Genomic DNA, 115,343 nt, shown 5'->3' with positions numbered 1-115,343 from the left:
CATCATCTTTAATTGGTTGTGCATCTGTGAGTACTGAATGAATAGCTGTATCAACTAAAGTTTCTACCCCTTTTGTATTTAAAAGTTGATAGATATCTGTCAATTTCTGCTCGTAGTTGTCAATATTGGCATTGATCAATATTTTATCCAAAGCATTACAAGCCGATATTTTTTCGGTTTTGGCGTTCATGATGACCTTCACACTTTTTTCCCAATCGGCTTCTTTGTCTACGAACAAAAAGTTGTTGCCTCTACCGCTAACAAGTACGGCACATTTAGCATGTTCTTTTACAAAATGGATTAAACGCTCACCACCTCTAGGAACAATAAGATCAAGTTTTTCTGTAGGGTTTCTCAAGAACTCTTGCGTTTCTTCTCTATTCATGGTCAATTGCTGAATGTACTCTTTTGTGAGCCCGTTTTCTTCAAGAGCCTTGTGCCAAAGTTTTACAAGAATTGTATTGCTATGCAAAGCTTCTTTACCACCTTTTAAAAGAATTTTGTTATTCGCTTTAAAGGCAAGCACCGCAGCTTCGATAGTGACATCTGGTCTAGACTCATAAATAATCATTATGGTTCCAAAAGGAGCCGTTTTATTGGTGATATCCAATCCGTTTTCCAAATTCTGGGTTGAAATGGTCTTACCGACTGGATCGTCTTGAGACATCACTTCTTTTATAGAACTGATCATGCCATCAATTTTACTGTTGGTTACGATAAGTCTATCGTACATGGCTTGATCATCTTTTTTAAAAAGCTCTAAATCTTTTTTATTGGCATCAAGAATGCTACTTCGGTTTTCATCCAAAAGTCGCATCATGCTATTTAAAACCTTATTTTTTATTTCCGTTGAAATTATCTTCATTATGCTTCTGCTTTTTCTTCTAGGGTTACTTTCGTACCCACATTTTTTCCTTCTATAATATCAATTATTGTACGGTCTTTTTTACCGTTGGCAATGAATGTTGGTATGTTCTTGGCAGCTGCCTGTTGGGCGTAATCTAATTTAGAGCCCATACCACCACGACCTTCACCAGCTTTTTTATTGCTATCTTTTATGTATTTATCTAAATTTTCTTCAGGATTTACATGTTCAATAAGGTCACTGCTCTCTGCACTTGGGTGACCCGTATATAGCCCGTCAATATCCGTTAGGATAATAAGCTTGTCAGCATCAATAAGTTGTGCTATTAAACTGGCAAGTTCATCATTATCTGAAAACATACTCATGGTTACTGAAACTGCATCATCTTCATTGGCTATTGGTATTACCCCTTCAGATAATAAACCTTCTACGCAATTGATCATATTTTCTCTGTGTACACCAGGGGTGAAATCTCTTTTTGTAGGTAGTACCTGTGCGCATTTCATACCATAATCTTGAAAAATATTATAATATAATCGCATCATGCGAGGTTGCCCAATTGCGGAGTATACCTGCCTGCGTTGGGTATCGTTTTCAATACTTGATGCACCTAACACTTCACGGCCCGCAATTACGGAGCCCGAAGAAACAAGTACGGTCAATATATCTTGTTCATATAACTCTGCAATCTGTTGCACCAACTTTCGTAATACCGGTCTTACGATACGATTGTCCTTATTGGTCATTACGTTAGTGCCTACCTTAATCACTATTTTCTGTTTATACATGTACTTTCTCTTTACCAAGTTCAACTGCACGTTCAAATGCTGCGAAAGCGGCTTCTTTTATAAGTTCACCTACATTATTATTCTCCATAGAATCTAGTGCTGCACGAGTAGTACCGCCTTTACTGGCAACTTTATCCATCCAAGAATTTGGTGAAAGTTCATTTTGATTAAATAATTCGATAGCTCCCGTGAATGTCTGTGCGACCAGTACTTTAGATACATTCGGAGTAAAGCCCATTTTTAAGGCAGCTTCCATCATGCTTTGCATAAAGTAAAATACGTAGGCCGGACCGCTACCCGAAATACCGGTTGAAGCGTCAATAAAGTTTTCATTGCTTACTTGAATTGATTTACCCGTAGTGTCTAACAAACTTTCAATGGTCAACAGTTCAATTCTAGTTACTTCATTAGAGGCAACGAATGAAGTTAGTCCTCTACCAATAGATGCGGGCAGATTTGGCATTGCGCGAACTATTTTTGTGAGTCCTGTTAAATGTTGGATAGTATCGATAGTAACACCGGCCATGATCGAAATTATAATTTGACCGGGTTTTACTAGCGGATTCAATTTTTTAAAAACACCCTCTGCATGATAGGGTTTTACGGCTATAAAAATGATATCTGCCTGTGGTGCACAATTTTTAAGATCATCAAAAGCATCGAATTGCGGATTCTCGCGCAGTTCTTCCAATTTTTCTTCAGAAGTATCGAGCACCATTATATTTCTCTTCTTAAGTAATTTTGATTTCGACATGCCTTCTGCATAAGTCAATCCCATGTTGCCGGCTCCTATTACTAGTATTTTCATGAATTCAATTTTAATTATTGGATAATATATATGTGATTGTGTAATTATATAAATAGCATTTTTTCGATAGCGTTGTTTTTACGCCCATAATATATTTGTCTGTAGGTGTGCAGGGTTTTTACGGGGATACCCATAAAGTATTTTGTAATTGAGGTCACCTTCGACTTTTTTAGTCCGTTGCGTGTTCTGTATAATTCTTTGGTAGTACTTTCTCTTTTGATATAAATAAATTTCATGTAATGATGTTTCAAATAGTAACATAACATATGCATTACCAACTCCAAATTAGAGGTGTTAAGCTTATGTTATACTATAGTAAAGTGTATAGATTGAATGTTGGAAAGAAGTTTTTCTAGGTAATGGTATATGATCTTAAAGGTAAGCACGTAATAATTCGGTATTCGAAGTACGCCTAAGAGATTTTAGACCCTTATCTTTTATTTGACGAACGCGTTCTCTGGTAACATCGAAAACTTCACCAATTTCAACTAGGCTCATTGCAGGTTGATTGCCCAAGCCGAAAAAAAGACGGAGAACATCGCCTTGTCTTTCAGGAATTTTTTTCAATACTTGATTAATGTCCGTTTCTAATGATTCTGCCATCATGTTTTTATCAGGACTATTTAGTTTTGTAGACTCCAACACGTTATATAAAGAAGAAGATTCCCCTTCTTTAAAAGGAGCATCTAAAGAAATAGATTTACCTGAATTTTTCATGGATGTTTTTACTTTCGAAACGCTCATGTCTAATTCAGATGCAATTTCGTCGGCGCTCGGTGGTCTTTCGTTTACTTGTTCTAATGAAGAATATACCTGATAGATTTTACTGTTTACAGCGATTTTGTTTTGCGGTATCCTAATCATACGCGAAGTATTAGAAAGTGCCTGAAGAATAGATTGGCGGATCCACCATACGGCATACGAGATGAATTTAAAACCTCTAGTTTCATCAAAACGCTTTGCTGCCTTTACCAATCCTAAATTACCTTCGTTAATGAGGTCGGTTAAGCGTAGTCCTCTGTTTTGATATTGCTTTGCGGCAGATACTACGAACCTTAAATTGGCACTGACCAATTTGTCTAATGCTTGCTGATCACCTTCACGAATTTTTCTTGCCAATTCTACTTCCTCGTCTGCAGTAATTAAATCTATTTTACTGATTTCTTGAAAATATTTTTCTAATGAAATGGAATCTCTGTTCGTAATTTGTTTGGTGATCTTTAGTTGTCGCATAAATTATTTTTAAGTTCAGATATAACATACTATAATTTCGTTAAAATGCAAGAAAATGACACTTTTTATGATAAGTTTGACTATTTTATATGGTTTTTTACTTGTTTCTGAGTAAAAATGAGCTGTTTTTCAAGTTTTATGGTTTTGATTTTTTTAAACTTTTCTTTTAAGAATATCATTTTAGATAGGGAATAGTCATAGTAATCCCCCGCGTTTATTTTAGATAGCTGATTAATGATTATGATAAAAAAATCAGTAGCTAAAATGCCATTGTTTGCGCATCGATTTTTATTTTTGGATAAACTACCAACACACCATGAAAATTCGCTTAAGCATCTTCTTCGTTCTTGCTATTATTACTCAGTATGCAATAGGACAAAAAATAGACTTCTCTACGCTCGAAAATCTGAACATACGTAATGTTGGGCCAGCAAATATGAGTGGGCGCATTACGGCAATAGATGTGGTAACTGACAATCCGAAGATAATGTTCGTTGGTGCGGCTTCTGGCGGAGTTTGGAGGTCTGATAATGGTGGTTCTGCGTGGAAACCCGTTTTTGATGACCAACCTACACAGAACATTGGGGCACTTGCAATACAGCAAACAAACCCTGATGTTATTTGGGTGGGTACAGGCGAAGGTAATCCTCGTAATTCTATGAATTTAGGTATGGGCATTTTCAAAAGTACCGATGGCGGAGAAACTTGGAAACATTTGGGGTTAGAGGCTACCAAAACCATACATAGAATCAGTATAGACCCTAATAATCCCAATGTTGTTTATGTAGGCGCAATGGGTGATCCTTTTACCGAAAATGAGCATAGAGGATTGTATAAAACTGTCGATGGCGGTTTACATTGGAAAAAGATCTTATATACTAATACTAAATCTGGTATTGCAGATTTGGTAATGCATCCGAAAAATCCTAAAAAACTATTTGCGGCGCTATACGAACACAAACGAACTCCCTATTATTTTACATCGGGTGGTGAAGGGTCAGGCTTTTATGTTTCTAATGATGCAGGTGAAAACTGGAAGAAATTAGATGAGGATAATGGATTGCCATCCGGTAATTTGGGTAGAATAGGTTTTGCTATTGCGCCATCTGACCCAGATAGAATATATGCCAAAATAGAAGCTAAGAAGAATGCAATTTATCGAAGTGATGATGGTGGGGAAAATTGGAAAATGATCAACGACAATCCCAAGTTCGCGAATAATAGACCCTTTTATTTTCAAGACCTAGCGGTAGATTCAGAAGACCCAAATAGAGTGTATAATATTTATCAGCCTTTATCGGTCAGCTATGATGGTGCCACCACTTTTGATACAATACCTATGATACCTGCCGATGAAACAAAAGGTATTCATGCCGATTTTCATGCTTTTTGGGTGAACCCGAAAGATGCAAAACATTTTATTATTGGTGGTGATGGCGGATTGGGTATTACCCAGGATCACGGTAAAAGTTGGTATTTTCCTGAAACCATACCTGTGGCACAATTTTACCATGTGGGCGTAGACAATGATACTCCTTATAACGTTTATGGCGGTATGCAAGACAATGGAAACTGGTCAGGACCTGCGTATACTTGGAAGAGAGGAGGAATACGCACACTGTATTGGCAGTATTTAGTTGGTGGTGATGGCTTTGATATTTCTCCCGATCTGAATAATTCTAGATTTGGATATGGATCATCTCAAAATGGAGATTTATACAGGTATGATAAATTGACAGGATATTATGTGAGTATAAAACCACCTGCTCCGGATTTAATGACTCCTTTACGTTTTAATTGGAATGCAGCTTTTGCCCGAAATCCTACAGATGATAGTGCTGCGTACTATGGATCACAATTTGTTCATGTTACTAAGGATAAGGGTGCAACTTGGGAAATAATTTCTCCCGATTTAACCACTAACAATCCTGAGCATCAAAAACCTGATTATGGCGGATTAACATTGGATGTTTCAGGTGCAGAGCGCTACAATGCTATTTTGAGTATAGCACCGAGTTCGTTAAATAATGAAATAATATGGGTAGGCACCGATGACGGTCAAGTGCAATTAACAACAGATGGCGGTCAAAATTGGAAAAATCTTACCAGTAGGATAAAAGGCATGCCTAACGAAAGTTGGGTTGCCCAAATAGAAGCTTCTCGCTACGATGCTAAATCGGCATGGATGGTGGTCAACAATTATAGAAAAGGCGATTATGATCCTTATGTTTTTAAAACCGATGACCTAGGAAAAACATGGAAGCAAGTTGCAGATAAATCTATGGTAAATGGCTACGCTTTAAGTATTGTTCAAGACCCTATAGAACCTAATTTAGTGTTTTTAGGAACTGAGAATGGGCTATGGATAAGTATTGATGAAGGAGCAACATGGTCTCAATTTAAAAACGGATTCCCATCAGTATCAACAATGGATCTAAAGATTCAAGAAAGAGAATCGGCACTAATTGTCGGTACTTTTGGTAGGGCAATTTGGGTTTTAGATGATTTGTTGACCTTAAGAGAAATTGCGGCAAAAAGATTGAAATCTAGTATAACTGCATTTCCAATGAACGATGCTGTTCAAGTGAAAGGTCTATTTATAAATCCCCCAGGAAATATCTGGACAGGCTTTCATACTACTTTCGAGGGTGAGAATAAAGTATTTCAGAAAACTCAAATTCCTTTTTATTTATCAGACGAGCCAAAAGCGGAATCTAAGGTTACGGCAATGATTTATGATCAAGAAAATAGTTTGGTAAATACAGTTGAAACTAAAGAACTTACTGAAGGGTTGAATTACATGATTTGGAAATTAGATGAATCTGCATCTTCTTTGCCAGGTTCTTGGACCGATGATTTTTCAAGAGATATACCGGTATTGCCAGGGGAGTATACTATTGTTTTAAAGCACGGCGTATATTCTGATACTACCGAGGTAACCGTAATTGCAGACCCTAGATTCGAATTAAAACCAAATGTAGACAAAGCACTTTACGATTATAAAAAAGCAGTAGATAGTCAAGTCGAGATTTTGTCAAAACACTTATCGGATATTGATGCTAAAAGTAAAAAAGTAGATGGTTTGTTAAGCACAATAAGTAAGTCCGAGAATACACTTGATCAAGCTTTAGTGACCAAGCTTGAAAATATGCTGCAGTCTTTAAAAACACTAAAGGCAAAAGGAAAAACACCTAAGCCAGAAAGGCAAGTAGGGGCGTGGCAGTCTTTTGAGACATCGCCATATTCAAAAATACGAGAAGCTTTAAGTATCGCTGCCGCACAAACGAATGAGCCTTCTGCTCAACATCAAGAAATTGTAGAACAAGGAAAAACATTAGTTACTGAGTTTTCAAAAGCAGTAACCAATTTTATGAAAAATGAATGGGCACCCTTTGAAACTATGGTCAAAAATAACAACATCACTTGGGATGAGTAATATAATGAAGTTGAGATAATTAGGATAGAATTGCCTCTGCTTCAATTTCTACCATATAACCTTCACCTACCAATTTAGCTTCTACCAATGTATTAGCAGGGTTGATACCTTTAAAACGTTCACCATGTGCTCGTGCTACAGGTTCCCAATCTTTTAGTTCGTTGACGAAAATTCGGGTTCTCACCACATCGGCTAAAGTACCACCAAATGAAGTGATAACGCCCTCGATTTTGTCAATGATAAAATGGGCTTGGGCAGCGGGGTCTGTGCCACCTATCATGTCACTTCCGTGAGTTGCTGTGGTACCTGAAACATGAATACTATTTCCAATTTTTACAGCTCTACAGTACCCTGCATATTCTTCCCACTCCGTACCGCTAAAAATTTGTTCCCTATTTTCTCCGGTTTTTAGGGGAGTAAATGCTTTAGGTATCGTTTCTAAATGATCGCTAAGGTCGCCCGAAGCTGTTAAAAATGGAGGTTTTCTATATTCATCACCACAATCGCCAGGTATTAAGGTCAATTGAAGTTGTGCTTCTTTAATAGCGTTGATATCATCAGCATCTAGCGTAATATCCAGCATTTTTCTATTGTCATAGATATGCTCGCTTTCACCTAGTCGAGCGCCAACGATTACTGAAGCTACCGCATCACCCTCTAGAATAAATCTACTTGCAATATTTGCGATAGACGCTTGGTGTTTATCGGCAATCTTTTTTACTGTTTGTAGCAGGTTCTGGTAGGGTTCCCATCCGCCAGCGGCGTCAATAAAACGTTTGTATTTCATTTGTGACCATGTGGTCAACTCTTCATACGTAGGTTCGGTTTTGTTCAGCCATTTATCGGTTAAGAATCCGCCAGCCAATGTCCCAAATGCCAAGAGTTTTACATTGTATTCTTGACACACAGCAGCCATGTTTCCATTCGCGCGCTGGTCGATTAGAGAATGACAAATTTGATTGCTGATAATGGGTATGCCACTGGCTAAAGCAATTCGTAAATGTGCGGCATCGAAATTAGTTACTCCAATATATTTAATTAATCCCTCTTCCTGTAGTTCCTTAAGGTAAAAAAGACCATCTAACCAGCTAGCATCTGGGTAGTACCACGCATGAAATTGTAAGAGATCAATGCTAGATTGTTGCATTCTATCTAAAGCTGTTTGTATGGCAGCTCTAACATCGTCGCGAGTAATTTTACCAGGTTTCGGAACCCATTTGGTAAATAGCTGTACGCTGTTTTTATCGGCAAGACTATTTTTAAAAGTACCAGTTATGATTTCACTAGATCCATAATGGTCGGCCATGTCGAAAGAAGTGAGTCCGGCATCAACGTAAGGCTTCATAAATTTGGCTGTTGCTACAGGGTCCAATGTATTACCATGACGTTCCATATCGGCAATTTGCCATAAGCCGGTAACCACTCTAGAAATCTCTAAATCTTTTGCTAATTTAATTGTTGTCTGCATCTTTTATTCTTCAGGGAGTTCTAAAAATAGTTCGTTTATGTTGTTGTTATGTTTTTTCAATTTGTTCCAATAATAGGCAAATAACAAGCTTGCCAAGCCCATAACAATGAGCCATATAGGTGTGGAGTGAAAATACCACGCTGTTGTCTCTGATGTTAAATCTTTATAAGTGTGAATACCTAAAAAGGCAGAAAGGGTGATAATTCCTAGCCAAGCAATCCATAATTGTAATGTTCTATTTTTAAGTACTGAAATTTGTTTTGCCATCGCGGGATTTACCTTTTTGATAGTGACTAGGGTAATACACATTAAAAGAAAATTGACCATCATAGAAGTAACCATAATATCGATACCTAAAAAGAAATCGCCAGCAAAATGAGAACCTAATATACCAATACTCGCCATTGCACCAGCAACAATTAATGCGATATGTGGGGTATGATTTTTTGGATGGATTTTAGAGATAGATTTAGGGAAAATACCATCTTTAGCCCAAGCGAACATTAATCGTGAAACAGATAATAGCATGGCCGGTAGGTCATTGATAAGTGCAATTGCTGCGCCTGCCAATATAGCGATACCTAAGCCAGAGGGCAGCACGTAGCTTAACAAGCCTGGGGCAGAAATATCTTTAGTCATTGCTTCTTCTGCAACAAAACTCCAGGGAACAATATGATAGACTGCCGAAGCAAAAAGAAAGTAGAATAAGCCTACTCCGAATATGGCCAGTAGAATTGCTCGTGGTAACGATTTAGTTGGATTTTTAGCCTCACCACCTGCCTGAGCTATGGAGTCAAAACCTATAAAACTTGAAAATAAAAGTGCGGCTGCCGACAAAAATATGCGCCAGTCGAAATCAATATTTTTAATGGGCTCAAAAGTGCGTCCGGTTTTTTCTTGTAATCCCGTTAAGAAATCTGTAGAGTCGTACATGAGTGCCGATACGATTACAATTCCGCCAAGGGCGAACATCAAAAACATCATGGGTAATAAGATGCGCTCATAACTTTTTATCCCACGAATATTAATAGCGATAAAAGACCAAATTAAAGCTAATGCGATGGTTACGCGAATCCACCCTATTTCTAATCCGTTAGATATATTTTCCCACCCCAAACTCATCGTTACATCACGAATAAATGGTACGGTTACGTAAGCAATAACTCCGATAACAATAGAGAGTCCGAACCATTGAGAGAAGCTGGCAACAAAGCCTAAGTACGGATTTAATCCTCTACTGGCATAAATATAACTACCGCCCGCGCGTGGCATGGCAGATGCTAAAATGCCATAAGCCAATGCAGCAAATAATGCAGGTATGGCAGCAAAAGCAAATGCAGGTAACACGTAAGGACCGATACCGGGTACATTACGCTGGATCATGAAAGGAACGACATTTATCGAAGCCCCTAACATAGAGCAAACACCGGTAGCGGTAAGGGCTAAAAGCCCCATTTGTCGAGTTAGTTTTTTTGAGGTGGTTTTTGACATTTAAAATTGAGTTGCAGCGGCTTAGACTATTCTTGACCTAGAAAAGATTGTACACCGGTCATCTGCCATCTGCCCAAGGTTATTGGTATGCTCCCAATAGCATTTAATTCGTCAAAAAAGACTTTCATTTCAAAAGGTTCGTTCTTGCTCTCTTTCATTCTGGCATATTCTGCCATGGTGTTTTCTAACAAGTATTTACCAGTTATGTAGCTGGTGCCATACCCGGGTTGTCTAAGGTAAAGGTGCTGTTCAAAAAGCAATAGGTCCTTTTCAGTTTTCATCCACCCTCTTGGTGTGTAGTTAGAGTGAATACTACCGGCTTCTTCAGATGTCATAAGGTTTGCATGTGCATATAATGAACCTAAGCCTCTAGCGGCACGTTGAGCAATCATGATATAAACAATTTCTCTAGAGCGGGTTTGGTCGTCATACAATCCGGCATCCATAAACATTTCTTCTACGGCAGTTGCCGTTCCTTCATTTCTTGAATCGAATATATTGTAAAGTAACGCCTCTTTTCTAATCTCACGTGGGTTGGGTTCATTATCCATTCTAGCCAGTTCAAACCAATGGTAAAAATGAGAGTATAGCGGGCGCTGATCTAAATGTGCCGTGATCCAAAAAAAGTTTCTTTTCTCTTTCGGTACATAAGCACCTAAATGGTCATTGAGCGCAGTTTCAAAATAATCTTTTACTGTAACTATTTCATTTTTGTCTAAAAATTCTAGAAGACTTTTAGCTGAAGCCTTTGCCATTTTATTGTATTCTTCTTCACTACTGGCATCATCTAATTCGGGTAAATTCTGATTTCTATGTTCTTCTAATTTCAGTGCCGACCAAGCTCGTGTCAGTTCTCGTTTTAATAACATTACTTCGTCTTCCCAAGTTAATGGTACCAAATGTACATTTTGTAAATACCAAGTATAATTTTCTTTTCCAATACCTGATGGTCCGGTTTTAGAGACGGCTTCGGTTTTTAGCCATTCTGCTAAATTATTTGTTGAGGTTATTGCGGCATCGATAGCCGTAACTATTTTCTTGTTTTTTTGAACTCCATCTAGATTTTTAAGTTGCGCTAAATCTTTGCTTTGGGTTTCAATATCGCGAATACCGGCTACCCATAAATCTTTTGCATTACCCGTTAAGTTTTTCTTCGCTTGTTCGTTAAGAACAGGTATAACTTTTAAGGCGGCAATGAATTTGGTTTGGTCAGTTTTGCTTAATGGAAAGTTGTATTTCCATACATCGATAATAGCATGGTGCGCCGGACCCTCATGTGCAGGTACATCGCTACGGTCTGTCCATATAGTTTTATAAAATGCGGGATCTCTTGCCCAGGGTTTTAAAATTCGTTGGTTAAAATCGTAACCTTTTATCTCGGCATTTACAATATGCCAATCAACCTTATCAGGTATTGACCACCCAGTAGTATCTATAGCATATAGTTGTTGCTGCAAAGATTTGAATTCAGGAGTCCTCTTTTCGAAAGTTTCTGAAGTGTAATCAGGGGCACCATCTAATATTGGTGGGTTTTCAAAGGAGCGCCATTTTTTAAAAAGTTCCACTACACTTTGATTTGAACTTGTGTCTTGTGCCAATGTGATTAAGGGTGTGCTAACAAAAAGGAAAATAAAAAAGTAAGTTACTAATCTTGAATTTGCAGTTGTAGTCATTTTGAGTTGGTGATTGGTATGTGTATGCAAAATAAGAATAGTGTAGCAATGAGCCATATGTTTATTAAAAATAGTGATGGATTAGAATTATGTGATTACTATTGAAATCATAAAATTGCTCTAAAGCATAAATAAGTAGCTCAAATTCTAAATCCACCAAAATTTCACCTGCGAATAGCGTTATTTGTAAATTCAATTCAAAATGATTTTTTATACAGTCGTATTGTCTTAAAAATGTATTTTTATATCCCTATACAAATAATAGTGTAGTCGTATTTTTAGTTTATAGTTCAATTTTAATCGTATGAATAAGGAGTTTCATTTTCTTGATGATGGTGGCGAGATGGGTAAGTTAATGCGCGAAAAAGATTGGTCAATGACACCATTAGGTCCGCCAGAAGAGTGGCCGCAAAGTTTACGAACCACATTGAATATTTTATTGAACTGTCCTTTTCCGATGTTTTTATTTTGGGGAAAAAAATTGAAGGGATTTTATAATGATGCCTATAGACCTAGTTTAGGGAAAGATGGTAAACACCCATTTATTTTAGGTCTAAATGGAAAAGAGTCATGGCCAGAAATTTGGGATGATATATATCCATTACTTACAGCTGTAACAGAACGTGGGGAAACCATTAAAATGGAAAATCAACTAATTCCTTTTTTTAGAAATGGTAGAATTGAAGATATTTATTGGACGTTTAGTTATAGTCCTGTAAAGGATGAATCTGGTAATGTTGCAGGTGTATTGACTGTTTGCACAGATACTACAGAGTCTGTTTTGGCAGAGAAACGTTTGAGGGAAAGTGAACGTCGTTTTCGTGAAATTGCCAATCTATCACCCATGTGGATTTGGATTACAGATGCAGATATAAATGTAGAATATGCCAACAAAGAACTTTTAGATTTCATAGGGTTGTCTCATTATTCTGAATTTGAGGGTCAGGTATGGAAAAGTATAGTACACCCAGATGATATAGAATTGGTTTTTGAAGGTTTCAGCAAGGCTGTAGAAAAGCAAGAAAGAATGTCCTTAGAATACCGTGTAAAAAATGCGACAACCAACGAGTATGAATGGTTTAAAATCGTGGCAGTACCTAAATTTGAAAACGGTGAGATTAAAGGTTTTCTTGGTACGGGAATGAATATAGAGCAACAGAAATCGTACGAAGAGAATTTAAAAAACGAAGTAGACCACCGTACAAAAGAACTGGCTTCTAGTAATTTAAAGCTAGAAAAAATGAATAAAGAGTTACAATCTTTTGCATATATCTCTAGTCATGATTTACAAGAGCCGTTACGTAAAATACAAATGTTCGCCGAAGTGTTGATGGATAATGAGTACGATCAGTTATCTACTTCTGGTAAAGTTAAATTCGAAAAAATACAATCTGCGGCCAATAGGATGCAGGCTCTTATCAACGATTTATTATCATATTCTCGTACAGATACAGAGCAAAGGGTTTTTGAAACAATTGATTTAAAAGATCTAGTAGAAGATATTAAAAATGATTTAGGAGAAGAGTTAAGTAAAAAAGAAGGTACGATCCTCTTAAAAAACTCTTGTCAATTAGAAGTAGTTCATTTTCAATTCCGTCAATTAATATATAACCTGTTATCGAACTCTATAAAATATTCGAAAGCAGATGTACCGCCTGTAATTACTGTAGAATCCGAGGTAATTAAAAAAGCGAAATCTATTGATCCGGGTTTGTCTAACACTAAAGAATACGTTCAAATAACTATTACCGATAATGGTATTGGGTTCGAAGAACAATTTTCTGAAAAAATATTCGAGGTTTTTCAGCGATTACATTCTAAGCAAGAATACGTAGGTACGGGGATAGGTTTGGCTATTGTAAAGAAAATTGTACAAAATCATGCTGGGGTTATTAGTGCTAGAGGTGAATTAAATAAGGGGTCTGTTTTTACCATTGTACTTCCCAAAAAGCAGTAAGTATAACCCATTTTATATCCGAAGTACTAAAAATCTATTCAATTGTATTGATTGAGTTAAATTGTTATGTCACTGTATTTCATTTTAATAGCTAGTTAAATTCCAATAGTTCCTGATTATTTGAAAGAAAATTTTTTAGAGTTAAAGCATATTCTTTTAAGGATATTGTATGGGTGAATTCGATTCTATTTTTGATTTATGAATACTACAATAACAAAATCGGCAGGTATGGGTGCTGTCATAAATGATGGCGCTGTAACCTTTAGAGTATGGGCTCCAAATGCAGTGAAAGTCTTCGTTGGCGGTAGCTTTAATAATTGGTCTGAAAACGAGATTGTTCTCGAAGCGGAGAATAATGGATATTGGTCTGTAAGTACAGATCAAGCATCGGAAGGTGATGAATATAAATTCTTTATCGAATATAACGGTAAACTTTTATCAAGAAATGACCCTTACGCCTATGAGGTAACTAATAGCAACGGTAATTCTATAATAAGAACATTAGATTTCAATTGGGAGGATGAAGATTTTAAAATGCCGAGCTGGAACGAGCTTGTCATTTATGAGCTACACGTAGGTACTTTTAATCGTTCTGCACCAGATGCTGTTGGTACTTTCGAAGATGTCATCGAGAAACTAGACTATTTAAAAAACTTAGGAATTAACTGTATAGAATTATTACCCGTGGCTGAGTTCGCAGGTGGAATATCTTGGGGTTATAATCCCGCTCACCCGTTTGCAATAGAACAAGATTATGGTGGTCCAGATGCTTTTGCAAAGCTGGTCAATGAAGCACATAAAAGAGGAATCGCGGTGATTATGGATGTTGTTTATAATCATTTCGGTCCCTCAGATGTAGATTTATGGCAGTTCGATGGTTGGAGCGAAAATGAAAAAGGTGGAATTTATTTCTACAATGATCATAGAAGCGACACTCCGTGGGGCGATACCAGACCAGATTATGGTAGAGAAGAAGTACGTAAATACTTGCGTGACAATGCATTAATGTGGATAGAAAAATACCATTGTGACGGTCTACGAATGGATGCTACTTCTTACATACGCTACGAAGGTGGGGGTTTAGGGTATGATACAGAAATTGAAGAAGGCAATGTTTTAATGCGCGATATCAATACAGAGATTAGAGAGAAATATCCGCATGTATTGACCATTGCAGAAGATCTAAAGGGTGATAGTAGGGTTACCGATGCTGTTGAACACGATGGTCTGGCATACGGTTCTCAATGGGATATGAATTTTGTTCACCCCGTGAGAGAGGTGATTGAAGATACCCATGACGACAGTAGAGATTTGCAGAAAATTATTGATGCATTAGAGTTTAAATATAGTAATGATGCGTTTTGCCGAATTGTATATACCGAATCTCATGATGAGGTTGCCAATGGTAAAGCCAGGGTTCCAGAAGAAATTCAACCAGGAGATGCAGAAAGTGATTTTGCCAAGAAAAGAGCCATTTTGGGTATGGTGTTGACGTTAACATCGCCAGGTATACCAATGCTTTTTCAAGGGCAAGAGTTTATTGAAGATGAGTATTTTCAAGATACTGAAGCTTTAGATTGGGAAAAAGAAAAAAAGCATAAGGGTATAGAAAACTTGATCAGCGATATTATTAAGTTGAGAACCGGAGAAACTGAAGGCGGTAAAGGGTTAAGAAGTCAACATGTGGAGGTTTTACATAGTAACCACGAAACTAAAATATTGGCATATACCCGTTTCGACGGTAATGATCCTACCGAACCAGTTCTTGTAGTTTTGAATTTTAGTAATCAAGAGTATGAAGACTATGGTATTGGTTTAAATGAAAATGAACCATTTGAGTTAAGAATAAATGCAGGTAGTAAAATCTACGATAAAGATTTCTCAGAATTAACAGTAAATAATGTTGAAGTAGTTGAAAAAAGTACAGATGCGAAAAACTGGACGGGTAAAATAAATATTCCCGCTTATGGTGCATTAATTTTTACGAAATCGTAAAACTGATATTCATTATTAAAAACGGTTTTTTTAGTAGATTTAGACCTACAATGAAGCCGTTTTTTAAGCTAAGATTTAAAAGTGGTAATATTTTATTGTATTTTGTTATATAATGTTTTTCTAAAATAATAATTTTACAAGCATTTATGCAGCAAACTAATTGTGAGGTATTGAATGGAATATAGTTTCATATATAGCCCTGAAAAAATGGTTAATGAAGTATTTCGAAAAACAATGGTCGCTGTAGGGGTTGATTTTGAAATGTTGCAAGACGGTACCATTAAGTTGCCAAATGATTTAAGTGAAGAAAAATTTGCAATTATTTCATCGCGGCTAGAAGGTTATGGTATAAAGATTCAAACAAAAGAGAATCGAGATATCGTTGAAGAAATTAAGATTTATATTAAGAAGATGGTTTATGAGGGCGATATTAGAGATGTAAAAATTTCAGAATTGCTCACCAATCAATTGGGTTTTAGTTATCCATATCTTTCTAATCTATTTTCGAGTAAAACGTTTACCTCGATAGAGAATTTTTATATATTAGTGCGCATTGAAAAAGTGAAGGATTTGGTGCTGTTAGAGAATACAAGTTTAGGTGAGATTGCTCATGACTTAAATTTTAGCAGTGTGCCTCACTTATCGAATCAGTTTAAAAAAGTTACCGGGTTAACCATAACCCAGTATATGAAGTTTAGAAAAAAGTGAGAAGAACGGTTCTTCTTTCAATACATTAAAAGTGAAAATGGATAAATTAAGAATACTACTCGTTGACGATGACGAAGACGACAGACAGTTTTTTGCAGATGCATTGGAAGGGATTGAACTCAATACAGATTTACACCAATTAGAAAATGGTAAAAGCTGTATGGAGTATTTATTGAGCGATACCGATAATACTCCCGATTTAGTGTTTTTAGATTTGAACATGCCCATTATGAATGGGTTCGAATGTTTAGAAGCTATAAGACGGACACCTCATTTAAAAGACTTGTTGGTAGCTATTTATTCTACCTCATCTGCAGAAAGAGATATTGAAGAAACCTTTGAAAAAGGAGCGAACATCTACATTAAAAAACCTTCAAGCTTTAACGAACTTAAAAAGTCATTGAAACAAGTGGTGAAAATGAACTGGGCATATCATTTAAATGATTTTAAGAAAGAGAATTTTTTATTGAAAATATAAGGTCTTAAATAAAGCTATAATAAAAAAGTTGTTTCATTCGGAACAACTTTTTTTGTTTTAGCACTAGCCGAGCTGAATTATATACACTTATTTCGTAGTATCTTAACAAAAGGATGAAAAGTATAAACCGATGATGAATACAATAGCAGATAATTTATTTAAAAAAATAGTTGACGATGCCAACACTGCTGTTCTATATGCCGAGTCACCGGTACCGAATTCTTTGCATTCAAAAGAGTATTTAATTAAGTATGCGAACCAAAAAGCGCAAAATTTCTTTTCTATTGCTCTGAATCCTAACCAGAATAAATCATTAGGTGAAATTGTAAAATATGATGAAGTTTTAATATTAGCCAATAAAGTTTTAGAAGCAGGAGTTGAAGAAAATTTCAATATTGTAGTTAAAGAAGATAACAATCTTTTTAACTATAATGTCAGAATTACTATAGTGCATACAGGGCTATTATTTGCTTTGACCTTACTTAAACCAGATTTTATTACCGATAAAGAATCTAAACTCCCTTTGGGTAACCTAGAATCGAGAAAGCGAGAGCTTGAAATTTCAAGCCTTTTTGGTATACGGGTATTAGATAGTAATGATAGTATAATTTGTTATTTGAAACCTATTTTCAATAATAAAGGTGATGTTGAAGATTTTCGAATAGATTATATCAATAATCGAATGGGGGAAATTGCCAATGAAGAATCTGCAATAATTGAAGGTCAAACTATTTTGGAGTACTACCCCAACAATCTAGAGAATGGAGTGCTGGAGATTTTAGCAGATGGTTATATATCTGGAGAAAATAAAGAATATACAAAAGAATTTATTTTTGATGAAGAGGTTATTTGGTTGACGACAAGGGCAATTAAAATGAACGATGGCTTAATTCTTTTTTCAAAAGATGTAACTCAAGAAAAGAAATACGAAGAGCAACTATTTATTCAGAATAGATTATTGTCAGAAGCAGAACGTGTTGCCAATATTGGTAGTTTTCGATGGAATTTGAGTAAAAAGGAAGTTAAATATTCTGACAATGTCTACAGATTGTTCGGTTATGATCCTAATGAGTTTGATGATAAGTATGATAGATTATTGACATTCTTACACCCCAATGATGTAGAGAAGGTAAAATCTAGTTTTAAAGAAGGTAAAAAGAATAAAACAAAATCTGACCTAGTCTTTCGTGTCTATACAAAATCTAGCGAGCTGAGATATATGAATACGATAGGCGAATATTACCAGAAAGAAGGTAATTGGTATATGGTCGGTGTCATTAGAGATGTAACCAAAGAAATAGAGGGCGAGTCTAAATTGCAAATAAAGAATTCAGAATTAAAAAGAACTAATGCAGATTTAGAAGCTTTTAACCGTGTTGCCAGTCATGATTTGCAAGAACCCTTGCGTAAAATTCAAATGTTCGTTAGCCGCTTAGATGAAGAAGAGCAGGGGCGTTTAAGCAACCGGTCTATTGGCTATTTGAATAAGATAAAGTCTTCGTCAGATAGAATGCGAAGTCTTATTAATAATCTTCTAGCTTATTCAAAAGTAGATGAGGTTGCTGAGCAACCTAAACGCGTAGATTTAAATGATGTGTTGAAAAATGTACTAGAAGATTTGGGCGAGCTTATAAACGATTTAAATGCTAAGGTAGATTCAACAAATTTACCTGTGGTCAATGGTATTCAATTTCAGTTAGAGCAATTGTTTGCAAACCTTATCGGCAATTCACTTAAATATGTAAAAGAAGGGGTTCAGCCCAATATAAGAATATTAAGTAGTGTTGTTTTGGGTAATAAATCGTCAGAGGGTAATTTGTTGCCAAATATCAACTATGTAAAATTACAGTTTATTGATAATGGTATAGGATTCGAAAAAAAATATCAAGATAAAATATTTGAAATATTTCAACGCCTACATGGTAAAACTGAATTTTCAGGAACAGGGTTAGGCTTGTCTATCTGTAAAAAAATCGTTCAATCACATAATGGGTCTATTTTGGCAAAAGGAGAATTGAACAAAGGTGCTGAGTTCACCGTATATCTTCCTACTTTATTATAATCACACATTTTCGTTCTAAATTGGGCGTTCTTAAAATTGTGTAACAGCTTCTTAAAATGATGTAACACATTTATATCTCATTGGTCGCATCTTTGTATCAACAAGAAATGTAGACTTTATGAAAAATCTTCAATACGCTAGAGTAGGTACTATAAGACACAAAGATGCCTATCAGCAAACTGCGAATACACAACAAAGTGGTTCTAGTTTTTCAGCTGCTTTCAATGCTGAAGAGGCTACATTAAATAATAACCAACTAAATAATATATCATGCAAATAGTTCATAATCAATTAAGTTATTTTAATAGTGTTTTAGGAGGAAGTATTTCAAACTTTCAAGGTGATCGTATTCTTCAATATGACAATGAGAAAGGAAATGGTAGAATTCAGACAGTATCATTAGGATCAGGAATTTCTTATACCGAATATGATATGGACCTAAAAGAAGATTTTAATTTCGATTTAAAGTTGGATGAAAATCCTAGTTTGTATTTTATTTATTGCCTTGAAGGTAGTTTCAGATTTTCTCAAGGTAAAGAGATTAATAAAGTAGAGGCTTTACAAACCGTTGTAATAGGTGGTTCAAATGAGACTATCAATATAAAACTAAGAGAGGCGACCAAGTCTAACTTATCAATAATTAAAGTAACCCAAGATGGCGAGTCATTAAGCAAGAATTCAAATAATGAGTTGTATGAGCGATTGTTCGCGTCATTTTTAAATGAAGATGGGGAGGCACATATAGGTACTTTTAACTTAAAAATAAAAGAACAATTACTTCAAATAAGATCAATTACACAAGTAGGCTTGGTTAGAAAACTACTTATTGAAGGTATTGTAAACTTTACTTTGGCGTTAGAGATATTACATTGTAAGCAAGATATAGAAAACAGTGGTCAAGTTTCTACGATGTTAACTAAAAAAGAGCTTCTAAGAATAGAAGAAGCTGTAAATGCGATTAAAAGAAAACCAGAGTTTCCTTATACTGTAACAGATTTAAGTAAAGAATATGGTCTTTCACCAACTAAGCTTCAAGAAGGCTTTAAAGTAATGGAAGGTACTACAGTAACTAACTTCATTAGAAATGAAAGATTAGTCCTGGCTGAAGAGCTTATTCAAACATCTGATATGAACATATCAGAGATAGTTTACTCCATTGGATTTACAAGCAGAAGTTACTTCTCTAAAATTTTTAGAAATAAATTTAAATGTACTCCAAAAGCATACCTAATGAATATTAGAAACGTATCGCTTTCAGCATAGAATAATAAATTCAAAGAAGATAAGGCCGGCTCTATTGAGCTGGCTTTTTTGTTTTATTTAATGAAATAAATCTTGGAGAAAAGATTGAAAATCAAAAAAAATCCAACTAATAAAAATGTTAGGAGGATATTTAATTTATATAAGATAGTAGTAAGTGTTTGAAAGTCACTTTTAAATAGAAATAACAAACTCTTTTTCGTTTCTCTCGGCATCTTCTACATAGCGCAAACATTTATGTAAAAGAGTCTTAAGCTGATTGTATGATGAAGGTTTTTGTAAATATAACGAAGCACCCATTTCATTTAATCGAGTAATTTCTTTTGGGTGATAAGAGGTAGAATAAATAATTACTGGGGTATCGGCATATTTTTCTAAATCTCTGATATCTGCCAAACATTCGAACCCGTCCATCATGGGCATTTTTAAATCGAGAAAAATTACATCAGGTTTTTCTGCTGTATTTGATAACAATTCTGCCATTAAATCTACACCATTATTAAACTCAGAAATTTTAGTTTGTATTGGAATTTCGCGTAATGCATCAGAAAAGAAAGTTCTGTCGTCGCTATCATCATCTGCTAGGTAGACATTTAGTAAAGTTTTGCTCATGGCAATTAATAATTTAAAACGCTAAAAGATATTTTGTTCACGAAAATTTTAATTAAAAATAATAATCAAAATCCAACAGCAAGATAAAACTTAAAGACTTTATTCTCTAATTCGATTGGTTTAAAAAATAGCTCAATACCATAATAAATTTTTGCAATTAGTGTTGAACGGTATGGTAAAACTACTATTCAACGTACTTTATTATAGCTGTGCCACCTAAAGTGTTGTTTTTAATAGATACAATGGTTCTTTTTAGCGCATTTACTAGTGTGTTGAATGAATTTGGTTTATGAAGATACCTATTGGCACCGTTCTCGAATAGTTCAGAGATACGATTAATATTGTACTCATTGGAAAAAATGACAATAGGAGTCTCATCTAAATGATTCATTGATCTAATCATTTCCAAGGTTTGTTCACCATTTAATTTGGGCATAAAGAGATCTAGAAAAATAACATCAGGGGTATTGGGGTTTGTTCTAAGAGTTTCCAATAAATCCATGCCATTTGAAAACATGGTAATTTTTAGGTTCCCTTCTATACTCGCTATTGCCTCTCTAAAAATTTGCTGATCATCTAAATCGTCTTCAGCCATAAATAAATGGAATACATCATCTACAATCATTGTTTTATAATTTAATTATCCTCCAATGACCTCTCCACCATTAATATGAAGTACTTGCCCTGTCATATAACTACTGTCTTCACTTGCCAAATAAACATATGCGGGACCAACTTCAGCAGGTTGTCCTGCTCTTCCCATCGGAACATCTTTTCCAAATTTTTCTAAATCTTCACCTTCAAAAGTAGCGGGTATTAATGGAGTCCAAATTGGTCCTGGAGCTACGGCATTTACACGGATACCTTTTTTTGCCAGCGATTTTGATAAGCTTCTGGTAAACGAAACAATGGCACCTTTTGTGCTGGCATAATCAATAAGATGTTCAGAGCCTCTATAGGCGGTAACAGAAGTGGTGTTTATAATCGTATCACCTTCTTTTAGGTGCTTCATAGCTGCTTTTACAATATAAAAGTATGGGTAGATGTTGGTTTCAAAAGTAGTGTGGAGATTTTCTGTTTTAATATCTTCAATATGCTCTGTAGGAAACTGCATTGCCGCATTGTTGACAATACAATTTAGAAAACCGAATTTTGAGATGGTTTCGTCAATTGCTTTTTTGCAAAATTGTTCATCTTTAACATCACCTTTAATCAAGAGGCATTGACCGCCTTCGTTTTCAACTTCAGACTTTGTTTTCAAAGCGTCCTTTTCTTCATTTAAATATATTATTGAGACCATTGCACCTTCTCTTGCAAAATGTACGGCTACACTTTTACCTATGCCGCTATCTCCACCGGTAAGCAGTACAACTTTGCTTTTTAGCTTATCACTGCCTTTGTAGTTTTTACGTATAGTTAACGGTTCAGGGTTCATTTTAAATTCCTTACCCGGTTGTTTTGCTTGTTCTTGATTTTTATCTATAGTTATATTTTCCATGTTCTAATTATTTATAGTTACTACTTATGCTGCCAGTTTTCTACACTCTTTCGCACATGCCAAGCAAGACTCTGCACAAACTTTACAATGTTCGTGATCATGTTGTTGGCATTGTTCTGCGCACCATTCGCAAACTTCAGCGCATAGTGCCGCCTGTTTGGAAGAGAAAGGACTATCTGCAATTAATAATTTTATCGTATTTAAGCATGCATCTACACATTGCATGCAGCATTTTGGGCAATCGTTCATACTCTCTAATCCTGCCATTTGTACCATACAATTTTGGCAATCAATAAAACATTTTTGGCAGGCTTCTATACAACTTTGATATTTTGAATTCATAGCATTAAATTTTACAACGAAATAATTTGTTTGTTAAAATTAAAATTCGAACCCAAAATTTATTTGCTCTTTTAATTAGAAGTTTTGCGTTATAGCTAAAGGGGAAATAATAGTATTAAAAAAGCACAGTAAAGAGCAGCATTGCAAACTGAAAGATGTGTAATTAAAATGGTATAAAGTTATGCTCTTTTTACATCTTTCATAATCCATAAATCTAGTGGTGAATCATCATCTTTATGTAACACTGAAATATCACCGGTAGTTTCGAAAATAACAGCTTTTATTTGACTTAATTCGGTAACGTTCGCTTCTCTAAGTTTAGAGCGCAAATCGCCTTCGGTAACTCTGGCTTTTAATAAATTAGCCGAGATAATTTCATTTCCATCCATCAATAATAATGGGGAATTGTCAACAATATTTTGGAAGGTTTTATTTCTACGTGCTAAGGCTATACCTATTTGTAGAATATAAACTAGTGCCAAACCTATTATACCTTCGATCATTTTTACCGAAGATGATAATATGGTACTTGCTATTATTGAGCCGACAGCAACAGTCATGGCAAAATCAAAACTCGACATTTTCGAGAAACTTCGTTTTCCGCTTATTCTTGTAAATAAAATTACGGCAATGTAAATACCTATTGTGCTACATAAAATGATTAGGGCAGTATGCCATGATGTGTTAAATAGTTCTTTCATGATAATTGGTTCTAAGATTATGATGGTAAATGTTATAAATGAATAATATAGAATTTTAGATAATCATTTGAATTCATCTATCAAGCGATTCATAATGATTAGACGTTACATTCTATTTCTTTCTAAATTTCAAAATGAGGAAGAGCATAGTGGAATTCAATAGTGTTGAAATGCCGTTGGTAAGAATAATTGGAACATCTTTCTTCATTATGCCATAAACTGTCCATAATAAAACACCAATAGTAAGTATCAAAAACATTTTAGGCGAGACATCTTCAATTTTTTTTGTTTTCCAAGCTCTATATATTTGAGGTACTGCTGCTATAGTTGTGAAAATTCCGGCAAGTATACCAATAAGCTCTTCCATACGCATAGCTGGTTTTTAATAATTACTGTTAAATATTAAAATTGTAGCATTATATGCCACTATTAAAATTGAATTTAGCTGGGTTGAATTTTAAATAGTGATTCGATTAAATCTTTTATTTGTTCAATAGATTTCTGCTGTTTTTTTATGCAAAAAATTATTTAATTTCCAAATAACTAATTGTTTAACGGTATAGCTATGGCATTTATGGCAATATTTATTTCTGGTATTCTAGGTACTACGGTTATGACGGGCTTTAGTCATATTGTAGAATTACTTACCGATCATAAGTTTAATGAGGCGCATTTATTAAATGAATTTATCAATCGATCAAAAAAGACCACTTCAAAAATTGGTAAAAATCACTACTTAGGTTGGTTCCTTCATTTTATGATAGGTGTATGTATGGCGGTGTTTCTCTACTGCTATTATTTTTATATGGCGGATAATGTCCTCATCTGGACAGGTGTATTCTTAGGCTTTATTTTGGGTATAATAGGTGTGACCGGTTGGTCAATAATGATCAGTGCTCATTCAAACCCGCCAGACATAAAATGGAAATTATTTTTTGTACAACTAATCTTTGCGCATATGATTTTTGGAGTAACTATAACTTGGGTATTGGCAAAATTCGCATTTAACCTTTATGTATAAATTTTAGATAAGAGATAGAATTAGGTTTATGAAATTGAAAATATCAAATTATACAAAACGAGCAATTATAGGAGGATTTATTTCTTTGGGCTTTATAGGATTAGGCACATTAATGCTTGGTAATTTAAGCGGTTATGAAGCTAAGGTCTTAATAAAATCAAGTCTAACAGGTTTAAATACGCTATGTAACACCATTGTATTGGCATCAGCTACCATTTTAGCTTTAATGCTAACTTTGTTAGGTGTAAGTTCTGGTACCAACTCTAAATTGAAAAATGATCACTATATGCATATCATGCAAATAGCGAAATTAGATACGGCAATATTCATTGCATCACTTTTATTTTTCTTGGTATTTAATTTACCAGTTACCGAAAGTGAAAACATTCCAGAAAATTATTTTGATGCCATCTATTACGTTACTATTGGTGTAAGTGCAATACTTAGTTCAGCTTTAATAGTTGTAGTGCTAATGTTATATAATACTATAATCAATATTATTAAAATTATAGGTTTGGGTATCACCGATCACCCTTTAATTAAGAGTGAAGAAGATGGGGCGGACAATTAAATAATACATAGTTCTTTAATTTGACCAATAGCAAGAAAGATAATTATAACTAATGGTTATAACGGCGGCTCTGCCACCATAGATTTAATCTTCTTCCAAAAGTGTTTTGAAGTTACATTGGTAGGCTCTATGAGATCGGCCATCAAAATTAGATTTCTTTTAAATTGCTCGTACTCGTATTTGTTTGTATTGTCCTCGTCGATGGGATAGTAGGCCATACCCCAATTCGGGAATGTTCTTTTACTTGTTTCATCATTTGAGAAAATAGTGACATTCTTATGGCGAGGATCAAGTTGGATCTTTTGGTAAAGGACTTCTATTTTCTCTTTATTACCTTCTAGAAGCTGAACAAAGCGACCCTTATAATAAATTAAGCAACCTGTAATATCATCACGTTGATTGTTTGCACGAGCCTTTTCAAGTAATTCTTCCATCTCTGGCCCCTTAATTTTATTGGTGGCAACAGATTCATAAGTCAATGTATACATCTAAAATGAAATTGGTCTTAAAGGGCAAAAATAATAAAAATGTCAAATAATGAAAAAGACTTTTTGAAAAAGTGAATAGATTCAGATTGTAGCAAATGTTATAAAACAAAAAAGCCCCTAAAAGGGGCTTTTGAGTGATCGCAGGAGGATTCGAACCTCCGACCGTCTGCTTAGAAGGCAGATGCTCTATCCAGCTGAGCTATGCGACCGACACCATTTTTTCAAATGTGGGTGCAAACTTAGTGATTTTTATAGACTGGTAAAACCAAAATCAACAAAATTTTCATTATTTCTTTTTTGTACTATAATACCGCTATGAACGACCTTCGTATTGATCAAAATTTTCCCATAGTTGATCAAGAACTTTATAGAAAATTTCGAACTCTTCTTCGGTGATACCCAGTGTACTAACTTTTCGTAAATCTTTAATAAATGGCATTACCTGGGTGATTAATGCAGAACCTTCATCTGTAATCACCAATTTATACCTTTTTTGATCATCTCTGAATCTAGACTTTCTTAACAGCCCTTTTTTGCAAAGTCCGCTAATAACTCGAGAAGTTGTAGCCCTGTTTCTGAAGTTAGATTTGGCAATATCTGCTTGAGAAGCATCTTTGCCTTCTAAATGTACGCGTTGTAAAATTACCCATTGCTCAATCGTCAAATCAATATTGTTCTCTGCAAATACCTGTAAAAAGGTGCTTTGAACCTTTTTAAGTGTACGGTCAATATATACTCCGAAGCCTTCCGTCCTATCCATAATCCAAATGTTATTCCTCCAAAAGTAACGGAGTTTATCGTTAATATTGTTGTTAGTGCAACAATATTCAAAAAAAAGTGTATTTTTACTACTGAAAAAATGCTTAAAGAACAAGATATATGCAATTAGCTTTCAAGAACTATATTTTAGAAGATAGTACCTATAAAGGTGGAGGTAAGAAAATTGTTATGCCCGATGGCATTACGGTGCACAAGCTTTCGTCGAACGAAAATCCGTTAGGGTATTCGCCAAAAGTGAAAGAAGCTTTATCAAAAACCCTTGATGATTTAAGTTACTACCCAGATAATACAGATAGTAGATTACGTGATGCCTTGGTGAAGGATTTTGACGGAGTCTTAACTGCAGATAATTTCATAACCGCAAATAGTGGTTCAGAAATTATAGATATGATTTCAAAAGCATTTTTAAGTGAGAATGACGAAGTAATTGTGAGTCAACCATGTTTTCTTCCGTACACCGCATTTACCCGTTGGATGGGGGCCAAGGCGATCAATGTACCCATGACCGATAATTACGATTACAATTTAGAAGGTATTTCAAAAGCAATTACAGATAGAACGAAGTTGGTTTTTCTGGCATCGCCTAACAACCCATCAGGAAATTATATTCCTATGGCAGACTTGAGGAACTTTATAGATAAGTTACCAAAGCATGTTATTCTGGTGTTAGATGAAGTATACAGACATTTTGCCGAAGCTGAAGATTATACATCAGGCGTTCCTTTTGTAGTAGAAGGTAAAAATGTAATTGCCATTAATAGTTTTTCCAAGACGTATGGTTTGGCAGGCCTGCGCGTAGGGTATTGCTATGCACCTGTAGAAATCAGTAATTACATGCGTAAAATATGCAAGCCATTTTTACTGTCTTCTTTAGCATTAGAAGGGGCGATTGCAGCACTCGAAGATGTAGATTTTGTAAATAAAACGGTAGCATTGTTAAAGGAAGAAAGAAAGTTTGTTTTGAACGGACTTGATGCTTTACAAATAAAATACTGGCCTTCACAAGGTAATTTTGTATTAATAGATCCACCAATCAATGATATGGAATTTACTGCGTTTTTGGAACAACGTGGTATTATGGTGAGACCCGTAGGTGTTTTTGGAGCGCCAGGTAAAGTGAGAATTTCATTCGGGTTAAGAGAGGCGAACAAAGCTCTCTTGGCAGCTTTAGAAGTACTCATGAAAACCAAAACGACCACAGCATAATTTTTTCAACTATATGTTGCAGAAGCAACGATTAATATAACAAAAATAAAACTCAACAATATGTCAACAGCAACAAAAGCAGAAAACAAACACAAAGAGGCGCAAGATTTTATGCCTATTAACGGTACAGATTATTTAGAGCTGTACGTAAGTAATTCTAAGCAAGCGGCACATTATTACAAAACTGCATTCGGCTTTAAATCTTTAGCGTATAAAGGTCTAGAAACAGGTAGCAGAGAATATGAGTCTTACGTATTAGAACAAGACAAAATAAGGTTGGTATTGACTTCTCCACTAAGAAGTGGTACTGATGTGGGTAGACATATTGACAAGCATGGTGACGGAGTTAAAGTTACTGCGCTGTGGGTAGATGATGCTACATATGCTTACAATGAAGCGATGAAAAGAGGAGCCAAAAGTTATATGGAACCTAAAACAGAAAAAGATGAACACGGTAAAGTAGTTACTTCCGGTATCTATTCTTACGGTGAGGTAGTTCACGTTTTTGTAGAGCGTAAAGATTATAACGGTACATTTTTACCAGGTTACCAAAAATGGGAAAGTGATTACCAGCCAACATCTACAGGAATAAAATTTGTAGATCACATGGTAGGTAATGTACATGAAGGTCAAATGAACTATTGGGTAGATTTTTATGCCAATGTTATGGGCTTCAAGCAAATTATGTCTTTTGATGATAAAGATATCTCTACAGATTTTACGGCATTAATGAGTAAGGTAATGAGTAATGGTAACGGTCGTATTAAGTTTCCGATTAACGAGCCGGCACCAGGTATGAAAAAGTCCCAAGTAGATGAGTACTTAGAATTTTACGAAGGTGAAGGGGTGCAGCATATTGCAGTTGCTACAGATGATATCGTAAAAACGGTTTCAGATTTGAAAAGTAGAGGGGTAGAGTTTTTGAACATACCAACTACATATTATGATGTATTGACAGAAAGAGTTGGTGAAATTGATGAAGATATCGAATCGCTAAGAAAACTTGGTATTTTGGTGGATCGTGATGATGAAGGGTATTTACTTCAGATTTTCACGAAAACTGTTCAAGCAAGACCAACAATGTTTTTTGAAATTATTCAGAGAAAAGGGGCTACTTCGTTTGGAAAAGGAAATTTCAAAGCATTATTTGAAGCTATTGAGCGTGAACAAGAATTAAGAGGGACTTTATAGGTTCAACAAATTTCTGGAGAATCTTAAAATAGATTATTTTTAAAGGAAGTAATTATAAATACCTCGAGGCTAGTTCTTGAGGTATTTATTTCTAATATTTCGAGGCAAATCTCAAAGTATATAATCTCGATCATTAACTAAAACAAACTCATATGCCTATATATCATAAACAAGGAGCGGTGCCACCTAAAAGGCACACGCAGTTTAGAAAACCAAATGGTGAATTGTATTCAGAACAATTGTTCGGTACCATTGGCTTTGATGGCATGTCTTCTCTATTATATCATCATAATAGACCAACAATGGTCAAAGAGATATTGAAGAGTACCGATGTTTCTCCGAAAATTGCTTTAGAGAAAAACATTCGTTCGTTGAAATTAGTGAGTTTTAATGCTCCCGCAAAAGATGATTTCTTAGAAGCTCGTGAACCACTTTTGGTGAATAGCGATATTATTATCGGGGTAGCGGCGCCACGAAAATCGTTACGAGAATATTTTTACAAGAATACCGATGCCGATGAAATGTTGTTCATACATAAAGGTACAGGTGTCTTAAGAACTATTTTTGGTCAGATTCCGTTTGAGTACGGCGATTATTTAATAATTCCCAGAGGAACGATTTATCAGATAGATTTTGATAGTGAAGACAATCGTATTCTGTATGCAGAATCATTTTCTCCTATTTATACTCCGAAGAGATATCGTAATTGGTTCGGACAGTTATTAGAACATTCTCCGTTTTGTGAGCGCGATTATAAACTACCTCAGAATCTAGAAACTTTTACCGATACCGATGAGCACTTGATCAAAGTGAAAAAGCAAGGTGTCATGCATGAAATGGTCTACATTGGGCATCCTTTTGATGTTGTAGGTTGGGATGGTTATAATTTCCCGTACGGATTCTCAATTCACAATTTTGAACCCATTACCGGTAGAGTTCACCAACCGCCACCAGTACACCAAACATTTGAGACGAATGCCTTTGTAATTTGCTCGTTTGTACCAAGGTTATACGATTATCATCCACTGTCCATACCTGCACCATACAATCATTCAAATATAGATTCTGATGAAATGCTGTATTATGTTGACGGAGATTTTATGAGCAGAAACGGAGTACAGCCAGGTAACATATCCTTGCATCCCGCAGGAATACCTCATGGTCCGCACCCAGGGGCAGCGGAGCGTAGTATAGGTCAAAAAGGTTCAGAAGAACTAGCGGTTATGATAGATACGTTCAAGCCATTAATGGTAACCGAAAATGCCTTAAAATTAGACGACGGAGATTATTACAAATCGTGGTTGAATAAATAAAAAAACAAGTACTTGATAACACTAAAAACTTGGGTTTCAGTACCCAAAAATTCAGATTTTTCTATCTATAATCTCCCTATCGGAATCTTCTCTGTAAACGGTGAAGCTCCAAAAGCAGGTATTGCTATTGGTGAGAAAATAGTTGATTTGGCAGCTGTTTCAGAATTAGGTTTATTAGAGGTCAGTGCTTCTTATTTTCGGCAGAAAACCTTAAATGAGTTTATTGCATTAGGAAAGAAAATCACGAATAAAGTTCGATTAGATATACAGAAGTTGTTGATATCTGAGAATTCACCACTAAAAAATCATCCAGAAGTTTTTGTGTCGCAGCAAGATGCTAAAATGCATTTGCCTGTTCATGTTGGTGATTATACCGATTTCTATTCAAGTATAGAACATGCTACCAATGTGGGTAAAATGTTCCGAGATCCAGAGAATGCCCTGTTGCCAAATTGGAGGCATATTCCGGTAGGTTATCATGGTCGTGCATCGTCGATTGTGGTGAGCGGTACTAATATTCACAGACCTATGGGTCAAGTGAAAACCAATGAAATGGAAGTTCCGGTTTTTAAAGCTTCAGGTAATCTAGATTTTGAATTGGAAATGGGCTTTGTAGTGGGTAAAAGTACCGAATTGGGCGAACGCGTTTCTACAAAAGAAGCTGCCGAACATATTTTCGGATTGGTATTATTCAATGACTGGTCAGCCAGAGACATTCAGAAGTGGGAATATGTGCCTTTAGGTCCGTTTTTAGGGAAAAGCTTTGCGTCGTCCATGTCTCCTTGGATTGTCACTTTAGAAGCCTTAGAACCATTTAAAGTTCAAGGTCCGGAGCAAACTCTAGAAGTCCTGCCGTATTTAGAGTATAAAGGAGAAAAGAATTATGATATTCAGTTAGAGGTCGGTATGTCTTCGTCAACTTCGGAAGAATCCACCATTAGCAAATCTAACTTCAAATACATGTATTGGAATATGATGCAGCAGTTGGCGCACCATACCGTAAACGGATGCAATATAAATGTTGGTGATGTTATGGCGTCTGGAACGATATCAGGTAAAGATGAAAGTTCTTACGGCTCGTTGTTGGAAATCTCTTGGGGCGGCAAAAAACCGTTCGAATTAAAAGACGGAAGCAAACGTACTTTTATAGAAGATAATGATACCGTAACTATGCGAGGTTTCGCAGAAAAAGAGGGTAAGAGAGTAGGGTTCGGTGAAGTAACCGGAACCATTTTACCAAGTAAATAAAAATACAATTCACATTAGAAGTTTATAGCATGTCAAATAACGAAGAAATTAATTCTATAGATCCAAATAGTATTTCTCAACAGGAATTACATGGGTATTTATTATCTGCCGTAGCACCGAGACCCATTTGTTTTGCTAGTACCATCGATAAAGATGGCAATGTTAATTTGAGTCCGTTTAGCTATTTTAATCTCTTCAGTGTAAATCCGCCAATGATGATATTTTCACCTTCTAGAAGAGGTAGAGATAATACCACCAAGCATACCTTAGATAATGTTTTGGAAGTAAAAGAAACGGTAATTAATATCGTGAATTATGACATGGTTGAGCAAATGTCATTGTCAAGTACCGAGTATGGTGATAGAGTAAATGAGTTTGTAAAAGCAGGATTCACACAAGTACCAAGTGATAAGGTGAAACCGCCAAGAGTAGGCGAGGCGCCTGTAGCATTTGAGTGTGTGGTAGATCAAGTAATAGCATTGGGTGACGGACCAGGAGCAGGTAATTTAGTACTTGCCAAAGTTGTTCAGATACATGTGAAAAAAGCCTTTTTAGATGCCGACGGAAATCTAGATACCCCGAAGTTAGATTTAGTCGCTCGTATGGGTGGTAATTGGTATTGCAGAGCCAACGGCGATGCTTTATTCGAAATACCGAAACCAATACGTACCCAAGGCATAGGAGTAGATATGCTACCCGAAGCTGTTCGTAATAGCTCGGTTTTAACGGGTAATAATTTAGGGAGACTAGGTAATTTAGAAGAATTGCCAACGAAAGAAGCTATCGAAAAGATTTCAGAACATCCTGATGTAAAATCAATAGTGGGTGGTTTGAAAAATACTTCTGAAATTCATACTCTTGCCCAAAAGTGGCTAACAGAGGGCAATACGGAAGATGCTTTGGCATTATTACATTTGTAATAACTTACCAGGGAATAAGTTTATTCCAAACTAAAGATGATCAGGTTCAATATGAATCAGCACATGTTCTAGATTCGGAATTTTGGTATTTAGATGATCTTGTAACAAGTGGGCAATATCATGCCCTTCAGTTACAGTAATATTACCATCGACCATGGCATGTAAGTCCACATGAAACTTCATCCCCGCTTTGCGAATAAAACATTTTTCGGTTCCAGTAATTCCTGGCACTTCTAATGACTTAATACGTATGTCTTCCAAGAGGTCGTCATAACGTTGCTCGTCCATTATTTCTCCTAAAGCAGGTCTTAGAATTAAGTAACTGTTATAAAGAATAAAGCCCGATGCCATAAGGGCGGCCCAATCATCTGCCGTTTCATAACCTTTGCCCAGTATTACAGCAATAGAAATACCAATAAATGCCATTATAGAAGTCATAGCATCACTTCTATGGTGCCAAGCATCTGCTTTTAAAGAGGTGCTTTGTGTCTCTTCACTTTTTTTGATAACAATGCGGTACGATATTTCTTTCCATACAATTATTAATCCCAGAACAATTAATGTCCATGCTTTTGGAACTTTATGCGGAGTCTGTATGTTCTCAATACTTTCATAAGCGATAACAGTAGCAGAAATCACCAAAAAAGCGACAACTAAGAATGTAATGATAGGTTCTATTTTTCCGTGTCCATATGGGTGGTTTTCATCTGCCGGTCTTTCTGCATATTTAAAACCTAAAAGAACCAGGATAGAAGAAAAAATATCTGTGGTAGATTCAATAGCATCGGCAATTAATGCATAAGAATTGCCAAAAAAACCTGCAAGACCTTTAATCAAAGCCAGGCATATATTACCTATGATGCTGAAATATGTGGTCTTTATAGCTGTTTGCTCAATACTCATAATACAAAGGTAGTAGTCTTGAGTATGAAAGGATATCTTTCTGTAGTTAATATTAAAATTTTCTTGACGGTATTTCAATCATAAAATCCATTGGTTTGTCTTCCCAATATGGGTCATTTAATTGTTTTTTATAGCCTTGTTTTAATTCTATAAGTGGTTTAGAGAAAGTACTTACTGTATTTGTTTCTATATCTTGAGAAATAATCTTATCATTAAAATATTTAGTGTTTAAATATTTATGGTCAATTGTAAAGATGTCAGCAGAGGTTGTAATTTCTAATACATTAAAAAAGTACTTTCCACTTACGTTTTTGTAAGTCTGAACAATATTATGATTTTGTTTTACTAATTTTTTTGATTTTTTAGTTTTATATTCTTGACGTTCTATATTATGTTCATACCTTAAAACAGCATAATTTTTTGTGTCAATATAGATACTACCGAATGATGCTACAGGGGCAGGATACCCAAAACCGGTAGAATATGAACCTGGAGAATTATTAGTGAAATTAATCTGATACACTTTTAGTCCATCATAGTTTAATGATTTTTGTTTTTTTAGGTCATAAGAACCGGTACGGTAAAGTACATTGGCTTTGCTTAAAATGATATCTCTATTTAATATTACCCACAAAGAACCTACGCCGCTCCATTTATCTTTTTCATAAATAGTAGTATTAGCTCTTAAATGTTCAATTTCCGCAAAAAAGTTATTTTCAGGTTTATTACTTCCGTTAATTCCCTTTTTGTTATAGGTTTTAATAATAGCTTCTTCACCAATAGCTAACGAATCTGTACTTTTTAGTTGACTTATTTTGAATAAAAAGTTTTGATTATAGGGAGTTTGAACGTAATTCATTTCAATATTTTCCCGAGCTTTTTTAATGATTTCTTCAGCGCTTAATTCTACCCTGGCAGCCGAAACAACGACCTCATTTAAAACAATATCATCTTTAGATTTTTTAAGACGGATGTTAATTTGTTTTGTAAGTGAATTGGTAGATATAGAATCACTTTCATACCCAATTGAAGAAAATACTATATAGCTATTTGATCTTTTTTTATTCGGGATATTAAACTGTCCTTTTGCGTTTGAAACGGTACTTAAATTCAGATCAGAATAATATACATCGGCATAATTTATGGGTTCGGAAGTATCGTTGTCAATAATAGAACCGCTTATGCTGCTACCTTTTAATGTAATAGTCTTAGTCTTTTCATTATCATATTTGATATAATTTGGAGGGTACATTTTTTCAATGTAATAAAAACCATCAAAAATATTTTCCCAATTGGCGGATAGCGGAATATAGCCTAGAGCAGAAGAATAAAATTGATGCGGAATATCATTTAAAACATATAGCTCTGTTTTAATATGCTGATTTTTAAAATCGGATTCAATACTATTAGTTGGTGGTTGTAAAATTGGAGAAACCTGTTCTACTGAAAAATCAAAATAGAAGCCTTCATAAGAAGTGAAAGCTAAACTAAACAACTTTGAGCCGTATTTTTCTTTAAGAATTTGACCCATTGGTACGGCATATTTTAATTCTTTTATTTGTGCAATTTCTTCATCAGTAGTATGGCTATCACCTAGAATACTGTCTGTTATTGCAATTTGTTTTTTAATGTAATTTTCAGTTTCTAAGGTGTACTCGAATTCATTTAATTTATTTGCAAAATGATAACTAGCACCCCAACCTATAATTTTTTCATTTAGGTAGGTTTCCTTTATAAAAATCAGATTCTCTGCCATTTGTTTATCCCTAGGGTTTTGAATAGCTATTTTTTCTTTTTGTAGGGATTTTAAACCGAAATCTAAATCAGAAAATACACTCTTAAATGTTTGTACTATCACTTTTGTTTCAATATCATTTTTAGGGATTTGGTCAATTTTGTCAATGACAGCGTTAATAGTGTTGTAAAGGTTGGTAGAGTCTCTTTTGTTAAAAGCATACTTTTCAAAATCTCTAACAATCATTGTCTTTTCAATTTCGATATAGACTTCATCAGAAATTACAATGTTATTTTTAGAGCAAAGAGATTTAAAATCGTTTAGAAAGTATTCTTCAAAAAGATTTGATTCTTGAGAATCGAATCCGAGTATTTTTAATTCAGGATGTGTTTCAAGATAATTTAAAAGTTGTTGAAAAACTTCTGTTGAGGTATAAAGCCAACCTACACTTTGCTTGAAAATGTCGATTTCCTCTTTTTGATTTTTGTAAAGCTCATTTGCTTTAAAATTATCATACATACCGCTCTCAAAAACTAATAGATTAAACCCATGGTTCTCATGCAGGTCTTTTATCATTTCTAGCTTTTTGTCAAAAACGGCACCATCTCCATGAGTTTGCTCTCCAAGTAAAATAATTTCAAATTCAGAAGGTGATATTCCTTTAAAAAGTGAATCTTGACAAAAAAGAGTTCTAGTAGATATGAGACTTAGAAATAGAATTGAAATTATTATGGATATGCTTTTCATTGTATGTTTTTCAAAAACTAAACAAACTTACTCCGCTTTTTCATAAGCCTCCTTCAACCAATCAATTAATTCATCATCTACCTGTTTAGCTTCGGTAAGTTGAACTCTATGGGTGCACATACTACCAAATGGTCCCGAGGATTCTAGTCGCTCTGTGGTCGGCTTGTCTTTTATTTTGAGTCCAAGGTCAATTCTTGTTTTGGTTGCCGGTTTTATTAGTGCAAATTGCGTTTTCCGAATAATACTTACGGTGGTTTTTTTAGGGGTAATAGTAACATCCTCACCAAAAGTTTTTACCACTTTTAAAAGAGCTTCATAAATAGGGGTTAAACTTTCTTTTCCTTTATACTGTTGAGCAACTAAATCGGCTGGATCTTTGTCTTCTTCTTTAGACAAAGTGACTATTGTATTCGCAAAACCATGGGTAACTCCGTGTTCCTTCTTTAGAAAATTGACGGCTTCAGAATGTTTGGTAAACGATTTTGTTTTTAAAACAGATTTCCATTCGGTTAAAGATTTGCCTGTTTTCTCGGGCATATTATCGATCATGGTTTGTAGTGCCTTATCCATTTTTATAAAGTTTGGTTGGAGCATTCAATTTACGAAAATTAAAAATCATCTGTCTTTCCATTTTAATTCATCCACAGAAAAACAAGAATTATGTCTAAACATTAAGAATCTGTCAATAAAATACGACGCAACTCTAAAATGAATAATAATTTTATGAATAACGGCTAGTAATCTATAATTGCTGATATTAGTGCTTATATTAGGTAGTATTGAAATTCAACCCACATTATGGCATTAAAAGTTGCAATTAAACACAAAACGAAATATATCTATGATAGAAGCATAAATCTATCTCCTCATATATTCAGGTTACGACCTGCACCACATAGTAGAACACCTATAGAGGCGTATTCGATAAAGATAAAACCGGAAAACCATTTTTTCAATTGGCAACAAGATCCATTTGGTAATTATTTGGCGCGTATTGTATTTCCTGATAAGACGACCGAACTTTCTGTAGATGTAGAAATTATAGCAGATTTAAAGACCATTAATCCGTTCGATTTTTTCGTAGAAGAGGCGTGTGAAGAATTTCCTTTTAAATATTCTGAAGAAGCTAAAAAGGAGCTTTTGCCTTATTTAGAAAAAGTGGAAAGTGGACCGCTACTAAAAGAGTATTTGTCAAAAATTGATATGACTCCGCTTCGAAGTATAGATTTCTTAATTAACCTTAATAGCAATTTGTATAATTATCTGAACTATACCTTACGTATGGAGCCAGGTGTGCAGACATGCGAAGAAACCTTAGAAGGCAAATTAGGTTCTTGTAGAGATTTTGCTTGGTTGTTGGTACAGGTACTTCGTCATTTAGGTTTGGCGGCACGTTTTGTATCTGGCTATTTGGTACAATTAAAATCAGATGAAGAATCATTAGACGGTCCGTCAGGTCCTGAAGAAGATTTTACAGATTTACATGCCTGGGCAGAAGTATATTTGCCAGGTGCCGGGTGGATTGGTTTAGATGCCACATCTGGACTTTTTACCGGTGAAGGTCACATACCGTTGGCTTGTACACCATCTTATGAAAGTGCAGCCCCAGTAAGCGGATTTAGCGATTTTGCAGAAACTACCTTTGAATTCGAAAATTCGGTAACTAGAATATTTGAATCTCCGAGGGTGACAAAACCATATACAGAAGAGCAGTGGAATGCAATTTACAATCTTGGTTTTAAGGTGGAAGAAGAATTACAGGCAAATGATGTTCGTTTGACGATGGGCGGTGAACCTACGTTCGTTTCTATAGATGATATGGAGTCTGAAGAGTGGAATACCGCCGCTGACGGTAAGCACAAGCGAGAATTGGCAAGTAAATTGTCTATTCGTTTATTAGAAGTTTTTGGTAAAGGCGGCTTGTTGCATCACGCACAAGGTAAGTGGTACCCAGGTGAAGCATTGCCCCGTTGGCTAATCGGTATACATTGGAGAAAAGATGGGAAACCAATTTGGAAAGACCCAAGCCTATTGGCATCATTTTCTGAGGAATATAAGATGCCAAGAAATATTACTAAACGATTTTTAAAGACACTAGGTGGTTATTTAGGTTGTAAGATCAATAGTATTATGCCCGCCTATGAAGATGCATTTTACTTCTTGTGGGAAGAGGGGAAATTACCTGTAGATGTAAATCCGAAAAAATATAATAAAGATGATAGCCACCTCCGTAGAAAACTAGGTGAAATATTAGAACAAGGTATTGGGAAAACGGTAGGTCATGTGTACCCACTTATCAAAAAGAACAATAAATGGTTGACCAATAAATGGGTATTCAGAAATAAGAATTTACTGCTTACACCTGGTAATTCGGCAATTGGCTTACGTTTGCCGTTAGCGGCATTACCAAAAGATCCTCCAATACCTTCAGAACCAACTGCAGAGGTAGAGTTATTTGAGAAAACACCAGATTTACCAACCACTGATGATGCTTTACAAAAGCGTATGAAGTTAAGGTCTAATTCACACCCGAGAAAGCACCCTTATGTACGAACGGCGATCTGTGCCGAAGTTCGTGAGAATAAATTGTTCTTATATCTTCCGCCATTAGACAGCGCCGAAGACTTTTTAGATTTGGTAGCATGTATAGAAGCTACCGCAAAAGAACTAAATGTACCGGTAATTCTAGAAGGCTACGAGCCACCAAGAGATAATAGATTAGAAGTCTTAAAGGTGACACCTGATCCAGGGGTGATTGAGGTGAATGTACATCCTGCGAAAAACTGGCAAGAATTAACAGACAATACGTTAACACTTTATGCCGAAGCAAAACAAGCCCGTTTAGGTACCGAAAAATTTATGTTAGATGGCAAACACACCGGTACAGGTGGTGGCAACCATGTAACTCTGGGCGGGGTAACGCCGGCTGATAGTCCGCTATTGCGAAATCCGCAGTTGTTACGAAGTCTATTAACATTCTGGCAGCATCACCCAGGCTTATCTTATCTGTTTTCAGGAGCGTTTATAGGGCCTACCAGTCAGGCACCACGAGTAGATGAGGCTAGGTTAGAGAATTTGTATGAACTTGAAATTGCCTTTTCTCAAATACCAGAAGATAAAGAAGTGCCGTTTTGGATTACCGACCGTTTATTCCGTCACCTATTAACAGATATCACGGGTAACACCCACAGGGCAGAATTCTGTATCGATAAATTATATTCGCCCGATTCGTCTTCGGGTCGTTTAGGTATTTTAGAGTTACGAGCTTTTGATATGCCGCCGCATGCACAAATGAGTTTAATGCAAATGTTACTAGTACGTACCTTGGTGTCATGGTTTTGGAAAAAGCCGTATAAGCATGATTTGGTACGTTGGGGTACCGAGTTGCATGATAAGTTTTTGTTAGAGCATTATGTAAAAGAAGATATCAAAGATATTGTCGAACAATTGAACGAGGCGGGCTATCCGTTCCAATTAGATTGGTTTGATCCATTTTTCGAATTCCGCTTTCCGCTATATGGTATGGTAGAAATTAATTCTATTCAAATGGAATTGCGTATGGCCATAGAGCCTTGGAATGTCCTTGGTGAAGAAATGACCGGTGGTGGCACATCTCGGTATGTAGATTCATCATTAGAGCGTGTACAGGTAAAAGTGAATAATTTTAATAGCAAGCGATATTCACTGACCTGTAACGGGGTTAAGATAGAATTGAGTTCAACAGGTACAAAAGGGGAGTATGTAGCGGGCGTACGCTTTAAGGCATGGGAACCATGGTCGGCATTACACCCGACCATCGGTGTAGATACCCCGTTAGTATTTGATATTGTAGATGATTGGAATGGCAAGTCTATTGGAGGTTGTACCTATTTTGTAGCACACCCAGGTGGGCGTTCTTATGATACGTACCCAGTAAATAGTTTGGAGGCAGAATCGAGAAGAATTAATCGTTTTTGGGATATTGGGGTAACGCAAGAAGAGGTAACACCTACAGAATTGGTCGCTTCAACAAATTTTACGGGTAGAATGGTAGAACCTAAGTCAGGTTCAAATACATTTGTATATAAGAAGATGCCGGTTAACCCCGAGTATCCGCATGTAACAGATTTACGTAAGAAGTAATGCCAACAACAAAGACTACCTGGTTTAATAATTATGATACCCAACAGGGCAATGATGAAATGTATTCATTGAACAATGGTATGAAGCCCTATTGGAACAAATTATTGACCAGATTTGACAAAATAGGTATTAATGGTTTAACCGCACGTCAAAGAGATATTGACTGGTTACTATCAGAAAACGGTGTCACCTACAATGTGTATAATGACCCCCAGGGTATGCACAGACCATGGAACCTGAATGTGGTTCCGTTCATGTTGCACCAAGAGGAGTGGACAAAGGTAGAGGCAGGTTTAAAGCAAAGGGCAGAATTGCTTAATTTAGTATTAAAAGATGTATATGGCGAGCGAAAACTGATAAAAAATGGCATTGTGCCCTATGAAGTTATCTATGGTCATCGAGGTTTTTTAAGGCAATGCTCTGGTATGGAGCTAAAATTAGAACAGTATCTATCCATTTATGCAGCAGATCTTTGCCGTGGTACAGATGGGCGCTTGTGGGTCGTAAATGATCGTACAGAGGCACCTTCTGGTATGGGTTATGCACTAGAAAATAGGTCTACTACCAGTAGAATATTACCCGATATGTATGCGCAAATGAAGGTAAGGCGTTTGTCTGGGTTCTTTCAAGAATTCAACCAAATGCTCGTTGATGCGGCACCGGGTAAAAAAGAGAATCCGAATATAGTCATACTTACTCCCGGTTCACATAACGAAACCTATTTTGAACATGCCTACATGGCTTCTTTCTTAGGATATCCGCTGGTACAAGGAAATGATCTGGTAGTGCGAGATGGTTTTCTTTGGATGAAATCATTACAGGGTTTAAAACAGATAGATGTTGTTTTACGTAGAGTAGACGATGCTTTTACAGATCCCTTAGAATTGCGGGAAGATTCACATTTGGGCGTTGCCGGATTATTAGATGTCATACGAAGAAAAAATGTATCGGTTATTAATCCAATTGGAAGCGGAGTAATTGAAAATCCGGGTTTAATTCCTTTTATGCCTGCCATTTCAAAATTCTTCTTAGATGAAGAATTAGAATTGCCGCAAATAGCGTCATGGTGGTGTGGGCAAGAGAAAGAAAGAAATTATGTGCTTGAGCATATTTCTGAATTAGTAATCAAAAGAATAGATCGCACCAATAGAGAAAGTATTTATTTTGGCGAGCAGATGAGCCCCAAAGAACTAGAAGAACTCAAAAAAGTTATTTTAGAACGCCCATACCGTTTTGTGGCTCAAGAGCGCATTAATTTTTCTACGGCACCCAATCTATCCGGTGAAAAATTAGAACCTAGAAATGTGGTTGCTAGAGCTTTTTGTATTGCATCAAAAGACCAATATTCCGTAATGCCAGGTGGTTTAGTACGCGTGGCACCCGATGGCGAAACTGTACGTGTTTCAAACCAAAGAGGCGGTACCAGTAAAGATTTCTGGATTTTAGATGAAAACCAAGTCAAAGAAGAAAAAAATAGGCATTGGCAACAGAAGTCCTCAGTAGCTATTTCTGGACTTAACGATTTACCAAGTTTAACGGCCGAGAATTTATACTGGGCTGGTCGCTATGTAGGTCGTACATTGGTCAATGCGCGATTTTTAAGAACCGTAATGCGCCAAATGGCCATTGTTCAGAATAGAGATGAAAAGCCAGATTCTGAAAAACTTAAAGTGTTATTTAAAGCTGTAACACAATTAACAGGTACCTATCCCGGGTTTATAGAAAAGGACAAAAACGGAAAATTGGCAATGGACAATCCGTATGAAGAAATGCTATCTGTAATTCTTGATAAGAATAGAATAGGCAGTTTGGCACATACAATTGGCATGTTCAGTAATTCCTACTACTCCATTCGTAATCTTTGGTCTTCAGATATGTGGCGTGTTTTTGAAAATATTCAAAAATTGTGGAGTTCTTTAGTAGATGGTGAAGACCATTCCATCAATAAAATATTAAAAGTATTAAATCAATTAATTACCCGCTTAATAGCATTTATGGGGTTAATTGAAGAAAGCATTATGGTGCAACAAGGTTTGTTGTTATACTTTATTGGGCTGCAATTAGAGCAGAGTACTTTAACAATTACCAAATGTAGAGCGCTATTGACCATAAAATACGAAGAGCAAGTAGAATATGATGTATTGGAATATTTATTGACCAGCCACGAAAGCTTAAATATTTATAGATATAGTTACCGTTCTCATATAGAGTTGGCGCATGTGTTAGATTTGGTAGTGCTAGATTTAGATTATGCACGATCATTGACTTTTATGATCAATCGCATTCAAAAAGATATAGCACGGCTACCACATTCTAAGCATGATCATCAATTAAGTAATTATCAGAAATATGTATTCGAGGCATTTTCGAAGTTACGATTGGCAGAGTCTTCGAAATTGGCAATGACAAAATCAGAAGAAGATTTTACGCGAGAAGATTTAGAGGTACTATTAAAAGAGCTTTCAGATTTGTTGTATAAAGCTTCGCAAGCTATAACAAATACCTATTTCAATCATACAGCCAAGCAGACCCAATTGTTTACACAGTCTTTTCCTATTTGATTATGATATTCAACGTAACACATATTACCAAGTACGATTATAATGCCCCTGTTAGCTATTGTCATAATATAGCCACCCTTAGACCAAGAGAATCTAAAGGTCAAGAGCTACTATCCTATAAAATAGAAATTACGCCCGAGCCTGCAGAGATAAGTGAGCGAATAGATTTTTTCGGTAATTATATTACACGTTTTTCAATACAGACAGAGCATAGAACCTTAAAGGTGACTACTAAGAGTAAAATTAAGCGAGAATATGCCAAGTTTCAAGAATCTTTCAATAGCGAAGCTTGCAAAAGTATTACGATGAATGATGCACTAGCGGCATTACAAGGTATGGACCCAGAAGTTCTTGAGGCCAAACAATATATATTAGAATCCATTTTTATAAGAAGAACAGATAGGGCTATTCGAGAATATGCCGAGCTTTCTTTTAAAGGCAATCGTTCTGTTTTTGATGCAGCATTCGAATTGATGCAGCGTATTTACACCGATTTTGATTTTGATTCTGAATTTTCTACCATATCTACCCCGATAGAAGAGGTTATGAAAGAGAAGAAAGGTGTTTGTCAAGATTTTGCACAAATTGCAATTGCCTGTATTCGTTCTGTTGGTTTGCCTGCAAGATATATAAGCGGGTATATAGAAACATTGCCTGCCCCGGGTAAAAAGAAGTTGGTAGGTGCCGATGCGTCACATGCGTGGTTCGCTATATTTATACCAGGTTTTGGCTGGGTAGATTTTGACCCGACGAACAATCAAATACCAAAAGACCAACATATTGTAGTAGGTTGGGGTAGAGATTACTATGATGTGCCTCCTTTAAAAGGGGTGGTGTATGGTAGTGGTCAAAGTAAATTAGATGTAGCAGTAGATATTGCTGCGGTAGTGTAGTTTGGGATATCGGTTCAAAAATAGGCCATTCCCACCAAATCGGTTAGTTCCCCCGAAATACCTCATCAGTAGGATGGCCGTAGCATCTATGTTTTAATTACTGGTTAGTATGCCTATTGCTAGGTGAGATCAAAAGTAATCCCATTATTTATAAGTTAATTACGGTTTTCCGTAATGTATTATAAAACCATTAAATAAGTCCTAAATCTTTAACGATGGCCACAAGGTGTATGGCGTTATTGGCGTTGAATTGTAAGCGTAACTTATTTAAACGCTTTTCAATAGAACTTAGGCTAGCGGGCATTATATTCTCTTTTCTATATAAAGCACTGATTTCATCTTGAGATAAGCCTTTGCTAAGATGATCTAACAGAGAAATATCGTAATCATCTATCTCTAATTCATTTTCACTGCTAAAGGCATTAGCCACTTCAGGAGATAAAAAGGTATTTCCTTCAACTATTTCATTGATAGCTTGGGTGAGATTTTTGAGTCCGTTTCTGCTCTTACATACATAAGCATCAATATGATGTTGGGTAAATAAGGTTCTTACGGCTTGTAATCTATCTTCAACAGAATACACAATTACTTTTATTTCAGGAAATTCCGTTTTCAGTTTTTCTACCAACGAGTGCCCAGAAGTGTAGGTTTGTGATCTGTGATCTACTTTAAAAGAGAGATCAGATATAACCAGGTCAAATGGTATCTTGTCAAGATCGGCCCTTTTGATTTTTAAGTACGCATCATCACAATACTGAACTTGATCTATTTGTGTAACTCCCAATTCGGTCAGTAATGAAAATACACCTTTGTTGATGTCCTCCATATCTTCCGCGATTAAAACTTTTTTGAACATGCGCTAAATTATTATGGATGCCTTAAAGCCATCACCTTGCTTAGATTCAAAATTAATAGTTCCATTTATAGAAGCGATACGGGATTCCGTATGTTGCAGGCCATTTTTTTTAAAAAGATCACATCCAACGCCATTATCCTTATAACGTATGTGCATTTTAGAACCTTCTTTTTCAAATATTAAAGTTACGAATGTTGCCTTACTATGTTTTCTCATATTGGTCATGAGTTCTTGTAATACCCTGTAAACAGTAGTTTTTTTGAGTTCAGGAACGGTATCCCAAGGCATTTTTGAAAGGTTTTTCGTAATTACTTTGACCTTATCGTTCTTATATCCTAAGAGTAAATCATTTAATTGTAATCCAAAATCCTCTCTAAGGTCAATTGCGCTATTTTCTCTAGAAATATCTCTTGTTTTAGTATAAATTTTTTCCATTTCATCAATAATCTTACTATCAATGCCCGAATTATTTTCAAGTGAGGTCATTACTTTATACATGTCATTAGCTACTTCATCATGTACTTTTTTAGCAATTCTGGTTTCTGTTTTATAGATTTCTTCAATTTTAGCTTTACGGTATCTGTTGCGATAGATAAAGTAAGAACCAACTAAGATTAAAAAAATAATGAATGCCAGAGCTTGGTAAGCCAATCGTTTGCGAGATTCTATTTCTTGAAGTAATATGCTAGCTTGAGTTTTTTTCTGTTCTTCGGAAACGTTGTATTTTAGAAATGCATTTTTATTTTCTGCTATTTGTTTGGCATTTGTAATACTATCGTTCAGTCTTAAATATTCATGAACAAGCGGATTTTTATTTAAATTCATGAGTAAAGAAATTGCTTCGATTTTAAAAGAGCTACTATTTATTTTATTTGATAATGCCAATGTTTTTTCAGCAAATACTAAAGCATTGGTCGTGTCTTTTTTATCTAAATAATATTGAGACAAATGTGTAGTGCTAGAATGTAACCCAATAATATCATTATTTTTTTCACGAATATCAAAAGCCCTTTTTAAATTCTTTAAAGCATCAGGTTGGTTTAGTTTGGCCTGCGCGTGCCCTAAGTTGTCGACGATTAAACCTAGTTCGTAATTGTTTAATTCCGATTGTTTTTGGTGAAGTAATCGATATATTTCGAGTGCTTTAGAATAAGCTAATTCGTCTGTGTATATATTGGCTTTATTATTTAGTATAATTACACTGTCCTTTAAATTTGTAGCTATTTGTAAAGCCTGATCAAATGAATTAATAGCTTCATTAAAATTATTGGAAGTTCTATATATTCTACCTAATTGATTGTATAAGCCTACTCTGGCGTTAATTAAGGTGTCTTTGGTTGCCATTGAATTAATTAGGTTCAAAGCTTCTACGACATGGTTTTCGCTGTTGAAATTGTTTCCTATTTTAAATTCAGCAATAGATAAAAGCCTTAAATCGTAAATGACTTTAAGTGTGTCCTGCAATTCTAAATGGTTTTCTTTTTGCTTGGTAAAAAAGTGAATACCCGAAGGAAGGTCTTGAGGTTCAACCGGATTAACAATCGCATTTCGAAAAAAAAGTGAACTATCAGATGGCGTTTGTGCTGCAGAACTTAAAGAAAAGCAAAATGCAAAAACGTAAAGAATTAGAGTAGGTATAATAAATGAAACTTTATTGTATTTCATTCCTCTAATGTAGAAACTTTTTAGGTATTATTTTTTGAATTAGAGCGTAGTTATTACTCCTATAAAATAATAGCTTTGAATATGAACGAGTTAATTTACATATAGAAGAGTCTTAATTATAGTTTAAACAAAAAGAGCACCAAACTTCAGCGTAATGCCCAAGTTTAAATGCCCTTTTCCAACTAACAACTTAAATATGCACTTTTAAAAGGCAGCACTTAGTGAATGTTGAATTCACTTGGTGTTTGTTACCTCTATACCTTATGAACGCAATTCTTTGATAGTAGCCAAAGTGTTTTTTACCAAAGCTTCTAAACCAGCGTAATCTTTATTTGCTAAAATTTCTTTACTAATCAATTTTGATCCCATACCAACACAAGTAACGCCTGCATCGAACCAACCTTTAAGGTTGGCTTCATCGGTACTAACACCACCTGTCGGCATAATGCTTGTCCAAGGTTGAGGTCCTTTAATTCCTTTAACGAAACCAGGTCCGTAAAGATCACCAGGGAATAATTTTACAATCTCACAGCCCATTTCTTCCGCTTTGTTGATTTCGGTTAATGAACCACAACCAGGAGACCATAAAACTTTTCTACGGTTACAAACTATTGCAATATCTTCTCTTAAAGAAGGGGTTACAATGAAATTTGCACCAATAGACATGTAGTATGAAGCAGCTGCAGCATCTGTAATAGATCCTACACCCATAATCATACCCGGTAAGTTTTGGATAGCATATTTGTTTAATTCAGAAAAAACTTCGAAAGCGAAATCGCCACGAGCGGTAAATTCCATTAAACGTGCACCACCATCGTAACAAGCTTGTAAAACCTTTTTACCTAATTCTACATCTGGGTGATAAAATAAAGGAACCATACCAGTTTCCTTCATTACGTTTGCTACTTCTATTCTTGAATATTGTGCCATCTATTTTTTTATTTCTCAGTTAAAATTTTGTTGAAATCGTAGTCCGAAGGGTTGTCTACATATTTTTTTGCATCCTCATAATCGTCTTCACCTATATAGAATAAGTTTTGAAAGCATAATTCTGCTAATTCTGAATTGATATCTACCAAACGAGGGGCAATTTTACCGTTCTCATCTTGAATTTCTGATAAGAACAACGGCGTAATTTCACCTCTGGAATTTGCAGTAATCATACAGCCACTTTTACCTTCGTCAAATAATTTTTTTACGCCAAGACCTAGAACCGTACATAAGGTAAGGTCAAAACCTATAGGTCTGCAACAGCGTAATTCGTAGCCTAGTTCTACTGGTCTACTTTTAATATCAATACCTAACTCTTTTAATTTCTTTTGAACGAGCATATTAAAAATATGCGCTTTACTTACATTTCCTAACTCTGGGTGCCCATGATCATCATAGGTGAATTTAATATCACACTTATTCAATTCAGAGTCTGGCATATTATGAAAAACCCCTTCACTAATTAATGCTACACCGTAGTTGATATTTTCAATTTTACGTTTGATCATTGAAGAAATGACCATTCTAACTACCTTATCAAAAGTGATAGAAGTGCGGTCAAACATTTCTGGTATAATCATCATAGGGTAGTGGCAGCTAGCTGCAATACCAAATGCTAAATGCCCTGCAGAACGACCCATGGTAGACATTACAAACCAGTTTTGACTGGTACGAGCATCTTCATAGGTTGTATTACCAATACGAACACCTTCATCTTTTGCAGAATGGAACCCAAATGTTGGGTTTCTATCTGGTAACGGTAAATCGTTATCAATAGTTTTAGGTACGTGAATGTTAGCAATTGAAATACCTTCTTTCTTTAAAAACCCAGTAATTCTGTTGGCAGTAGAAGCAGTGTCGTCACCACCAATACTTACCAACAGTTTTACATTATTATCAATAAACAGGTTAGTGTTTAGTTTTTCGTTTTTAGGTTTAAAACGGCTCATTATTAATGTTGAGCCACCTCTACTGAAAATCCTATCGGCATGGAAAAAATCGAATTCCTTGATTTGCGGATTTTCATCAAAAATTCCTTTAAAACCTTCATGCAAACCTAAAACTCGATAATTATCTTTTAAGAAAGCCTTTGCCACGGTACTGATTACGGTATTTATACCAGGTGCAGGTCCGCCACCGCAAAGAATTAAAACAGATTTTTTCGACATTTTTTTATTTTTAGAAGGTGTCTAAAGTAGTTTTCTAATTATCTAGCAACTCTACCAGAAGCATCACCGCCCATAAGTTTCTCAACTTCAGAAACTGTTACAAGGTTGGCATCACCTTTAATAGTATGCTTTAAACAAGATGCAGCAACTGCAAAATCAAGTGCATTCTGATCATCCTCTGGGTATTTCAATAATCCGTAGATCAAACCACCCATGAAAGAATCACCACCACCAACACGGTCAACGATATCTGTAATCTGGTATTGACGAGTTTCGTACATTTTAGTACCATCCCATAATACACCTGCCCATGTGTTGTGCGATGCAGAAATAGAACCTCTTAAGGTTGTAATTACCTTTTTAGCTTTTGGGAATTTCTTCATCATCTGCTTACATACAGATAAGAAAGCTTCCGCTTTTACGTCAGCACCATCTTTATGAACATCAAGTCCTTCTGGGTGAATACCAAAGTGCTTTTCAGCATCTTCTTCGTTACCTAAAATAACATCACAGTATTCAGTTAAACCAGACATGATTTTTTCTCTATGAGCATCATCACAGAATGTCCAAAGTTTAGCTCTATAATTTAAATCTGTAGAAATAGTAATTCCTTTTGCACTAGCAGCTTTTACAGCTTCTAAACAAACATCTGCAGCTCCTTGAGAAATTGCAGGTGTAATACCCGTCCAATGAAACCATTCTACACCTTCAAAAACAGCATCCCAATCGATCATGCCAGATTCAATTTCAGCAATAGCAGAATGTGCTCTATCGTATACTACTTTACTACCTCTAGATACTGCACCAGTTTCTAAGAAATAGATGCCTAAACGATCGCCACCGTAAACAATTTTATCTACACCAACACCTCTTTTACGCATTTCCATCATTGCACATTCACCAATATCATTCTTTGGTAAACGAGTTACGAAATCTACAGGAACGCCATAATTAGCTAAAGAAACAGCTACGTTAGATTCGCCACCACCGTAAATAGCATCAAATCTATTTGCTTGTGAAAATCTTAAAAATCCTTCTGGTGCTAAGCGAAGCATAATCTCGCCGAATGTTACTACTTTTTTCATGTGAATATTAAGTTTAATATATACTGATTTATCGTTTGTTTAATCGATTAACCATTTAAGGTAAAAAATAACCAAAAAAAGACATTTTTTGATTAAGTGAATTAAAGTCTTACTTTTGGTTAATCGATTAAACAAATATAAAAAAAGAAGTTGAATAAAAAAAGAACAACTTTAAAAGACATTGCAAATGTTTTAAGTATTTCAACGGCAGCGGTTTCTAAAGCGTTGAATGATGATGCACGCATAAGTGTAAAAACAAAAAAAGCTGTTAAGAAGGTAGCCAAAGAGTTAAATTACCAGCCAAATCATCTAGCAAGTGCCCTTAGAAAAGGAAAAAGTAATTTGGTGGGACTTATTGTGCCTAGAACAAACAGTCACTTTTTCTCTTCGGTGGTCGAGAATATGGAAAAGGTGCTTAATAAAGCAGGCTATAATATTATAATAACTCAATCTAACGAGTCTTTTGAAAAAGAATGTAAGAATATAGATGCTCTTTTATATACACAAGTAGATGGTATCATTGCTTCAATGGCAAATGAAACGGTAGACCTGTCTTACTACGAAAAAATAAAATCTTACGGAATACCTTTAATACTGTTCGATAGGGGAGAGAATGATCTAAATGTAGATTATGTAGGTATTAATGATTATGACAGCAGTCATATGATCGTTGAACATTTAATAGCGCAAGGATGTAAGAGAATTGCACATATTGGTGGATACCGTAGAACTCGAATTTTCAATAACAGAATTAGGGGATATATTGATGCGATAAAAAAACATAATTTACCACATGATGATGAATTATTGATTGAGAGTAGCTTGACCTTAGAAGATGGAAGGCAACAAATAGAAAAATTATTAGCATTAAAAAATAGACCCGATGCCATTTATGTAGCCAGTGATTATGCTGCGTTAGGCGCGCTACAAGTTTTAAAGGAGAAAAATATAAAAGTACCGGAAGAAATTAAATTAGTGGGGTTTGGTAACGAGCCTTTTACATCTTTAGTAACCCCTTCGATTACAAGTGTTAGTCAGCATAGCGAACAAATAGGCAAACTGGCCGCTGAGACTTTTTTAAGCTATGTTGATACAGATGTTGTGATACAATCTTTAAATAAAATCATTTTAGACTCAGAACTGATTATACGCGATTCGTCTAAATAGAAAAAGCGTTATTGTAAGATTACAATAACGCTTTTTTATATTGTGTAAATAATTTCTATCTACTAGATACCTAAAGCTTGACCGCCACCAATTTGTATAGTTTCTGCAGTAATGAAAGCTGCATCTTTACCAGCAAGGAAAGAAACTACACCGGCAACATCACCAGGTTGACCTAATCTACCTAACATAATGTTATTTGCCCATGAAGCAAAAACTTCTGGTTTAGTAGCTTTGATTTGTGCGTGGAAAGGAGTATCGATAGTGCCAGGAGATACTGCATTTACTCTAATACCGTATTCGGCAAGATCTTTAGCTAAAGCTCTAGTTATTGCATTAACACCAGCTTTAGAAGTACCGTAGATACCAGCACCTGGTCCACCAGCTGTCCAAGCTGCGTTAGATGTATAGTTAATGATTGATGGGTGTACACCTTTTTTAAGGTAAGGTATAGCTGCTCTTGAAGCGAAGAAAGTTGAATCAAGGTTTAATGCCATAACAGATCTGTAAAACTCAGTAGTCATTTCTTCGAAACGAGATCTACCGCCTAAACCACCTGCATTGTTTACAAGTGTATCTATTTTACCATATTTGTCACCAATTGCTCTGATGTTTTTAGTTACCGCCTCTTCATTGGTAACATCAAACCCTACGTACTCGGCAGTAATACCTTCTGCGGTAAGTTCTTTAATTCTTTCAGCACCAGCTGCGTCATCTATACCGTTTAAGATAACGGTGAACCCGTCTTGTCCTAATCTTTTAGCAACTTCAAAACCGATTCCTCCAGTTGCTCCTGTAATTACTGCTATTTTTCCTTCTGTACTCATGTTATAATTATTTTATTCTATTCTTAATTCAGTTTATTTATTTTCATTTAACGGTTCAATTTTACCGCATAATAACCATATGCTAGCTAAAGCTATTATAGCCATTGTTGCGCCGATGACAAAAGCCGGTGTATAGTTACCTCCAGATGTTAACCAAGGCACCAAATAAATTAATGCGGCAGCTGTTAACTTGGCAGCCATACCTGCTATACCTGATAAAGTTCCTATTGTTTTACCTCCGAAAAAATCACTAGGTAATGTTTGAACATTACCGATTGCGGTTTGGAAACCAAATAATATAAGTGCCATTATTAGTACGGCTCCTGTAGGTCCACCTGGGTTAGACATTGCCAATAAACTAGGTAACATAATTAGGCATCCTATGGTAATTATAATTTTCCTAGTCTTATCAACAGTCCAACCTGCTTTTATGCGATTTTGAGCAAATAGACCGCCAAACCAAGCACCTATCATAGCACCTACATAAGGTACCCATCCATAAATACCTATTGTTTTTACATCCATACCATAAACTTCGTTTAGATAAATAGGTATCCATACCACGAATAACCACCAGATAGGATCAATTGCAGCTGATGCAATGATTACGCCCCAGCTCTGTTTATGCTTTAGAAGTTTTGAAGTATCTGGATTATACCCTTCGTCTGTAGTACCGTCATTATCAATATCTTGATTTTTTTGGCCTGTTAAGATGTAATTTCTTTCTTCATCAGAAATCCATGGATGATTTTTTGGTGGAGCTTTTACTAATAGTAACCAAGGTATTAACCATAGCAACCCTAGTGCACCAACTAAAATAAATATCATTTGCCAGCTGAAGTATATGGTCATTGTAGCAATTGCAGGTATAGCTATAATGCCCCCAATAGCGGCTCCAGAGTTAAATAAGCCCTGCGCAAATGCTCTTTCTTCAGTTGGAAACCACTCTCCATTTGCTTTAGCTGCGCCTGGCCAGTTACCAGCTTCTGCGATTCCTAAAATAGTTCTGAATATTCCAAAACTTAATACTCCTTGTGCTAAGGCGTGTAATGCTGTGGCAATTGACCAAATACCGATTGAAATAGCAAAACCAATTCTTGTACCAAGCCAATCTAAGATTTTACCGAAAATAGCCTGCCCAAAAGCATAGGCGAACATGAAAACAACTGAAATAGTGGCAAAGATTTCTTTTCGTTCATCATTTGAACTTTCAGGAAATAAGTCTTCTGCAATATCTGGCCAAAGAACTCCGATAGACTGACGATCAATATAATTGATAATAGTAGCTATTGCAATCAATGCAATAACCCACCATCTTAATCCTTTAATTTTCATAATTCTATTTTATTTGGTTTTGGCTTGGCTATTATAGTGTCATCGATTATCTAGAAAAATCCTTTATTTAATTGGTAATAAGAATATATGGTTTGTACATTCTAGATATTATAACAATAACTGTAAAGCTCTTTGAAATGAACCTTCATCATATCTTTAGCTTTCTGCGTGTCTTGTTCTTTTATCGCTTCAAATATATTCTGATGCTCTATGACTCGTTTTGATGCTTGATTCTTGTCACAAACATGATATTTTTCAAAGTTGTTGATGATTTCAGGTGTAATAATCAGCATCATTCTATTAATCGTACTATTTCTACAGGCTTGAGCTATTGATAAATGAAAAAGTAAATCTTCTTGAACAGCATCTTCATTATTTGTTACTTTTTCTTTGTACGCATCTAATGCGGCTTCCATTTTTACTAAATCTTCTTCAGTTCTTCTTTGGGCCGCTAATCTTACAGTTTTAAGTTCAAGAAGAATTCTTGTCTCGACCAAAGATTTAAAATCGGGGTCTTCTAGGCCAAGAATGTCTTCCATCATTCCATTCATAGCTACTTGCCCAATATCGGCTACGAAAGTTCCACTTTGTGGTTTTGATTTTAATATGCCGTAAAATTCAAGTTTTTGAATGGCCTCGCGTACATTACTTCTACTAACTTCAAAACGTTCAGATAGCATTCTTTCTGAAGGTAATTTATCACCTGGTTCAAGATTTTTATAATTTATTAAATCTCGAATTTTAGAAATAATCTCGTTTTGTAGCTCTTGATTATCATTTTTAGTAAGAATTTCTAATTTCATATATCACATTTATTATTTAACCAGATTGGTTTACCAGATTGGTTATATAAATTTAAGAAATTAACGGTGTTATCAAATTATTCAAGACTTTAATCTTAGGAATTCACTGAAAATAATAATTTAGAAAGATTTGCTGGCCCGCTTAACAAGCCAGCAATCTTAAAAAAATAACTCAAACAACTTACTTTCTGCACCATATGCTTCAACCAACTAATAGGTTAAATTTTGTTCAATGATTGTTTTTAACAACAAGTTTGTCTTGCTTTCATTTAATATGCTCAATATTGCTTTAAAAATTTTTCAGTTTTTTCACGTTAATATGATTGCTTTTTTTGGTTGCCCAAATTGGTTGCCCAAATTGGTTTACCAAATATATATTATTTATTCGTGAAAAGAATGGAATTTTACATTTAATAATTTAGTAGGGTTGTATTTTTCAAGTTACCTCTTAATACAATCACGATATATATGTTAAATAACTCCTCTTGAAACTTTTAATGTCATATTTCACCATTTGTATATGCTTTAACGGTTTTCCATCTATATTTCAACTATTATATGGTCTATTATCGCCATCAGGGAATTAGCATCTTAATTTCGATTGTTCTCGCTTTATTTTTCGAAGTCGAAACTCTGCACGCACCCGTTTAAACTATAAGGAAAATTGGATTAAAAGGTGATATGTAGGTAAAGTTCAGCTGATAAATTTGACAATACACAAGTAGTATTCAAAATGATAGTTTAAAAAAAAATTATCAAAGATTTAAGTGTATCCAGATAAAGATTATGTCAATAGCATTTTTAATTTAGCATTAGGGAAACAGCATAACTGAATGTTTTAATCATACAGAAGAGTAACAGTACTCATAAAGGCTAAGAATATACTTAGCTCCCAATATAATCAATGCGATAACGCTACTGGTACCCAGAACTTAACCAATAATAAAAAATGCTGGACCAAAATCTTTGAGACATTTTTTTTTAAATTTTCCTGAGAAGGACATATTTTCTGTTGTCATAAGTATTGGTTCAGCATTTAAATATTATTATAAATAATATTTTAAGAAATCTGTTTGTAGTCACTAGAAGAGCTACAAACAGATTTTACTTTATTCTTTATCTCCAAAATAAGATGGACCCACACCACTTAAGAAATCTTCTCTGACAGGGCTAAAAGTATCAATAAGTTCCCCTTCTTCAAGGCAAACCGCACTATGTAACAAATTTGGTTCAATATAAACTCCGTCACCTGCTTCTACGATTTGCTTTTCGCCATCGATAACAAATTCGAATTTACCTGAAACACAGTAAGTAGCTTGTGTGTGAAAATGTTGGTGAGGTGCACCTAATGCTCCTTTGTCGAATTTTACTCTAACCATCATGATTTGGTTGTCATAACCTAAAAACTTTCTTGATACTCCACCACCAAGTACTTCCCATTCCATGTCTTTAGTAATGACGTACTTTTCACTGAATCTTTTCATAATTTTTATTCTTTTAATTTTTATTTAAAATAATAAGAACCAGACCATTCATAATTCTTATCGTTAATTTTTAATGTATGCGTAGCTTCTTTTGAAGCATTTGTATTTGCAATAATAAATAGTTTGGTAGCATCTTTTGCGGTAGTTATTGAAATAGCAGTGTAATCTACAGTGTCTAAAACTACTTTTAATGCTGAAATAGAACTATTAGAATTAACGGCAGATTCTGAAACCGGACTATAGCTGCCATGTGCTTCGATCGCTGAAACAAAAAGTGTGTTTTGAGTATCTTTTCTGCGGATAATAAAACCAGCCTCTCTTCGTAAATTAAATTCAGGGTCATTTGCACCTATTCGTACAAACCTTAGCTCGTCATCTTTTGATGTTGCAGCGGTTAAGGTGTAGAATTTCCCTTTATCTAACCAACTTAATTTAGTGTTTTCTTCTGTTATGCTTCCACAGCCTTCTGACCATAAATGTTGATACCCATTATCAGCACCTAAAGGCTCCAATGTTTTAGGAACTTCGTATTCAAAATTTGTGTTCAATACTTGACCCATAAAATAAAAGGGTAAATCATATTGGTTGGTGCTATCAGACTTAACTCGAAGTATATCAAGCATGAAAGGCTTTTCAAATGCATCATCTTTAATAATGGCCATTGTTCTGTGCATCTCTGTACCAGGATACGCATTAGTCTCTATAGCACTAACAATTTGTATATCGGCATTAGAATCATCAAAAAGATACAGATCTGGATGGTGCTTGCTACCAATATCATATTTGCCTTGATAGTGAGATTTCTCATTTTGTACAAGGGTGTTGTGGGCAATAGTTTGTTTTGCCCAAGTTTTATTTTCCTTGAGATAGTTACCACCACCTTTCTGTTCAATATTTACAAAACGAGCCAATCCGTAATCTTGCAATAGTTCATTGCCATTTTCGTAGAAGGAGCAGGATAACTTATCATAGTGACCATGACTTGACCCTTGTGCTGCATATTTAAAAACAAGTTCTAAATCATCGCTTCGTAAAATACCGACACCACCTTGTTTTCCGTTAGGTCCATCAGATAAATTAATTGATTTTTTATCAAAAGGTTTTGCTTTTCCATTTTTCACTCCAAGAGCAACTGCCAATCCGGAATCATCTAATAATACTTTATTTTGCTTTTCTGCGATACTTAGCAATCCGGGGTCTTGATTTCCGAAATAATAAGAAATATCTACAGCGGTAACCAAAGCATCGTTGTAATAAGACATTCCTTTTTGACCATCGTTAAGGGGAAAGAAATCTCCATCTGCATCAGATAAATTTAAAAGAGCATTGATTGATTTTAAAAGTACACCGTCCTTGTATTCAAAAATTTTCACTTCTGGTTTTACATTGTGTAATCCTTCCGCAAAAATCAAAAATGGATACATCGCATAACGCTGGTAGTACGGACCTTCATTATAATACCCGTCAGGAGAAAAAGGTTCTTCTATGTTTGCTAAGAATCCGGCTTTTCCTTCTTTATTAATAAATCCGCCATCATCGTCCATAGCAGTTTTGTCCATCTTTAAATCTGGAATACCGTATAAAGCGCGATCAATTAATTCTTTATCATTCATTACTAAACCGATCATGCCAACAGCCGCATTACCCCACGTACTATGGTTGTGTACTCTTTGGTAGAATTGCGGACTATCAACTGAAATGTGATCTGCGAATGGTTTGAAAAGGTTTTTTTCTAGCTTTTTTCTTTCGGCTGCACTTAGGTAATTATATACACAATCGTAAGCTTGGCTCACGTAAACCAACCAGTTAGAATCGTTTAAACATTGCCAAAACAATTTACCACGAGCATAAGATCTTGTTTTCGGGTGCAGTGGTAGTGTTTTATAAATTCCTTCATATTGCATAAGCATGTCTTTTACATACTTCGCATACTTTTCATCATCTAATATTTGATATAAAACACCAGCCTGTTGCATGACGATCATGTTGCGTTTATGACGAACATGCGTATAGCCACCAGAATAATCTTTTGGTATAGGTGTGTCGATGCCTAAAGCGATTTCGGCATCGATCTCTGCTTTTAACTTTTGTAACGATGCATCAAATAAAGGCACAGAACCTAATTCTGCTCTTATTTTTTCAACACCCGCTTTGGTAAGAATTAGGCTTGGGTGTTCTTGTGCAGTTACGCTGAATGTTATTAATATAGCGCAAATAAAAACGTGTACTGTTTTTAAGTATTTGATCATGTGTGTTATTCGTTTTTTAGTAGGCCTAAATCTTTGCCATCAGTACCCTTTCCTTTTAATGGAGAATTTAAAGGTAATGAGTAATTACTGTCTTTAGAGAATTCGGGGGCAAGCTCCCATTGGTTTTCAACTTGGTATTTCTGATCGCCGGTAACCATAAGTTTCTCTGAATTACTTAAGACGTTATTTAGAACTTTCACAATTGGCTCACCGACTACAAGGTGCATGTTAATTGCTTTACTATCTTTAAAAATATTGTTTTTAATGGCTGTTTCTTGAACTCCGTATAAAGAAACGGTAGCATCATATTTATTTTTAGAACCATAACCGACATGGTCAAATACATTGTGTTCCATTTCTAAAAACGGTCCGAAAGTACTTTCGTCTTTACCACCTCTATACAAACGTAATGCAGCACCTTGTAAGTCGTTGATGGCATTATTCTTCATTATAAAATACTCTACGTTGTAAGCACCAATATCATCAGTTTCTTTATCTAAGGCTGCAATGCTACCAGATATGTTTTTGAAGGTAGAGTTTTGAATACTAATAGTATCGGCAAAAGTTCCTTTAGAAACTCGTAGTACATCAAAAGAGTGGTTTACGATCATATCTTTAAATTCACATCTATCAATAAACAGTTTATAATTATCAATCATGGATTTTTTGCTGGTACTAATAACTGAGTTACCTGCGTAATCTGGAGATTTGGTGCCGTCGAAAGTGATGTTTTCTAGAGATAGACTACCGCCATTTTCAATTTCAAAAGCCATCATTCTTTCAAATAAGATGGTCGCCTTTTCTTTGCCGATGGTTTTAAAAGTAAGTGGGTGGTTAATTATAACCGCTTTGGTCAATAAGTAAGTACCACCGTCTTCAAGAATGATAATATCACCAGCTTTGGTTTCTTTTACTTTATCATATAAGGTATTGATACCAGCGGCTACGTTGATCGTATTGCCAGAGTTTAATGCAACAGTATTATCTGCTTTTGAATACCACGATGCTCCCGTATTTTCTTTAGTTGCAATATTCGGACTAATAACAACTTTAGTTTTTATTTTATTAGAAGTGGGAATCGGGAATCCGTTTTTGTCATTTACCAATTTAATTTTGGCATTCTTAAATCCTTCTTCAATGGTAGTTTCTGAATTTTCACCAAGAATGTTGTTTTTGAAAGTGATGCCACTAATATCATCATCAATAGTGAAAACATCTTTTTTGGTATCGTTGTAAATGATATTCTCTGAAAACTCAGATGTTCTTGGTGCCTGACTTCTTTCGGCATCGCTACCTGCACCAAAAAGAATATTATAGCAGTTTACAAAAGTGTTATTGTTTACTTTAGAATCGATAACGGGTACGTACCTATTTGGTGGTGAATTTGGTACGCCGTTCATCATTACGAAGGCACCTCTAAAACGATAACCTGTTAAACCAACATGGTAGTTGTTGATTACTGTTTGCGTTTCATTAATGACACGAACTCCGCCAGTACTTGGTTTATTGTTACCTATAAACACATTACCATCAACCAACGTTTCATTACCATGGCGCATTGTTAGTGTACCTGTACATTCGAAAAAAGTATTGTATTTAAAAGTGTTATTACAAGATTTGTTAGAGATGATTTCATGCTCGCCATTGGTTCTATCAAAATAGTTAGATTCAACTAGGGTATTCGACTTTTCTAACGCATGGTGGCTAGTTCCTATTCTTAAGGTTTCACCTCCATTATTGCCGTAGGTTGGGCGAGGTCCGAAATAATTGTGGTCAATTTGGTGGTTATTCGCTCTACTATCTTCGGTATCTAGACCAACAATCATGGTAACCCCTAAATTCTTTTTGCCTGCAATATGGTTGTGGTCAATACGGTTATTTTTTCCGTAGATGGTTATCCAATAATCTTGTACTTGGCGCTCAGGATTATTAAAGTTATCAATAACACATTCGGTAAGGCGAGAATTATTAGCCATTTTTTCCCTGCTTTTTCTGAAGGATATTACAGCATTGGTAGGTGTATAACCATTTTTGAAAACGAGACCTTTTACGATTAAATGATCACCGGCGATTCTTAAGTTTGAAGCTCCGGAAAGAATCACTTTTCCTTTTTCTTCTGCTATAAGTGTAATAGGCTTTTCTGCCGTACCGTTTGCTTCGAAGAGTAGTTCAGAATCCATCCAAATACCATTGGCAAGAACGATACTATCACCAGGCTGTACTTTTTGAAGTATAGCTGTAAACTCTGCTACATTTTTTACAGTATAAGTTTGTTGTGGTGTGGTAAAGGAATATGCTAGGCATATAAAAACAGATAAGAATAGAAGGTGGTATCGTCTCATGAGTTAAAATTGGTTAACCAAATTGGTTTACCAAAAATAAGGATATTTGTAAGACTACCAAACTATTAACATAAAAAGGGGTGTTTTAATTACGGATTGATAAGTATTTACTTAGTAAATCATCAATTCGATAAATTCCATTACTTGTAAATCTTTCAGTGTTTAGATGTCTATTTAATGCCGTAAAAAGTGATTTGTTTATGTTCTAAATAAACTTCAAATAACAACCCGATAAGAAAACTGAATGTTATTCTTCACTCGGTTCAGTACCAGCACCTACGGTTGCTTCTTTAAACCACACTTCTGTATAATCACCATTTGCATATTGCTTTGCAATATCGCCATCATAGGTGTCGGCACCTGTACTCCATACAATATTATCCTCAGGAGATTTACCATTCGTTTGGTTGTATGCGCCTTGTTTGAAATACTGAATTTCACCAGCGTAGGCATTCTCACGTTCTAGACCATCGCGACCGATAGAGGCATATAATGTTTTAATCTGTTCTGGTAAGGTTTTAGTGAATTCAGACGTCAATAGGTTTTTAGTGAATTTTACTTTTTCATGTCCGTCACTTGTAAAAGTTAGGTACATAATACCTTTGTAAACATTTATTTCATAGCTAAACTCTTCACCTAATTCGATACCATTTTCTGGTTCTGCAGGAGGGGTTGTTGCGTCTGTTCCAACAACCGACATATCATTGCCCCAAATAGCCGAAGAGTAATCCCATCTTTTTGAATTATCACCTGCTGTGTTGATTTCGTAATTCCAGAAAACAGAGCCTTTTGTATGCCCCGGAAATTTCTTGTAGAATATTTTTATCGGTTCATTCTCGTGTCCCTCATCACTATGTATTTGTCCTACGACAACAGCATAAGAAGCGGCAACTCTTGCATCGCCAGAAGTTGATACGTGTTGTACTTTTAAAGTCCCGGTCAGTTTTCCACCAGTTTCAGGTATCCAATGTGCTTTTTGACCTAACTCCGTTCTGGTGTTACTAGAGGTTCTTGAGGTAATTCCACTGTTAGGTGTTTTGTAAACTACCCAATCCGTTTTTCCGTCATTCGCAACATAAAAGAAATCATCTTTGGCGTAATCTTTAAGATTGTCCTCGTAGGTGCCATCACCTAATAGAATTTTCCATTCATCCATAAACGGAATAACATCGCTGGGGTATTTTGCTGCAGTTTCAATTTCGGTTGTTGCTTCTTCATTTGTTTCTGAAGCTTTTTTTGAATTGTCTTTGCAGGCAAATAGCGCTATTACTGCAATGATGGTAACTATCGATTTTTTCATGGTGATTGTTATTGCTGATGGGATAATTAATACATTAGTTTAAGAGGTAAATTTTCTTCAACTAGTATCTTGCCTGAGTTTTTGATTTCGTTATCTGAATACCTGTTGTTTTTAGCAGCCCATAGACGGGCAACTAATTTTATAGGGTTGTTAATGAACTTATTGTTTGCCAGGTTTACATTGATAATGCCATAGGTGTTAAGAAGTAGCCCTTCTTCAGCTTTCGACCCACAATTTGTAAATGTGCTATTGGTTACTATTAAATTACCGCCAACGGTAGATTCGTCGTAGCCGCCTCTATAATAGTCGATCACGTTACTTGCAACCCCGTCAAACAGACAGTTATCAATTGTAATATTCTCAGCATTGTATTCGCCTTTGTCGTCTGTTTCTTCAGATAGTTCTAAACCATTTGCACAATTTTTAATTTGTGTAGATTTAAAAGTTATATACTCGGAGAACGAAAGTTTGTAAGCTTTTAAAACATAATCGAAATTCGATATTTCACAGTCAACAACTGTAAGGTTGTAAAGGCTAGACATGTTATTTTTTAAACTGGCAAAGCCATACTGTTCTTTATTCCCGATAAGTTTAATGTTCTTAAGTGTGAGTTGTCCTTTTCCATTCATTTCGAATGCCGGAGTTTCAGATGCTCCCTTATATTCAACAATTGACTTAGCGTCAGATTTAGCAGCTAGTATCGTAATGGTCTTATCAATTTTTAATGGCGAACTTAGATCGTAACGCTCAGCAGACAATACAATAGTATCTCCACTTATTGCAGTTGAAATTGCACTAATAAGTTCGTCACTTGTACTAGCGGAATGCGTTTTGTTTTCTGTGCTCTTAGAAGTTTTGCTAGTATACCAGTCAGGACCATATTGAGATATATCCATCATATTTTTTTTATTCACTGGCTTGCCTATTACAGCACCAACCAATTTTTTGTCAGCTCTAGAGTTACCGAACAAATCGACTGTAATCTGGTCAAATTCAAATCCGTTATAAAGTTCAAACTCAGCTAGTGAATTATCTGGCATTAAAATATCGCCGTCGGCTACAGTGGTACCAAAATCTTTTTGTGTAAGTCCGTCAACAGCTTTGAACATCAATCCTTGGTTATTGATGACATTACTTTTAAATCTAATACCATCGATAGAATCATGTTCAACGATAGGTTGCTTGTCGCCTTTATCATTGTAAATAAGGTTATTAGCTACAATAGTTCGTATTGGGGTGGCAGATCGTATCTCAGATTTAGGCAAAATATCTTTTTGGTCAATGTTAGATCCTACACCAAATTGCCAAGGCGACACACAATTAACCCAAGAATTGTTCGCAACAACAACATCGGTAACCTGTAAATATCTATTCAATGGGGATTTCGGAATTCCGTTCATTATAGCAAGCGGACTCCTAAATGTTTGTCCGTTTAAATTGTAGAAATAATTATTGGTTACCCAGTGTCCCGTTCCTATTAATCGAATTCCGCCTATTTGTTCAGAATTTTCATCCCCTATAAAAACATTACCATCAATAATGCAGTAGTTACCATGTCTTGTAACAAGAGAACCTTCGCTTTTGTAAAACACATTATTTCTAAACTCATTGAAATTGGTCTTACTAGAAATAATTTCTACTTCACCATTACAGTGATCAAAAAAGTTATTTTCAACCAAGGTATAACTTGGCGCCATAGAGGTAAAGCTATTGCCAAGTTGAATGGTTTCGGCACTTGGTCCGCCTTTAGGTGGTCGTGGTCCGAAATAGTTATTAGTAATTTTATGGTAGTTCTTTATGCTGTTATTACCTGCCAAATCAACTCTAACAGTTGGTCCTCTATTAGATTTACCGGCAATGTAGCAATGGTCAAGCTCATTGTGTCGACCTTTAAATAAGACCCATAAATCTGTTTGGTTTCGCTGTGCCTTGTTAAAATCTATAATAGCAGAATGGGTAATCTTACAATGATTAGCAACCGAGTCTTCACTAATTCCGAAATCGATAACAGCTGAAGAAGGTGATGAACCGTCAGTAAAGGTTAAACCATTTACATTCAAATATTCACCCGCAAGTTTTAAATCAGAAGTACCGGTAATTCGAACTTCACCAGGCGTTTCTGCACGTAAGGTAATAGGGTTTTGCTCGTTTCCGTAGGCAACAAATTTAATATTTACATCTTTCCAATCTCCATTGGTCATAACAATATCGTCGCCAGGTTTTGCTTCAGATATTGCTGTGTTCAATTCTGAAATATCGTTTACGGTAATAGCATTTATGGTTGCTTTTTCATCACAAGAGATTAGTAGAAAAACGGAAGCTATTAGTAGAAAATACTTTTTCATTATCTATGTTATTAATCTGGTTTGAAACTAAATGTAGGCTTTAGATATGTGCTACAATCACAATAAACTGGTTAACCAGTTTGGTTGACCAAAAATACATATATTTGTAAGAATGGCAACTAATTAACACAAAACCTATTGATAAAATACAAAAGAGATATTAAAAATGAGAGAAGATAAAAAAGGTATTTCTAGAAGAAATTTCACAAAAAAATCAGCTATGGCATTGGCAGGCATGCCTTTGGTGCAGTTAGATAGTGATTTGCTAAAACCAATATTCGCTGTAGATGATGCTATTGAAGTACACTTATTCTCTAAACATTTACAATTTCTTGATTACAATGAGATGTCAGCAGCAGTTGCAGAAATTGGATTCGATGGCTTAGATTTAACGGTTCGCCCAAAAGGGCATGTATTGCCAGAAAGGGTAAATGAAGATTTACCGAAGGCAGTAGAAGCCATTAAAAAATATGGATTGAAGTCCAAGATGATGACCACCAATGTTTGGGACATTACAGATATCGGTCAGCAAAAAGTTTTAAAGACAGCTAGTACGTTAGGGTTTGAATATTATAGAACAGGTTGGTTAAGCTATCCCGAAGAAAAATCAATAGAAGAAAGTCTGGCAACATATGCCACACAGGCTAAAAATTTAGAAATTCTAAATAAAGAATTAGGATTAATTGGGTGCTATCAAAATCATGCGGGTAATCATGTAGGGGCACCGATTTGGGATCTGCCTACGATTTTTTCAAAAACGAACAATGAGTTTTTAGGATGTCAGTACGATATAAGGCATGCGGTAGTAGAAGGCGGTAAAAGTTGGGAGCTAGATTTGCGACGCATACAGTCGTATATTAAATCTATAGTTATTAAAGATTTTAAATGGGGAAAGAAAGATGGAGTCTGGGAGCCTATTAATACGCCTTTAGGGGAAGGTATGGTAGATTTTAATCGATACTTTTCTTTACTCAAAAAGTATAAGATAAACGTGCCCATATCATTACATTTAGAATATGATCTCGGTGGAGCCGAGCACGGTGCATCGAATATCACAATAGATAAAAAAGAAGTGTTCGCTAAGATGAAAAAGGATTTAACCTTTATCAAGGAAGCATGGAAAAAAGCGGAATAATATAAATTTTCAGATCAAAAAGAATGACCAAAATAGCTAAAGCAACAAAAGATAAATTAAGAAAGGTTAGTACGGCAACCGTTGCAACCTGTTTATTTAAAAAAGGATTAAAAAATCAGTTTATACAACACGTAAAACCATTAAAATTAGGTCGACCGACAATGGTGGGCGAGGCGTATACCTTACGTTACATACCTGCACGAGAAGATCTGAATCCTATTACGGTTTTTAGAGATCCTAAGCATTTACAAAGAGTAGCGGTAGAAGAATGTCCAGAAGGTAGTGTTATGGTAATCGATAGTAGGCAAAATGCCAGAGCAGCATCTGCAGGGTCTATTTTAGTAACACGATTAATGGTTAGAAAAGCAGAAGGTATTGTTACTGATGGCGGATTTAGAGACTCCGCCGAAATTGCCGATTTAGATTTTTCGTCCTATCATAATAGACCTACGGCACCTACCAATTTAACATTGCACCAAGCTATAGCTATAAATGATCCTATTGGTTGTGGCGATGTAGCAGTTTTTCCTGGTGATATTATATTAGGAGATGATGACGGAGTAATGGTAATACCGGCACATCTTGCCGATGAGGTTGCAGATGAATGTATTCAGATGACCTTATATGAAGATTTTGTTTTGGAAATGGTAGAAGGAGGAGAACCTGTTATAGGGTTGTACCCAATGGTAAGTGATGAGGCTAAACTAAAATTTGAAAAATGGAAGTCAGCTAAATTGTAATTGACTCAAATAAGTAAATAATAAAAAAGGTGATTAGCGCTATGAGAGCACTAATCACCTTTTTTATAAAGTGTTCTAGAAATTTATTCTACTCACCACCCCTTGCAGGGTAATCATTTTTGTTAACATAGTCGATTGCATTTAAAATATCGTCCCAATTTGGTCTAGCAAATGGCATTGTTTGAATGGCACTTGCATATAACGTATTGTCAGGGCGAATTAAAAATAATCCTGGTTCTGAAAATTCATCAGGTTCTTTGTCCGATGTTTTTTTAGAAACATATAATCCCCATTCTCTAGCAGTCTCAATAGGTAAATTATAACCAACAGGCAATTCTGGAATATTCCATTCTTTACCAGCTTTCTTAGCTCGTTCTTCACTATCACTACTAATAGCGATTAGGTGAACACCTCTGTCGCTAAAATCTTTCAGTTTTGTTGCTAAATCTTCCAAATAGTTTTTACAAACTGGGCAATGTAATCCCCTATAAAAAACAATCATAGTAAAAGATGTACTGGCTTGATCATACAAGCTCCACTGTGTATCGTTAATTAGAGGTATTTTTAAATCAGGTACTTCTGTTGTGGGTTTTATCATGGTAATATCATTTTTATAATTAGTATTTCATAAAGGTAGAATAAGCTGTTTCAAAAGCTTTGTTGCATACCTTTTAGAATTAATGCAATACATAATTATGATAAACAGCTATTTTATTGATTATCTACTAACCACTTTTCATATTTGGACAATTGCGAGCTAGATAGAATACTTTCTAATTGTCGTGTACGCTCACTTTCAACGCTACCTAACATTTCGCCACTTGCCATATTAGCCTGTTTGCTTTTAAACTGGTCCATTGCGACGCTAAATTTGCGTATTTGCTCATCGGTCATTTCTAATGATGAAAACATTGATGCGTATTCATTTTTAGATTTTAATGTTTTTACTGCTGTCGATGTATTATTGTTTAGGGTAGTGCTTCTATTATCCATAGCCGCAGTTGTTGAAGAAGTATTATTGGTTTCTTGAGCAGCCATACTATCTTTCGAATTTTTTGCACCTGTTTTTTTAGTGCTTGAGCATGATGTTAATACTATTGATAATGCTAACATCGATACTAATTTAATTTTCATAACGTGTTTATTTATAGATTCTTCGGTGAAATTATATCTTAAAACACGGGTTAATAGTCGCAATCAAATTTATAATTAACGCAACTGATGATATTTATGAATTTTATCAAATGTATTATTGATATGCCGGTTAGGTTTTGTAAGAAAAGAATACCTTTTAATACCTGTTATTCATTGAAAGTTGGTATCTTCTATTTTATTTGACAGTTCATTATTCAAAGCAATATATGTTCAATCTTGTATATAAATCTGTAGCAAATTCCCTTTCACCGGCACAAATTGATGAAATTTTAGTGGAGTCTAGAAACTTCAATGGTAAGCATGATATAACGGGATGTTTGATCTATCATGACGGATTTTTTATTCAATATTTAGAAGGCAATGTATATGTTGTTTCGACTCTCTTTGAAAAAATTAGGGTAGACGCTCGTCACTATGAAGTTATTTTACTTTCTAAAGGCAGTATTTATACTAGAGAATTTGATACTTGGAATATGGCCTATCTATCAAATAACCTTCCGAATGAAGCTTTTCAGTATATAAAACTAATGGTTAATCCTGAATTCGAAATTCCTAATATGTCCGTTGTACCAAATCCTACTTCAAAACGATTTTGGTTGGCGGCTAAGCTGTTATTGAATAAAATAGGGCATGAGAATTTCAACAAAGAACGGTAATATACCTATTTCTTAATCGCAATCTTTGGCATATTTCAAACATTGATATAGGACAATTGAGCTTCTTAATTATTTTTGTTTTCTAGGTGATTAAATAAGCCGGATTATTCGATTTCTGTTGACAATGTAGAACTATTTACCATTAGAATTATCTTCAGTAGATTTTCGGCAAATTTCTCGGAATAGTCATGTATGTTAGTTAGGTCTTCGACATTTTTTAAATCTTCGCATCTCTTGTTAAACTCTACAGCAAACTTATCATTTTTAAATTGGATTGTTGGCATTACATTAGTAAGTATTGAGTGCACTTTTAATGCATTGCCCTTGGTGTAATAGTCGAGCTGATATTGCTGCAGAAACAAAGAAAGTTCATTACTATTTTTAAATGCCATAATTTTTTTTATAAACTAGATGGGGGAGCATTTGTTTTATAACGTAAAATATTAAAAGTAAGTATTTTACTACAAAAAAATTATTTTTTTAGATGGTAATTATGCTATTGAGTTATTATTCAATTTTATTGGTAGAATTTTATATGCGATTTCCTCTTAATTTTGGAGGACATACTGTTCTTATATAGAAATTATGGAAAAACTAAATATATATATTGCGGATGACGATTTAGATGATCGTGATTTTTTTATGGAGGCATTGAATGATATTTCTATAAAAACAGAAGTATCTCAATTTAATAACGGAGTCGATTTAATGGATAGATTATTTTCTGATGATATATTGCCAAATGTAATATTCTTAGATTTATACATGCCTATTATGGATGGTTTTGAGTGCCTTATCGACATTAGAAATTTCAAAAAATTTAATAACATATATATTATCGCCTATTCTTCCATATATAGAGATAGAGAAGTGAATCAATTAAAGGAAGATGGTGCCAATCAATTCTTGAAAAAATCTTCTTCCTTAAAAGAGCTAAAAAAAATATTGCTGAAATCTTTAGAACAGGTACCGATAAAGAATAAAAAGGTGGCATTAAGAGATGAATTTGTTGTACTTATATAATTTTTAAAATAATAATTATTTGATAATGAGGTAAGAGTGGGGATAAAGAATCATTTTTTTATTGCTCTTTAAATAACTGTTGGAAATTAAATTCTGTATTTTTAATTCATCAATATAGCTATCAAAATAATTATTATGAAAACTTTTTTTCGAATTGCTTTAGGCGTCATGTTCATGGCTACAAGTGTTACAGTAGTACAAGGTCAAAAAAAATTAGATCAACAAGCTGTTGCAGATTTACAGCAAACGCCTAAATATGGTTTTATACTTACCACAGAAAGACATTTTAAAGGCGTATTAAGTATGTACGACCTTCTGATAGCAAACGGAGTAGAAGTTGAGGAATACGAAATTGTTGTAAAAGGCAAAGTGGTAAAGTTATTGACCAAAAATTCTGAACTTGAAGAGTTTTTTAAAAAATATAAGGGCAAGGTAAAAGTAAGCGTATGCAGTGTTGCTATGGAAAAACTTGGTGTATCAGAAGAATCTCTTTTTGATGGTCTCAATGTTACCCCAACCGCCTCGGTACGAATGTTACAATTACAAGCAAATGGTTATAATACGTTGACCTACTAAGAAATAGATAAAGATATATACTAATCAATAGCTACTCTCTAAATTTGTTATCGATGTGTAGGCTTAGGGATTAGCTTCGATTTTACCTTTAGCAAAATTATTGATAGTAAAATGCCGCTAAAACAAAGTTTTAGCGGCATTTTATATTCTATTCGCTTCTATAAACAATTTCTATATTTGTCTAATTATAATGTTATATCTAAGGTGTGTTTTAGTTGATAATAACCACTACGGTCTAGATAATGATATGGTTTTCGTGAAAACGAAAACCCATGCTTAAATCTTTAATTTTCAACACATAAAATGAAAGTCTGTATTGCGGAAAAACCATCTGTAGCTCGAGAAATCGCTTCCGTTCTTGGAGCGAATTCCAAACATGATGGCTATTACGAAGGCAATGGCTATGCAGTAACCTATACTTTCGGGCATCTTTGCACGCTCAAAGAGCCAAACGATTATAAACCTCATTGGAAAAGTTGGGATTTAAATAACCTACCAATGTTACCTGAACATTTTGAAACCAAAGTGACTAAAGATGCTGGTATTCAAAAACAGTTTAAAATCATAAGACAATTATTTGATAAAGCAGAAGTTGTTATAAATTGTGGTGATGCCGGGCAAGAAGGGGAATTAATACAACGCTGGGTATTAAATCAAGCAAACTATAAAGGCAAGGTTGAGCGACTTTGGATTTCGTCATTGACCACCGAAGCTATAAAAGAAGGTTTCAATAACTTAAAACCATCTACAGACTACGATAATTTATATTACGCAGGCTTCTCTCGTGCTATAGGCGATTGGCTTTTGGGTATGAACGCAACTCGTTTATACACTTTAAAACATGGTGGCTACAAACAAGTATTGTCTGTGGGTCGTGTGCAAACACCTACCTTGGCAATGTTAGTAGATCGGTTTAAAGAGATAGAGAATTTCAAGCCACAACCCTATTGGGAGCTTCAAACATTATATCGTGAAACCCTATTCAGTTATGAAGAAGGTCGTTTTCTAAAAGTAGAAGATGGCGAGAAACTCGCCAATATTGTAAAAGAGCACGATTTTGAAATTGTTTCCACTACCAAAAAAGCAGGCAATGAATATGCGCCAAAACTTTTCGACTTAACAGGATTACAAGTCTATTGTAACACTAAATTCGGATTTAGTGCAGACGAGACGTTAAAAATCGTTCAGAAATTATATGAGCAAAAGGTAGTAACCTACCCAAGAGTAGATACCACATTTTTACCTAGTGATGTTTACCCTAAAGTACCAGGTATACTTAAGAACCTGACGAAGTACGATACGCTTACCAAACCTCTAGATGGTAAGAAATTAAAGAAAACTAAAAAGGTTTTTGATGATAGTAAGGTGACAGATCACCATGCCATTATTCCTACAGGTCAACAAATGAACTTGCAATACAACCAGCAGCAAGTTTATGATATCATTGTCCGTCGTTTCATTGCGGTGTTCTATCCAGATTGTAAAGTTTCTAATACAACAGTTATCGGTAAAGCTGAAACAGTAAAGTTTAAAACCACAGGAAAAGAGATTTTAGAAAAAGGGTGGCGTGCTGTTTTTGATACTTCGACTACGCTCAGTAACCAAAAAAGTAAAGAATCGGGAATATTGCCAACTTTTAAGAAAGGCGAAAAAGGACCGCACGAACCTTCATTTCTAGAAAAACAAACAAAGCCACCTAAGCAGTATACAGAAGCTTCGCTTTTACGTGCGATGGAAACGGCAGGTAAAAAGGTAGATGATGATGAACTTCGTGAGTTAATGAAAGAAAACGGTATTGGTAGACCTTCAACACGGGCTAATATCATCGAAACATTATTTCGTAGAAAATATATAAAGCGAAATAAAAAGCAAGTGATACCAACAGTTACAGGTATTCAGTTGATAGATACCATTCAAAATGAAATGCTCAAATCTGCCGAGCTAACCGGTAAATGGGAAAAGCAATTAAAGGATATAGAAAAAGGTACATTTAGCGCAGGTAGTTTTATTAAACAGATGAAGCAAATGGTAGACCAATTGGTTTATGATGTGCGAAGTGAAACTAGAAAGGCAAATATCTCAGCTGTAAATAATAAGCCAGCAGAAGCGGCTAAGAAAAAAGTAGTTGTAAAGGCCATAGGTATTACATCGGAAGTTTGTCCTAAATGTAAAAAAGGCACTATTCGAAAGGGGAAATCAGCTTATGGCTGTTCTGAGTTTAATAAGACTTGCGATTTTGTAGTTCCGTTTATATTCAAAAGCAAAACCATTTCAGAAAAGCAATTTATTAGGTTGTTTCAAAAAGGGTCTACCGTAAACTTAAAAGGCTTTAAAGTCAATAATATTTCGGTCGAAGGCTTATTGAGATTTGATGATGGTTTTAAGCTGAAGTTAGAACCTAAAAAAGGTAAGGTTCAAGTAAAGCCCACATCCGAAGAAAATAGTTGTCCTAAATGCAAAAAGGGAATTATTTTAAAAGGAAAATCGGCTTATGGTTGCAGCGAATACAAAGCAGGATGCGACTTTCGTTTTAGTTTCGATGAAATTCGTAAAAAAGCAAAAGGACAACCATTGACCAAAGAGTTGGTTTTTAAAATATTTAGAGGGGTGTAAAAATTAAAAAGCCTCTCAGTTTCCTGAAAGTCTTAATCTTTTTGGTAGTGGGAACTGGACCCGAACAGGGACCTTCGGGATATAGGTTAAAGAAAATTCCTGTGTTAAATAATTAACTAATTGATTATTTCTAATTTGTGTTTTTCGTTTTTCCGAAAATCGCTTCTCACCATATGCGGTAGCCTATTTGGTATGTATATTATAAATATAATACATACTTAAAGAGATTGTAAAAGAATTTGAGTTCTGTATAATATTCAGGATTTACAATACTTCTTATAGCCCCTTAGAACGTCTTAAAGCACGGACCTTATACTTATGTACGAAAATAAAATTGGGTTTTTAAAATTCTCACACAATCTTAAAAATGTGATAAAGAACTAAGCTGTTTAAAAGATATGATTTCAGGAAATATTCAATTATTATTTCGAAAAAAATACATTAATTAGTAAAATATCTTTTTCGATATTCTTTTTTTAGCCCTAGTATTATTTTCAAAAAGGAAATTATTTCATATTTAATTGGTTGAATTCGCATATTTCCATTTTCTATTTATGTTTTTTCAAATTTTAACTGTATTAAATTTCAGTATGTTTTTTCTTGCTTTAATTGTGTTTTTATAGAGTGTAAGTTATGGTATTTCAGTGCTTTAAAGCTGTTTCTACTTTGTAGGGCAATTCCCTTTGATTAATGTGTCACAACCTAATTTTAGGTCATTTTATAAAATGAAGCGAATGTAGCAGCGTCATAAAGTAGTTTTAGATAGTCAAAAAATAGGTAATCGACCATTGACAATTAACTTAAACTCAACTCACTTATGCAAAAGAAAATTTCGATGATTTTGCTGATGTTATTTTGCGCTCCTTTTTATTTAATGGCTCAAAATAACATTTCTGGTATCGTTACAGATAGCGAAACAAACAGTCCTTTACCAGGTGCAACAATCGTCATTAAAGGAACTTCTACCGGTGTCACTACAGATTTTGACGGTAAATACTCAATTCAAGCCAGCGAAGGCAGTGTTCTGGTATTTTCTTATATCGGTTTTGAACCGGTAGAAAAAGAGGTAACTACAGATGTAATCAATGTAACTTTAAAAAATGATGTAGCTCAGCTAGATGAAGTGGTCATTATTGGTTATGGTACTACTACGAAAAAAGATGCAACTGGTTCTGTTCAATTATTGACATCCAAAGACCTTAATAAAGGTGCTATTACTACTGCAGATCAAATGATAGCGGGTAAGTCTGCAGGTGTTCGTGTAGTTAATAATGGTGGGGATCCAGATGCAGGAATTAATATTAGAATTCGTGGGGGCTCATCGCTTAATGCGAACAACAGTCCGCTAATTGTAATCGACGGTGTGCCGTTATCTAATCAGAACCCGGCAGGGCAAGCAAATCCGTTAACACTTATAAATCCGAATGACATAGAGTCCTTCTCAGTGCTTAAAGATGCATCTTCTACTGCTATTTATGGTTCTAGGGCATCTAACGGTGTCATTATAATTACGACTAAAACTGGTACAAAGGGAGCTCCTCAGTTTAATTTTTCATCAAATGTCCAGGTTGGTACCTTAAGCAGAACTATCGATATTTTTGAATCTTCAGAATATACAGATTTTATTCAGAATACCTATCCCAATAGTTCAGAGCTCTTAGGTCTTAATGGCACAATTTACGATACCAATTGGCAAGACGAAATTTATAGAACATCCTATACCCTGAATAATAATTTAACGGCCAGGGGTAATCTTTTTAATAAAATTCCAATTAGAGCTTCGTTCGGGCATTCAGAGATTAATGGTATTCTTAAAGAATCGCAGTTAAACAGATATACGGCATCTTTAAATATCTCACCTGAATTTTTTGATCAACATTTAAAATTGACTATTAACGCAAAAGGTATTGCCACTGAAAAGGATCAGCCAGATGGTGGAGCTATTGGTAGTGCATTAACAGCAAACCCAACCTTACCTGTTTACGATCCCGACGGAGGTATTTTCGGTGGATTTTATCAGTTGACCGATGATCAGGGTATAGTTGGACCAGCTAACCCATTGGCTTTATTAAAACAAAGAGAACGTAACGAAGATGCAGATCGATTTATTGGTAATATGGAGTTGCGTTATAAAATTCATGGTTTAGAAGATTTGACGGCAGTTATAAATACGGGTATAGATTATTCAGAATCAACTATTAACGAATATTTTCTACCAAGTGCGGTAGCTTCGTACTCTATTTTCGAGAGTCTTCCAATTTTCAATAATTTCAGTGAAAACTATAGTGAAGATCAGGTTAAAAGAGACCATTTATTAGATGCGTATTTATCATATGAAAAGTTATGGGATGGAGCGCTTCGAAAAATTGATGTTCAAGCTGGTTATGCCTATCAAAATTTTACAACGCAGGGTGTTACCTACCCGACAACCACTGAGAATGGCTTTAGAGAATCGCAACAGCCATTCAAATATTATACAGAACTAAATCTACAATCGTATTTCGCGAGAACCAATCTTAATTTTTACGATAAATACCTGCTAACGGCTTCGTTAAGAGCAGATGGGTCTTCATTGTTCGCAAAAGATCAACGATGGGGTTATTTTCCGGCTGTTGCACTGGCTTGGAAAATTGATAGTGAAAATTTCTTGAAAGATGCAGAATGGTTAAGTCAATTGAAGTTAAGATTGGGTTGGGGACTTACGGGGCAACAAGATATCACGGGTCCTGTTGGCTTTTATCCGAACACGGCCTTATATGACGATGGTGACCCTACCGTAAGTTATATATTCGGCGATAGAGCTGTAACTACATACAGAGCAAATGCATTTAATCCGGATTTATCATGGGAAAAGACATCGACCTATAACATCGGTATCGACTTTGATATGTTTTCTAGTATTTTGAGTGGTACCATAGACGCGTATACCAGAAATACTACTGATTTGTTGGCAGAGGTGCCTCAGTCAGAAGGTGCTTTAAGAAATCGCTTTGTTAGTAATGTAGGCGAAACGGACAGTAAAGGTTTTGAGGCCGCTTTGCAAATTCGACCTATACAGACCAATAATTTTACATTAGAATTTAATTCTAATGTAGGTTTCAATGAAACATACATCAAAGATTTAGATAATATAACACAATTTGCCAGTGGTGGCGGAATAGGTCGTGGTACAGGCGTTAATATTGGGCAAACCGCTGTTGGGGAAAGAAACAGGACTTTTTGGTTATATGAACAAATCTATACGGCAGATGGTGCACCTATAGAAGATGCTTTCGTAGATCAAAATGGAGATGGTGTTATTTCTGATAGTGATCGTATTTTTATTCCGTTCGAGCCTAAATGGACCTATGGTTTCGGTACTTATATGCAATTTAAAAGTTTAGACTTGACTGCTAATTTTAGAGGGCAAATAGGAGGGCGAATTTATAATGGCAATTTATTGAATAGAGGTTTTACAGCATCTGTAATTCCGCTAACTGATACTGGCTTCATCAATAATGCCTTGAATTTATATGATGGTACTCGTTATAATGGTTTCTCTAATATTCCTTCAGATTTGCAGGCACTGTCAGATTTCTATGTTTCCGATGCATCCTTTTTGCGTTTAGATAACATTACCCTAGGGTACAATCTAAAACCTTTTGATGATAAAAAGATTGGATTGCGAATATATGGGTCAGCAAATAATGTATTCGTAGTTACCGACTATGAAGGTCTTGATCCAGAAAATTTTGATGGTATTGAAGCTTCTCCATATGCGCGTCCAAGAACATTTACTTTAGGTCTTAACCTTGATTTTTAAAAAAATAGCTATGATAAAAAATATAATATTTACCGTTTTCGCCGTGGCTCTCTTTATAGGTTGCACTGACGATTTAGATACAGAACCTAGAATAGAACAGAGCTTAGAGAACCTTTTGGAGTCAGAACCTGATGCAGCTTTAGGAATACTTGGAAAACTATATGGAGGTTTGGCATTGCACGGAATAGGAATACCCGGTAGTGGTAATCAGCAGTCTGATATTGCAGGAGATGACCCTGGGGAAACTGTTTTCTTTAGAAGTATGTGGAACATGCAAGAATTAACGACAGATATAGCCAAAAATAGATGGGGTGATGGTGGTTTGGATCCTTTGACCACGGCATCTAGTTGGGCGCCAACGAACAAGTTTTTTGGTTACCTCTACAATAGGAGCTACTTCAATATAGCGCAGACCAATAACTTTATTTTAGATGTGCAAAAGGCAGATGAGCCAGAAGCAGAGTTGTTCATAGCCGAAGCTCGCTTTTTACGAGCCTTATCCTACTATTATTTAATGGATATGTTTGGTGGGGTTGTTGTCGTTACTGAAGAAGATGGCGTCACTGGGGTTCGTAGGGCTAAAAATTCACGCACAGAGGTTTTTGAATTTGTCGAAAATGAATTGTTGTCTATTGAAGAAACCATGCCATTTGTTAATGAATATGGCAGGGCAAACAAGACCGCTGTTCAATTTCTTTTGGCAAAAATTTATTTAAATGCCGAGGTATATACAGGTACAGCTAGGTATACAGATGCATTGATGTATAGCGAAAAGGTTATTTCTGAATCTACCTTTACCTTAGATGATGACTATCAATCGATTTTTCAAGGAGATAACCATACTTCTACAGAAATAATTTTTCCGATAATAGCCGATAGAAATTTGGTACAGAGTTTTGGAACGTCAACCTATCTTACCAATGGTAGTTTGGGAGATACGACTATGCCTATCTCTGAGTTCGGTAATTCTGATAGCTGGTTTGGTCACCGTTGTACACCCGCTATATATGGTTTGTTTGGAGATTTAGAAACTACAAAAGATAGCCGTGCTTTATTTTGGACAGAAGGGCATACGTATGAAATGACAGATTATAGAACTTGGGAGAATGGATACCCAACATTTAAATTTCAAAATCAATATTCAACAGGTGATTCTGGAGAAAGTAATTTCTCTGATACGGATATTCCTTTATTCAGATTGTCTGATGCTTATTTAATGTATGCCGAAGCACACCTTAGAGGTGGGGGCGGTACATCTGGTCAAGCTATAAATTTTATCAATGCGCTTAGGGAAAGAGCTTTTGGCGATACGAGCGGAACTATTACGGAAGCGGATTTTAACGAGCAATTTCTAATTGATGAAAGGGCAAGAGAACTGTATTATGAAGGACATAGAAGGCAAGATTTAATTCGCTTTAATCGATTCACTGGCGATACGTATTTGTGGCCTTGGAAAGGTAATGTCTTAGAAGGTACCTCAATACCTGAAAATTATGATTTATTTCCATTTCCATTAGAAGCTTTACAAGCCAATCCTTTACTTGAGCAAAACCCTGGATACACTAATTAAAAATAAAAATGATGAAGAAAAATATAGCATATATCTATTCCTTTTTTATTGTAATGGCCCTTGTCTTGGGTAGTTGTAGCAATGACGATGAGAATATAAGAATTAGCGAAACAACAAGTACACAACTTACGGTTTCTTCGAGCGATGCTCTGGTGTTGTCTAGAGATATGGTGGGTGAGACGGTTCTTTCCTTAAATTGGACGATACCTGATTTTGGTTTTGAAGGCGCGGTACCTAGTTATAATGTTGTTTTAGGTGTAGATGGTGTTTCTGATATTGAACCTAAAAAAGTTACTGTAGGTAATACGTTGACAAAAGAATTTGTTGCAGAAGAACTTAACGAGGCCATTAATGATGCAGGTGCACTCTCAGGACTTGAAAATAAGATCAATATTTGGATTGAAACCGTATTGGGTAAAGAAGTTGTAGCTACCTCTGGTATTCAAACTTTATCTATAACTGGCTATGCGACTACGTTTGACTTGAACTCATCTTGGGGTCTAGTTGGATCTGCGACTCCAAATGGATGGGATGGACCGGATGTGCCAGTGTACAGTACGGCAGTTGCGAATGAGTTTGTAGCTTATGTTACCTTGGTTGATGGGGAATTGAAAATTAGGGAGAATAATGACTGGAGTGTTAATTATGGTGATACTGGGGCAGACGGCACATTAGATTTAGATGGAGACAATATTCAGGTAACCGCCGGAACTTACAAGATTATGTTCAGTTTAAATGATTCATCTTACTCTATAGAACCTTTTTCTTGGGGTTTAGTAGGTGATGCTACTCCTAATGGATGGGATGGTCCAGATGTTCCGCTAACATATGATTCAACTTCTGATCAATGGAGGGCGGTGTTAAGTTTGACCGCAGGTGATATAAAATTTAGGCAGAACAATGAGTGGACTATAAGTTATGGCGGTACCGGGTTGAGCGCTTCTTTAGAGCTAGATGGTCCTAATATCTCGGTGGAAGCAGGTAACTACTTGATCTCTGTAGATTTTAATAATAATTTATACACTATTGAGCCTATAGATATATGGGGTCTTGTTGGTGATGCCGCACCAAATGGTTGGGACGGACCTAATATGAAGTTTATCCCTGATTATGCAAATGAAGGCGTGTGGATACTGAAGAACGTAGCGTTATTGGATGGCGAAATAAAGTTTAGAACAAACGATGCATGGGATTTTAACTATGGTGATGATGGTAATGATGGAACACTAGAAGTAGAAGGAGCGAATATTCCTGTTAGTGCAGGTACTTATACGATTACGCTTTTACTGTCAGATACAGAAAATCCAACCTATACCATTGAATAAAAAGTAAGAATATGAAAATCAATAATTATATTAAAATTGGTCTAGGGTCACTGGTAATGCTGTTTACTTCTTGTACCAATGATGAATTTACCCCGCTAAAAGTTACAGAAAGCAATGATGCCGAAGATGCGCCGACAGGTGTTGCACAAGCTAGAACAACGGCACTTTCGCCGGGTAACGGTGTAATGATGCAAGCTTTCTATTGGGATGTTACCGAAGGTGGCGTTTGGTGGGACAATGTAGATTCTAAGCTAGAGTCTTGGGCAGCAAATGGCGTAGACGCTATTTGGATACCACCAATCTCCAAAGGTCAAAGTGGAGGGTTTTCTATGGGATATGACCCGGCTGATTATTTTGATTTTGGAGATTTTCAGCAACATGGTACTATAGAGACTCGTTTTGGTAACAGGCAAGAACTGGAGAAAATGATCGGCACGGCGCATGAGAATGAAATTGCCGTAATTGCAGATATAGTACTGAATCATAATTCTGGCGGTGAGCTAGAATATAATGAGTTTAGACAGGTAGAAACATATACATTGTTCCAACCTTCTTCAGGTCTTTTTAATAGAACCTGGTTGAATTATTTACCCAATGCGGTGAACCTTGAAGATGAAGGTAGATTCGGTGGCTTCCCAGATTTAGATTTGAAGAACGATTATGTGATGGATTGGTTATGGCGATCAGAAGAGTCTGTTGCAAACTATTACATGAATACGCTACAAATTGATGGTTGGCGATTTGATTATGTAAAAGGTTTTTCACCTGAGGTAATAAAACAATGGATCGGTACTGTAGGAGGCTATAGTGTTGGTGAAAATTTTGATGGAAATGTTGCCGACGTAGTGGGGCCTTGGGTAGAAGCTTCCGGGGCAAATGCTTTCGACTTTCCAAACTTTTTTAATATGCGAAACGCATTTTTAAATGGAAATTTAAATGAATTAACGAAGCCTAGTTTAATATCTACGATGCCAGAAAAAGCGGTCACCTTTGTTGGTAATCATGATACGGAATCAAGAGATGGTAGCAATGAATTTCCTAATGAATTCGAGACACATGCCTATGCGTATATTATGAGCGCTCCAGGGTATCCGTGCGTATTTTATTCCCATTATGAAGATAGTGGCGAAGAACAGAAAGAGAAAATCAATCAACTCATTCAGATTCGTTCACAATTAGCTGCTGGTGATTGGTCGGTTAACCACGTTGACAATCAAGAATTCATAGCTATAAGAGGCGGCGATGGTCAAAAACCAGGATTGGTACTTTATATTAATTTAAGCGATGTAGAAGTATCTAAAGAAGTTCAAACACATTGGAGCAGTGCCAATATTAAAGATTATACAGAAGAGTACAAAGTTTTTCAAAATTCTGATTCAAGTGGACTTGTTGTTCTAAAAGCTCCGGCAATGGGATATGCAATTTGGGCGGCCACGGATGATGATCAAGTAGCATTTTCTGAAGAATTGTTCGTACCAGGTGATTACCAAGGTTGGGACCCTGGTTCTGCCAATAGTCTTGTAGCGCTTGAAGTTCCTAATTTAACAGGTACCTATAGAGGTCATGTAAGTCTTACGAACGAGTCAAATGAATTTAAATTTACCGATGCTTCTAATTGGGATAATGGTATCTACGGAGATGCTGGAGATGGTACGTCGGGTAGTATAGAAGCTCCCGGTAATAATTTAGTATTGCCTGGTCCATTGGATTATGAAATAAATGTAGACTTGGTCAATAATAGCTGGTCTGCCTATACTTGGGCGATTATTGGTTCAGGTACACCAAACGGATGGGATGACCCGGATACGGATATGAGATATGATTTTGAGCGAAATGTTTGGACAGTAACGACCAACCTTACCGATGGTGAATTGAAATTTAGAGCCAACAACGGGTGGGATGTAAATCTTGGAGATACTGGTGCCGATGGAATTTTGGATGATGGTGGAGATAATATTGCCGTTCAAGCGGGTAGTTACCAGATTGATTTAAATGTAGCCAATAATACCTTTAGTTTAGGTAATTGGGGCATTATTGGATCTGCAACACCTAATGGCTGGGATGATCCTGATACCAATATGAATTATGATTTAGCTAATGGTGTATGGACCATATCAGTGGACCTTGTACCTGGTGAAATGAAATTTAGGTTTAGTGATAATTGGGATATTAATTTAGGCGACACCAATGTCGATGGTATCTTGGAACAAGATGGTGATAATATTTCTATTGCTACGGCAGGTAATTATACAATAATATTAAATGAGGAGACAAACATGTATAGTTTCAACCTTAATTAAAATGTTAGTTTAGTTGATTATTTTAGGGGTTGCCATTACGGCAACCCTTTTTCCATTTATAAGTAACCCATGTTTGTAAGCAGAATAAGATTTACATTTTACTGCCGAATCTAATACGTAAAATATAAAATATAGGTTGTAAAAAAAGTATATTAGTTAAATCAATAATTGTAATTTTTTTAAACAGTAGCTTCTTATAGCGTTGTTCACTTGAAAAGGTAAACATGATATTGACCTATTCATTATTGATTTTAAAAAGGTGTTGATTAAATGAGTTCTAGAAAAGTATATGGGCGATTTTGTGAGTTTGGCGGCAGTCTAAAATTCTTTTTGATAGTCATATTATATTTAAATATTGGTGTATTGTTCGCTCAGACCAGTTTTGTAATTGATTATGTGCCTGAAAATACTAAAACTACAGACTTTTTATATTTAAGTGGTTCATTTAACAACTGGAACCCTGAAGATCCTAACTACAGATTTACACGAAATTTTGATGGAACTTACGAGTTAAGAGACAAGTTGTTTAAGGGTTCTTGGATATCTTTTAAAATTACAAGAGGTAGTTGGGATACTGTAGAGGTTGAAAAAGAAGGAACACCTCTAACCGTAAGAAAACATTCTTTTAATCTAACTACAGAAGAAAAAATAGTCATACAAGTGGCAGGCTGGGCTGACACATTAAGTCTACGGGACAAACAAAAAAAAGTAACCATTGTGTTGACAGAGGTACCTCGAAATACCCCGCCTAATTCTTCTTTCTACGTTTGCGGTAATTTTAACGGATGGGTTCCTGGCGATTCGCGTTACAAAATGAAGCAGCTGGTCAGTGGAATTTATCAAGTGGAGGTTCCTATATATTCTGAACAATTAGAATACAAATTCACACGTGGTAATTGGTTAACTGTTGAAGGTAAAAGTTATGGTAGACCTATACCAAACCGCATATTGAGCAATAAAGAAATTGCTATGAACATACCGGTAAAAAACTCGATAACCTATTGGGAAGACCAATCTTACGGTATTTTCAATCCTTATACCTTGATTTTAATACTTACAGCGTTACAAGGTTTTTTTCTGATATTTATTATCAATTCTAATAGTAATAATAACAAATGGGCGAATCAAGCTCTAAGTGTTCTTATTTTTATAATATCGATTACATTAATAGCCAGAGTGGTAATTTATGACCGTGTAATTTATACAGATTACCCAAAACTATCGTTGTTAACTGACTTTGTATTTTTCTTATACGGACCAGTTTTCCTAATATATATTGAACGATTATTACAACATAGCAAAAAATCGTTTTTGAACTATTGGACCCATTTTATGCCATTTTTTTTACAATTGGTCATCTATATCAGTTTTTCTTTTAATCCCACCCATACATTTATTGAGCAAAATCTATTTCAATCTTTAGAATCACCGCCATATGCCGTATATGAAATAATAGTGCTAATAGCTCTGGTGTTTAATATCTACTACTGGTTCAGGATAAAGGGGAATATTAACAAGTATTTTAAAAATATCGAGATTAATTACTCTACCGATCAAAATATAAAATACTTGAATGTTATAATGATGGTGCTTGGGGTCTGTTTAGTTATATGGACGGTTATAGTTTTAGCTGATGTTTACAGTAGTTTCAGTGACGATCCAATAAATTATACTACAAATTTATTAATAGACATCGTTTGGGTCGTTTTTTCGGTTATGGTTTATTTATTAGGATATTTTGCCATAAAACAGCCGGAAATTTTTAGAATGTCCGTTGTAGAGATTGAAGATTCTAAGCCAGAAGTAAATCGTGCTCAGATTGATACTGATGAGTTGAACAAGCAAAAACAGGCATTGCACAAAAAAATGACCCAAGAGCAAATATATTTGAATCCAGATTTAAGTTTACCGGAGTTGGCACTAAAAATGGACACCAGTGTACACGCATTATCTAAAACTATCAACACAGGGTACTCTAAGAATTTTAGAGATTTTGTTAACCATTATAGAATTCAAGATTTTATTCAACGGGCCCAAGATGAGAAATATAAAAATCAGACCTACCTGGCCATTGCCTTGGCTGTTGGCTTTAATTCTAAGTCATCCTTTAATCGGTCATTTAAAAAAGTAACCGATAAATCTCCTAGAAAATACTTTGATGATTTGAGAGAAAGCTGATTAATAGCTTCATAACTGTATCATTTGGTATAATATATAGACCACGTTATAATTTAAGTCGACTTAGCTTAGATTTCTACATAATTTGGTTCTATTCAATAAATGATATTATGAAAATTGTTACTGGCTTTATCTTACTTTTATTTTTTAATCTTACACAAATTTCGGCACAGTCCTCTATAGAAAGAGTTGAACCACCTAATTGGTGGGTAGGTATGAATCATAACACTGTAGAGCTTTTGGTCTACGGAGAAGATATTGGCAGTTACATGGTAGCTTTGGAAGATTATAATGCGGTGACTCTTAAAAGTGTAAAAACTGTAGAGAACTCTAATTATCTTTTTATCACCCTACATATAGCTAAAGAAGCAAGACCGGGCGAACTACAATTACAGTTTAGTAAACCGAGTTCTGATACGATAACATATTCCTACCCGATAAATGAAAGAGATGTAAATAGAAAGTACATTGAAGGTTTTGATTCTTCCGATGCCATCTATTTGATAACCCCTGACCGTTTTGCAAATGGAGATGTCACCAATGATGAGGTTGATGGATTGAAAGAACTGCCAAATAGAAATGATAAAGGAGGAAGGCATGGTGGCGATGTTGAGGGTATGGTTGATCATCTAGATTATATAAAAGACCTAGGTTTTACCGCAATCTGGACCAATCCTATTTTAGAAAATAACATGCCTAACTATAGTTATCATGGTTATGCTACTACTGATTTTTACAAAGTAGACCCTCGTTATGGAAGTAATGCATTATTTAAAGAAATGTGTGATAAAGCTTTGGAAAAGGGTATGAAGGTAATTATGGACATGATTGCGAACCATTCTGGTTTAGACCATTGGTGGATGAAAGATTTGCCATCTAAAGATTGGATAAATCAATGGGAAACATATACCCAGACTAACCACAAAAAAACCGTTGTCTTGGACCCATATGCTACCGAAAAAGATAAGAAGGTTTTTTTTGATGGCTGGTTTGTACCGACCATGCCAGATTTGAACCAACGTAATGAATCTATGTCGAAATATTTAATACAAAACACGTTATGGTGGATCGAGTATTCTGGAATATCAGGTATACGAATGGATACATACCCTTATCCAGATATGTATTTTATGAATGATTGGACCAAGGCGGTTATGGCAGAATATCCAAATTTCAATATTGTAGGTGAAGAGTGGGTGCTGAGACCAACTATTGTTTCTTACTGGCAAAAAGGAAAACAGAATTCAAATGGTTATACATCAGAATTAAAGAGTGTAATGGATTTTCCTTTGCAAAATGCATTGGTCAATTCTTTAAATGACCCTGATTCTTGGAATGCTGTCTATGAAGAGTTAGGGCAAGATTATCTATATCCCGACCCTCAAAATTTGGTGATTTTTCCCGATAATCATGATATGAGCCGCATATATACACAGTTGAATGAGGATAAAGAATTATTGAAGCTTGCACTTACCTATATAGCCACTATTAGAGGTATTCCTCAAATTTATTATGGTACAGAAGTGTTAATGAACAACAAGGGAACTGAGGATCATGGCGTAATTCGTTCAGATTTTCCAGGAGGCTGGCCTAATGACCCTGTTGATTCATTTACAGGAAAGGGTTTAAATAAGTCGCAGTTAGAAATAAAGAATTACATAACTAAACTTTTTAATTGGCGAAAAGATAGTAGTGTTATTCACCACGGTAAACTTGTTCATTTTGCAACTATGGATAATACCTATGTATTCTTTAGGTATACGAAGAGTGAAATGGTAATGGTGATATTGAACAAAGACAATGGTAGTATGACCTTAGATATGAAGGAGTATAAAGAAGTGCTTAAAGGAAATCTCTCTGGAAAAGATATATTAACCGGTAAACATTATAAAGACGTAGAGAGCTTAAAAATTTCTGGTAAGACTGCACTTATTATAGAGATAGAATAATATTACTTAAAACAACGCCAAGGTTAGTCTAGTATATTTTTATAAAAAAACTATCAAGTAAGACAAAAACTAGATCGGTTTGGCATACAATCAGAGCAAAGAAAAAGTATTTATTAAGTAGTATTGCGACAAAAGCTTATTGTAAATATTTATAAACAGTAACTGCTTTTTACTTTTGCATTCTCTTACATTGCGCTTATATGGAACAATTAGTTGGTTCTATCTAGAAATATTGATAATAGAAGTCTATAATCAGTGCTATATTTCACAGTAATCTATTATGGCATATTTTATTATTTTTGCATGTGATTTATGCGCATGGATATTTTAAAAAGAAATAACGTAAAGGTTTTTGGTAATGGTACCCGAGTAATCATGTTTGCTCATGGTTTTGGCTGTGATCAGAATATGTGGCGTTTTATCTCACCGGCCTTTGTGGACGATTATAAAATAGTCCAATTTGATTATGTGGGTTGTGGTAAGTCAGACACCAGCGCATATAACGAAGGTAAATATGGTTCTTTATATGGGTATGCTCAAGATGTTTTAGATATATGTGATGTATTAAATCTGCAGAATGTCATTTTTATTGGTCACTCTGTAAGCTCTATGATTGGGGTGTTGGCAAGTTTACAGGCTCCTAAAGTATTTAAGAACTTAATACTGGTATCTCCTTCCTCGAAATATATTAATGATACAGATTATGTTGGTGGCTTCTCGAAAGAGGATTTAGAAGGTTTGCTAGATGTGATGGATAATAATTATACCGGATGGGCAAAATTTCTAGCACCAATGGTTATGAAGAATGCTGAGAGGCCTGAACTAACCGAAGAGTTAGAAAATAGTTTTTGCGCGGCTGACCCTGCAATAAATAGAAATTTCGCAAGGGTGACATTTTTTTCTGATAATCGTGATGATATCGTAAGAGTGAAGTTGCCGACCTTAATTCTGCAATGTGCTGAAGATGATATTGCACCAGATACTGTTGGCGAATTTATTCATAAGAAAATTAGTGGAAGTACAATTGTAAGGATGAAGGCAACCGGACATTGTCCGCATATGAGCCATCCCGAGGAAACCATTGCGGCTATTAAAAAATTCTTAGCTGAAGCCGGATAATTTTAAAAACATGAACGAAACTTCTGAAAATGAATGGATGAGGATATATAATAACTCTCCAGGATTTAATTTTACATTATCAGATAGTGAAGAACTACTTTTATCGAATAATAATTTCAAAGATTCTTTAGGGTTTAATAATTCGCAGCAGGTGAAAATCAATGATATTCTTGATTCTGGGAGTATGATTTATTTTCGAGTACATCTAAAACCATTAATAGAATTACAAGAAAAAGCGAATGAGATATTTTTGTCATTTAAAACAAAAGAGGGTAAATCTTTACCTGTAGTTTTAGACGCAGTTCGGGTTTGTGAAAATGATATTGTCAAAATTCATTTTGTAGGAGTAGGCATACCGAATAGAAATGAATACGAATCAGAAATTATTCAATCAAGAGATAAGGCACTAAAAGAGCTGTTAGAAAATACTGAAAGTGTAAAGTTAAAAAAGGCTCTTAATGCGAGCGATGAATTAATTGAACGTCAGCTTCAGCAAATTGTAGAATTCAAAGAGCAGCATAAACAAATGGCCAAGGTACTTTCGCACGATTTACAAGAACCTCTAAGAAAAATTGGACTATTTGGTAGCTTAATGCAAAATTTAGATGCAGAAGTTAAATTAAACCTCTCTAAAATTTTAAAATCTTCAGAACGGCTCCGAAATCTTTTAATTAGTATTCAACGGTTACATGCCATTGATAGCGAAAATTTCAAAATCTCGAATGTTGATTTAAATTTTTTAATTGAAAACGTTAGAAAAAAGTTTTTGATATCGAATAATCAAATGATTACTCTAGAAGGAGAATTTTTTAATTTTCCTGCAGATGCTATCTATCTAGAAAGTTTGTTGATTGAATTGGTAGACAACTCGCTGAAATTTCAAAGACCTGATGTACCATTGAAGATTTCGGTGACCACAGATTATTTTATGCAAAATATTTTTAGCGAAACAGAAGATAAATTTGAATACGGAAAATTTGTTCGTATTGTCTATGCCGATAACGGTATTGGTTTTGATAAAAAATATGCAGATAAGGTTTTTAATTTATTCGAAAAACTTCATTTGAACGATGGTCTGGGTATTGGTCTTACGTACGCCAAAAGAATAATGACGTTACATAAGGGAAGTATATCAATAGCATCAAAAAGAAATATTGGTACAGAAATTACGCTGTTATTACCTAATTTTTAAATTTCAAAATAGCTTTATACCCGCAGTTTCCAAAGGCTTAATTTTCCAAGGATTTCGCTGCGTGTAAGCTGAAATTATTTTTGCGGTATGGTATGAATGCTTTTTTGGGTCGAGCATATCTTTTAAATCTTCAAGACTAGAAACCGATTGAGAATTATCGAGGAAACCAAAGCCTTGATAAACGCCATGAAGAACTAAAACAAAACCTCGTTCTTCTTTTGTTCTTCCTTTTTCAAAAATTGCATAATTGTCATTTTCATTGTTGAGGAAGTCTAAAGCATTTTCAACTTTCTCATTATATAATCCTATGGCTTCTTCTCCTGTGCATATGCCATCACATTCATTATATTCACCATGGGTACATCTTCCTAATTTGCTTTTTAATCCTGTTTGTAACGGACATAATCTAAACTTTTTAGTTAGTTCCAATAAGCGTTTAATGGCATCACCTCGCTTTAAGAATATTTCGGTGGGGGAGTGCTCAAAAGGTCTTCTTTCAATTTTTAATTGCAGAATACCCTTTCTGTTCTTCTGGGGTACAATATGGTAGGTGACATAACTTTTCTTCTGGATATAATTAAACGGTGGGTCTAATTTATCAATCAGGTCCGCCTCTCGTAACAAGGCAATGAGTTCGCTGCCGGTAGTTTCAAAATCTATATGGTAAGTAGCATCGCAAAGTGTTATTTCTTTCTCGCTCGAGTTATAGAAATGGCTCAGTACCCTTTTTTTAATATCCTTTGCCTTGCCTACGTAAACCACTTCACCTCTTTGATCCTGAAACTTATAAATGCCTGGGGAGTTGGGCAAAGAGTTTAGTTCTTGATAAGCTATATTTTTAGGAGCGATATTTTCTTTCTCAGCTTTAGGCTCTAAGAATTTAGAGATGACCATTTCGTCATTATCAAGCAAAATCAATCTTTGAAATAGTATGGCAACCGCAGCATTGTCATCATCTAAATCATTTGATGCTGTGTACGGAATATTCAGAACACTACTCAAATAAGGTAATTCATAACTGGTCATATTTGGTATCAGCTTCTTCGCCAATCTAACGGTACATAGCTGGGGAGTTTTAAAGGAATACCCCAAATATTTAAATTCAGATTGTAAGGCATAATGTAGAAATGACGCGTTATGACCCACCAATATGTGGTCATCAAGTTCTCTTAAAATGGTATCGGCAACCTCTGAGAACGTAGGTGCATTCAACAGCAAGGTATCGGTCAATCCTGTTTTTTGTTGAATGTAATTCGGTATACGTTCTTCGGGATTAATGTTCGTTTGAAATATAGGTTCGTAATATTCACCTTTAAGTTTACTTATAATCAGCTGAACTATTCTTAAAGGATTCGGTTTGTAACCAAAAGTGGTCATCGAAATAATGGCAAATTTTCTTTCTGGCATATCTGATGTTTAGCTAAAATCCATCCCTGAAGATAAGTCCATATTGTTCGGTTCTGCAGCATCTTTCACAGGCTTAAAATCGTAACCAATGGTTTCTTGTTTTACCAATCCGTCAGGTATAGCCGTTAAAAAATAGGTTTCTGCATCATCTGCTTTCTGCCTCGAATTTGTGGGGATAGATTTACCATGAATTGCCGATATAGAAGCGGTATTTCTGGTAATTATCAATCTATTCTTAGCACGCGTTAATGCCACATACAGCACCCTGCGATCTTCCTCAATGGCATCTAAATCATCTAAAGACCAAGCGGAAGGAAATGCCTTTGGCGATACGTTTAAGACAATACAAACATCGGCTTCTAATCCTTTAGCGGAGTGAATGGTCGATATAACGACATGATCTTTTTCTTCGTCGGTCTCTAATTTCGATTCGCTTAGCACAGGTGCACCGTTCATTTTTTCAGCATTATCTAAAAGTCCCTCGCCAATAAATTCACCTAGGCTCGAATAACTATTTGCCAAAAGTTTTAATACCGGAAAATCACCCTTTCGCTTTTCGATCCAATCTTTCCGATATCTAAAAGCCAGCCCTAATGACATAGCCTCATAGGCGATGTCTACCATTTTACCGACTTTACCTTTTTCCTTCTGAACGGCATTATAAAGCTCTGAAATTTTGATTCCGTCTGTTCCAGGTATGGCACCTTGTAATAGGGTAGGGATGTCGGTTTTACCTTCATCTGCAATAATAACGGCCATAATTCTAGAAGCTCTTACTTCACCGATTCCTTCCCAAAAAGTCAAGAATCTCACCCAAGCAATTTCATCATATGGGTTGTTGACTATTCGCAATAAAGAAACCAAATCTTTAATATGTGCAGCTTGTAAAAATTTACGTCCGCCATAGGTGACATAGGGTATTTTTCTTCTTATAAATACCGCCTGTAAAGTTTTTGTATAATACTGAGAACGCGATAGAATTAAGTGATCGGCAAATTTACGGTCCTCATCGGTATAATTTTTTAAAATCTCATCGGCTACCCAATTTGCCTCTTGCCATTCATCACTTACGTTCAACAATATTGGTATTTCTCCGCTTCCCCGTACAGACTGCAATTGTTTCTTATAATCTATAGGCGATTTGTCGAGCAACCAATTCGAAATATCTAATATCTCTTGTGTAGAGCGGTAATTTTTTTCAAGTTTATAAACCTCAGAATTGGGTACACGTTCTTTAAATTGATGCACATTTCTAAAATCTGCCCCTCTAAAAGAATAGATTGATTGTGCATCATCGCCAACACAGAACAAACTACAGATATCTATGAATGGCGAAAGCAGTTCCCACTGCAAAGGGTTGGTGTCTTGCATTTCATCAACAAGAAGATAATCAAGATCCTGAGATAATAACTTTCTAGCTTCTGGGTTAGATTTGAGTTGAGTGGATACTACTAACAGCAGATCATCATAATCCAAATAACGCTGCTCCATCTTTTTCTTTTGATATGCCCTAAGTAATATTTCTACATTAGGCTTCATGGCGGTTATTTCATACTCCGTATCCTTATCTTCTTTGCCCTTATAAATTAGGGTGCGTATAGATTCGGTCAAATTCTTTTTAGTGTTCCTGGCATAAGAATAGACATCTAATAGCTGCTGTGGTTTTATACGAAGTTTACCATAAACATCGCTATGGCTACCAGAAACCATTTTCATTAAACCTAATTGATCATCTGGGTCTATTACCGTAAAATTGGCTGCACCGAACAGATTTGGGTACTTAATAATTAGCTGATTACACCACGAGTGAAAAGTAGCGCCGTTAAGCGTACGCCCGCTAGATTGTGGTAAGCTAGCTTTTACACGCTCAACATTTTCATTGGCAGCTTTCTTGGTAAAGGTGAGTATTTGAATTTTTGACGGGTTAGCACCATTTTCAATTAAATAGGCAGCCCTGGCAATTATCGTACGTGTTTTTCCTGTACCCGCACCGGCAAGTACTAAAAGATGTTTGCCCGAAAATTCGACAGCTTTTAACTGTTGTATGTTAAGTTCTTCTTTTAAATGCATTTACACTATTCTAGAAAATTTGTAGACCGAGCATAAATGTCAATCCATATAAAATTAATTCTGAGTATTTATAGCAAGCGAAGTAGCTATAAATACCAAATGGTCAGATGAAACTGTAAGGGTGGTTGATTGTCGGCTACAAAATTAATCAAATAACTTCGATTATAGAATAGTGTCACTATTCAAAAAGCCATGGTACTTATGCTCTATGAAAATGTAAATTATAAAAGTATTTTTTAATTAAGTGAATAATGCTTTTGATGAATACGAATTGCAAAATTCTTACTTAAGCCGGAATATAAATATGAAAAACAGCACCTTCATTTACGGTACTTTTTGCCATAATATGACCTTTATGATTTTCAATTATTTTTTTTACGATTGCAAGTCCAATACCTGTACCTGTGTATTCATCGTTACTATGTAACCGTTGAAATACCTCAAATATTTTTTCGCTGAATTCTTGTTCGAATCCAATACCATTATCGGCAAAGCGAATGTGACAATACTTCTTTTTATTATCTAAGGTTTCGATATCTAGATCTTTACCTTTTACGTGCTCACAATCAATTTCAATTACTAACGGTTGCTCTTCGCGAGCAAATTTAATGGAGTTACTTATTAGATTATGTATAATTTGTTTAAACTGTATGGGTATAATTTTAACCTCGCATTGAATATTCAAATTGAAAGTAACGTCGTTATTTTTCAAATCTTCACTTAACGTTTCTTGTACGTCTTCAATTACTTCGTTTAGGTTTAAAATTTCGAAGGTGATATCTTCAATTTTAGTTCTAGAATACGCAAGTAGATCTTGAATTAAGGTTTGCATTCTAAATGCAGCTTTCTGCATTCTTGTAAAATCATGCTTTGCCCTATCTGATAAACTTTCGAATTCTGTTTCTAGAATACGAGAGGCAAATATTTGAATTTTACGTAACGGTTCTTGCAAATCATGACTAGAGATATATACAAAAGACTGTAACTCTTTGTTCATTTTTTCGAGGTCTACATTCTTGTGCTGTAGCTCGTTGGTTCGTGTTTGAACCATCTTCTCTAATTCATTTGTGAACATTTTTTGTTCTTGAATATCGGTACTGGTGCCTACCCACATTTTTATAGTGCCATCACTATCTTTTTGAGGGATAGCGCGACTTAATTGCCATCGGTATTCTCCTATTGCATTTCTAAAGCGATGTTCAAGTAAGAAGTCGGTTCCTGTGCTTACAGCTTCTGTCCAGAGTCTAATGTTTTCTTCTCGATCATCAGTATGTACAATTTGAATCCATCCTTCTTTATACACTTGTTCAGGTGTTAATCCTGAGTAGTCAAAAACCGATTTATTGAAATAATTTAAGTTTCCTTCGGCATCAGATGTCCAAACAAATTGGGGCATAGAGTCTGCCAGTAATCTAAACTTTTCTTCTCGCTCTAATAGCTGTTGTTGAAAATTACGTTCTTCTGTAATATCGCGTACAGTGCCCAACAATCTTATCGGGTTTTTGTTTTCATCGTAGAATATTTTGCCTTTTGCATCGATCCAATGTATCGATTGGTCTTTCCATATTACACGAGATTGGTATCGTAATGTTCCATCTTTAAAAGCGGTTTCAAAAGCTTTTTTTCTTAGGTTAAGATCATCTGGGTGAATATTATTCACCATTACCTCATGCGTTAAATTTGTTTCGGTATCAAAACCTAAAATTTCATAACACCTTTTAGAAGCTATAATGTCGTCAGTTTTTAAATCGACATCAAAGACCCCTAATTCACTTGCTTCAATAATTAGACCCAGTTTTTCTTCACTTTCTTCAATAACATGTTTAGCCTTTACCATTGCGGTTACTTCGGTAGCAACGGCCATAATGCCCGTAATGTTATTATCCTCTTTTAACGGATGATAAACAAAATTAAAATATTTTGTTTCAGGGGTGCCTTGGGTGTTTAATACCACCGGAAATTCATAACCATGAAAAGCTTCGCCTGTTTTGTATACATCAGCGATTATAGGTTCAATAACAGTTTTGACCTCGGGCAAGCTATCAAAAATTGGTTTTCCAATGAATTCTTCATCTATTTTTTCTATAATATCTAAATAACTTTTGTTGGCTATTTCTACTATATGGTCAGGTCCTCTAAAAATGGTAATGCCTAATGGCGCTTGCATAACCGTATTTCTAAATCTCTTTTCGCTTTCTTCGACCTTAATTTTAGCTTCGTGTAATTCAGTAACTTCTGCAGCAGTGTTCATTACCCCATAAACCTTACCAGATTCATCGAATAAGGGAGTAAAGCTGTAATTGAAAAAGAAAGATTTTAATATACCATCTATTCTTAATTCAACTCTTTGATTCTTAGCATTAAAGGGAGTGCCTGTGTGAAATACTCCACGAACTTGTTTAAATATTTGTTGATTTTCTAATTCTGGTAAGATATCTGAATATAGTTTACCAACTACATCATTCCCTTTTCCCCAAGCATCCATAATGGACTGATTTGCCAATGAGATGAGCATTTCGTCTCCTACATATACGGCAATAGGGAAAGGAGCACTTTCGACCAAGGCTCGTATATTTTGTTCACTTTCCCTAATCTTATTATTTAAAAGTGCTTGCGTGGTTACCTCTGTAGCAATAATACCAAGTCCATTAATCTTTTCTTCTGAATCTCTCTGCGGATAAACTATAAAGTTGTAATATTTCGTTTTAGCTTCACCGTCTTGTACGATATATAGAGGAGTTTCTAATGCGGTAAAAGGATTGCCGGTATCATAAACCTCTTTAAATATTTTATCATAACCCTGCTCAATCAATTCTGGCAATAATTCGAAATATGGTTTGCCAATTACATCTTCACCTTTTCCCCAATACTCAATAATGGTATTATTGGCAATGGTAATCACTAAATCTTCACCAGATAAGATAGCAATAGAGGATGGTGATGATTGTATTAGATTGTGATAACGGGTTTCGCTTTCTTCAACCTTCTTTCTTGCCAATACTCGCGTAGTTACATCTTCTAATGTACCGTTTAAGCGATAGGCAATAGAGTCGTCATTGAACCAGGCTCTGCCTTTAGCATGTAAAATAATTTCTTTTTTGTTGATCAGGTTATTAATTCTGAATTCAATATCATAACTGCCGCCCGAAGAATAATCTAATGCTATTTGAATTTCAGAGGCAACCCGTTCTCTATCTTTTTCATTAATGGCATTAAGCGCATCTGTTAATTCAAGCTCGTTCTTATGAGGTAGCCCAAACCAATCTTTTAATCTATCGTTAGCGGTAAAAATATTGGTTTGCGGATTATAGTCCCACGTGCCCAATTCAGCTGCAGCAATGGCAAATTGTAATTGATTTTTGCTTTCTTGTAATTCTGATTCAAAAGTTTTTTTATCGGTAAAACCTTTTTCTTGCACTATAATTAAGACACCCCCAATTTCACCTGTGTCTAATCGAATTGGGCTATAAGTGAACTCGAATTGATACTTGTATGTTTTATTATTTCTATTAAGAGGTAACGAAACTAATTGACGATCGGTAGCATTACCATTCATTACACTTTTTAGGGCGGCATCTATATTTTGCCAATCTTTGGCAAATTTCAATTTCATTCCATTCCCTAAAGTATTATGGTTTCTGCTCAAGCCTAAGGCTGAGCAAAAGCTATCGTTACATATTTCGATAGATTCCTTTCCCCACGCAATACACATACTATATGGGGTATTGAGTACTGTACTAACATTGGTTTTTAATGTTTGCGACCAATTTTTTAATTCACCTAATGGGGTTTCGTTCCAATTGTACGATTCTATGAGTTTCCCCATTTCTCCGCCTCCTTGTAAAAAAATAAATGAAGAGTCGTCAGCGTGCATAAGTAAGTTTAAGGTTTGATGACAAAATTAGCCCTAGAAATTGATGTTTTCTTTTCTTCGCTTAATAAAAGTATAGCTTGTTCAATAACTTGTTTTAAACATTTATATGAGCTGGGTTTTTGAATGTAATAATGAGCACCCAAATCATAAAGTTCGTCGACAACATTTGTATTATAAGATGTAGAATAAATTACAGTTGAAATGCTGGGTAATGACTTGGATGATTTCATTTCTTTAATACATTCTAATCCAGTTTTTCTTGGCATATTCAAATCAAGAAATAATATATCTGGATCGCTACCTTTTTCAGAAGATAAAAATTCTAGAAGCTCAATTCCATTATGCAGAATTGTAAGGTCAGAAGATAATTCTAACTCCTCTAATGCCTCTTTAAATATATCACAATCGTCTTTGTCATCATCAACTAATAAAATGTGTAGTTTATTCTCGTAGCCCATAATAGAAAGTATTACATATATTATTACTGCTGATTTCTGACAGTTTAAGATTTTAAAAATAACTTATTTTTTCTTTTTTAGCCCTATAATGCAACTTATTAAAAAGTCTGCTACAAAGAGCGGTATTCCTGTTATTTACAGTTATTGGCTAAGCTTGAACCATTAATTAAGTGTGGTGTCTAATTTATTTAAAGTCAAAGCCATATCAAAATCTGACGCAGATAAACCATTAAATAAATCGCCTATTTTTTCTAATCTTTTGATGTACCCTTTCATAAGAAATTTTCGAGGATTAAGGTCGCCATCTAATTCATCCCAATGTACGGGCGCTGAAACCGGTGCTTTCATAATCGGTCTAACCGAGTGTACCGATGCAATGGTATGCCCTCTTCGATTCTGTAAATAGTCTAGATAAATTTTTCCTTTTCTTTTGCTAATGGTGCGTTCTAAGGTTGTAAGTTCAGGCAAACGTTCTTCTACCAAATGGCATAGCAGTTTAATGAAATTTCTAACTTCTTCATAGGTGTATGTACGCCCCATAGGTAGATATATGTGAATACCCTTAGAACCAGATACCTTACAAAAGCTATCAATGTTTAGGTCGATCAAAATTTGATGGAATACCTTCGCTACCAGAATTACCTTTTCAAAATTCATGTTATTCGGAGGGTCTAAATCGATAATTCCGTAATCGGGATAATCTAAACTTAACTTTCTTGAGCTCCAAGGATTGATTTCGATACAACCCAAATTTGCCATGTATATTAATGAAGCGGTATTTTGACACAGTAAATAGTTGATTTCGCGTTCAGAAGATTTTGAGTAAATAGAAATCGTTTCAAACCAATCGGGTAGATATTCATTATCCTTTTGATAAAAACTTTCTTGATCAATACCGTTAGGATGTCGATGTAAATTTTGTGGTCTATCTATTAAATGAGGTAATATGTATTCGGAAACGTTCAGGTAATAATCAATTAAATCATACTTGGTAAGGTTTGATTCTGACCAATAAATTTTATCTAAATTACTAATGGGTACTGTTAAGCCATCGATAGTAATAATATCTTTTGAAGGAGATATTTTTTTCTTTTGAACCACCAGAGTATTTGGATCAGAATTTAATTCAGGGATTTCACTTTTTATCCGTTTCAAAACAGGATTTCTAAGTAAATCGTTTTTTGTGCGTTCTGAAAAGGTGACCTCACATTCTAATATGGGTTGTGTCCAATGCGCTTTTCTTCCTTTTAATGGTATTTTTTTATCGAATACACTGGTACTGACCTCATAATTAGAGAGCAGCATTTGAAGTTCTCTGCGACTTTTATCTGTAAAGCCCGAGCCGCAATTACCAATATATTTTAATGTATTGTTTTCGTACTGTCCAAGAATTAACGAACCAACTAATTCAGGACTATTTGTAGATTCGGTATAACCGCAAATAATGGCATCTGTACTTTGAGTAGTCTTTACTTTTAACCATTTTTCTGTTCTTGATCCTACAACATAATTAGAACTTTTTTCTTTGGCCATAACACCCTCCATACCTACTTCTATTGCTTTTTCATATAAAGCAGTTCCCATACCTTCAACATGATCGCAATATTGAACAATGTTTAAATGACCAATGACATCTTGAATAAGACTTTTTCTTTCAATTAACTTTAGGTCAAGCATACTATGACCGTTTAGAAATAACATGTCAAAAACATAGTAACGCAATTCGCCCTTGCTATTGGGGTAATTTTGTAGTTCTGCAAATTTTGAAACACCGCTCTTGTCTACAAGAACCACTTCGCCATCTAAGATGACATCATGTTCTATAGTAGAGAGTTCATCATATAATTGTGAAAATTTTGAATTGTAATTAATACCGTTTCTAGATTGTAATAAAACTTTAGTATTGGTTATGTGCGAGATAACTCTATAACCGTCCCATTTAAGTTCATATATATAGTTGGGATCATTAAATATCTCTTTAGAAGTAGATGCCAACATAGGCTGAATTATTGAACCTGGTTTTAACTGGGTTTTAAATTTTTTTGTTTTAGTTTCAGATAACGGTACCAATGTTTCTGCATCGTAAAAAGTAGAAATAGCGAAGTTATCTTTCTTTTTCAGTAACAGCCATTGCTCTGTATCGTTTTTAGCTGAGGTACGAACAAGGGCAAAACGACCGACAATTTTTTTGCCGTAAAATTTCAATTTAATATTACCGATTGCCAGTTGTTCCGATAGCGGTTTATCTGTTTCTGTAATGTCTAATTCAAAAGTACCCGTATCCCAAATAATCATGTTCCCTGCGCCATAGTTACCCTTAGGTATAGTGCCGTAAAAAGTTAAATATTCTAACGGGTGATCTTCGGTTCTAACTGCCAAACGTTTGTCGTTTGGGTTCATAGAAGGTCCTTTCGGTATTGCCCAACTTTTTAGCGTACCATTTATTTCTAACCGCAAATCATAATGCAATCTACTTGCGGCATGGCGTTGTATAACGAAACGTTGATTTTGAGAAATAGGCTGTAGCACCCCTTTAGGCTCTGGGGTATTCTTAAAATCTCTTTTCTCGTAATACTTTTTTAAACTCACGTTTTAAGATGCTTTTTTCTCTCTTTTTTCTAGACTTGCTTTTAGTTGCGCCATTAAATCTTTTGCAGGTGTAGGTTTAGAATCAAATTTTTCTGGCTTTGTAACTTTGCCAGTAGCCTTAGATTCTATGATTTTTAAAAGTTGTTGGTTATAGATATCCTTGAATTTGGCGAAATTGAACTTCTCGGTGTATTGATCAATTAGAGAAATGGCCATATCCATTTCTTTTTTTACAATTTTTGTATTCGGTAGTTCAAGTTCTTTCGTGCTTCTAATTTCGTCATCAAAACGTATAACATGTAATACCAGCGCATCTTTATAAATACCGATGAGCGATAAGTGTTCTTTTTGCCGCATAACAAATGTAGCTACCCCTAACTTTTCAGTTTTCTTTAAGGCGTTGCGTAGTAATGAATATGACTTTTCTCCACCTTTTTGAGGTTTAATGAAATATGGTTTTTTAAAAAGAACATCAGACACTTCATCTTCGGCTATAAACTGCTCAATATCGATGGTTTTACTTTTCTTCATATTGGCATTTTCAAAATCTTCTTTTTCCAATACAATGTACTCATCGTCTTTTTTATAGCCTTTTACAATATCTTTCCATTCTACTTCTTTGCCTGTTTCTTCATTCACGCGTTTGTAACGTATGCGTGCGCCATCATGGCTGTCTAACATATCTAAATCAAGCTTTCTATCCTCAGAACCTGAAAATAGTTTTATGGGTATAGATACTAATCCGAAGCTTATAGAGCCGTTCCAAATTGATCGCATAGATTTTAAATTAAGGTTACTTGTGTATGATATATTCTTAGTCTTATGTAAGCACAGAATTTAGCATGGCTCAATTTATGAAAGCGTTTTTAAGCTTGATAACTCTAACTAGTTAATAATTAACCTGATTAAATAACCGCCTTCACCTTCTCAAAAGCGCTAAAAATTTTACTTCTTATCATTAATCATGATATATATTTTATGTCAATGAAGTTTGAAGTTCTGTAATACCTTTCAAAGTCTGTTATTTAGATTTGGTTGACCATCTTGCCTTGAGGCGGATTTATTTTTTCTGCTTCATTGTTAATAATATTTTCGAAAATGATTTACTTTATTTGGAATATATCCTGAAATTTGGACAATGTCCAAAACAGTATTTAGAAATTACGATGTCACTTCCATAAAAGCTCTTCTAAAGGAGATAGGGAAGGAGCGCTATGAATGCGCATTAAAGGATAATGGGCTGTTCGAAAATAAACCAATATCAATGGATGGTTTTTTTGTGGAGTATGAGACCGATACCCATGATGTTAATCTATATTATAAATACCCGTCTCGGGTAGTGTGTTATATAATGCCGGTACTGGGCTTTTGGAATGTTCCGAATGATTTTTGGGTAAGGGAACGAAAATAAATTATGTTTTAAGTTATGACTGTAGAAGACAAGCATTTAATTAAAAAATCTGATAATAACCATAGGGTCAAAAGTCCGACGCAGACGGGTTTTTCGAGTCCGGCAACACATTATAGTGAACCTCGAATCGATTTGAACGAAGCATTGGTATCTAATTCATCTTCGACATTTTTCATAAGAGTGGCAGACGATGAATTTAAGGAGTTCGGTGCTTTTACAAATGATGTTTTAATAGTCGACAAATCGTTGACTCCGAAATTAAATCAACTTGTATTGGCTGCCGTAGACGATAGTTTTAAAATCGTTCGAATAGATAAGACCTATACCTCTGAATTGAATATTTGGGGAACGATAACCTATATAATAAAGTCGGTATTATGATAGCATTAGTAGATTGTAATAGTTTTTATGCTTCATGCGAACAAGTATTTAGACCAGACTTGATCAATAGACCTGTAGTTGTTTTAAGTAATAATGACGGATGTATTATTGCTGCAAATAAAGAAGCAAAGGCGTTGACCGAAATCCCCATGTTTCAGCCCATATTTAAGATCAAGAAATTGCTAGACGAGAATGATGTTACTTATTTTTCATCGAATTATACACTGTACAGCGATATGTCAAGAAGGGTGATGGATACTTTAATGACATTTTCACCAAGAGTAGAAGAATATAGTATTGACGAAAGTTGGGTAGATTTAGGATGCATTAAGGTCGATGATTACAATGCAATGGCCCATAGAATAAAAGATACCGTTCATAAGAATACAGGTATACCCGTTGGGGTTGGTATTGCCAAGACAAAATCGTTATCGAAATTGGCTAATAAATTCGCTAAGAAAATTATAAGAAACAATAACGTTTATGTGGTAGATAGTGAACGGAAAAGACAACATTTATTACGTAACCTTGACGTGAAGGATATCTGGGGAATAGGGAAGAAGCATGCTATTCGTCTTCAAAACAATGGCATACATACAGCATTAGATTTTGCTAATATGCCCGTTGCATGGGTAAGAAAAGAAATGACCGTTATCGGTGAGCGTTTATGGCGAGAATTGAATAATGTACCTTGCTTACAATTGGAGACCGAAGCAAATGCAAAAAAGGGTATAGGAACAGCGAAATCATTCGGATTCAAGCTCTCCGACTACTCCCTTATCGAGGAAGCTTGTAGTTATTATGTAGCCGAAGTGGCAGATTTATTACGTCAGCAACATAGTCTAGCTGCACAACTAGAAATCTCATTACAGACCAATCAACATAGTGCAATAGATATGCAGTATAGAAATAGTATTAGTATAAATCTAGATACACCGACCGATAGCACTATTAAGCTAACAAAAGAAGCTTTGAAAGGTTTACGGCAGATATTTAAACCAGGGTATCGCTATAAAAAAGTGGGTGTAAATTTAACTCAGTTAGTGCACCGAAACGAGGTGCAGACAAACATGTTCGATGATCCGCATAAGAGTGAGAGCGATGTTATTACCAATCTTATCGATAATCTAAACGGTAAGTATGGTAAGAACAAAATCAAGGTCGCTACAGTAGGCAATCGCAGTGAAGAGTGGGCTTTAATTAAAGAGCATCGCAGCCCAAGATTTACCACGCAATGGGGGGAGTTAATGACTATTGGGAAAACATAATCCCATTAAATTTTGATGAAGTGAATTAAAAGGATCAGCTTTTTCAGTAACTTAATGTCTATTAAAATATACCTGCAAGAATAAATGTTCCAACTCACCTACCAATCTAAGATAGCACCAGAATTAACTATTGATGAAATTGAGAATATTCTCATTGATGCACGTAAAAAGAATCATGCTCGAGAAATAACAGGATGCCTTGTGTATTTCGAAGAAAGTATTGTACAAATTTTGGAAGGAGAGGAGGAAGAGGTGATGGCATTGTTTAGTAAAATTAAAAGTGATAGTAGACATCATACCCTAGATTTATTGTGGGAAGGACCATCAAAACAAAGATATTTTCCGAAATGGGATATGGCGCTATATGCACCTGTTGATGATTCTCAATATTATGATTCAAAAGATGCTTTTGTAACGAATATGACCTTGCATGCCGATCTCTCTAAAAAAAACGACTTCTGCATTATTATCTTTTTGGTCGGCAGTTAGGGCGAATTTGAATGGATGAAATCTGGGAAATTGTATATTATATGTTATGATTTTATTTAAAGCCGAACAAAATACAGGTTAGTGAATTTAAAAAAAAGCCTCTGAATATTCAGAGGCTTTGACTTAGTAGCGGGGACTGGACTCGAACCAGCGACCTTCGGGTTATGAGCCTAACGGTATTTGGTTTTATATGGTTCAATATGACATTAAATAGCTAAATAACAGTATTTTATGATTTATATAAAAACAAATAAAAGTATGTAAAACCGCAAAATGTTTTAGGTATGTTTTAGGTGGATTTTTCATTATTTCCTATCTTTATATAACAAAATCAGTTTGTTATGGCATCAATAAAGATAATACTTTGGAAGCACGACCAAAAAAAAGACGGCACTTTTCCGTTAGCTATTCGCATAACTCAAAACAGAAAAACCCGATATGTCTTTACTGGTAAATACATTCGTGAAAACGAATGGAACGAAACTCTAAGTAAGGTTAAAAAATCACATCCTAATTCTGTGCGCCTTAATAATTACCTACTAAAGAAGCTGACTGAAGCGGATAGTATTGCGCTTGATGCAGATGCATCCAAGGAAAATATCACAAGTAAGGATATAAAAAAGAAGGTTCAGCGAAAGGGCAAGAGCGTTTCATTTTTTCAGTTTGGAGCGCAAAGGGTCAAACAGAAATTTCAATCTGGAACGTATTCGGTGGCTAAACCTGAATTATCTATTTTGTTCAATATCCGTGAATTTTTAAACTGGAATAAGTTTGAAGAACGACAAATTATCATAGATAGGATTAAACAGAGGAGAAAAGAGCGCATAGGCAAATCAAGGAAGCAGGACTATTCGTTTTTAAGCGAAGTTAAAAAGGAATTTGAACAAGATGCAACACTCTATTTTGAGGATATTAACCAAGCTTTTTTGAGCAATTATAAAATTTTCTGTATTTCATATTTGGAACAAAAAACAAGAACAGTAACCAATCAATTAATTTTCATTAGAACGCTTTTTAATGCAGCGATAAAGGAAGGTATTGTTGATTCAAAACATTATCCATTTGCAGGAGAAAAGGAGCGCATACGGGTAAAGTCAGGACATAAAATAGGATTGACAAGGGAAGAAATCGCCAATATTGAAAATGCAGATTTAAAAGAAGGGGAAACGATTTGGCACACTAGAAATATTTGGTTATTTGCATACTACTTTGCAGGAATACGAGTATCTGATGTTTTAGAAATGAAATGGTCCGACTTTATGGATGGACGATTGTTTTATACAATGAACAAGAACGAGAAACCCGTTAGCTTAAAAGTACCTGATAAAGCAAAAGCTATTCTTGAATTTTATAAAAAGGATATGCAGAGTAATTCCGATTACGTTTTCCCTTATTTGAAAAAAGCAGACTTTAACAGTAAACGAGATATTTTCGTTAAAAGTCGTAATGCATCGACTTTGCTAAATAAGTATTTAAAGCGCATAGCAACAATTTGTAAAATTGATAAAAACCTATCAAATCACATTGCAAGACATTCCTTTGGAAACATTGCAGGAGATTCAATATCACCGTTAATGCTGCAAAAATTGTATCGTCATAGCGACCTGAAAACAACCATCAACTATCAGGCAAATTTTATTCATAAAGATGCAGATGATGCCCTTGATACAGTATTAAATTCTTAAAAAGAATGATTTTATATAGGGATTAAAATGATAGTTAGAAACATTTAAAATCAGGACATTAGACGCTAATTTTCAGTAGTTTATTTTATATTTGACTTATAAAAATTAACTAATTATGAGAAATATTTTTACAGCCTTTTTGCTAATAAGTTTTATGTCCCTTCAAACGATGGAAGCGCAACGTGGAACACAATCAAGAAAACCTGTATCGACATCTATCAGAGAGAATTTTACTGCTTTATCACAAGAACATATAGAAAAAACCATTAATTTGTTAGGTATAAATCTAGGACAATCATTAGCTGATGCAAAGAAAACAATAGAGAATAATGGTGGAGAAATTATTTGGTTAGCAAGTCCAGACCCTAACTATGTTCGTTCTACTAAAGAACTTCAAAGAGACACCAGCTTAGATTATTTTGAATATGCTGTACATTCTATTAAGAATCCAAATAATAAAAACGTTCGACATACTCCAAGCAGTCGAGAGGACATTGTCTTTAAAATAACTGTTTATCCAAAATCCGCAGGAAATTTAAAAGACCCCAATAATTTAATAATATATAAAGCAGATACTTATCTAGGTTTTCAGCCAACATATCATCAAGTAACTTACAACAATATTAAAAATATAGAATATACATATGCCGATTTTCACGCAGTAATGAAAAAAAATAATTATAAGTTATATCAGCATCAAAATGCACGTTTATCCTATAGAAAAAATGGAGAAAAAAGCTTGGATATTGGCAATTTGAAGGCTGCTCGTGGAACTTGGAAAGGAGATAATATTAAAACTGCACCAAGTTATAATTTAACTTCAATTAGTGCTTTTTTCCCTACACACAAAAGTGTGCAGCCTAATATAAATGGGGGAGAACCAATTATTGTTTATAAACCTTTAAGCCAAATGATTGATGAGTATCAAGGTTCGGGAGCATTTCAAACCTATTTGGATTATGGCAATTCTGTTATTGTGGATTTAATTCAAATAGAATCAAAAATAGACCCAAGTATATATCTTCTAAATAATCTCAACATGTATTACCGAAATGCAAGCTTAATGGAAGATGCTTACAATGGTTTTTATAATGCGCTTTTTAAGGATTAGGGTGCTAATAAGTAGTATTAATTATGGAAGTAATATGTTTAGAAACCAAAGCTTTTTATGACCTTGTTGATAAGGTTGTTAAGCGCATGAAAGGAATTGAAAGTAACGAAAAACAAGATAAATGGGTATCTGAACAAGAAGCCATGCGTTTACTTCGAGTAACATCTAAAACAACCATTTCCAAATTGAGAAATAACGGGGATATACGCTTTAGCCAACCTCGCAAAAAAATCATTTTATATGATACCGAAAGTATCAACGAATATTTAGAGAAACACGCAAAAGACACATTTTAAAATGGAAGAAACAATTGAGCCATCCGCAGATTTTTTAAAGGGTTTTAATCATGGCTATGAAATTAGTAGGCATACCCCTGAAATGAAAGAGACAGTTCTAAGTGCAGAGAATTTGCCCGAAGATTACCGAATGGGGTTTGAGGGCGGCGAGCTGCAATATGAGAAGGATAGAATTAGAGAAGAATTTGAACAAGTTGAACAAGAAAACGATTTAGATGAAAGTGAAGATATGGGTATGGAATACTAAGTCTTTTGTTTGATAAAAAAATTGAGAATGGAAATAGATGAACAAATGCAGTTACGTTCATTGCTTGTTGATATGGTAGGACAATGGGCGATTAAATATCCTAATCCCGTTATCAAAAATCATTCGTATCTCAATGAAGATACAAGCCAGTTCTACACAAGCGAAGCAGAATTAAAGGTTTTTAAAATTGACCCTAAGCAACTGCATAGATTGCACGTAGCGTATAACACCTATCTTGGATTAATAGGCGTTACAGACAATAAAGCATTTTCAAATGAATTATATTCTCTCATTATTATGGCTCGTTCGCTTTGTCCAACGCTTAAATATTATGGTCAGGAATTTCCATTTACGACAGGAAGTGACGACCCGCAAACATTTACTTGGTATTGTAAAGAGTTCTTTGATTTGCCCTTCCGTTCCAGTTCTGCATTCTGGCAAAAACAGAATTTCAATAGCTCTTACCTGATTAATTATGAGGACGAGCAGCATATAGAAATTTTACCGCCTTTACGCCAAGACGAACACCGAACAATAGAACGCCCAATTTTTAGCGATTGGGATAAAGACCCATTTTAAAATCACCCTTTTTCTTTTTTTAGACAGCACATTTTTAATAAAAGTTTTGCCCGATAGGGCAATCCTTACGGGATGCCTGTGGATGAATATTTGTTATAAAATTGCTTAGGTTTAAGGAAAAACGTAAATTAGTAAAAGTGCAGCTTAGCAAGATGGGGAAATGTAGCTACAAATTCGTAATTTTTGCTACTAATATTTCCCAATCTTGGCAAGGGGAGTAATCCCCGTTGCATCCCCTAAAAGGATAGCCGAAAGGCTTTAAAAAAAAGTAAAGAAATGCCAAAGCCCAAAGCGAAAAAAAAGATTGTTTTCGATGCACATTTGCCACGTACCCGATGCACAAAATCGGAACGTGCTGCTATTGATACAAGGGCAGCGCAAGCGGGTTTTACACTTTCGGAATATATGCGCCGAGTGGGTACAAAGGGGAAAATCGTCGTTAAAGAAAGTAAAGCTGATACGGGTATGGTTCGCCAACTTTTGGGCATCGGAAACAACTTGAATCAGTATGTAAAGCGTACTCATATTGGAGGGCTAACCGCCCAAGAACATGATTTGCTTTTCGGAACTATCGAAAAATTAGAAACCGTTCTCAATAGATTGTTACATGATACCGAGGGTCAATAGTCAGGGATATAGCTTTAAAGGCGTTACGGATTATCTTATGCACGATAAGAAAGCCGAAACGGACGAGCGTGTGGCTTGGACGGAAACGGGCAATATGTACACCAATGATATTTTTAAGGCTGCCAAGGTAATGGCTTGGACGGACATGAACTCGCAACAGCTTAAAATTGAGAACGGGAGCAGCACAGCAGGGCGCAAAACAGAAACAGGAAGTGTTTACCATTATTCCCTTTCATGGGCGCATAGGGAAACCCCGAATGAGGAACACCAAAGGGAAATGGCTTTGGCAACCTTGGGGCATTTAGGTTTATCTAATAATGAATATTATTTAGTAGCGCATAATGATACCGACCATGCCCATGTTCATATTGTCGCTAATTTGACCAACCCCGAAACGGGCAAGCGAACGCATATTGGACTGGATAGAAAAGCATTGCAAGCGTGGGCATTGGAATACGAAAAAGAACACGGCATACATTGCGAAAATCGAGTTTTGAACGCTCAATTACGTGAGAAGGACGGCGCACGATATTACACCGAAACCCAAAAGGCGAGACATGGGATTCAGGTTACACGAGCTTATAATGCTTCGGACGATGGAAAGAGTTTTAAGAATGCATTGGAACAGGAAGGTTTACAGCTTGCCCGTGGTCGTCGTTTTCTTTTAGCCGTAGATGACAAGGGGAATATGGTCAATATTGCCAAGGTTATAGATGGTCATTCCACTAGGGATATGAAGAAAAAATTTGAAGACATTGACCGTGATGCTTTGCCAAATGTGGACGACCTTTCCGAGAGGATTAAAAAAGAGAACGAACCTTTTGACCGCGATGCAGCCGAAGCGGAACAGCAACGAAAACTAGAAGATGCCGCCAATGTTTCTGGTAGACAAAAAGCCGAAAAACAGGAAGCACTTGAAGCGAAGCGCAAACGTATTGCCAAACAAGAAAAATCAAAAAGTTTTGATGATTACTTTGGAAAGCGCATCAATAAAGCGAAGGAACGCCACGACATCGAAGGAAGCCGAGAACGGTTAAAAGATGCCAAGGAGGAATATGCGAAGGTTCACGGTGTAGGTTCTCGATTGTTCAAACGTGAACAATTTGAGGAAGCCTACGACAATCTGCAAAACCGAGAAAAGCAACTAGACGAGCAAATGCGCCGTTTTAAAATTGATATTGAAGCCATTTATAAAGGGCGAGAATGGCAAATAAAAAAGGAACTTGAAAAACAAGGCTTTGCCGAAATAGAAACCTTGGAAGGTAAGACCGACCAGAGCAAAGAAACTATCGAAGCAGCGCAGCAAAAAATGGAAGATGAAGGCGAGATTATCAAAGAAGCCGAAGCAAGCCCCGAAGCAGCAGCACGCTTAGGAAATAGCGTAACTGGTAAAACGCCTAGACAGCGTAAAAAAGTTGGTAGAATTAAGCGCATAGCAGAAGATTTTAAAGCCAACGAAAAAGCATTGGAGCAACAAGCCGAGCAGGAGCGCATTGCTAAAGAATTTGAAGCCTTGGAAAAACAAAAGTTAGACGAGGAATTAGGAAAAGAAGGAAGTGAAATTCCTGAATTTAATAGTGCGGAAGAACGCCGTATATGGATGGAGTTTAAGGAAATCGAACAAGAAAACAGCAAAGATTTAGACCAAGACGAAGGCTTAGAGATTTAATACTAAAATATAAATTGTTTGAGTATTAATTAATCCATATCAAGTCCTGCATCCTTGGTATCGGTTTCCAAACCCAAAGCCTTACGTCTTTTAATCAATTGGTTAACTGTAGTGTGCGACCAATCGTAACCCCGAGCGGATTTAACACCCAATTTGTTAAATCTTTCGGCAATCGAACGCATTGTTGTATGCCCTTCATCACGCACTTTATTCAAGTGTTCACCCATTGTTTGAGCAAAGATATCAGCATTGCTTTTGCTTTCTTTTCCTAAAGCCGTATTCCTTGAATTTCGTATGGCTTCGGAATGCACATATTCAAAACTTTCGCCTAGCGTATCAATCAATTTTTCAAATTTTGAGTTGTCATTGCTCAAAAAAGCAGCAGCATACTTATTTTGTTCGATTGCTTGCCTGAAAGTAAGTTTTGAACTTAGCATTGTATCAAGGAAATCCTTAGAACCTATTACGTCCGTTAGGGTGTCTATATTTTGTTCATAATCCGACAATGATTTAGACCTTTCCTCTAAATGTTCCAAAAACATATCTCTTACAGGGGTTTCACCTGATTCTTTGGGGCTAACCTTTTCTTTAGGTTTTCCCTTTGGTTGCGCTACCCACTTTCTAGTTGATTTTCCAGAAAACTTAAAGGCTTCTTCATCCATTGGTTACTGATTTATAGCAAATATATGTAAATAACACAAAAGATTACTTACATTTGTAAGTAACTTATTGGTTTAATTACATTAAAATGATAAAGCTAAAAGGATTTTTTAATCAAAAAAGTAACATTATGGGATTATTTTCTAAAGAAAGCAGCAGCGAAAAGCAAATCGAACATTACAACGAATTACTAGACCACACACGGGAGCAGTACCAAGCCCTAGAGAACATTCAGGGCAGCCCCGAAGCCGAAGCACAACGAAATCAGTTGTTCGAACAGATTAAGCAAATAGAAATTACCATTGCTGAAATACAGCATCAAGACATAAGAGAAAAAGAACAAGACCAAGGCGAAGGATTGGACTTGTTTGAGGATTAATCCATTCTAACTAAAATCTATACATTATGAAAGCAAAACACACACCCGCAGCAAACAGAAAAAATGGATTTACCGCACGTATTAATTATGGTGTGGCAATTATTTTAATCTGTATTTATGGCTTACTTGTAAGTCGCTCGATTTGGAAAAATTTACCCGATTGGTCGGCGTTCAACCTTTATAATTGGAAGAATAGGCGTATCAGAATATGGGATGTTCTGTTAGAAAACGAAGGAGAACTAACATTTTTTATTTTAGTCGGTGGCATAATACTATGCTTTATATTTTGGTTAATGTTTGCTTCTAAACTCGCAGTTGTTAGGCTTCGGTGGTTTAGAAATGCAAAATATTTTATTCCTCTTTTATGCTTGCTTTATTTCTTTTTCTTCTACGGTTTTTACTTTGAAAAGTTGCCAAATGAAATAGCAATACCCGTATATATAGCAGCAGCCTTAATAGCTATAATACATTTTGGAGGCGTGTACCTTATCAGCCAAAACAAAATTAAAAGCAGAAAATTTTATACAATAAACAACATTAATGTTTTCATCTTATTTGGCGTTTTACATTATTTATATCCTTCTAAATACATTTGGTATTTATTCTGGATGATTCTAGTTCCAGTCATCATTCTATATTTTAAAAACCTCATTTTAATTTCCATAGAATACATTAAAGAAACTGGTATTTATCAGCGGTGGTTTACCACTTCACATGAAGGTGTCACAGCAAGATGGGGCGGTTTTAATAGTTTTTTTAAAAAGGATATTGGGGCTTGGTTTTTTAAAAATAGAAACCGCATTTGGTTTAGTGCAGAGAGTACCATTTTTTACGGCAGAACCTTATTTGAAAATGATTTTCAATTTAGGGGAAGGAATATTGGCGTAAAAAACCAATGGCATCATATTTTGGTTGCAGGAACAAGGGGTGGAAAATCCGTTGATGTAATTTACACCAATGTATTGAACTATTCAGGGGGTATTATCGCTTTAGACCCCAAAGGCGAAATTACTCAAGTGGTATGGAAACGAAGAAGCAAACAACGCCCGTTTTTCGTTATTGACCCTTTTAATGTGGTTATCGGTAAGAAAAATTCAGGTGTAACTTTAAGAAATTCACATTGGAATCCGCTTGATGAGATTGATGTTGAACATATTGAAGCCCGTGAGCATATAAAGACATTGGCGGAAGCCTGTATTGAAAAATCAGATAATGAAAAAGGAAATACGGCACACTTTAGGGAAACCGCACAAATCGTATTACGCGGGGTTATCGCCTATGTTCTATCAGACCCTTTTTTAAAGGACGAGCAACGCCATTTAGGAACAGTTTTTAATTTTATCAAGTACGGCGAAGCCGAACCAACAGAATTTAGCCCTTTAAAAATTGATGCCTTTATCAAAACCGCATTAACTACCAATAACGCTGTGAATGGTGCAGCAAAAGAAGCCGCAAGCGTTTTGACTACAGCAGGGGCTAAAGCTGAAAAAGGGGCAATTCTCACGACACTAACTAGAGGAATTGATTGGATAAATTCGCCATCTATACAAAAAATAATATGCCATAAAAGCGATTTTAGTTTGGCTGATGCCAAAACAAAAGAAGCTAGTATTTTTCTAATATTACCCGAAGAACATTTGGAAAAATTCAGCCGTCTTACCGCTAGTTTTTTTACAACTGGGCTGAATAAATGCAGTACCCATGTAACGCCCCAACCCAAAGGCTCTAAACGCAGGGTTTTGTTTCTTATGGAGGAATTTAGCAAGCTAGGTTACTTTGCGCCGGCAGCTAGAAAAATAACCATTGCAGCCAGTAGTCATATTAAATTTTGGTTCATTCTTCAGAATATCGAACAATTGACGACCAACTATAAAAATGCTTCGGATTTTTTGGGAAGTAGTGATTTGCAAATCTTCGCTTTGGATAAAAAAGATAATAAGACTGCAAACTACATTTCAGAGATTTTAGGCAGCTATACTCTAAAAGCTAAAGAAGGCGAACGCAACTATAAATTAATGGAAGCGGTTGAAGTTGCTACCTTCTTAGATGTGGGAACAAAAAATCAATTAGTTATTCCAAGACAAGGGCATCCGTTAAAGCTAAAAAGAGTACCTTTCTTTAAGCTTTTCAAGCGAAGTCAGTATGGCAAGAACACGTATTAATTCAAACACACAAACTATGTAAAATATTCGGTTATGGGGTATTTATATTATATTCAAGGTGTCCATTCGGTAAGGGTGGAACTTGACGGACAAGGAAAATGGGATGAAGTAGAACGTTACGACTTATCGAAACAAGATTTTGTTTCTGATTGGCGTATGGCAAAGCTTATCGAAAAAGAACATTTTAAAAAAGTAAACGCCATTAATTTTTGGGAGCATATTGCAATAAACAGTTACGAAAATGTTAAGTTAAATATTGACCCCTCATTGAACCGTAGAGATTTTCAATATTTCATTACCCAAGGTTTTGCTGTTCGTTTGAGACATGACTATAGAAACAAACGTGTAACATGTGAACGTTATGACCCTTATGCACATGGATTTGTGAAAAGATGGGTTTTAATTGCTGAAATATTTAATCCCGAATTTAGTACAGAAGTAACATGTAAAAGCTTTTGGGAGTTTATAGCTAAAAGCAAATACAATGTTTTTAGTGCAAATTAATTTTTGAAGTTTACGAAAAAATGAAGCTGCATAACCTAAAGGTATGCAGCTTTTTTATTTAGCGGTTATTTTCTAAAATAAGGCAGATACAGCATGTCATATAAAACCCTAGCCCCCTCTTTCATCCATCCATTAATTTCCCTGATGTTAGATGCAATGTTTTCGTCTTTTGGCAAAACTACATCGTACAATAATACGCCCGTTTCAGTATTTAGACTTGAAAGCCCTTTGGTTTCTATTTCCTCATTTCCTATATAGAAACGACATTCAAATTTCGGTTCTTCCACATGAATTAACCGCCCTTTTCGTTCTTCCGAACTTGACGTTTTTTCTGTTAGTATATGCCAAGGTAATGGGCGTAGTTCGGGATTATTTGGGCTGTCCTGTTTCATGCTTTCTTTTGATTTAATAATACTTTTTTAAAATCAAGACGTTCAGAATTAGGGATTTTACTATGCTCCACGCTAAAAGAGGATAAATCCAATTTATCAAGATTCCTTCCTGATATTGAAATAGAAAAACCGTCTTTTACCTTCATTCTAATCATAGAATAAATGTACGGATTCCTATTTAGGTAGTGCCTGAAAAAATAGAAGAATTTACTAAGGGGCTTTACCCCTCACGCCCACAACAAAAATAAGTATAGCCGTGTTGTGGCATAAACGCCCCTGCCCGCACCTAAACGATACAGATTTTCATTGCACTTGTTACCCCCATGCTTCGCCAGCAGTTCAGGTTTTCAAGAGAAGCGGCATAGCCGTTTTCTTTAAAACCAAAACAAAAGGAACTGAAAATGACTGTTCAACTACATGCACAACCTTACGATATTTCTGCAAACGGTTTTTATTTCAATGACTATGAAACTTATAAAGCTAAAGCCGCAAGTAATAAAAATGATTATGGCGACCCCGTAGAAGAGTACGAAATACAATTTATTGATGGCTCATATCTGGATTGTGATTTTGCCAAGGCTTATGGTCTTTATCAAAACAATATCGAAGTGTTCTTTAATACCATTGAAGAATGGGAGGAACACGAAAAGGAAATTTTTATCATTGCCGTTGGGGAGTGTGGATATAGTTTCGACCCCAATACAGTAAGCCCTTCTGATTTTGAAGTAGATATTTACATTATGGATAACATGAAAGAGCTAGCCGAACAATTTATAGATGAAGGATTATTTGGAGAAATTCCCGCAGCTTTGAACAATTATATAGATTATGAAGCTATTGCGAGGGATTTAGCCGTTGACTATTCGGAAACGGTTATTGCAGGGAGAAAACTCATATATCGCTGCAATTAGTAAAGAATGCCATTTTTCCATTCAGGATAGATTTAACCAGGCGCGAAAAAGCGCATGGTTAAATCAACCAAAATTTCAAACGCGCGGGAACAGATGAAAGCGATTTTAAGAAAAATAAAATCGTTTCAACAGTTCCTTTTTGCCACCGCGCACTTTTTCGATACGGAAAGTATTCACAGACCAAAAAGTGAAAATGAATATTGCGATTTTGAAATAAAAAAAAGGTCTGCACTCGCAGACCCTTTTATATTGCTTTTCAATATTTAATAATTACTACAAATCATTTTTCGTAATACCTATTATCATTCTAATTCTCATTGTTCTTATCTTGTTCGTGCTGCGCAAAATTACGTTAAGATCCCTTCGGGGGCTTAACTTAAATCTTTGCTTGTCTCACTTCACTAAGCCCAATTAAGGTTCGCAGCTATCATAAAAACCTTTGGAATATTTCCGATACTGTTTAACAACGCCCTGCCCTATGAGCATACAATTTAATTCGTTATCATTCGGAAGAAACACACGGGCAACAATGCGTCCATATTTATCCGTATCAATCGGGATATAGGATATTCTTTTTTCTTTAGTAAGCTTTGTTAAGGCATCCGTGGCTAATTGTGCGCCCATTTCTCCTACTTCTGGAGCATCAACACCCCACAAGCGTATGGCGGGTTTCAATCCATATAAATATAAGGTATCGCCATCATGAATATAGCGCACTTTTCCAAATTTTCGTTTTGCTTGAAGTGGAAAAGTTGAAGGATTAAGCAAATGCGTAAGCAATGAAGCCAGAAAAACACTTATCCCAATAATGCAAATAGTCTGAAACATAGTATAATGAGCATTTAGGCTTATAGGTATATCAACCATTTTTCTGTCCATAAGTAAGTTATCCCCATAATTTGTGATTGCTTTAGTGGATGAAAACGGGAAAACTAAAGAACGATTCAAACTTTTGGAGAAATACAACGAAATAACAGGCAAGAAAAAAACCGCCGAAGCGGTCTTTAAAAAATCTTTATGTAGGCAATGCAACCTGAACTGAACACTCACAGCATCGCCTAATATAAAGAGCGATGCAAGGAAAAAATGATTTCTTGTAACAATTTTTTGCGACCTTAATGCAACGGTGCAATTTTCTTCCTTTTTGGAAAGGAAACACCCAATGAAACACCTTGCAGACATCGGAAACATCCGAATAATAAATGCCCCCTACTCACAAAAACAAAAGCCTGACGCGCCCAAGCGAAAATCCTTGGAACTGCAATCACCTAATTTTGGTTTTGTAAAACCCGTTCAACAGGACTTTGTGCGAAACCCTCGTTTAATGCCCATGACCCGATGCATGGTTTTAATGCTCTTGGGATGGGCAGGACAGGAACAACCTTTGGAAACTACTATGGGCATAATTGCAAAGAAGCTAGGGCGCAGTGTTCGCCAAGTGCAACGATATCTAAAGGATGCCATTGAAGAAGGTTATTTGTTTTATAGCCGTACTAAGAACCGTTGGGGCTATTATACTGGTATTAAAATTCACCTGAATTTCTTGGCTTTGAAACCTACGAAACCAAAAAAGCGCAGAAAACAGGCTACGACACATACGGCTGACACTAATAATAACTATAAATATAAAAGGAAAAATACGCCACAAGAAACAGAGTTTTTAAATAAACTGAACCTATTGGCAGTTAGAAACGGTATTACCTTAGCTCCCGATTAATATGCAATGTTCATTTTTAGCATAAAATTGACTTTCGCTAAGGCGAAAGGACTTAAATATGACTTGCTAAAAGAAAAAGAAGAAGAATTTTGTGGATGAAGGTCATAGAATAGGTGTAATTGCACCGTTCGTTCGGTAAACTGTTTCATAATCGTTTTTAAGAACGATTGGCAACCCCTTATAAAATCAGGAAAAACACCATGTATTTATCACTTGGACAGGCAGCGAAGGCAACGGGAAAAAGCAAATCAACCATTTCAAAAGCGTTGAATAGCGGTAAGATTTCCTATGTGTCCAAGGATTCAAGCGGGTTTAAAATAGACCCTGCCGAATTGTTTAGGGTGTACCCCAAGAACGAAAAAAGAAACAGTAAGGGCGAACCATTGGAAACCCCCAAGGCGAACACCGAAACACAGCACAAAATCAAAGTGTTAGAGGTGCAACTTGAAGCAGTGAATGAAAAAGTAAAAGCACTTGAAGCTGACAAGGAAGATTATAAATCACGACTGGACAAGGAAAGTGAAGAACGGTGGAAACTGTTCGCACAGCTTACACACGAACAAAAAGAAACCCCTGTAAAAAAGGGTTTTTTCGGGCGGCTATTCGGTAAATAGAACGGGCTTTACAAATCCATTTGTAAATTGTCGTTTTGGTCGCTGTCATGGTATTTAATCGGGCGAATTTCGATACGGTTCTTTTCTTTGGTTGCGACCCAAGAAGCGTTCAAATCCTCGTAACCATAAAAAGTATTACGAGCATCATATACGGCGTAGGGCAGGGCGGTAAAGTGTGCCGTGGCTTGTTCTACCGCTTCGGAAGCCTTTGAGCCTTCGGGTTCATTATCGAACCACAAGACTACATTTTGCACCGTTAAATCTTTCCTAAGATAATCCGCAGCTTGCTTTGCCATTTTCGTTGAATTGAGGATAATGGAACGCATACGGGCATCCGTTTGGTCGGTCATCATCAAATAACTTAAATAATCAAACATACCTTCAAAAACGTTTACCGTGTTCGCCTTCTCGCCGTTTCCTCGAACGTCCGCGAACCCATTGGGAGCGATAACGGTTTTCATGTATTTGTTGCGAATTGACCAACCGCCTAAATGATTTTGCATTCCAAGTCCGAAAAATTCCTTTTCCGTTTCAGTATCGAAATAGCGCACTTCCTTTAAGTGCTTTCGGGCGACCTTTTGAGAAATGCCACGCTGTTCGATATAACCCACTAAAGCGGGATTCATAACAATGCCTGATTTTCGTACTTCGTAACGGGCTTTCTTTTGCTCAAATTCGCCCGTGGAGTGCGTTCGATTGATTTGGGGGAGGGAATTACCACCGATATGGTCGGATAGCCATGTGAGCGCACCTGATACGCTTGTATTGCCGTACTGCATTACAAGGTCTATGACCGAACCACCCTCGCCAGTTCCTAAATCTTGCCAAAGGTTTTTCTTGTGATTGACTGAAAAACTAGGGGTTCTTTCCGTTCGAAAAGGGTTCTCAAACCATTGTTCCGAACCGCCCGAATGTTTGCCCAAAGCCGCATAACCCATGCTTTTCAGGACCGTTTCTAAAGGTATCTTATTGGCTTGTTCGCAGTTCACTTCAATGGTTTCCTTATTTTTCTACGAGCTGCCCAACCTTGTTTACAACTTTGTATTCCAATTTTTCAAATTCTTTGAAATGGGCAGTACCGCATTTGATTTTTAATTGTTCATCGCCACTAAGTTTTGATAAATCAACTTCGGGCGTTCCTGTATCTTTGGTTTCGGCTACGAAATAAATTTTATTGTCGTCCTGAAATACCAAAGCCCAATCTGGATTATAATTTCCAATAGGTGTTGGAATCTTAAACCAATTTGGCAATTTGAAATAGAATTTTATTTGGTCGCTTGTTTCGCAATCTTTTGCAAACCTACTTTCAACGCCTGAATCCAAGGGTATGAATTCTTCATAGATGGTTTTGGAAGTATCTGAAACATTGAATGTAAAATCATTCAAATAGACTTCCAATTCTTGCGCTTCAAACAACGCCATTTCATATTCAGAACTGCCGATATGCTCATATTTAATACCATCAATCATAATGGCGTATAACGCTCTTTTTATTTCTTGTGCAGCTAGGTCTAAGAATAATTGCGGGTTTACCAATATATCGCCAATACGCCCTGATTTACTCAAAATTTCTTGAATGGTCGAACGTGTTAATTCGGTTTTACTTTGGATATAACCCAATACATCGGGGATTTGCCACGTATGCCCTTCATAGGTTTCTAATCGTTCGCCTTTATACTCACCACCTACGCCATCGGTTTCATCCATTGTTACAGATGTTTTTATCGAGCGCAGGGCAGGGGCTTTGATTTTAGGTAAATCACTTATGACCTTTGCTGCCGATGTGATTAAATCACTTGTATTATAATCTACCCGATAGGTA

At 35.5% G+C, this 115,343-nt stretch carries 96 protein-coding genes and 1 tRNA gene (2 of these 97 cut by a window edge); 50 read left to right on the top strand and 47 right to left on the bottom strand.

Translation table 11 applies throughout. The features are described 5' to 3' along the window. The 5 genes from CLV90_RS13955 to CLV90_RS13935 form a co-directional block, all read right to left on the bottom strand. Nucleotides 1-865, bottom strand: the 5' portion of a protein-coding gene (locus tag CLV90_RS13955) for a glutamate-5-semialdehyde dehydrogenase (RefSeq protein WP_133688125.1). 335 nt of this gene lie to the left of the window's left edge; 865 of the gene's 1,200 nt are visible here — the first part of the coding sequence; its start codon is at nt 863-865; its stop codon lies off the left edge, out of view. Further along, complete coding sequence (gene proB, locus CLV90_RS13950) at nt 865-1,653, bottom strand: glutamate 5-kinase (RefSeq protein ID WP_133688124.1); 789 nt, start codon at nt 1,651-1,653, stop codon at nt 865-867. The genes CLV90_RS13955 and proB overlap by 1 nt, the downstream gene beginning before the upstream one ends. Next, the gene (gene proC / locus CLV90_RS13945) at nt 1,646-2,461 is read right to left on the bottom strand and encodes a pyrroline-5-carboxylate reductase (RefSeq protein WP_133688123.1); all 816 of its coding nucleotides are present in this window, start codon (nt 2,459-2,461) and stop codon (nt 1,646-1,648) included. Before proC ends, proB begins: the two co-directional genes overlap by 8 nt. A 44-nt stretch (nt 2,462-2,505) precedes the next feature. Next, complete coding sequence (locus tag CLV90_RS13940) at nt 2,506-2,697, bottom strand: hypothetical protein (RefSeq protein WP_133688122.1); 192 nt, start codon at nt 2,695-2,697, stop codon at nt 2,506-2,508. A 136-nt stretch (nt 2,698-2,833) separates the two neighbouring features. Beyond that, nucleotides 2,834-3,694: a sigma-70 family RNA polymerase sigma factor gene (locus CLV90_RS13935; RefSeq protein WP_133688121.1), complete on the bottom strand. Its 861-nt coding sequence runs from the start codon at nt 3,692-3,694 to the stop codon at nt 2,834-2,836. A 316-nt stretch (nt 3,695-4,010) separates the two neighbouring features. Between CLV90_RS13935 and CLV90_RS13930 the strand changes: the two genes are divergently transcribed. Next, nucleotides 4,011-7,130, top strand: a complete 3,120-nt coding sequence (locus CLV90_RS13930) for a WD40/YVTN/BNR-like repeat-containing protein (protein WP_133688120.1) — start codon at nt 4,011-4,013, stop codon at nt 7,128-7,130. 19 nt (nt 7,131-7,149) lie between these two features. Here the strand turns inward: CLV90_RS13930 and CLV90_RS13925 are convergent, their stop codons facing one another. Genes CLV90_RS13925 through CLV90_RS13915 form a run of 3 tightly spaced genes read right to left on the bottom strand, consistent with a single transcriptional unit; the run spans nt 7,150 to nt 11,762 of the window. Further along, on the bottom strand, nt 7,150-8,598 hold the full coding sequence (locus tag CLV90_RS13925; RefSeq protein WP_133688119.1) for an aldo/keto reductase: 1,449 nt from the start codon (nt 8,596-8,598) through the stop codon (nt 7,150-7,152). A 3-nt stretch (nt 8,599-8,601) separates the two neighbouring features. Beyond that, a complete protein-coding gene (locus CLV90_RS13920; RefSeq protein ID WP_133688118.1) occupies nt 8,602-10,089 on the bottom strand; it encodes an APC family permease in 1,488 nt (495 codons plus the stop codon). 26 nt (nt 10,090-10,115) lie between these two features. After that, nucleotides 10,116-11,762, bottom strand: a complete 1,647-nt coding sequence (locus tag CLV90_RS13915; protein ID WP_208295132.1) for a hypothetical protein — start codon at nt 11,760-11,762, stop codon at nt 10,116-10,118. 304 nt (nt 11,763-12,066) lie between these two features. On the opposite strand from CLV90_RS13915, the gene CLV90_RS13910 reads away from it, so the two are divergent. The 7 genes from CLV90_RS13910 (at nt 12,067) to CLV90_RS13885 (ending at nt 20,225) form a co-directional block, all read left to right on the top strand. Further along, nucleotides 12,067-13,719, top strand: coding sequence for a PAS domain-containing sensor histidine kinase (locus tag CLV90_RS13910; RefSeq protein ID WP_133688117.1), 1,653 nt, complete (start codon nt 12,067-12,069; stop codon nt 13,717-13,719). A 198-nt stretch (nt 13,720-13,917) separates the two neighbouring features. Then, the gene (locus CLV90_RS13905) at nt 13,918-15,714 is read left to right on the top strand and encodes an alpha-amylase family glycosyl hydrolase (protein WP_133688116.1); all 1,797 of its coding nucleotides are present in this window, start codon (nt 13,918-13,920) and stop codon (nt 15,712-15,714) included. A 207-nt stretch (nt 15,715-15,921) separates the two neighbouring features. Further along, entirely contained in the window at nt 15,922-16,422 is a 501-nt protein-coding gene (locus CLV90_RS13900) for a helix-turn-helix domain-containing protein (RefSeq protein ID WP_166638593.1), read from the top strand. Nucleotides 16,423-16,459: 37 nt separating this feature from the next. Then, nucleotides 16,460-16,900: a response regulator gene (locus CLV90_RS13895; RefSeq protein WP_133688114.1), complete on the top strand. Its 441-nt coding sequence runs from the start codon at nt 16,460-16,462 to the stop codon at nt 16,898-16,900. A 130-nt stretch (nt 16,901-17,030) separates the two neighbouring features. After that, nucleotides 17,031-18,962 (top strand): sensor histidine kinase, encoded by a 1,932-nt coding sequence (locus CLV90_RS13890; protein WP_133688113.1) that lies wholly within the window; start codon nt 17,031-17,033, stop codon nt 18,960-18,962. A gap of 118 nt (nt 18,963-19,080) precedes the next feature. Further along, nucleotides 19,081-19,242, top strand: a complete 162-nt coding sequence (locus CLV90_RS19315; RefSeq protein WP_166638592.1) for a hypothetical protein — start codon at nt 19,081-19,083, stop codon at nt 19,240-19,242. Next, complete coding sequence (locus CLV90_RS13885; RefSeq protein WP_133688112.1) at nt 19,233-20,225, top strand: helix-turn-helix transcriptional regulator; 993 nt, start codon at nt 19,233-19,235, stop codon at nt 20,223-20,225. Before CLV90_RS19315 ends, CLV90_RS13885 begins: the two co-directional genes overlap by 10 nt. Nucleotides 20,226-20,396: 171 nt before the next feature. Here CLV90_RS13885 and CLV90_RS13880 read toward each other — a convergent pair whose 3' ends face one another. The 6 genes from CLV90_RS13880 to CLV90_RS13855 all read right to left on the bottom strand — a co-directional run bounded on the left by CLV90_RS13880 (nt 20,397) and on the right by CLV90_RS13855 (nt 23,742). Continuing rightward, nucleotides 20,397-20,834, bottom strand: a complete 438-nt coding sequence (locus CLV90_RS13880; protein WP_133688111.1) for a response regulator — start codon at nt 20,832-20,834, stop codon at nt 20,397-20,399. 184 nt (nt 20,835-21,018) lie between these two features. Beyond that, nucleotides 21,019-21,459 (bottom strand): response regulator, encoded by a 441-nt coding sequence (locus tag CLV90_RS13875; protein WP_133688110.1) that lies wholly within the window; start codon nt 21,457-21,459, stop codon nt 21,019-21,021. 15 nt (nt 21,460-21,474) lie between these two features. Continuing rightward, on the bottom strand, nt 21,475-22,332 hold the full coding sequence (locus CLV90_RS13870; RefSeq protein ID WP_133688109.1) for an SDR family oxidoreductase: 858 nt from the start codon (nt 22,330-22,332) through the stop codon (nt 21,475-21,477). A gap of 24 nt (nt 22,333-22,356) precedes the next feature. Further along, a complete protein-coding gene (locus CLV90_RS13865) occupies nt 22,357-22,599 on the bottom strand; it encodes a four-helix bundle copper-binding protein (protein WP_243835446.1) in 243 nt (80 codons plus the stop codon). Nucleotides 22,600-22,853: 254 nt separating this feature from the next. Then, a complete protein-coding gene (locus CLV90_RS13860; RefSeq protein ID WP_133688107.1) occupies nt 22,854-23,375 on the bottom strand; it encodes a DUF421 domain-containing protein in 522 nt (173 codons plus the stop codon). A gap of 112 nt (nt 23,376-23,487) precedes the next feature. Then, on the bottom strand, nt 23,488-23,742 hold the full coding sequence (locus CLV90_RS13855; protein ID WP_243835445.1) for a SemiSWEET family sugar transporter: 255 nt from the start codon (nt 23,740-23,742) through the stop codon (nt 23,488-23,490). 180 nt (nt 23,743-23,922) lie between these two features. Between CLV90_RS13855 and CLV90_RS13850 the strand changes: the two genes are divergently transcribed. Next, a complete protein-coding gene (locus CLV90_RS13850) occupies nt 23,923-24,396 on the top strand; it encodes a DUF6789 family protein (RefSeq protein WP_133688105.1) in 474 nt (157 codons plus the stop codon). A gap of 28 nt (nt 24,397-24,424) precedes the next feature. Next, nucleotides 24,425-24,967 carry a hypothetical protein gene (locus CLV90_RS13845; protein WP_243835443.1) on the top strand — a complete coding sequence of 181 codons (543 nt, stop codon included), beginning with the start codon at nt 24,425-24,427 and terminating at the stop codon, nt 24,965-24,967. Nucleotides 24,968-25,023: 56 nt separating this feature from the next. Here CLV90_RS13845 and CLV90_RS13840 read toward each other — a convergent pair whose 3' ends face one another. The 3 genes from CLV90_RS13840 to CLV90_RS13830 all read right to left on the bottom strand — a co-directional run bounded on the left by CLV90_RS13840 (nt 25,024) and on the right by CLV90_RS13830 (nt 26,215). Continuing rightward, nucleotides 25,024-25,455 (bottom strand): BLUF domain-containing protein, encoded by a 432-nt coding sequence (locus tag CLV90_RS13840; protein ID WP_133688104.1) that lies wholly within the window; start codon nt 25,453-25,455, stop codon nt 25,024-25,026. 135 nt (nt 25,456-25,590) lie between these two features. Next, a tRNA-Arg gene (locus CLV90_RS13835) sits at nt 25,591-25,664 on the bottom strand. A gap of 104 nt (nt 25,665-25,768) precedes the next feature. After that, complete coding sequence (locus tag CLV90_RS13830) at nt 25,769-26,215, bottom strand: MarR family winged helix-turn-helix transcriptional regulator (RefSeq protein WP_133688103.1); 447 nt, start codon at nt 26,213-26,215, stop codon at nt 25,769-25,771. Nucleotides 26,216-26,334: 119 nt separating this feature from the next. Between CLV90_RS13830 and hisC the strand changes: the two genes are divergently transcribed. The 5 genes from hisC to CLV90_RS13805 all read left to right on the top strand — a co-directional run bounded on the left by hisC (nt 26,335) and on the right by CLV90_RS13805 (nt 32,113). After that, nucleotides 26,335-27,441: a histidinol-phosphate transaminase gene (gene hisC / locus CLV90_RS13825; protein WP_133688102.1), complete on the top strand. Its 1,107-nt coding sequence runs from the start codon at nt 26,335-26,337 to the stop codon at nt 27,439-27,441. Between the two features lie 60 nt (nt 27,442-27,501). Continuing rightward, complete coding sequence (gene hppD / locus CLV90_RS13820) at nt 27,502-28,632, top strand: 4-hydroxyphenylpyruvate dioxygenase (protein ID WP_133688101.1); 1,131 nt, start codon at nt 27,502-27,504, stop codon at nt 28,630-28,632. A 152-nt stretch (nt 28,633-28,784) separates the two neighbouring features. Beyond that, nucleotides 28,785-29,945, top strand: coding sequence for a homogentisate 1,2-dioxygenase (locus CLV90_RS13815; protein ID WP_133688100.1), 1,161 nt, complete (start codon nt 28,785-28,787; stop codon nt 29,943-29,945). A 12-nt stretch (nt 29,946-29,957) separates the two neighbouring features. Beyond that, a complete protein-coding gene (gene fahA, locus CLV90_RS13810; RefSeq protein ID WP_243835441.1) occupies nt 29,958-31,193 on the top strand; it encodes a fumarylacetoacetase in 1,236 nt (411 codons plus the stop codon). A 29-nt stretch (nt 31,194-31,222) separates the two neighbouring features. Continuing rightward, complete coding sequence (locus CLV90_RS13805) at nt 31,223-32,113, top strand: flavin reductase family protein (RefSeq protein WP_133688099.1); 891 nt, start codon at nt 31,223-31,225, stop codon at nt 32,111-32,113. A 30-nt stretch (nt 32,114-32,143) separates the two neighbouring features. Here CLV90_RS13805 and CLV90_RS13800 read toward each other — a convergent pair whose 3' ends face one another. From CLV90_RS13800 to CLV90_RS13790, 3 genes are read right to left on the bottom strand one after another with little or no spacing between them, the layout of a single operon-like run. Beyond that, nucleotides 32,144-33,016, bottom strand: coding sequence for a cation diffusion facilitator family transporter (locus tag CLV90_RS13800; RefSeq protein ID WP_133688098.1), 873 nt, complete (start codon nt 33,014-33,016; stop codon nt 32,144-32,146). Nucleotides 33,017-33,068: 52 nt separating this feature from the next. Then, the gene (locus CLV90_RS13795; RefSeq protein WP_133688097.1) at nt 33,069-35,498 is read right to left on the bottom strand and encodes a carboxypeptidase-like regulatory domain-containing protein; all 2,430 of its coding nucleotides are present in this window, start codon (nt 35,496-35,498) and stop codon (nt 33,069-33,071) included. A gap of 27 nt (nt 35,499-35,525) precedes the next feature. Next, complete coding sequence (locus CLV90_RS13790; protein ID WP_133688096.1) at nt 35,526-36,068, bottom strand: DUF4287 domain-containing protein; 543 nt, start codon at nt 36,066-36,068, stop codon at nt 35,526-35,528. 228 nt (nt 36,069-36,296) lie between these two features. Here CLV90_RS13790 and CLV90_RS13785 point away from each other — a divergent pair, with 228 nt between their 5' ends. Genes CLV90_RS13785 through CLV90_RS13775 form a run of 3 tightly spaced genes read left to right on the top strand, consistent with a single transcriptional unit; the run spans nt 36,297 to nt 43,074 of the window. After that, nucleotides 36,297-39,620, top strand: coding sequence for a transglutaminase family protein (locus CLV90_RS13785; RefSeq protein WP_133688095.1), 3,324 nt, complete (start codon nt 36,297-36,299; stop codon nt 39,618-39,620). After that, a complete protein-coding gene (locus CLV90_RS13780) occupies nt 39,620-42,181 on the top strand; it encodes a circularly permuted type 2 ATP-grasp protein (protein WP_133688094.1) in 2,562 nt (853 codons plus the stop codon). The genes CLV90_RS13785 and CLV90_RS13780 overlap by 1 nt, the downstream gene beginning before the upstream one ends. A gap of 2 nt (nt 42,182-42,183) precedes the next feature. Continuing rightward, nucleotides 42,184-43,074, top strand: coding sequence for a transglutaminase family protein (locus CLV90_RS13775; protein WP_133688093.1), 891 nt, complete (start codon nt 42,184-42,186; stop codon nt 43,072-43,074). A 190-nt stretch (nt 43,075-43,264) separates the two neighbouring features. Here the strand turns inward: CLV90_RS13775 and CLV90_RS13770 are convergent, their stop codons facing one another. The 5 genes from CLV90_RS13770 to CLV90_RS13750 all read right to left on the bottom strand — a co-directional run bounded on the left by CLV90_RS13770 (nt 43,265) and on the right by CLV90_RS13750 (nt 48,839). Further along, entirely contained in the window at nt 43,265-43,930 is a 666-nt protein-coding gene (locus tag CLV90_RS13770; RefSeq protein WP_133688092.1) for a response regulator, read from the bottom strand. 3 nt (nt 43,931-43,933) lie between these two features. Then, nucleotides 43,934-45,595, bottom strand: a complete 1,662-nt coding sequence (locus CLV90_RS13765) for a tetratricopeptide repeat-containing sensor histidine kinase (protein WP_133688091.1) — start codon at nt 45,593-45,595, stop codon at nt 43,934-43,936. Nucleotides 45,596-45,856: 261 nt separating this feature from the next. Beyond that, complete coding sequence (locus CLV90_RS13760; protein ID WP_133688090.1) at nt 45,857-46,525, bottom strand: bifunctional 4-hydroxy-2-oxoglutarate aldolase/2-dehydro-3-deoxy-phosphogluconate aldolase; 669 nt, start codon at nt 46,523-46,525, stop codon at nt 45,857-45,859. An 8-nt stretch (nt 46,526-46,533) separates the two neighbouring features. Then, a complete protein-coding gene (locus CLV90_RS13755) occupies nt 46,534-47,754 on the bottom strand; it encodes a 6-phosphofructokinase (RefSeq protein ID WP_133688089.1) in 1,221 nt (406 codons plus the stop codon). 38 nt (nt 47,755-47,792) lie between these two features. Beyond that, entirely contained in the window at nt 47,793-48,839 is a 1,047-nt protein-coding gene (locus CLV90_RS13750) for a sugar kinase (RefSeq protein ID WP_133688088.1), read from the bottom strand. Nucleotides 48,840-48,989: 150 nt separating this feature from the next. On the opposite strand from CLV90_RS13750, the gene CLV90_RS13745 reads away from it, so the two are divergent. Further along, the gene (locus tag CLV90_RS13745) at nt 48,990-50,006 is read left to right on the top strand and encodes a LacI family DNA-binding transcriptional regulator (protein ID WP_133688087.1); all 1,017 of its coding nucleotides are present in this window, start codon (nt 48,990-48,992) and stop codon (nt 50,004-50,006) included. 62 nt (nt 50,007-50,068) lie between these two features. On the opposite strand, the gene CLV90_RS13740 is transcribed toward CLV90_RS13745, so the two are convergent. From CLV90_RS13740 to CLV90_RS13705, 8 genes are all read right to left on the bottom strand, one after another. After that, complete coding sequence (locus CLV90_RS13740) at nt 50,069-50,830, bottom strand: SDR family NAD(P)-dependent oxidoreductase (RefSeq protein ID WP_133688086.1); 762 nt, start codon at nt 50,828-50,830, stop codon at nt 50,069-50,071. A 33-nt stretch (nt 50,831-50,863) separates the two neighbouring features. Next, nucleotides 50,864-52,165, bottom strand: coding sequence for an MFS transporter (locus CLV90_RS13735; RefSeq protein WP_133688085.1), 1,302 nt, complete (start codon nt 52,163-52,165; stop codon nt 50,864-50,866). Between the two features lie 101 nt (nt 52,166-52,266). Then, the gene (locus CLV90_RS13730) at nt 52,267-52,968 is read right to left on the bottom strand and encodes a FadR/GntR family transcriptional regulator (protein WP_133688084.1); all 702 of its coding nucleotides are present in this window, start codon (nt 52,966-52,968) and stop codon (nt 52,267-52,269) included. Between the two features lie 1,109 nt (nt 52,969-54,077). After that, nucleotides 54,078-54,452 (bottom strand): cupin domain-containing protein, encoded by a 375-nt coding sequence (locus tag CLV90_RS13725; RefSeq protein ID WP_036156630.1) that lies wholly within the window; start codon nt 54,450-54,452, stop codon nt 54,078-54,080. 20 nt (nt 54,453-54,472) lie between these two features. Then, the gene (locus tag CLV90_RS13720) at nt 54,473-56,701 is read right to left on the bottom strand and encodes an alginate lyase family protein (RefSeq protein ID WP_133688083.1); all 2,229 of its coding nucleotides are present in this window, start codon (nt 56,699-56,701) and stop codon (nt 54,473-54,475) included. A gap of 5 nt (nt 56,702-56,706) precedes the next feature. Next, nucleotides 56,707-59,043 (bottom strand): chondroitinase-B domain-containing protein, encoded by a 2,337-nt coding sequence (locus CLV90_RS13715; protein WP_133688082.1) that lies wholly within the window; start codon nt 59,041-59,043, stop codon nt 56,707-56,709. A 247-nt stretch (nt 59,044-59,290) separates the two neighbouring features. Further along, on the bottom strand, nt 59,291-60,343 hold the full coding sequence (locus CLV90_RS13710; RefSeq protein WP_133688081.1) for a polysaccharide lyase family 7 protein: 1,053 nt from the start codon (nt 60,341-60,343) through the stop codon (nt 59,291-59,293). 26 nt (nt 60,344-60,369) lie between these two features. Next, a complete protein-coding gene (locus CLV90_RS13705; RefSeq protein ID WP_133688080.1) occupies nt 60,370-62,688 on the bottom strand; it encodes a chondroitinase-B domain-containing protein in 2,319 nt (772 codons plus the stop codon). Nucleotides 62,689-62,854: 166 nt separating this feature from the next. Between CLV90_RS13705 and CLV90_RS13700 the strand changes: the two genes are divergently transcribed. Continuing rightward, complete coding sequence (locus CLV90_RS13700; RefSeq protein ID WP_133688079.1) at nt 62,855-63,823, top strand: sugar phosphate isomerase/epimerase family protein; 969 nt, start codon at nt 62,855-62,857, stop codon at nt 63,821-63,823. A 23-nt stretch (nt 63,824-63,846) separates the two neighbouring features. After that, nucleotides 63,847-64,563: a ribonuclease activity regulator RraA gene (locus CLV90_RS13695; RefSeq protein WP_133688078.1), complete on the top strand. Its 717-nt coding sequence runs from the start codon at nt 63,847-63,849 to the stop codon at nt 64,561-64,563. Nucleotides 64,564-64,651: 88 nt separating this feature from the next. On the opposite strand, the gene CLV90_RS13690 is transcribed toward CLV90_RS13695, so the two are convergent. Together CLV90_RS13690 and CLV90_RS13685 are read right to left on the bottom strand one after the other, a co-directional pair. Next, a complete protein-coding gene (locus CLV90_RS13690) occupies nt 64,652-65,161 on the bottom strand; it encodes a peroxiredoxin-like family protein (protein ID WP_133688077.1) in 510 nt (169 codons plus the stop codon). 113 nt (nt 65,162-65,274) lie between these two features. Beyond that, on the bottom strand, nt 65,275-65,697 hold the full coding sequence (locus CLV90_RS13685) for a hypothetical protein (protein ID WP_133688076.1): 423 nt from the start codon (nt 65,695-65,697) through the stop codon (nt 65,275-65,277). 227 nt (nt 65,698-65,924) lie between these two features. Here CLV90_RS13685 and CLV90_RS13680 point away from each other — a divergent pair, with 227 nt between their 5' ends. From CLV90_RS13680 to CLV90_RS13625, 12 genes are all read left to right on the top strand, one after another. Then, nucleotides 65,925-66,374, top strand: coding sequence for a BLUF domain-containing protein (locus tag CLV90_RS13680; protein WP_133688075.1), 450 nt, complete (start codon nt 65,925-65,927; stop codon nt 66,372-66,374). A 585-nt stretch (nt 66,375-66,959) separates the two neighbouring features. Next, nucleotides 66,960-67,397: a response regulator gene (locus tag CLV90_RS13675; protein WP_133688074.1), complete on the top strand. Its 438-nt coding sequence runs from the start codon at nt 66,960-66,962 to the stop codon at nt 67,395-67,397. Nucleotides 67,398-67,532: 135 nt separating this feature from the next. Further along, nucleotides 67,533-67,973 (top strand): DsrE family protein, encoded by a 441-nt coding sequence (locus CLV90_RS13670; RefSeq protein WP_133688073.1) that lies wholly within the window; start codon nt 67,533-67,535, stop codon nt 67,971-67,973. Between the two features lie 303 nt (nt 67,974-68,276). Continuing rightward, nucleotides 68,277-70,586, top strand: coding sequence for a DNA topoisomerase 3 (locus CLV90_RS13665; protein WP_133688072.1), 2,310 nt, complete (start codon nt 68,277-68,279; stop codon nt 70,584-70,586). 817 nt (nt 70,587-71,403) lie between these two features. Next, nucleotides 71,404-74,388 (top strand): SusC/RagA family TonB-linked outer membrane protein, encoded by a 2,985-nt coding sequence (locus tag CLV90_RS13660; protein ID WP_133688071.1) that lies wholly within the window; start codon nt 71,404-71,406, stop codon nt 74,386-74,388. Nucleotides 74,389-74,398: 10 nt separating this feature from the next. Further along, a complete protein-coding gene (locus CLV90_RS13655; protein WP_208295130.1) occupies nt 74,399-75,958 on the top strand; it encodes a RagB/SusD family nutrient uptake outer membrane protein in 1,560 nt (519 codons plus the stop codon). Nucleotides 75,959-75,969: 11 nt separating this feature from the next. Beyond that, complete coding sequence (locus tag CLV90_RS13650) at nt 75,970-77,283, top strand: SusF/SusE family outer membrane protein (RefSeq protein ID WP_208295129.1); 1,314 nt, start codon at nt 75,970-75,972, stop codon at nt 77,281-77,283. Between the two features lie 11 nt (nt 77,284-77,294). Next, the gene (locus tag CLV90_RS13645) at nt 77,295-79,583 is read left to right on the top strand and encodes an alpha-amylase domain-containing protein (protein WP_133688069.1); all 2,289 of its coding nucleotides are present in this window, start codon (nt 77,295-77,297) and stop codon (nt 79,581-79,583) included. 270 nt (nt 79,584-79,853) lie between these two features. Beyond that, a complete protein-coding gene (locus tag CLV90_RS13640) occupies nt 79,854-81,761 on the top strand; it encodes a helix-turn-helix domain-containing protein (protein WP_133688068.1) in 1,908 nt (635 codons plus the stop codon). Nucleotides 81,762-81,871: 110 nt separating this feature from the next. Then, nucleotides 81,872-83,710, top strand: coding sequence for a glycoside hydrolase family 13 protein (locus tag CLV90_RS13635; protein ID WP_133688067.1), 1,839 nt, complete (start codon nt 81,872-81,874; stop codon nt 83,708-83,710). A gap of 318 nt (nt 83,711-84,028) precedes the next feature. Next, nucleotides 84,029-84,829: an alpha/beta fold hydrolase gene (locus tag CLV90_RS13630; RefSeq protein WP_133688066.1), complete on the top strand. Its 801-nt coding sequence runs from the start codon at nt 84,029-84,031 to the stop codon at nt 84,827-84,829. Nucleotides 84,830-84,839: 10 nt separating this feature from the next. Then, nucleotides 84,840-86,021: a sensor histidine kinase gene (locus CLV90_RS13625; RefSeq protein ID WP_133688065.1), complete on the top strand. Its 1,182-nt coding sequence runs from the start codon at nt 84,840-84,842 to the stop codon at nt 86,019-86,021. 3 nt (nt 86,022-86,024) lie between these two features. On the opposite strand, the gene CLV90_RS13620 is transcribed toward CLV90_RS13625, so the two are convergent. The 6 genes from CLV90_RS13620 to ku form a co-directional block, all read right to left on the bottom strand. Further along, on the bottom strand, nt 86,025-87,428 hold the full coding sequence (locus CLV90_RS13620) for an exonuclease domain-containing protein (protein WP_133688064.1): 1,404 nt from the start codon (nt 87,426-87,428) through the stop codon (nt 86,025-86,027). 9 nt (nt 87,429-87,437) lie between these two features. Then, entirely contained in the window at nt 87,438-89,498 is a 2,061-nt protein-coding gene (locus CLV90_RS13615) for an ATP-dependent helicase (protein ID WP_133688063.1), read from the bottom strand. 286 nt (nt 89,499-89,784) lie between these two features. Further along, the gene (locus CLV90_RS13610; RefSeq protein ID WP_133688062.1) at nt 89,785-93,372 is read right to left on the bottom strand and encodes a PAS domain-containing sensor histidine kinase; all 3,588 of its coding nucleotides are present in this window, start codon (nt 93,370-93,372) and stop codon (nt 89,785-89,787) included. 8 nt (nt 93,373-93,380) lie between these two features. Further along, the gene (locus tag CLV90_RS13605; RefSeq protein ID WP_133688061.1) at nt 93,381-93,830 is read right to left on the bottom strand and encodes a response regulator; all 450 of its coding nucleotides are present in this window, start codon (nt 93,828-93,830) and stop codon (nt 93,381-93,383) included. A gap of 162 nt (nt 93,831-93,992) precedes the next feature. Beyond that, nucleotides 93,993-96,419: a DNA ligase D gene (gene ligD / locus CLV90_RS13600; protein ID WP_133688060.1), complete on the bottom strand. Its 2,427-nt coding sequence runs from the start codon at nt 96,417-96,419 to the stop codon at nt 93,993-93,995. Between the two features lie 3 nt (nt 96,420-96,422). Next, entirely contained in the window at nt 96,423-97,196 is a 774-nt protein-coding gene (ku, locus tag CLV90_RS13595) for a non-homologous end joining protein Ku (protein WP_133688059.1), read from the bottom strand. Between the two features lie 361 nt (nt 97,197-97,557). On the opposite strand from ku, the gene CLV90_RS13590 reads away from it, so the two are divergent. The 11 genes from CLV90_RS13590 (at nt 97,558) to CLV90_RS13540 (ending at nt 106,182) form a co-directional block, all read left to right on the top strand. Further along, the gene (locus CLV90_RS13590) at nt 97,558-97,830 is read left to right on the top strand and encodes a hypothetical protein (protein WP_133688058.1); all 273 of its coding nucleotides are present in this window, start codon (nt 97,558-97,560) and stop codon (nt 97,828-97,830) included. A gap of 15 nt (nt 97,831-97,845) precedes the next feature. Beyond that, nucleotides 97,846-98,211, top strand: a complete 366-nt coding sequence (locus CLV90_RS13585; RefSeq protein ID WP_133688057.1) for a S24 family peptidase — start codon at nt 97,846-97,848, stop codon at nt 98,209-98,211. After that, nucleotides 98,208-99,479 (top strand): Y-family DNA polymerase, encoded by a 1,272-nt coding sequence (locus CLV90_RS13580; protein ID WP_133688056.1) that lies wholly within the window; start codon nt 98,208-98,210, stop codon nt 99,477-99,479. Before CLV90_RS13585 ends, CLV90_RS13580 begins: the two co-directional genes overlap by 4 nt. A gap of 84 nt (nt 99,480-99,563) precedes the next feature. Then, complete coding sequence (locus CLV90_RS13575; RefSeq protein ID WP_133688055.1) at nt 99,564-99,968, top strand: BLUF domain-containing protein; 405 nt, start codon at nt 99,564-99,566, stop codon at nt 99,966-99,968. A gap of 341 nt (nt 99,969-100,309) precedes the next feature. Beyond that, the gene (locus tag CLV90_RS13570) at nt 100,310-101,653 is read left to right on the top strand and encodes a tyrosine-type recombinase/integrase (RefSeq protein WP_133688054.1); all 1,344 of its coding nucleotides are present in this window, start codon (nt 100,310-100,312) and stop codon (nt 101,651-101,653) included. A 115-nt stretch (nt 101,654-101,768) separates the two neighbouring features. Beyond that, on the top strand, nt 101,769-102,764 hold the full coding sequence (locus CLV90_RS13565; RefSeq protein WP_133688053.1) for a hypothetical protein: 996 nt from the start codon (nt 101,769-101,771) through the stop codon (nt 102,762-102,764). Nucleotides 102,765-102,787: 23 nt separating this feature from the next. Beyond that, nucleotides 102,788-103,060 (top strand): helix-turn-helix domain-containing protein, encoded by a 273-nt coding sequence (locus CLV90_RS13560; RefSeq protein ID WP_133688052.1) that lies wholly within the window; start codon nt 102,788-102,790, stop codon nt 103,058-103,060. Nucleotide 103,061: 1 nt separating this feature from the next. Next, nucleotides 103,062-103,307: a hypothetical protein gene (locus CLV90_RS13555; protein WP_133688051.1), complete on the top strand. Its 246-nt coding sequence runs from the start codon at nt 103,062-103,064 to the stop codon at nt 103,305-103,307. Between the two features lie 27 nt (nt 103,308-103,334). After that, nucleotides 103,335-103,886: a hypothetical protein gene (locus CLV90_RS13550; protein WP_133688050.1), complete on the top strand. Its 552-nt coding sequence runs from the start codon at nt 103,335-103,337 to the stop codon at nt 103,884-103,886. Nucleotides 103,887-104,162: 276 nt separating this feature from the next. Next, nucleotides 104,163-104,513, top strand: coding sequence for a plasmid mobilization protein (locus CLV90_RS13545; protein ID WP_133688049.1), 351 nt, complete (start codon nt 104,163-104,165; stop codon nt 104,511-104,513). Between the two features lie 37 nt (nt 104,514-104,550). Then, nucleotides 104,551-106,182 (top strand): relaxase/mobilization nuclease domain-containing protein, encoded by a 1,632-nt coding sequence (locus CLV90_RS13540; protein WP_166638589.1) that lies wholly within the window; start codon nt 104,551-104,553, stop codon nt 106,180-106,182. Nucleotides 106,183-106,211: 29 nt separating this feature from the next. Here CLV90_RS13540 and CLV90_RS13535 read toward each other — a convergent pair whose 3' ends face one another. Then, nucleotides 106,212-106,844, bottom strand: coding sequence for a recombinase family protein (locus tag CLV90_RS13535; protein ID WP_133688047.1), 633 nt, complete (start codon nt 106,842-106,844; stop codon nt 106,212-106,214). A gap of 86 nt (nt 106,845-106,930) precedes the next feature. Between CLV90_RS13535 and CLV90_RS13530 the strand changes: the two genes are divergently transcribed. The 3 genes from CLV90_RS13530 to CLV90_RS13520 are packed head-to-tail and all read left to right on the top strand — an operon-like array spanning nt 106,931 to nt 109,887. Further along, entirely contained in the window at nt 106,931-107,221 is a 291-nt protein-coding gene (locus CLV90_RS13530) for a hypothetical protein (protein ID WP_133688046.1), read from the top strand. Nucleotides 107,222-107,247: 26 nt separating this feature from the next. Next, entirely contained in the window at nt 107,248-109,383 is a 2,136-nt protein-coding gene (locus CLV90_RS13525; RefSeq protein WP_133688045.1) for a type IV secretory system conjugative DNA transfer family protein, read from the top strand. A gap of 33 nt (nt 109,384-109,416) precedes the next feature. Beyond that, a complete protein-coding gene (locus CLV90_RS13520) occupies nt 109,417-109,887 on the top strand; it encodes a hypothetical protein (RefSeq protein ID WP_133688044.1) in 471 nt (156 codons plus the stop codon). Nucleotides 109,888-109,952: 65 nt separating this feature from the next. Here the strand turns inward: CLV90_RS13520 and CLV90_RS13515 are convergent, their stop codons facing one another. Beyond that, the gene (locus CLV90_RS13515) at nt 109,953-110,279 is read right to left on the bottom strand and encodes a hypothetical protein (RefSeq protein ID WP_133688043.1); all 327 of its coding nucleotides are present in this window, start codon (nt 110,277-110,279) and stop codon (nt 109,953-109,955) included. Further along, nucleotides 110,276-110,425, bottom strand: a complete 150-nt coding sequence (locus CLV90_RS19310) for a hypothetical protein (protein ID WP_166638588.1) — start codon at nt 110,423-110,425, stop codon at nt 110,276-110,278. Before CLV90_RS19310 ends, CLV90_RS13515 begins: the two co-directional genes overlap by 4 nt. Nucleotides 110,426-110,680: 255 nt before the next feature. On the opposite strand from CLV90_RS19310, the gene CLV90_RS13510 reads away from it, so the two are divergent. Continuing rightward, nucleotides 110,681-111,190 (top strand): antirestriction protein ArdA, encoded by a 510-nt coding sequence (locus CLV90_RS13510; protein WP_133688042.1) that lies wholly within the window; start codon nt 110,681-110,683, stop codon nt 111,188-111,190. A 411-nt stretch (nt 111,191-111,601) separates the two neighbouring features. Here the strand turns inward: CLV90_RS13510 and CLV90_RS13505 are convergent, their stop codons facing one another. Continuing rightward, nucleotides 111,602-112,372, bottom strand: a complete 771-nt coding sequence (locus CLV90_RS13505; protein ID WP_166638587.1) for a thermonuclease family protein — start codon at nt 112,370-112,372, stop codon at nt 111,602-111,604. Between the two features lie 70 nt (nt 112,373-112,442). On the opposite strand from CLV90_RS13505, the gene CLV90_RS13500 reads away from it, so the two are divergent. Then, nucleotides 112,443-112,907: a helix-turn-helix domain-containing protein gene (locus CLV90_RS13500; protein WP_133688040.1), complete on the top strand. Its 465-nt coding sequence runs from the start codon at nt 112,443-112,445 to the stop codon at nt 112,905-112,907. 200 nt (nt 112,908-113,107) lie between these two features. Further along, complete coding sequence (locus CLV90_RS13495; protein ID WP_133688039.1) at nt 113,108-113,521, top strand: DNA-binding protein; 414 nt, start codon at nt 113,108-113,110, stop codon at nt 113,519-113,521. A gap of 8 nt (nt 113,522-113,529) precedes the next feature. Here CLV90_RS13495 and CLV90_RS13490 read toward each other — a convergent pair whose 3' ends face one another. Next, a complete protein-coding gene (locus CLV90_RS13490) occupies nt 113,530-114,510 on the bottom strand; it encodes a CHC2 zinc finger domain-containing protein (protein WP_133688038.1) in 981 nt (326 codons plus the stop codon). Between the two features lie 13 nt (nt 114,511-114,523). Continuing rightward, on the bottom strand, nt 114,524-115,343 hold the final stretch of the coding sequence (locus tag CLV90_RS13485; protein WP_133688037.1) for a restriction endonuclease. The gene runs 1,841 nt beyond the window's last position; the window shows 820 of its 2,661 coding nt (coding positions 1,842-2,661); the start codon falls outside the window, past its right edge — the gene reads right to left on this strand; the stop codon is at nt 114,524-114,526.

Origin of the sequence: Maribacter spongiicola (assembly GCF_004364165.1) — a bacterium.
GTDB lineage: Bacteria > Bacteroidota > Bacteroidia > Flavobacteriales > Flavobacteriaceae > Maribacter > Maribacter spongiicola.
Note: the sequence above shows the minus strand (reverse complement) of the source record. Positions and strands in the feature narration are given on the sequence as shown.

Coding starts and splice junctions, on each gene's coding strand:
- proB (WP_133688124.1), bottom strand. CDS start 1,653: ATGTATAAACAGAAAATAGTGATTAAGGTAGGCACTAACGTAATGACC.
- proC (WP_133688123.1), bottom strand. CDS start 2,461: ATGAAAATACTAGTAATAGGAGCCGGCAACATGGGATTGACTTATGCA.
- CLV90_RS13940 (WP_133688122.1), bottom strand. CDS start 2,697: ATGAAATTTATTTATATCAAAAGAGAAAGTACTACCAAAGAATTATAC.
- CLV90_RS13935 (WP_133688121.1), bottom strand. CDS start 3,694: ATGCGACAACTAAAGATCACCAAACAAATTACGAACAGAGATTCCATT.
- CLV90_RS13930 (WP_133688120.1), top strand. CDS start 4,011: ATGAAAATTCGCTTAAGCATCTTCTTCGTTCTTGCTATTATTACTCAG.
- CLV90_RS13925 (WP_133688119.1), bottom strand. CDS start 8,598: ATGCAGACAACAATTAAATTAGCAAAAGATTTAGAGATTTCTAGAGTG.
- CLV90_RS13920 (WP_133688118.1), bottom strand. CDS start 10,089: ATGTCAAAAACCACCTCAAAAAAACTAACTCGACAAATGGGGCTTTTA.
- CLV90_RS13915 (WP_208295132.1), bottom strand. CDS start 11,762: ATGACTACAACTGCAAATTCAAGATTAGTAACTTACTTTTTTATTTTC.
- CLV90_RS13910 (WP_133688117.1), top strand. CDS start 12,067: ATGAATAAGGAGTTTCATTTTCTTGATGATGGTGGCGAGATGGGTAAG.
- CLV90_RS13905 (WP_133688116.1), top strand. CDS start 13,918: ATGAATACTACAATAACAAAATCGGCAGGTATGGGTGCTGTCATAAAT.
- CLV90_RS13900 (WP_166638593.1), top strand. CDS start 15,922: ATGGTTAATGAAGTATTTCGAAAAACAATGGTCGCTGTAGGGGTTGAT.
- CLV90_RS13895 (WP_133688114.1), top strand. CDS start 16,460: ATGGATAAATTAAGAATACTACTCGTTGACGATGACGAAGACGACAGA.
- CLV90_RS13890 (WP_133688113.1), top strand. CDS start 17,031: ATGATGAATACAATAGCAGATAATTTATTTAAAAAAATAGTTGACGAT.
- CLV90_RS19315 (WP_166638592.1), top strand. CDS start 19,081: ATGAAAAATCTTCAATACGCTAGAGTAGGTACTATAAGACACAAAGAT.
- CLV90_RS13885 (WP_133688112.1), top strand. CDS start 19,233: ATGCAAATAGTTCATAATCAATTAAGTTATTTTAATAGTGTTTTAGGA.
- CLV90_RS13880 (WP_133688111.1), bottom strand. CDS start 20,834: ATGAGCAAAACTTTACTAAATGTCTACCTAGCAGATGATGATAGCGAC.
- CLV90_RS13875 (WP_133688110.1), bottom strand. CDS start 21,459: ATGATTGTAGATGATGTATTCCATTTATTTATGGCTGAAGACGATTTA.
- CLV90_RS13870 (WP_133688109.1), bottom strand. CDS start 22,332: ATGGAAAATATAACTATAGATAAAAATCAAGAACAAGCAAAACAACCG.
- CLV90_RS13865 (WP_243835446.1), bottom strand. CDS start 22,599: ATGGCAGGATTAGAGAGTATGAACGATTGCCCAAAATGCTGCATGCAA.
- CLV90_RS13860 (WP_133688107.1), bottom strand. CDS start 23,375: ATGAAAGAACTATTTAACACATCATGGCATACTGCCCTAATCATTTTA.
- CLV90_RS13855 (WP_243835445.1), bottom strand. CDS start 23,742: ATGGAAGAGCTTATTGGTATACTTGCCGGAATTTTCACAACTATAGCA.
- CLV90_RS13845 (WP_243835443.1), top strand. CDS start 24,425: ATGAAATTGAAAATATCAAATTATACAAAACGAGCAATTATAGGAGGA.
- CLV90_RS13840 (WP_133688104.1), bottom strand. CDS start 25,455: ATGTATACATTGACTTATGAATCTGTTGCCACCAATAAAATTAAGGGG.
- CLV90_RS13830 (WP_133688103.1), bottom strand. CDS start 26,215: ATGGATAGGACGGAAGGCTTCGGAGTATATATTGACCGTACACTTAAA.
- hisC (WP_133688102.1), top strand. CDS start 26,335: ATGCAATTAGCTTTCAAGAACTATATTTTAGAAGATAGTACCTATAAA.
- hppD (WP_133688101.1), top strand. CDS start 27,502: ATGTCAACAGCAACAAAAGCAGAAAACAAACACAAAGAGGCGCAAGAT.
- CLV90_RS13815 (WP_133688100.1), top strand. CDS start 28,785: ATGCCTATATATCATAAACAAGGAGCGGTGCCACCTAAAAGGCACACG.
- CLV90_RS13805 (WP_133688099.1), top strand. CDS start 31,223: ATGTCAAATAACGAAGAAATTAATTCTATAGATCCAAATAGTATTTCT.
- CLV90_RS13800 (WP_133688098.1), bottom strand. CDS start 33,016: ATGAGTATTGAGCAAACAGCTATAAAGACCACATATTTCAGCATCATA.
- CLV90_RS13795 (WP_133688097.1), bottom strand. CDS start 35,498: ATGAAAAGCATATCCATAATAATTTCAATTCTATTTCTAAGTCTCATA.
- CLV90_RS13790 (WP_133688096.1), bottom strand. CDS start 36,068: ATGGATAAGGCACTACAAACCATGATCGATAATATGCCCGAGAAAACA.
- CLV90_RS13785 (WP_133688095.1), top strand. CDS start 36,297: ATGGCATTAAAAGTTGCAATTAAACACAAAACGAAATATATCTATGAT.
- CLV90_RS13780 (WP_133688094.1), top strand. CDS start 39,620: ATGCCAACAACAAAGACTACCTGGTTTAATAATTATGATACCCAACAG.
- CLV90_RS13775 (WP_133688093.1), top strand. CDS start 42,184: ATGATATTCAACGTAACACATATTACCAAGTACGATTATAATGCCCCT.
- CLV90_RS13770 (WP_133688092.1), bottom strand. CDS start 43,930: ATGTTCAAAAAAGTTTTAATCGCGGAAGATATGGAGGACATCAACAAA.
- CLV90_RS13765 (WP_133688091.1), bottom strand. CDS start 45,595: ATGAAATACAATAAAGTTTCATTTATTATACCTACTCTAATTCTTTAC.
- CLV90_RS13760 (WP_133688090.1), bottom strand. CDS start 46,525: ATGGCACAATATTCAAGAATAGAAGTAGCAAACGTAATGAAGGAAACT.
- CLV90_RS13755 (WP_133688089.1), bottom strand. CDS start 47,754: ATGTCGAAAAAATCTGTTTTAATTCTTTGCGGTGGCGGACCTGCACCT.
- CLV90_RS13750 (WP_133688088.1), bottom strand. CDS start 48,839: ATGAAAAAAGTAGTAACATTCGGCGAGATTATGCTTCGCTTAGCACCA.
- CLV90_RS13740 (WP_133688086.1), bottom strand. CDS start 50,830: ATGAGTACAGAAGGAAAAATAGCAGTAATTACAGGAGCAACTGGAGGA.
- CLV90_RS13735 (WP_133688085.1), bottom strand. CDS start 52,165: ATGAAAATTAAAGGATTAAGATGGTGGGTTATTGCATTGATTGCAATA.
- CLV90_RS13730 (WP_133688084.1), bottom strand. CDS start 52,968: ATGAAATTAGAAATTCTTACTAAAAATGATAATCAAGAGCTACAAAAC.
- CLV90_RS13725 (WP_036156630.1), bottom strand. CDS start 54,452: ATGAAAAGATTCAGTGAAAAGTACGTCATTACTAAAGACATGGAATGG.
- CLV90_RS13720 (WP_133688083.1), bottom strand. CDS start 56,701: ATGATCAAATACTTAAAAACAGTACACGTTTTTATTTGCGCTATATTA.
- CLV90_RS13715 (WP_133688082.1), bottom strand. CDS start 59,043: ATGAGACGATACCACCTTCTATTCTTATCTGTTTTTATATGCCTAGCA.
- CLV90_RS13710 (WP_133688081.1), bottom strand. CDS start 60,343: ATGAAAAAATCGATAGTTACCATCATTGCAGTAATAGCGCTATTTGCC.
- CLV90_RS13705 (WP_133688080.1), bottom strand. CDS start 62,688: ATGAAAAAGTATTTTCTACTAATAGCTTCCGTTTTTCTACTAATCTCT.
- CLV90_RS13700 (WP_133688079.1), top strand. CDS start 62,855: ATGAGAGAAGATAAAAAAGGTATTTCTAGAAGAAATTTCACAAAAAAA.
- CLV90_RS13695 (WP_133688078.1), top strand. CDS start 63,847: ATGACCAAAATAGCTAAAGCAACAAAAGATAAATTAAGAAAGGTTAGT.
- CLV90_RS13690 (WP_133688077.1), bottom strand. CDS start 65,161: ATGATAAAACCCACAACAGAAGTACCTGATTTAAAAATACCTCTAATT.
- CLV90_RS13685 (WP_133688076.1), bottom strand. CDS start 65,697: ATGAAAATTAAATTAGTATCGATGTTAGCATTATCAATAGTATTAACA.
- CLV90_RS13680 (WP_133688075.1), top strand. CDS start 65,925: ATGTTCAATCTTGTATATAAATCTGTAGCAAATTCCCTTTCACCGGCA.
- CLV90_RS13675 (WP_133688074.1), top strand. CDS start 66,960: ATGGAAAAACTAAATATATATATTGCGGATGACGATTTAGATGATCGT.
- CLV90_RS13670 (WP_133688073.1), top strand. CDS start 67,533: ATGAAAACTTTTTTTCGAATTGCTTTAGGCGTCATGTTCATGGCTACA.
- CLV90_RS13665 (WP_133688072.1), top strand. CDS start 68,277: ATGAAAGTCTGTATTGCGGAAAAACCATCTGTAGCTCGAGAAATCGCT.
- CLV90_RS13660 (WP_133688071.1), top strand. CDS start 71,404: ATGCAAAAGAAAATTTCGATGATTTTGCTGATGTTATTTTGCGCTCCT.
- CLV90_RS13655 (WP_208295130.1), top strand. CDS start 74,399: ATGATAAAAAATATAATATTTACCGTTTTCGCCGTGGCTCTCTTTATA.
- CLV90_RS13650 (WP_208295129.1), top strand. CDS start 75,970: ATGAAGAAAAATATAGCATATATCTATTCCTTTTTTATTGTAATGGCC.
- CLV90_RS13645 (WP_133688069.1), top strand. CDS start 77,295: ATGAAAATCAATAATTATATTAAAATTGGTCTAGGGTCACTGGTAATG.
- CLV90_RS13640 (WP_133688068.1), top strand. CDS start 79,854: ATGAGTTCTAGAAAAGTATATGGGCGATTTTGTGAGTTTGGCGGCAGT.
- CLV90_RS13635 (WP_133688067.1), top strand. CDS start 81,872: ATGAAAATTGTTACTGGCTTTATCTTACTTTTATTTTTTAATCTTACA.
- CLV90_RS13630 (WP_133688066.1), top strand. CDS start 84,029: ATGGATATTTTAAAAAGAAATAACGTAAAGGTTTTTGGTAATGGTACC.
- CLV90_RS13625 (WP_133688065.1), top strand. CDS start 84,840: ATGAACGAAACTTCTGAAAATGAATGGATGAGGATATATAATAACTCT.
- CLV90_RS13620 (WP_133688064.1), bottom strand. CDS start 87,428: ATGCCAGAAAGAAAATTTGCCATTATTTCGATGACCACTTTTGGTTAC.
- CLV90_RS13615 (WP_133688063.1), bottom strand. CDS start 89,498: ATGCATTTAAAAGAAGAACTTAACATACAACAGTTAAAAGCTGTCGAA.
- CLV90_RS13610 (WP_133688062.1), bottom strand. CDS start 93,372: ATGCACGCTGACGACTCTTCATTTATTTTTTTACAAGGAGGCGGAGAA.
- CLV90_RS13605 (WP_133688061.1), bottom strand. CDS start 93,830: ATGGGCTACGAGAATAAACTACACATTTTATTAGTTGATGATGACAAA.
- ku (WP_133688059.1), bottom strand. CDS start 97,196: ATGCGATCAATTTGGAACGGCTCTATAAGCTTCGGATTAGTATCTATA.
- CLV90_RS13590 (WP_133688058.1), top strand. CDS start 97,558: ATGTCCAAAACAGTATTTAGAAATTACGATGTCACTTCCATAAAAGCT.
- CLV90_RS13585 (WP_133688057.1), top strand. CDS start 97,846: ATGACTGTAGAAGACAAGCATTTAATTAAAAAATCTGATAATAACCAT.
- CLV90_RS13580 (WP_133688056.1), top strand. CDS start 98,208: ATGATAGCATTAGTAGATTGTAATAGTTTTTATGCTTCATGCGAACAA.
- CLV90_RS13575 (WP_133688055.1), top strand. CDS start 99,564: ATGTTCCAACTCACCTACCAATCTAAGATAGCACCAGAATTAACTATT.
- CLV90_RS13570 (WP_133688054.1), top strand. CDS start 100,310: ATGGCATCAATAAAGATAATACTTTGGAAGCACGACCAAAAAAAAGAC.
- CLV90_RS13565 (WP_133688053.1), top strand. CDS start 101,769: ATGAGAAATATTTTTACAGCCTTTTTGCTAATAAGTTTTATGTCCCTT.
- CLV90_RS13560 (WP_133688052.1), top strand. CDS start 102,788: ATGGAAGTAATATGTTTAGAAACCAAAGCTTTTTATGACCTTGTTGAT.
- CLV90_RS13555 (WP_133688051.1), top strand. CDS start 103,062: ATGGAAGAAACAATTGAGCCATCCGCAGATTTTTTAAAGGGTTTTAAT.
- CLV90_RS13550 (WP_133688050.1), top strand. CDS start 103,335: ATGGAAATAGATGAACAAATGCAGTTACGTTCATTGCTTGTTGATATG.
- CLV90_RS13545 (WP_133688049.1), top strand. CDS start 104,163: ATGCCAAAGCCCAAAGCGAAAAAAAAGATTGTTTTCGATGCACATTTG.
- CLV90_RS13540 (WP_166638589.1), top strand. CDS start 104,551: ATGCACGATAAGAAAGCCGAAACGGACGAGCGTGTGGCTTGGACGGAA.
- CLV90_RS13535 (WP_133688047.1), bottom strand. CDS start 106,844: ATGGATGAAGAAGCCTTTAAGTTTTCTGGAAAATCAACTAGAAAGTGG.
- CLV90_RS13530 (WP_133688046.1), top strand. CDS start 106,931: ATGATAAAGCTAAAAGGATTTTTTAATCAAAAAAGTAACATTATGGGA.
- CLV90_RS13525 (WP_133688045.1), top strand. CDS start 107,248: ATGAAAGCAAAACACACACCCGCAGCAAACAGAAAAAATGGATTTACC.
- CLV90_RS13520 (WP_133688044.1), top strand. CDS start 109,417: ATGGGGTATTTATATTATATTCAAGGTGTCCATTCGGTAAGGGTGGAA.
- CLV90_RS13515 (WP_133688043.1), bottom strand. CDS start 110,279: ATGAAACAGGACAGCCCAAATAATCCCGAACTACGCCCATTACCTTGG.
- CLV90_RS19310 (WP_166638588.1), bottom strand. CDS start 110,425: ATGAAGGTAAAAGACGGTTTTTCTATTTCAATATCAGGAAGGAATCTT.
- CLV90_RS13510 (WP_133688042.1), top strand. CDS start 110,681: ATGACTGTTCAACTACATGCACAACCTTACGATATTTCTGCAAACGGT.
- CLV90_RS13505 (WP_166638587.1), bottom strand. CDS start 112,372: ATGTCTGCAAGGTGTTTCATTGGGTGTTTCCTTTCCAAAAAGGAAGAA.
- CLV90_RS13495 (WP_133688039.1), top strand. CDS start 113,108: ATGTATTTATCACTTGGACAGGCAGCGAAGGCAACGGGAAAAAGCAAA.